Genomic DNA, 115,343 nt, shown 5'->3' with positions numbered 1-115,343 from the left:
GACTTGATGAGCTTACTATGCGTTTTAAAAACCAAATGCTAAATCATCTTAAATTTTATCAAAACAAAATCGATCATTTGCAAAATTTAGCCAAAGCTAAGTCTTTAGAAAATGCTTTTTTTCTTAGAAAACAAAAACTTGATTTTTTACAAAGCCAACTAAAGAGCGTTTTAAATTTAAAATTATTAAATTATGAAAATAAGCTTGATAATTTTGAAGAACTTTTAACTCAGCATAAAAATTTCTTTGATAAAAGTAAAAATTTGATAAATTTACAAAAAGATGGCAAAAATATCTCTCTTGAAAAACTAAAAAAGGGAGATATTATAAAACTTTGCTCAATAAATGAGAGCAAAGAAGCCCAAATACTATAAAAGGAGACAAAATGAGAGTGATGAATTTTAGTGCAGGTCCTTCAAACTTGCCTGATGAGGTTTTAAAAGAAGCACAGGAGCATTTGTTTGATTATCATGGCAAAGGCTTTTCTATTATGGAGGTTTCTCATCGTGGAAAGGTTTTTGAAGAAGTGCATTTTGAAGCCATTAAAATGGCAAAAGAACTTTATGGTGTAAATGATGATTATGAAGTGCTTTTAATGCAAGGTGGGGCTAGTTTGCAATTTGCTATGATACCTATGAATTTATATATGGGTGGAGTTTGTGAATTTGCTAATACGGGAGTTTGGACAAAAAAAGCTATCAAAGAAGCTGAAATTTTAGGAGTAAATACAAAAATAGTAGCAAGCACTCAAGAAAGTGAGTTTGATCATATCCCACAATTTGAATTTAGCGATAATGCAGATTATGCTTATATATGCTCTAACAATACCATTTATGGAACTCAATACAAAAGCTATCCAAAAACCAAAAGTCCTTTGATAATTGATGCTTCTAGTGATTTTTTCTCTAAAAAGATAGATTTTTCTAATATTGCTATGCTTTTTGGTGGAGTGCAAAAAAATGCGGGAATTTCTGGACTTGCTTGTGCATTTTTGCGTAAAGATATGATAGAGCGTAGTAAAAACAAAAATATACCTAGTATGTTAAAATACAGCGTTTATGCTGAAAATAATTCTTTATTTAACACGCCTGCAACCTTTGCCATATATATGTTTAATCTTGAAATGAAATGGCTTTTAAATCAAGGTGGCTTAGATAAAATTAATGAGCAAAACATACAAAAGGCTAAAATTTTATACGATGTGATTGATGAGAGCAATGGTTTTTATAAAGGCCATGCTAAAAAAGAAGATAGATCGTTAATGAATGTTAGTTTTAATATAACTCATGATAAAAGCTTAGAACCAGTTTTTGTAAAAGAGGCTGAAGAAAATGGCATGATAGGCCTTAAAGGACATAAAATTTTAGGCGGAATTCGTGCTAGTATTTATAATTCTATCAGCATTGAAAAGGTTCAAAGGTTAAGTGAATTTATGAAAGCTTTTGCTAAAAAACATGCTTAGATTTTTGGTGATTTTCACCAAAAATCTTTTTGTATAGTAAAACTTTACTCTTTTATGTTTATCAGCATTTTCCTAGGCCGCTATTATATTTTTTTTCAAGAAAATCCTTAAAAAATTCTTTTCTTGATTTGCATGGTGCTTGAGGATGCTTTTCTTTCATATGTTCAAGATATTTATCATAGCTTGCAACTCCAACTAGGGGATGAAAAAACCTTTCGGATTTTTCATACCATGTTTTTAGTTTCTTTAGCATATATTTTCCTTTTTTAGTGCTATATAAGGACTTTCTTTTAAAGGAATGTTTAATTTTCTAGTGAAAATTCCTAAGCAAGAAATAATCACCAATAAAGTTGTAATCATAAAAAATACACAAAGTATTGCATTAACAAGGTTGGAAGTTTTAGCTTGCGAAGCTAGTTTTAAATCTTTTTTAATTTGCTCAATTTGTGTTTGATCGGTTGTTTGCTCTAATTTTAAATTCAAATCTTTTATTTTTTGAGCATTAATTTCAACAGCAGCAACATGGCTTACAGCATTATGCACCTTATCACCTTCTTTATAAGGAAGCACTTTTTGAATTCCTCCATAAAGGGTTGCAATCAAAACAAAAGTAGCAGGAAGTAATGTTACCCAAGTGTATTTAGCTTTGCCCATTTTAAATAAAATTGCACTAGCTAAAAGTAAGGCCATACCGGCAAGCATTTGATTGCTTACGCCAAAAAGCGGCCATAGAGAGTAAATTCCGCCCTTTGGATCAATGGCGCCTTGATAAAGAAAATACCCCCATCCTGCTACGCTTAAAGCAGTGGCAAAAATACCTGCAAAAGTGCTATTAATATTTCCTAAAGGTTTATATACATTACCCAATATATCTTGAGCCATAAATCTGCAAGCTCTTGTTCCTGCATCAACTGCAGTTAAGATAAACAAAGCTTCAAATAAAATAGCAAAATGATACCAAAAGCCCATTAAATTTACCCCGCCAAAAAGTTCATGCAAAATTAAAGCCACACCTACAGCAAAGGTTGGTGCTCCACCAGTTCTTGAAAGTATGCTTTGCTCTCCTATGTTAGTAGTAAGGGTTGTAATTTCTTCAGGTGTTATTTTAAAGCCCCAGCTAGAAATAGTAGCAGCTGCATTTGCAACATCAACTCCTATAGCAGCTGCAGGAGAATTGATAGCAAAATAAAGCCCAGGATGTAAAATACAAGCACAAATTAAAGCCATAATCGCTACAGCACTTTCCATAAGCATAGAACCATATCCTACTGCTAAAGCATGTGTTTCATTTTCTAGCATTTTAGGAGTAGTTCCGCTTGAAATTAAAGCATGAAAACCACTTATAGCCCCGCATGCAATGGTGATAAATAAAAATGGAAAAATAGCTCCAGCAAATACAGGCCCACTTCCATCTAAATATTGAGAATTAATTTTTGGCATTTGCAAATCAGGTGCTACAACAACAATAGCCAAAGCCATTACCACAATAACGCCTATTTTTAAAAATGTAGATAAATAATCCCTTGGAGCAAGTAAAAACCAAACAGGTAAAATTGCAGCTATAAAACCATAAGCCATCATTATAAGAGCTAGGGTTGGAGCACTAAGTGTAAAGACACTAGCCCAATAAGGATCAGCTGCTATTTCACTACCATAGTGTATTGCAAGTATAAGAAGTATAAAACCTATCACAGAAGCTTCGCCTACTTTTCCAGGTCTTAAAAATCTCATATAAATTCCCATAAAAATAGCAATAGGTATAGTCATAGCTATAGTAAATAATCCCCAAGGAGATTCAGCCAAGGCTTTAACAACAACCATTGCTAAAATTGCTATGATAATTAGCATAATGCCAAAAATAGCAAGCATTGCAACACCACCGGTAAATTTGCCAAGTTCATCTTTTATCATTTCGCCTAAAGATTTTCCGTTACGGCGTGTTGAGATAAATAAAACAACAAAATCATGCACCGCACCTGCTAACACCCCACCTATTAAAATCCAAAGCATAGAAGGTAAATAGCCCATTTGAGCAGCTAGTATAGGTCCTACTAAAGGGCCAGCTCCTGCAATTGCAGCAAAATGATGCCCAAAAAGCACAATTTTATTTGTAGGAACAAAATCGCAACCATCATTTTTAACTACAGCCGGAGTTGATCTGTTTTGATCTAACTGCAATACTTTGTAAGCGATAAATCTACCATAAAATCTATATCCAATGATATAGATACATAAAGCAGCTATGACAAGATAAATTGCCGAAATGCTTTCACCATTTTGAAGGGCTAATACTCCAAAACAGCAAGCTCCTATAATGGCTACAAAAAACCATAATATTTTATTTGTAATGCCCATTTTAATCCTTTATTTTTTGTATTAGTTTTTAGTGTATCGTAGTTTTGCATTTTATGATTATTTAGATAATCTAATATAAACATATATTACAAAATGTAACATAAATTAAATTTATATTTACTAAAATAAAATACTTTTACAAATATTTGAGCATGTTTATTTTAAATACTTGTGATAAAATATTAGTTTTTAAATTAATTTGGGATAGTTGTATGAATGATAAAATTACTATTATTGGGGCTAAAGAGCATAATTTAAAAAATATAAATTTAGAACTTCCTAAAAATAAACTTATTGTTTTTACAGGGCTTAGTGGAAGCGGTAAATCAACCTTAGCTTTTGGAACACTTTATGCAGAAGGACAACGCCGTTATATAGAAAGTTTGAGTGCTTATGCAAGGCAATTTTTAGACAAGGTTGGTAAGCCAAATGTAGATAAAATCGAAGGCTTAACTCCTGCTATAGCTATTGATCAAAAAACTACTTCAAAAAATCCTCGCTCCACGGTGGGAACTATCACTGAAATTTATGATTATTTAAGATTATTATATGCAAGGATTGGGGTGCAACATTGCCATCAATGTGGTAAAAAAATCTCATCTATGAGTGCAGCAGATATTGTAGGAGAAATTTTAAAACTTCCAAAAGGTGCAAAAATCATCATCTATGCCCCTCTAATCAAAGAAAAAAAAGGAAGTTTTGCTGATCTTTTGGAGAATTTAGTCGCAAAAGGCTATGTTAGAGCTCAAATTGATGGAGTTTTAACGCGTCTTGATGAGGATATTGAGCTTGCTAAAACTAAAAAACACACTATAAAACTTGTAATAGATAGACTTCAAGTACAAGATGATATGCTAGCAAGACTTGCAAGCGATATAGAAAAAGGCCTTAGTGAAAGTTTTGGTGAAGTAGAAATAGAAGTGTTAAATAACGAAGAATTAAATATACCTAAGCATTTTCATTATAGTGAGCATAATGCTTGTTTTGATTGTAAAATTTCTTTTCCTTTGCTTGAGCCTTTAAGTTTTTCTTTTAACTCTCCAAAAGGTGCTTGTCCAAGTTGTGATGGCCTTGGTATAAGATATACACTTGATATGAAAAAAATAATCAATGAAGAATTAAGCTTAGAAGCAGGAGCTGTTAAGCTTTTGTATGGATTTAATAAAAGTTATTATTATAAATTTTTAATGGCCTTTTGTGAGCAAAATGATATAAGGGTAAAAATTCCATATAATGAATTAAGCGAAGAAGAAAAGCGTTTAGTGCTTTATGGCAATGTAAAAGAAATTAATTTTTTATGGAAAAGACATAGATTAAACCGCAAATTTGAAGGTGTTATAAAATATGCTTATGAAATGTTAAAAGATGAAAAAGATTTAAGCGAGTATATGAGTGAGAAAATTTGCAAAGATTGCAAAGGGCATCGTTTAAGAGCTGAGAGTTTAGCTGTTAAAGTGGCGGATAAAAATTTAGGCGCAATTTTAGATATGAGTATAGAAAACACCACAGCTTTTTTCTCTAAAAAAGAAAATTTTGCTTATTTAAGTGAGCAAGAAAAAATAATTGCTAAACCTATTTTCAAAGAAATCAACGAAAGATTATTTTTTCTTTATGATGTGGGGCTTGGGTATTTGTCTTTGGGAAGGGATGCAAGGACAATTAGCGGGGGAGAAGCACAAAGAATTCGTATAGCTTCTCAAATTGGCAGTGGATTAAGCGGGGTGATGTATGTTTTAGATGAACCAAGCATTGGGCTTCATGAAAGAGACACTGCAAAACTGATTAAAACCTTAAGAAGTCTTCAGCAAAAAGGCAATACTTTAATCGTAGTTGAGCATGATAAAATGACTATACAAGAGGCTGATTTTATCGTAGATATAGGACCAAATGCGGGTAAATTTGGTGGAGAGATTGTTTTTAGTGGAACTTATGAAAAATTGTTAAAAAGCAAAAGCCAAACAGCACTTTATATGAATGGTAAAAAACAAATTGCACACCAAAAACACCGAAAACAAGAAGATTTTATTAGCCTAAAAGATGTGAGTATTAATAATATCCATAATTTAAGTGTAGATTTTCCTTTGCGTAATCTAGTGGCAATTACAGGAGTTTCAGGAAGTGGAAAAAGTTCTTTGATTTTGCAAACCTTGCTTCCATTTGCACAAGAGGAGCTTAATCGTGCTAAAAAAGTAAGAAAATTAAGTGGTGCTAAAATAGAGGGTTTAGAAAAACTTGATAAGGTGATTTATCTTGATCAAAGTCCTATAGGACGCACTCCGCGTTCAAATCCTGCTACTTATACAGGTGCAATGGATGAAATTCGTAATCTTTTTGCAGCCACCAAAGAAGCTAAAATGCGTGGGTATAAAGCGGGGCGTTTTTCTTTTAATGTTAAGGGTGGAAGATGCGAGAAGTGTAGTGGGGATGGAGAGATTAAAATAGAAATGCATTTTTTACCTGATGTGATGGTAACTTGTGATGTGTGCCATGGTAAAAGATATAATGATGCAACCTTAGAGATTAAATACAAGGGAAAAAGTATAGCTGATGTTTTAAATATGAGTATTGTAGAGGCAAATGAATTTTTTGCTTCTGTCCCAAAAATAAGACAAAAATTAGATACTTTGGTTAAAGTTGGGCTTGATTATCTAACCTTAGGCCAAAATGCAACGACTTTAAGCGGTGGGGAAGCTCAGCGTATAAAATTAGCTAAAGAATTAAGTAGAAGTGATACAGGAAAAACGCTTTATATACTTGATGAGCCTACAACAGGACTTCATTTTGAAGATGTAAATAAACTCATTTTGGTTTTGCAACATTTAGTGGATTTGAAAAATTCTGTTTTTGTGATTGAGCATAATTTAGATGTGATAAAAAATGCTGATTATGTTATAGATATGGGGCCAGAAGGTGGAGTTAAAGGGGGTAAGGTTATTGCTAAGGGCAGTGTAGAAGAGCTTGCTAAAAATCATAAAAAAAGTGGTTCTTATACGGGGTATTATTTAAATTTAGAATTAAAAAGTTAGGAAAAATATGCTAGATCAAATTTTATACGCTTATGTCAATGAAGATTATGAAAAATGTTTAGCTTATAGCCAAGCGTATTTACAAGATGATCCAAAAAGTGCTTTAGAATATGCTAGTTTAGCTTCTTTTAAAATGCAAGATTATGATAAAACCATTTTTTACACAGAGCAAATTTTTAAACAAAGTCCTACTACTTTTTTTGGTTTAATTCTTGCAAAATCTTATTTGGCAAAGTCAAGATTTGATGAGGCTTTAAAGCTTTTAAATATTCTTTTAGAACGCAAAGATTTATTAAATAATGAAATCATGTTTGAGTTAGCCTTCGTGTATAAGAGTTTAGGAGATTTTTATAAGGCAGAGGAAATGTTTTTGGCTTTATTAAAAGAGCAAGAATATAATCTTAATCTTTGGAAGCATTATGCAGAGCTTTATTTTAAATCAGATTATGCTAAGAGTTTAAAATTGCACGATCAAATTTATACAATAGCTCAAGAAATGATTGCAAAATTACAAAATCAAAAAAATTCTAACAATAATCAAAATTCTAGCTTAAATTTAGAAGATAGGCTTTATGCAAAAACAAAAGAAAATGCAGATATTGAAAAAATAAAAAATTTTATTTATAAGCAAATTTTGCCCCAAAAAGCTTATTTGCTTTTTAAACTTTATGATTTAGAGAATTCTTTGAAATTGTATGATTTTTTACAAGAGTATAATCAAGATAATGCAGCGTTTTGGCAAAATTACGCTAAGGCTTTGGAATTTTCAACCAATTATCAAGAAGCTTATGAAGCTTATTCTAAAGCATTAAAATTACATTCTCATGCAACTTATGCTTTTGATCTTGCTTATCTTTTAATGCGCGTTGGTAATTTTGAAGAAGGTGTTAGAATGTATGAGAGCAGGCTTTTTTATGCTAATAGCCAAACTTTTTCTGCACATCATTATAATCAAAGTTTGCAAGCTTTTAATAAATTGGGAATAAAAGCTTTTGAAGATAAAAACATTCTTGTATTTTGCGAACAAGGTTTTGGCGATACTATTATGTATTCAAGGTGTTTGCAAAAATTATCTCAAATTGCAAAAAAAGTTTTATTTGCTCCTCAAAGTGCTATGTATAGGCTTTTTAAAAATTCTTTAAAAGATACGCAAATTTTGCAAAATTTTAAAAACATGAAAGTTTTAAAAGATTTTCCTGCTGAGTTTGATTTTGCAATACCAATTTGTTCTTTACCTTTGTTTTGTTCTATTAGTATGGATGAATTAAGCACTTTAAAAACACCTATAAAAGCTCTTGAAAAAATTAATAATAAAAAGAAAAAAATAGGAATTTTTTGGTTTACTCCTAGTGCTTATGATAGTGATATTGCAAGGAATTTGGATTTGGATTTTTTGTTAAATAGTTTAAAAGATTTACCTTTTGAATTGGTTTCTTTTCAAATACAAGGTGATTTTAATTTGCCTAAAAATATAGAAAATAGGGCTAAGCTGATAAAAGATTGGGAGGATACTTTTAATCATTTAGCTGATATTGATTGTGTTATTAGTATTGATAGTGCTATTGCACATTTATCTTTAGCTTTGAAAATACCAACTATAGTGCTTTTAGCGCCTAGATTTGATTGGAGGTGGGGAAAATTTGAAAGCCCTAAAAGTGCTTTTTGGCCTGATGCAAATTTATTGGTTTTTGGAGCATATGAACAAACCAAAAAGCAACTCCAAGAGCTTGTTAAAAATATTTTAAAATAAAAATCACAAAGGATTTTTATAAGTTTTTATCACATCCTTTTTGTCATTTGTGCGATCTAGGATATAAATAACATCATTTTTTATGGCTAAAGATTTTGGATTATCAAGCCCTTTAATCTCATAAACATCAATTATCTTTGCCTTTTTATAATCAATTACAAGCAAGCTACTATAGTTTAAACTTAATGCTAACATTTTATCTTTGATAATATCTGCACCAACTATATAATAATCATTAATATCTCTGCCTTCTTTAAGTTTTAAGTTTTTATCAACTTCAAGTATTTTTTCTCCACTTAACAAATAATCTTTAGTGCTTGCATAAGATAAAATGATTTTTTTACTAAATTTATTTGGAACCGTGATAGTATAAAGAAATTCTTCATCATTAGCATAAGCGTGTACATAATTTTGCTTTGCTCTTATTGTTAAAATGTATTTTCTTGAAGGTTCAAACCAATTCTCGTTTTTTTTGGTAAAAAATGCAGGTGCTATATTGCCACTAGTTTCTTTAAAACTTTGCCATTCTAGCATTTCATCAATAGGTTCATTTGTTTTTTTGGTTCCTGTAAAAGTTTTATTTGCTGCTCCAATTACAAATTTATTGCCTATAAAAGTAGCATCGACAATATATCTCATATCGTTTCCATTTGTTTTATCAAATAAAACAAAGCCATTTGATTGTTTAAAATCTTTAGTGTATGCTACAGCCATTTCGTTGCTTACAAGGGCAAATTCATCGTTATTTTTATCATAAGCTATGGCGTTAATATGTTTGAAATTTTTTAATTTAGGTATTTGTATTTCATAAGTATTTAACGCTTCTATGTTTTTTGAAATTTCAAAAGCTCCATTTGTAGCATTTTTGTCGAAAGTTAATTTTTTTGGTTCTACTAAATCTTTGATAAAAACATCTTCTGGAACATTTTTGCCTAAAAGATTAAATTTACCAAGTCTTCCCCAAACTTCTGTAGTCCATGTTTTGCTCATAATGCTCATATCAAAAGTTAAGCGATCAGGGTTTGATTTTCCTGTATAAGGAGGCAAGCCATTGATGATTAAAGCTTGAAAAGCATTAGAACACACTACTATAAAAGATATAATAATAACAAATTTTGAATAAGTATTTAAAGATTTAACTTTAATTTCTTTATTTGCTAAATCTTGCATCATAGAACTATTTTTTCTTATAAATAACAAAGCAAGACCCATTACAATTACAACAGCCCAATACACCACAACAGCCCAAGTATAAGTATGTGCTCCTACTAATTTATCCCCTAAGCCTATACCAATGTCTCTTTGCCACCAGCTAGCTGTATGACGAATCCCCATATAAATTCCATACCCTGCGAATAAAAATACACAAACGATATATTTTATTTGAGGTCCATATCGCAATATAAGCATTCCAAGAACACCAATTACAATCATGCCAATACGCTCAAACCAACAAAGCGTGCAAGGAGATTCATTGTGAAAATATCCTAAATATATATTTGCAAATCCTACTGGTATAGCCAAAATAAGTAAAACAGCAGTTGTCATAAAAAAGTAAAAATATTGATCATTTTTGCTTAAAGAGGTATTCATAATTATCTCCTTACCAATTACCACTTGGGATAATAGAGTCAAAACTTGCCACTAAATACATAAAATAATTCAATAAAGCCCCACAAAGAAAAATTCCAAAAATTAATTTTTCTTTTTCTGGTTTAATAAGTATTAGCAAAATAGAAATTGCTAATAAAACTAATATGCTAAATTCCATATTAACTCCTTTTTTATTTATATTTGATAAAATTTTATTAAAAAAATGTTAAAAATTATCTTAACAAAAAAGGAGTTATTGGAATTTAAAAATTAACCATAAATTTCGCCTTTTTTATATTCATAAATACTTTGCATATCTTTATCGCCTCTACCTGAAAGATTTACAACTATCACACTTTTTTTCTTTAAAGTAGGGCAAAGTTTTTCTAAGTATGCTAGTGCATGTGAGCTTTCAATGGCAGGTATAATGCCTTCTTCTTTGCATAATAATTTTAAAGCATTAATACACTCATCATCACTAATAGCATGATAACTTGCTCTTTTACTCTCTTGTAAATATGCATGCAAAGGCCCTATCCCAGGGTAATCAAGCCCAGCAGAAATGCTAAAAGTATGAGCAATGTTGCCTTTATCATCTTGTAAAACTTTAGTTTTCATACCATGGATAATACCTTCTTTACCTTTAGTGAGTGTAGCTGCATGATAAGGTGTATCTTTACCCAAACCTGCTGCTTCAACGCCTATGAGTTTAACTTTTTCATCTTTTAAAAATGCATGAAAAATTCCAGCAGCATTGCTACCACCTCCAGCTGCTGCTATGATGTAATCTACTTTTTTATTGAATTTTTTAAGTTGCATTTTGCATTCTTTACCGATAATGCTTTGAAAATGTGCAACAATTTGTGGATAAGGATAAGGCCCTACCACACTTCCTACTACATAAAACACATCTTTTGTGTTTTTAACCCAAAAATTTAAAGCTTCATTTACTGCATCACTTAAGGTTTTGCTTCCACTTTCTACTGCGTGAACTTTTGCCCCTAAAAGTTCCATTTTATAGACATTTAAGGCTTGTCTTTGAACATCAATAGCTCCCATAAATATCTCACACTCAAGTCCTAAAAGTGCTGCTGCAGTAGCGGTTGCAAGTCCATGTTGTCCTGCTCCAGTTTCTGCAATAATTTTTTTCTTATTCATTTTCTTTGCCATTAAGGCTTGAGCTAGAGCATTATTGATCTTATGAGCTCCCGTGTGAGTTAAATCCTCTCTTTTTAAATAAATTTCATGATTATAAAGCTTGCTTAAATTTTTAGCATGATACAAAGGCGTAGGCCTTCCTACATAATTTGCTAAAAGTTCTTTTAATTTTGTGTTAAAATCTTTATCTCTTTTGAATTTTATAAAAGCTTTTTCTACTTCGTCTAATGCTATTTTTACTTCATTTGGCACAAATTGCCCACCAAATTTTCCATAATATTTTTTCATAGTATTTTCCTTGAAATGATTAATAATTTAAAATCAAAAATGATCAACTAAAACTAAAAATGTAAAATAAAAAATGATTAAAATTGTAGTAGCAGGCTTAACGCCAAGAAAAAGAAGCTTTGTTAAAAGAGTATTCTAAATTTGATTTAGAAAATTTTTTCCTTTCCATGATTTTCCTTTTTAAGAATTGTCAAAAAGACTTTACATTCTAAGATAATTATTATTAAAAATTCTTTAAAATTTATAGGCTGCAAATAAATACTAAGAAAGTTTGTAATGTTTGATTTTTTATATAATGATTTAAGCTATATAGGGCTTTTTATAGTATGTTTTCTCTCCAGCACGCTTTTGCCTATGGCTAGTGAGGCTTTTGTGCTTGTTTTTGTGAAATTAGATTTTAATGCTTATATGGTCTTATTTGTTGCAAGCTTGGGTAATACTTTGGGTAGTTTAAGCACCTATGCACTAGCTTATTTTGGAAAGAGTCAAATTCTAGAAAAATATTTTAAAAATTCTTTATGCAAATTAGAAAAAATCAATGCAAATTTTAAAAAATTTGGCTTTTTATATGCTTTTTTTACTTTTTTACCTATAGTGGGAGATCTTTTTGCATTAGGCCTTGGCTTTGCTAAGTATTCTTTTATAAAAGCAAGTATTTTTATAGCCTTGGGTAAATTAAGTCGTTATGCTTTTGTAATTTTCATAGCAAATTCCATTTAAAAGTCTTGATTTTAAAAGATTTAAAAGCTTAGTATTATCAACATCTTTTAAAACTTTTATGGTGTTTTTAAATTTATAGTTTTTCATAGGCATTTTTGCATCTTTAAAACATCTTATAGTGCTTCCTCTAGCAAAGGTGCTATCACAAATTACATCTACTAAATACTCATCAAAATTTGCTAAATTTGGATCAAGCATATAAGCAATAGTTAATGCATCGTGTATCCATGTGCCATTTGTACCTCTTGTTTTGCTTGCATAATCAATCCAAACTCTTAAAGTTTGAACCAAAAAATCACAAAGAGGATTTTGATTTTCTAAAACATTTAAATCTTCATGTGTGAGCATAGTTTGCATTGTTGCATTATAAGGAACAAGTGTGATTTTAGCTTTTGAGTTTAAAACTATGCTAGCAGCTTCAGGATCAAAGCCAAAATTTGTATCTTTGATATGATAAGGCATATCAAAACTTCCACCCATAATAAAAATTTCTTTCACATTTTTATCAAAATCTTTAAAAAGCTTCATAGCTATGGCTATATTTGTTAAAGGCCCTATAGCACAAATTGAAATTTCACCTGGATTTTGCATAATGAGCTCACCCATTTTCATACAAGCATTTGGATTTATGTTTTCTAAGATTTTTATAGGTTTTATATGATCCCAAAGATGAGTAAGTTTAAATTCTTCTACACTTTTATCTAGTCTTTGTCTCCAAAAATGTCCATCTTCATATAAAGCTTCATGAGCACCTAAATACAAAGGTATGTCTAGATTAAGCTTATTTAATAAATCCTTAGCAACACTATAAGCGGTTAAAGCTTGCACATTCCCACTTAAAGTACTAATCATTTCAAGTTTGATTTCTTTGGAGGCTAAAATAAGCCCAAGGGCTAAACCATCATCAGTATTAGCCCCTGCTATGCCATTGCCTATATCAGTGTCTAAAATAAGGCGTATCATATGGCATCTTCTATTAAATTTAAATCCCTACCTCTAGTTTCTGGTGCAAAGAAAGTTGTGATAAAACCAATTCCTGCAGTAATAACAAAATACAATGCTATTGGCCACCAAGCACCATAATAAGCAAGTAAAGCTGAAGCTATCATAGGAGCAGTTCCTCCTGAAAGTATAGAGCCAAATTCTTTTGCTAGTGCCATTTTAGTATAGCGATTTTTTGCTCCAAAAAGCTCTACACCCCACGCAGCTTGCACACCAAAAATTCCTAAAGATGCCAAAGACATACCTACGATGATAGTTAAAATTACAATAATTTCATTTTTGCTATCAAGTAACATAAAAGCAGGAAAAGCATAAAGCATTAAAAGCAAGCAAAAGGTTCTATAGGTAATGCGTCTTCCGAATTTGTCGCTTAAATACCCTGCTAAAGGTATAACCAAAAACCCTACTAAAGAAGCGATAACAACAGCAGTTGTAGCCACTGATTTATCAAGAAGTAAAATTTTAGTTACATAACCTACTATAAAGCCTTGTGCAAGATAAGATGGTCCGTTTTCTCCTATTCTTATACCTACCATAGTCCAAAATGCACGACTTTTTTGCCAAAAAGTTCTTTCATCTTTTTTCATATGAGTTTCATTTTCATGACGAATTTTTAGCATTAATTCTTTTTGTTTTTCAAAAACGGGAGTTTCTTTTACATTTAAACGCATATAAACAGCAAAAAGCGCTATGAAAATACTTCCTATAAAAGGAATTCTCCATCCCCACTCTTTAAAACTAGCATCATCCATACTTGTAACTAAAAGCCATACAAAAGCTGCAAGCAAGGTTCCGCTATTTGATCCAAGGGCTATGATAGAAGAGATTAAGCCTCTGTGTTTGCTAGGGGCGTATTCTCCAAGCATAACTGTTCCACCAGAAAGTTCAGCACCAGCTCCAAAGCCTTGCATAAAACGCAAAATAACTAAACATATAGGGGCCCAAATTCCAATTACTGCATAACTTGGTATAAAACCAATCAAAGTAGTTGAAATACCCATTAATGCAATGGTGCTCATCAATACATTTTTTCTTCCATATTTATCTCCTAAATATCCAAAGAATAAAGCCCCAATAGGTCTAGCGATAAAACCTATACCATAGGTAACAAAACTAAGTAATAATGCTATAACAGGAGTTTGTTCAGGAAAGAAAACTTCTGAAAAAACAGTAGCTGCAGCTAAGCCATAAAGTGCAAAATCTGCATATTCCATAGCAGTTCCTAGCCAACACGAAAACACAGCCTTTTTAAAGGCCTTTTTTCCTTGTGGAGTTTGAAAATTTTCATCGGCAATTGATTTTGTTTGCAAGATTAAACCTTTATAATAATTTTTAAAATGATAATTTTACCCATAAATGCTTAAAATGCAAATTTACACTTTAACATCTTTTAAACATAACTTTGTGATAATTTAGCTTTTAGTTTAAAATTTGGATGAATTATGAAAACTTTAACGATAATTGATACTTTTGGCTTTTTCTTTAGGCTTTTTTACGCTTTAAAAGGTTTAAAAAATTCAAAAGGCGAACCTAGCAATATGATAAGCGGTTTTGCTAATTTTATTTATAGTTTAAAAAATGAACATCCTAGTGATATGATTATTTTTGCTCTTGATAGTAAAGGAAAAACTTTTAGAAGCGAAATTGATCCAAATTATAAAATCAACCGCACCCCGCCTCCGCCTGATTTACTAGCTCAAATTCCAATTTGCATTCAAATGATAGAAAAAATGGGTTTTTCAAGTTTTTCTTGCGAAGGATACGAGGCTGATGATATCATTGCTTCCTTAGTCAAAGAGTGTAAAGATAAAGATATTTTTATAAGAATTATCACTCAAGATAAAGATTTATATCAACTTATAAAAGATGATAAAGTTAGCATTTATAGTCCTATTTCAAAAAATGATTACAATGAAGCAGGATGTTTAGAAAAATACGGAGTAAAACCTAGCCAGATAAGAGATTTTTTAGCTCTATGTGGAGATAGCTCTGATAATATCCCAGGGGTAAAAGGAATTGGTGCTAAGGGTGCTAAGAATTTACTTGATGAGTTTGAAAGCATTGAAGGAATTTATGAAAATTTAGCATTAGTGCGTAATGAAAGAAGTAAGAATTTATTGCTTGAGGGCAAAGAAAATGCCTTTTTAAGTAAAAAACTTGCTTCTTTGTGTGAAGATTTAGATGTAAAAAATATGCTTTTAAATTGTGAATATCCAAAAGATGAGCCTTTGCTTAAGATTATGGATATTTTAGAACATTATGAACTTAATGTTTTGTTAAAAAAATTACGCACCAATCCTACCAATAAAGACAAAAATTTAGGATTTAATGCAAGATTAATCTTAGATGAAAAAGAATTATTTGAAATTTTAGAAAAAATTGATGATCAAAGCATTGTTGCTTTTGATACAGAAACTACTAGTTTAAATTCCAAAGAAGCAAAAATTGTAGGTTTTAGTTTTTGTTTTCATGAAAGCAAAGCCTTTTATGTGCCACTTAATCATGATTATTTAGGAGTTTGTAAGCAAATTTCTATGCAAGCAGCTAAAAAGGGTATAGAAAAAATTTATCAAAGCGTGGTTATAGGCCATAATCTTAAATATGATTTTGAGATTATAAAAAATAATTTTAACTTACTTGCTCCAAAAAATTATGCTGATACTATGATACTTGCATGGCTTAAAGAGCCAAGTTTGCGTGTAAATATGGATGATTTGGCAAAAAGATTGTTTGATTATGATACTTTACACTTTGAAGATTTGGTAAAAAAAGGAGAAAACTTTGCAGGGGTTGATTTAGAAAAAGCTTGTAAATATGCTGCTGAGGATGCTTATATCACTCTAAGATTTTATTTATATTTTTCAAAAAATTTAGAAAAGCCTTTGTTTGAGCTTGCACAAAAAAGTGAATTTGAATTTATCAAAGTGCTTATTATGATGGAAAATAATGGCATTAAGCTAGATACTCAAAAACTTGAAATTTTAATGCAAAGTTTTAATCAAGATATTAAAATACTAAGTGAAAAAATATATAACTTAGCAGGTGAAAAATTCAATATCAATTCCCCTAAGCAAGTAGGGGATATTTTATTTGAAAAACTAAAATTACCAAGTGGTAAAAAAGGTAAGACAGGTTATTCTACTGATGAAAAGGTTTTAAATGCTATTTTAGATGAACATTTGATTGTAAAAGAAATTTTAGCTTATAGAGAGCTTGCGAAATTAGTTTCTACTTATTGTGAGCCTTTGTTAAAACTAGCTAAAAAAGATGAAAATTCAAGAATTTATTCAAGTTTTTTACAAACAGGAACAGCTACTGGACGCCTTGCATCAAAAGATCCAAATTTACAAAATATCCCTGCACACGGACAATATGCCAAAGATTATAAATCATGCTTTGTTGCAAAAGAAGGATTTAGTTTTATTTCACTTGATTATTCTCAAATTGAGCTTAGAATGCTAGCGCATTTTAGCGAGGATAAAAAATTATTAGAAGCGTTTTTAAATGATGAGGATATTCATGCAAAAACTGCTATTATGATTTTTAATCATAGTGATTATGAGACAAGAAGTATTGCTAAAAGCATAAATTTTGGACTTATTTATGGTATGGGTTATAAGACTTTGAGTCAAAATTTAAAGATAGAAGCAAAATTAGCTAAAGAATATATAGAAAAATATTTTGAAAATTTTACCAGTATAAAAACTTATTTTGAAAAAGTAAAAAATGAAGCTAAACAAAATGGTTTTATAAAGACTTTATTGGGGCGAAAACGCTATTTTGATTTTGAAAATGCAAAGCCTATGCAAGTTGCAATGTATGAAAGAGAAAGTATAAACTCTACACTTCAAGGCTCTGCTGCCGATATAATAAAATTAGCAATGATAGAAATTGCAAAAGATTTAGATGAGAATAAACGCTTGATTTTACAAATTCATGATGAATTAATCTTTGAGGTAAAAGATGAAATTTGTAAAGATTTTGCAAAAAATGCTAGTGAAATTATGGAAAATATTGTAAAATTAAAAGTTAAATTAAAAACTTCATCTAGTATTGCCAAAAATTGGGGCGCATTAAAATAAGGAGTATCGTTAATGGATCTTTCGACTATACTTGGGATGGTCTTAGCTGTTGTTAGTATTTCAACTGGAGATATTTTAGAGGGTGGTAACCCTTTGCATGTTTTGCACTTAGCTTCGTTTATCATTGTGGTGCCAACTGCTGCATTTTGTGCTATGACTTCTACACATAAAAAAATTGTTAAAGGTGCATATAAAGAATTAAAAGTTGTTTTTAAAGGTTCAGGTGTAAATTTAAGCCAAAGAATAGCTGAACTCGTAGAGTATTCTACTATAGCAAGAAGAGATGGACTTTTAGCATTAGAATCAAAAACCAATGAAATTGATAATGAATTTTTAAAAGAAGCTATGATGATGATGGTTGATGGTAAAAGTGTTGAAGAGATTAAAGAAAATATGGAAATTCAAGTAGAAGAAATGGAAGAGTATTATAAAGAATGTGCAGAATATTGGATCCGCTTTGGTGAAACTTGTCCTACGATGGGACTTGTTGGAGCGGTTTTTGGGTTGATTTTAGCACTTAAATTACTTGATGATCCTCAGGCTATGGCTGCAGGTATTTCAGGAGCATTTACAGCTACTGTTACTGGGATTTTTGGTGCTTATGCTTTATTTGGTCCTTGGGGAAATAAAATGAAAGCAAATTCACATGATTTGATTAAAGAAAGAATGGTTATTATGCAAGCTATAGTGAGTATAGCAGAGGGTGCTAATCCAAGGGATTTAGAAGCTAAATTATTTAATTATTTAAGCCATGATGAACCAAGAATTTCTCAATTTGATAAATAAGAGTTAAAAAATGGGTAAAAAACATAAATGTCCTGAATGTCCAGCAGGTGAAAAATGGGCTGTGCCGTATGCAGACTTTTTAAGTTTGCTTTTGGCGCTTTTTATTGCACTTTGGGCAATTTCAGAAAGTAATCCTTCTAAAACAGAAGCATTAAAAACTGAATTTGTTAAAATTTTTGAATTTACTGCCTCAAATCCCGTAGAAAAAGAAAGTGATACACATCATAAATATAGTTCGCCATCAAATGCTAATGTCGAAGAATTAGAAAAACTTAAAAAATTAAGTATAACACAACAAGAAAATATAGAAAAATTAAAAGCAGCATTAGATCAAAGAGAAAATAATATTGTTTTAAATTTACCTGCAAGAGTAGAATTTGCAAGAGGAAGCACTCAGATTGATTCTGCTGATGTCCAAGATTTTTTAAAACGCATTAGCGAGGTGATTAAAAAACTACCTCCTCAAGCTCAAGTAGAAATTAGAGGTTATACAGATAATAGCGATAAGGATCCTAGAAGAAATTTTGATTTAGCTAGTAAAAGAGCTCAAGTTGTTGCAGATTATTTAATGGATATGGGTATAAAGCAATCTCAACTTATAGTTGTTAGTTTTGGTGATAATTACCCATTAGCTTCAAATAAAGAAGATGAAATTAACAATAGAGTTGAATTTTATATTCGTGTTGATTCTTCGGATAATAAGACTAGAACTTCTGTTTTAGACCAAATAAATCAATTTAACAAATAAGCTTTAAGCTTATTTGTTGCCTCCAAATTTTAATAACGCCGAGCCCCAAGTAAATCCACCACCAAAAGCATCAAGTAAAACTAAAGAACCTTGTTTTAAGCGTCCTTCTTCATAAGCATCATTCATCGCCATAGGTATAGATGCAGCTGAAGTATTGCCATATTTTTGAACACTTATAACACATTGCTCATCTTTGAAATTTAATTTTTCTTGAACAGCTTTTATAATTCTTAAATTTGCTTGATGAGGTATAAAAAGATCAATTTCTTCGCTTTTGATATTATTTTTGTTTAGAATATCAATTACATCATTACTTAGAGTATTTACAGCAATCTTAAAAACCTCATTACCTTTCATTTGCATTGCAAGTGGAGAGCAAATACTACTTTTTTGAGATCTTTGAGTCATTAATAAATCCCCAAATTCTCCATCACTTGCAGTATGGGTATCTATGATTGGAAAATTATCATCTAGCGATACAACTCCTGCTCCAGCACCATCGCCAAATAACACGCAAATACTTCTATCAGTATAATCCATAATAGAACTAATTTTTTCAGCACCAATAATTAATACATTTTTCTTAGCACCGCTTTCTACCATGGATTTTGCTAGTTCTAGTAGATAAATAAATCCCGAACACGCAGCAGATATATCAAATGCAGTGATATTTTTTAAACCTAAATTATAAGCGATTTTGCAAGCAGTCGATGGCATGGTAAAATAATCAGGACTTAATGTTGCTACAATGATAGCATCAATATCTTGAGGGGTTAAATTTGCTCTTTGTATAGCTTTTATTGCAGCTTTTGTTCCAAGATCACTTGTGTTTTCATCTTCACTTGCAATATGTCTTTGTTTTATACCTGTTCTTCTTAGTATCCATTCATCACTTGTTTGAACCATTTTTTCTAAATCAAAATTGCTTAGAATTTTTTCAGGAACATACGAAGCTATACTTTTTAAGGAAGCTTTAGTTGATTTCATAATGTGAAAGTTCTTCTTCTATGGTTTGATTGATATTAGATTGAGCAAAATTTAAAGCTTGAAAAATAGCATTTTTTATAGCCTTTGGGCCACTTTTTCCATGGCTGATTATTACGCATTCTTTTACACCTAAAAGTGGTGCACCACCATATTCTTCATAGTCAATATGAGTTTTTAACTCTTTAAATGCAGGTTTTGCCAAAATATATCCAAGTTTTGCTAAAAAAGATTTTTGAATTTCTTGTTTTAGAAGTTTTGTAATAACGCTTGCAACACCTTCGCCGGTTTTTAATAATATATTTCCATTAAAACCATCGCATACTAATACATCTATAGTTCCATTAAATATATCTCTACCCTCTGCATTACCAACAAAATTTGGAAGTTGCTTTAGTAATTGATGCGTTTCTTTGGTAAGCTCATTGCCTTTGCACTCTTCTTCACCATTAGAAAGTAGGGCAACTCGGGGTTTGTTTATTTTTAAAATTTCTTTAGCATAAGCTTCACCCATAATGGCAAATTGAAATAAATGTTCACTTTTACAATCAACATTTGCTCCTACATCTAATACAAGTGTTCTTGAATGGATATTTGGCATTAAGGTTGCAATTGCAGGTCTTGAAATACTTGTTAATCTTCCAAGTCTCAATGTTGCTAAACTCATAGTAGCTCCACTATGCCCTGCTGAAACAACAGCTTTAGCTTTTTGATTTCTAACCAAATCTATAGCTTTGTAAATAGTGCTATCTTTTCTTTTTAATGCGTCAGTGGAATTTTCATCCATAGCAAATACATCATAAGCTTCTTCATACTCTATATATGAAGTTAAATTTTGAGGTATTAAGGTTTTTAATTTTTGAGGATCTCCTACCAAAATAGCCTTAAATTTCTTTTCATTTAAGGCTTGTATAACACCTTCAATGATAGGTTTTTCCCCAAAATCTCCACCCATTGCATCAATAGCAATGCTAATCATATTTTTTTAATATTCCTTAGTAACTGGATTTACACGATGAGGCATTTTATAGCTACCATCTTTATCTTTTACAGGCATAGGTAAGCTAACTTTATAATGTGTTCTGCGTTTTGCTGCACGAGTTTTACTTACTCTTCTTTTAGGTACTGCCATTTTTTACTCCTTTGTTAATTTAAGCATTTATCACAATAAAAATAATCACTTAAGTAAGATTGCAACTCACTTGTTGCTAATTCTATTAAATCTATATGAGAATCAAAAAATTCCATAGTATCACTTAAAATATTATTTTCATCTTTAAAAATTCCATCACTTGCAAAAAGCTCTACATTTTGATTAATTTCAAGTTCTATTTCTTCACCACATCGATCGCAATTTCTGTAAGCAAAGCCTTTGAAATTAGCTATTATTTTAGCTAATTTTGGATTAACCTTTTTTATAGTTCCTTCAAAAACTATATTATCAAGGTCTAGTTTAAAAGGATACGCTACAGAGCTAAGTTTTGCAAATGCAATTTTCATTATAAAATTTCAGTTTTTGAAAAGAAAAATTCTATTTCTATTTTTGCGTTTTCTAAGCTATCACTTCCATGAACTGCGTTTGCATCAATACTTTCTGCAAAATCTGCTCTAATAGTTCCAGCAGCTGCTTCTTTTGGATTTGTAGCACCCATTAGCTCTCTGTTTTTTAATACAGCATTTTCTCCTTCTAAAACAGAAACTACAACCGGACCACTGATCATAAATTCAACTAGATCTTTAAAAAATGGTCTATCTTTATGAATAGCATAAAATTCTTGAGCTTCTTTTTGTGAGAGTTGCAATTTTTTCATTGCAGCTATTCTTAAACCATTATTTTCAAAACGAGCTAAAATTTGACCAATAACACCTTTTTTTACAGCATCAGGCTTAATTATAGAAAGTGTTTTTTCCAAAATTTCCCCTTAGTATTAAAGTATTTTTATAATAAAAGAGCTAATTATATAAAATAATTTTTAAAATTTTCTAAATTTATTTTAATAACTATAAATTAAAAGAAGATATAAACGCTAGTAAAAGCGTTTATATTGTTAGTATTATGCAATTACTGGAGTTGAACCATCTCTTAATTCGCCTCCGATATTATCACGGCTTGGTTGTCCACTTACAACATCACTCCAAACTATACATCCATCAGTAGGACAAGCACTTGCACAGGCTGGTTGATCATTATAACTTACACATTCAACGCATTTATCAGCATATACATAGTATCTATCTTCACCCTCTGGATTGTTTGCATCATCAACAATTGCACTAACTGGGCATTCATCTATACAAGAACCACATGCTATACAAATATCTGTAATTTTAACTGCCATTTTTTACTCCTTAAAATAAAATTTAATTAAGTTTGAAATGAAAGATTATCAAAATAGTTTTAATTTTATTCTTAAAATTAGCTAATTTTGATAATAAAAGATATTTTTAACATAAAATTACACAATTAATAAATTTTTAAATTTACAAATGATATTATTTTCTTACAAATAAAATTTATTAATTAGGAGATAATTATGATAGTAACTAAAAAAGCTATTGATTTTACAGCTCCAGCTGTATTAGGAAATAATGAAATAGTTGAAGATTTTAATCTTTATAAAAATATCGGACCAAAAGGTGCTGTGGTATTTTTCTATCCAAAAGATTTTACTTTTGTTTGTCCATCTGAAATTATTGCTTTTGATAAAAGATATCAAGATTTTAAAGATAGAGGTATTGAAGTAATTGGTGTATCTTGCGATAATGAATTCTCACATTTTGCATGGAAAAATACTCCAGTAAATCAAGGTGGTATAGGTCAAGTTAAATTCCCTCTAGTAGCTGATTTAACAAAACAAATTGCTAGAAATTTTGATGTTTTATTTGGTGAAGCAGTTGCTTTAAGAGGTTCTTTCTTACTTGATGCTGATGGCACAATCCGTCATGCAGTGATTAATGATTTACCACTTGGAAGAAATATTGATGAAATGATTAGAATGGTAGATACTATGTTATTTACAAATGAATATGGTGAGGTTTGTCCTGCAGGATGGAATAAAGGTGATGAAGGTATGAAAGCTGATCCTAAGGGTGTTGCTGATTACTTAAGCAAAAACGAAGGAAAACTATAATTTTTAAGGCAAAGAAAGCTTGACTTTCTTTGCTTGATTTTTGAATTTAACATAAATTATACTACAGATAATTATCCTTTTACTTCAAATATTTTTTATCATATATTTATTTATATTTTATTTAATTTTTGTAATAAAATATTTATTTAGATGAGAGATAATTATAATTTTTGAAATTATTTTAAATAAAGGAGATGTATTTTCAAATGAAAAGTATAAAACTTAAAGTTTCAGTAATAGCAAATATAATTGCAATTATATGTTTGCTTATTTTAGGGATTATAACATTTATTTTTGTTAAGCAGTCTTTGTTTGATGAAATTGTAAAATCTGAGCAAAATCGTTTGATTTCTACTAAAAGCCTAATGGAAAATTTTAGAGATTCTACATCAAATTCCTTAGAAAAATTAAGTCAAACTATTTTAAAGCTTCCATATGAAAAATTATCAACTCAAGAAGCTTTAATGGAAAATATCGGGGTTCAATTAAAAGCTTTTAGAGATGCTGGAAATTATCTAGCTGTGTATTTAGCACAACCTAATGGAGATTTAGTAGTAAGTGATCCAGATAGTGATAGCAAAGGGGTTGATTTTGGAATATATGGAAAAGCAGATGATTATGATGCTAGAACAAGAGAATTTTTTATAGAAGCTAGAAAGAAAAATGGTTTATTTATAACTTCTGCTTATATAGATGTTACAACAAAACTTCCGTGCTTTACTTATGCTATGCCACTACTTAAAGATGGTAAATTTATAGGTGTTTTGGCAATTGATATCTTGGTTAAAGACTTAGAAGATAGTTTAAAACAAATGCCAGGAGCTTCTTTTATATATGATAAGAATCGTTTTTCATTTGCATCAACAAGTAAAAACTATATAGCTAACGATCCAAATGTTGGTATAGTTGCAGATGGTTTTAGCAAAGTTAAAGATGGTGAACCTTTCTTTTATACAAGTAAAGAAGGTAATGAAAGACTTGCAATGTGTGATCATATAGATGGTTATACAGTTTGTAATATGGCTTATATTGATACAATTTCTCAATCAAGTGAGAAAATAGCATATATTCAAGCAATTATAGTAATTTTTACAAGTATTATTAGTATTGTATTGTTATATTTTATTACATCGTTTTATTTATCTCCACTCCAAGCAATACAATCAGGCCTAAATTCTTTCTTTGATTTCATCAATCATAAAACAAAAGATTCTGCTTTAATCAATGTAAAAACTAATGATGAATTTGGAGCTATAGCTAAAGCCATTAATGAAAACATCACTAAAACTAAAAATGCATTAGAACAAGATAGTAAAGCAGTAGAACAATCAGTAGAAACTGTAAAAGAAGTAGAAAGTGGTAATCTAACAGCAAGAATTACAGCAATTCCTGCTAATCCTCAATTAATAGAATTAAAAAACTATCTTAATGAAATGCTTAATGTATTAGAAGCAAAAGTTGGTTCTAATATGAATGAAATTAATAGAGTATTTGATAGCTATAAAGCATTAGACTTTACTACAGAAGTTAAAAATGCTAAAGGTGGAGTAGAAGTTACAGCCAACGCTTTAGGTCAAGAAATAGTAGGCATGTTAAGACAATCTTCTGAATTTGCTAATCTTTTAGCTACAGAAAGTGCTAAATTACAAAGTGCTGTTAAAAACCTAACAGATTCTTCAGCTTCTCAAGCTTCTTCTTTAGAAGAAACAGCAGCTGCATTAGAAGAGATTACTTCTTCTATGCAAAATGTTTCTCATAAAACTAGTGAAGTAATAGCTCAAAGTGAAGAGATTAAAAATGTTACTTCTATTATTGGAGATATTGCTGATCAAATTAATTTACTTGCATTAAATGCTGCTATTGAAGCAGCACGTGCTGGTGAGCATGGTAGAGGCTTTGCTGTTGTTGCAGATGAAGTTAGAAACTTAGCAGAAAGAACTCAAAAATCATTAGGTGAGATTGAAGCTAATACTAATATCTTAGTACAATCTATTAATGAAATGGGTGAGAGTATAAAAGAACAAACTACAGGTATTACTCAAATAAATGATTCAGTAGCACAAATTGATCATGTAACTCAAGAGAATTTAAAAATAGCTAATGATAGCTCTTTAGTTGCTGATAATGTTAATAAAATTGCTAATGATATCTTAGAAGATACAAAAAAGAAAAAATTCTAAGTTAAATCCAAGTGTTTACTTTTGTAAATACTTGGAATAATTCTTGTTTTAGCTTAAAGGTTATATATGGCTGCTGATGATCAAGAAAAAACAGAAGAACCCACATCCAAAAAAATTGAAGATGCTCGTAAAGAAGGAAATGTTCCAAAAAGTCAAGATGCATCTGCTGTAGCTGTGCTTGTTATAGCTGTAGTTGTGGTGCTGTTTATGTTACCTTTTATAGGTGAAAGAATTAGTGGTTTATATAGGTTTTATCAGAGTTTTATAGGTATTGAACTTGATATAAAAATTTTGCAAAAAATTATTATAAAAACAATGATTGAAATGTTTATAATGGTTTTGCCTATTACCTTGACTATCATGGTTGCAGGTGTACTTGGAAATTTAATGCAATTTGGTTTTATTTTTACCACAAAACCAATAACTCCCAATTTTAATAAAATTAATCCTATTAATGGTCTTAAAAATCTTTTTTCTTTAAAAAAAATCATTGAAGCTTTGAAAATTACATTAAAAGTAGGTGTAGTTTTTGGCATAGCTTTTGTTTTTTTATTGCAATTTATGAAAGAGCTTCCTAGAGTAGAGCTTTATACGATTTATCCTCAGCTTTTGTGGCTTAGAGATAAGGCTATTATACTGGCTGCAGTTGTGATTATAGCCTTTTTGATTATAGGGCTTTTAGATGTTCTTTTGGTAAGGTATCAATACTTTAAAAATTTGCGTATGAGTAAACAAGAAATTAAAGATGAATATAAGCAAAGCGAAGGAGATCCTTTGGTAAAAGGAAGAATTCGTCGCTTGCAAATGGAAGCAGCAAGGCGTAGAATGGTGCAAGATGTTGCTAGTGCTGATGTGGTGATTACTAACCCTACTCACTATGCGGTTGCTTTGCGTTATGATAGCTCTAAAGAAGCTGCACCTAAAGTTTTGGCCAAAGGAGTAGATTTTTTAGCTTTGCGTATAAAAGATATGGCTTATGAGTATAATGTAATGATTTATGAAAATCCACCTTTAGCTAGAGAGCTTTACAAATCTTGTGAGGTAAATGATCTTATCCCACCAGAGCTTTTTAAGGCAGTAGCAGAAGTTTTAAGCTTTGTTTATACTTCCAATAGGCAAAAATTTGCTGATAGATTAAAATAAATTTAGCTTTTTAATTAAACTTATGATAGTCATAGTTATAGAAAGGGTGTAAATACCCAAAAGTGCTATGCGATGTGATTTGAGATTGATTTTTTCCATGATTTTAATACCAAGATAAACTCCTAGCATAGAACTAATTCCTACTAAACTTCCATTTTGTAATACTTCTTTATCGATGATATCATTATATACAAAAGAGCTAATCCCTGAAATGGAAGCAAATATCACGAAAAACAAGCTAAGTGGCACTACTTTTTTTGTATCATAGCCTAAAAAATAAGCTAAAATAGGGGTGATTAAAAGCCCACCGCCAATTCCTAAAGATATAGCAAAAATTCCTGTAAATACACCACAAATTAACAAAATAGAATTTTTTAAAGCATTAGAGTGCTTGATATTTCCGATGGTGCTTTTTTGATTAAAGGCAAATTTTAAAAAAAATATAATACTTACGCATAAAAAAATACTTGTTAGCGTTATATCTGAAAAATAAGAGAGTAAAAGCCCACTAAACATTGCACCTAAAAAACCTCCAAAACCTATGATAAGTCCATCTTTTAGGATTAAATTTTTCTTTTTATAGTTTAAATAGGAGCCAAAAACAGAAGCAAAAATCATTTGAACAACGGAAATTGCAACAGCATGGTGAGAGCTAAGGCCTAAAGTAAGCATAAAAGGAACGATAATCATACCACCGCCTATGCCAAAAACCCCTGAAGCCATACCTGAAAAAATCCCTATAATCATATAAGGAAGTAAAGTTAAATCCATAATTTTAAGCCTTAATCAAAAAAATATTGAGTAAATTCTTCGCCATATTTTTGTTCTAATATATTATAAGTGTTGTTAATATTGTTTTTAAATTCTTGTGTTTTCCATGCATTAAATGTTAGAGCATTATTTTCGTATAATTCAAAAAATTTTTGCTTGTGTTTTTCATCTAATTCATCAAGATAAATTTTATCATTTAAAGATTTTTTAAAATACAACATTAAAGCTTCATCTAAATATTTTAAAACCATAAATACAAAAATCATAATCGGCTGTCGTCTAAGAAATTCTGTATTTTGTTTAAAATCATGAACTAATTGTTGTTTGTGTTGGCGAACTAAAGTACAAGGATGGTTTTTTTCATTTTTATAAAATAGGTCAAGAAATGCGCACTCTCGTACACCTAAAAAATCTCCATCAAAGTTAACTATAGGAAAATAAGGATAAATTTTACAAATTAAAGGCCTGATACAATGAGGATGGCATAGTCCTTTAGATGAACATTTGAGAAAATATATTTTTATTTTCTTTTTGTTGTCTAGTGTAAAAATTTTTTCTTTAAAATTTAAAAATGTTTTATCTGAGAAATTATTTATCGATTGAAATTCTGGTTCCAGTAAAGGTATGATAACATCATCTTGATTGAGAAATTTAAAATTATCCGCATGAAAATTTTTACAACAATAACCATCGCAAGTAGTGTAGCATTCCTTAAAAAAAATAAATTCTGTTTCTTGAATTTTTTTAAAAAAATTATTTTTTTTACTCATGGTAAATTACTTTGTACATATAATTTCTATTAATTTTATAGTCTGCGTTTGATTGTTAAAAGTTTTTGTTAAATAATCAATTTGCATATCATCAAATTTGATATTATTTTGTTTTAAAGCACTTAAAAATATTTCCTGTGTTATAGGTGTAGGTACCAAAACTTTATCATAAAAATCATTATTAGTGCTAAAAATATATAATTTTCCATTTTCTTTTAATGCTATATTACAAAATAATAAAATTTTTTGGATATTTATTATATCATTACATTCTAAAACACCACAAGCATAAATTAAATCAAACTTAGAGTGATATTTTTCCATGTTTATTTTAGCAATATCTCCACAAAACACATTGTATTTTTGCTTTTTTAAGTGTTCTATGGCTTCTTGAGAAAAATCTATACCGATAGGATCATATCCTTCTTGTTTTAAAAATTTTAGATTATTTCCCCAACCGCATCCTATTTCAAGTATATTGATATTTTTTAAATTTTTATTTATAAAATTTTTATAGAAAAAACTAATAAAATTTTCATTAGGATATAAAGTACATTTTGAGCGTTCTTTATAAATTTTTTCCCAAAGTTCATTATTCATTTTTACTCCTTATCAAGCATTATACTTAACTATTCTAAATAAATTTTGATTATAAATTTTTTTCCATTTTTGTAAAAAAATGCTGGAAATTCTTCGTTGTTTGATATTCTTAAAAGATTAAATTGCTCGTTTATGCTTTTGTTGATATCAAGTTCGTGATCTTTTGGAGTTCTTTTTGGGTAAAAACTTTCTTTTCCTTTTTGAGGTGTTTTTGTTATATCATGAAATTTTTTTAAGAAATCAAGGCATAATTTTGTAGTAAAATTTGCTTGTTTTTCTCTTAGTTCTTCATAGAGTTCTAAGCCATTTAAAATCAATGTTTCTTGTAAATAAATATCTCCATTATCTGCTTTTTCATCTGCTTCAAACAAAGTAAAAACGATTTCATTTTTGCCTTCTATAACTTGATGAAAAAGAGGAGCCCAACCTTTTCCTTGAGGTAAATTTGAAGCATGAACGACTATGTTGTGTTTATTGGCTTTTAAAAATTTTTTTGAAATGATTTTATGATAAGAAAGTATAAAAACTATATCATAATTTCTTATTTGTTCATGATCATAATATACCAAAGAGTTAGGTATTAGCTGTTGTAATTTTTTAATATAGGGTACAAACCATTGATTAGGTGAAGTAAGCAACGCTATTTTCATTATGCTACCTTTTTAAGAAAGGTAAAGCTATAAGAAGTATTAAGCTCCCCCCCCCCTACCATAATATCTAAAAATAAAAACATGAGATAAAAATTATTATCTTCTTTATTTATTTTAAATTTATGTTTTAAATATAAATTTAAAGCTTTTGTATTTTCCTTAAAAACACAAGCACTTAAAGTTTGAACTTTTAAAACATTAAAAGCATAGTTTTTAACTTCTTGCATTAAAAGCTCACCTACGCCTTTTTTTATACCATAAAGTCCAAATTCACAAGAATGGTTGGTTATATTAATAAAATCAATTACACCTATAGCTTGTTTGCTATCATAAACTAAAAAATATTTTTTAGTTGTATCTGTTTTTAGGCTAGATAAAAAACTTAAATGCTCTTTTAAAGTTATATTTTGTGTTTTCATAAATTTAGCAATGCTTTTATTATTACGCCATTTTAAAACAAGATTGATTTCTTCTTGGTTTAAGTGGATAAAATCTTTTAAAATTATCATATAAAATTCTCCACTTCAAAGCCTTTTTTAGCAAGCCAAGTGGCGATTTTTTCTTGATTTTTAGCATAGGCTATGGCTTTAAAATTTGCTTTTAACATCAAAGCTTCATTTACTAATGAACTTGCACTGATGATTAGCTTTTTGCTTTCATTCATCAATCTTGCTAAATTATGATGATCAATAAGAATTTTTATATTTGGTTTTAATTGGTGCAATTTTTCTAATTTTTTTAAGTGTTTGTTGGATTTTGTTGTGGCAATGATTATTTTTTTATCTAAAGCTAAATCATCAGCAATTTTCAAAGATAAATTTTTAGGATCACTCCCGCCCATGCAAATGAAATAATCATAAGTTTTTTCTCTTTTTATCTTGCTTTCTTGGTAAAATTCATCGCGTATTAAAGCATAAGAAAAACCACACCTTAATTCACAATGTTTAGGTACTAAATTTTCATAGTCACTTTCTTTAGCATAAGCATTTACATTTAATAAAATATCACAAAAATGCTCTTTTATCTCATCATCAAAACTTAGAATTTTAACCCCTGTTTCAAGCTTGATGAGTTTTTCATCATTAATGCCAATATCATAATGATCGATGATTAAAAGATCAAATTTTTCTTTTTTGATGAGATTGATAAGCTCATACACACTAGCACTTGCTAATTCATAAACAGGATAAGGAATTTCATCTATTAATGAGCCTTCAAGTGGTAAGCAAGCAAAAGATACATTTTCATACTGCTTTGCAAAAATTAAATCTCTTTTTATATGGCCATGTCCTATTTGACTTGAGCTATCACTTCTAAAAAGAACTTTCAAATTTTTCCTTTATTAAATTGATAAAGTATTTTAGCAAATTCTAAGTCTTCAAAGGTGTCAATATCGCAAATTTTATTTCTAGGTAGTAAAAAAGCTTTAGAATGAGGTTTAAACATAAAATTTTCTTCTAGCCATGCTTCCTTTTTGCCAAAGTAAAATGCACCACCATCGTGATAAGCTTTGGTTAAATCTTGAGAGCGTTTATAATAACAACTTTCATCAAACATATGAACTTGATATTTATCATCTAAATAAAATCCTCTTTGTATAGGATATTCAAATTCGCAAGCTGAAAATAAAAATTCACATTCTTCTTGGCAAAATTTTTCAAAAGCTTTTTGCAAGATAAACTCATCTATAAGTGGAGCGGTTGCATATAAACAACATATATTTTCATAGCTTTTACCTTGTTTTTCTAGGGTAGTGATGGCATCTTGGATCACAGCAGTTGAGCTTGCATAATCATCACTTAGTTCTTTTTTGCGTTTAAATGGAGCTTTTGCGTCGTATTTTAAAGCTACTTCGATGATCTCATCATCATCGCTTGAGATAATCACATCATCGAAAATTCCACTATCTAAAGCACTTTTTATACTATAAGATATCAAAGGTTTTCCTAAAAAATCAATGATATTTTTTCTAGGAATGCGTTTAGAACCACCACGCGCTGGTATGATACAAAGATTTTTCATAATTTTTCAAGAGTCAAAATGTCTAATTCAAAGAGACTCTCCACCTCCGTCTATAATGATTTCTTGCCCAGTAATCCAAGATGAAGCACTACTCAAAAGAAAACATACTAAAGGGGAGATATTTTCAACTTTTCCTATTCCTAATGGGTAAGAATTTTCAAAAGGTTCGCTATCGAAACCAATTTCTGTTAATGGAGTTTTTATAAATCCTGGTAGTATTGAATTTATTCTATATTTTGGAGCTATTTCTAATGCTATGGATTTGACTGCCGTATTTATAGCTGCTTTACTTGCACCATAGGAGCTTAATCCTTTTCCTGGAGTTTTGCTAGCAGTAGAGCTAATCCAAATAAAACTTGTCCCATCTTTTGTTTTTGCTTTTTTGTTTATTAAACCTTTTAAAATTTGTAGATTTCCAAAATAGTTTATATTAAAAATTTCTTTTGCACTATCAGTATAATAAGGAGAGTTAATTCCTAAAGGTTGCGCGATACCTGCAGCTAAAACCGCTCCATCAAAACCTTCATATTCTTTTGCAAGTTCTAGTGTCCATTTATCTAAGTCTTCAAAATTTGATAAATCTTTTGAAATTATAATGAAATCATTAGGATTTTTAGCTTGTTTTTTTTGACTTAAAAGCTTATTTTTATCTCTACCGATAGCTATGATTTTAGCACCAAGTTTATTTAGGGTTAAGGATATATGAGCTCCTATACCACTACTAGCACCTGTAATTATAAAACTTTTATTTTTAAATAGATTTTCTTTAAATATCATCAAAATTCCAATTTATCACTAGGAATTAATGCAATTAAATCTGAAATATTTTGACAAGATTTAAGTTTTTTTCCTTCTACAAAAATATTAAATTCTTGATCATAAAAAACTGTAAGTGATAATAAAGCTAAGCTATCATATTCTTCAATGTTTTTTAATAACATATTCTCTTCTAAAGCATAATCAACTTGTAATAATTCTTCCAGTTTTTTTAAAAAAATTTGTTTTGTCATCGTGTTTCCTTTTTAAATACTTGAGTTTCTTTACACCAAAAATTCTCATCAAGTGTAATTATAGCATTGGCCCAACTAAACCCTGCACCAAAGCCGCATAAGGCAATATTTATTTTATGATTTAGTTTATTTTGATGAGTGTTTAATGTGTCGCAAATTGTTGTAGGAATTGAAGCAGAAGCTAAATTTCCATATTTATACATAGTATCATTAGGAGTTTTTTTAGAATCTAATCCTAGTCTTTTTATAATAAGATCTACTATGCTTTTATTAGCTTGATGAAAAAAAATATAATCTAATTGCTCTTTATTGAAATTAGAAAATTTTAATAAACTATTAAAGCTTTCTGGCTCTTTGCTTATTGCAAAATTAAAAATTTCTAATCCATCCATAAAAAAATCTCTAAAAGGAATATTTTCCCATCCACTTTCTTCAAATTCATCACTTGTAGGTGTTTTATATGCACCAAAAGGTGTAAATAAAAATGGAAGACCTTTGCCGTCATTGTTGATCTCAAAAAAACTTTTATTTGAAAACTCAGTGTATTCTAAGATACCAACACTAACACCATGGCCTATAAGTTCATTAGTATTAAGCCCTTTGTTGACAGTGTTTCCACAAATAAATAGTATTTTTTTACAACTTTGATTTTCTAGCATATTAAAAGCAACATAAAGTCCATATAAATATCCAACACATGATTGGTTAATATCAAAAGCGATGGTAGATTGAGGTAAGTCAAGTTTGCCATGAATATAACATGCGGTTGCAGGCATAAAAAAGTCGGGTGTTTGTGTTGTAACAATAACACCATCTATGGTATTTTTATCTAGCTTATACTCATTAAAAAGTATATTACAAGCATATATTGCTAAATCACTTACAGATGTTTGTTCATCAACCAAATATCGATACTGTATTCCTGCGGATTGTTTAATTTTGTTTAATTTTTTAACATTTCCTTGATATCTTGTGTATAATTCATCATCTATATTGATTTTATTGTTAGGAACTACCGAAATCATTGCTGATATTTTAACATTATTGAACGAACATTGCATTTTTATTCTCTTGTTTTAATAAAGCCTTTTCATTTTTTGCTAAAATTTTAGTTCCAGAATCGAAAAATCTTTTAGTGTCGATTATTGATATTTCTGCGTTTGCAAAATTTTCACTTCGAATATTATTGTTTTGTATTAGCATTTTTAAAATTGAATCAATAGATGTTTCAGAATTCATATCTAAGTGTCTGCAATAATACATAATATTTTTATTTGTTTTGTTTCCATTTTCATCTATAATTAAACCACTAAAATTTTTATAAAATCTATAAGAAACTTTCATATATTCTTCTATGTAGTGGATATAAGAATGATCAACATGTCTCCCGCCAAATAAAACTAATTTAGCATTTTGTTGAGTCAAGATATCAAATACGCTATCTTCACCAAAACAACTATTTGTTTCTTTTAAAAATAATTTTTCTTTTGCGCCTTTAACTGCAAAAGAAAATAAAGGGTCGTTAGTACGCTTAACTCCAGGAAGCTTTCTAAAGAATTCATTTAAAACACCAATTTTTGTTTTTGAATTTAACTTATCATAAACTTTGTTATCACAAAAACTATAGGTAAAAGTTGGCATTATGAGTGTACCTTCACTTCCTATTACTTCAAAAAAACAATCTATAATGTTTTTTTGAAGATCATGAAGGTTAATCACTGGGATCCCAAAATTAAAAATTTCACTATGTATATATAGTATATCTCCTTTTTTTATGTCAAGATTTTGCAAAGCAAGTTTTAATTCATCTGTTGTGGAGATGTGATTTTGGGTTTTAAAAAGAGGAATCATGGTTCATACTTTCTGTTATCATGCGTTGTATATTTTCAAAATCTTCAAACACTTCAGGTTTTATAAAATTAGATTTTATTGGTTTGTTGTAGTATTTTTCTATCTCAGTAACTAAAGAAATAACATCTATACTATCTATGATTCCATCACTAAGAAGGTTTTTTGAGTTTTTATTTATATCAGATCTTCCTATATTATTAAAAAATTCTTGGATTATATCCATGATAACTCCTATATTATTTCGATTTTATATATTGCTCTATATTTTCTATGGAAGTTAATTTTTCTACATCTTTCATAGGAATTTCAATGTTGTATTTTTCTTGTAAATTTAAGAAAAGGTTTGCCATATCCAAAGAGTCTATTCCTTGATCCTTTAAAGGTTTGTTTATTTCTAGTGTGTTTATATCAACTAAAACTCCAACATCCTTTAAAATTTCTAAAATTTCTTTTGTTTCAATTTTCATCTTTTTTTCCTTGTAGTATAGCGCTAGCCCAAGAAAGACCTGTGCCAAATCCTGAAATCAATATATTATTATAGCATTTTTCTTTTTGAAATTCATTTTCTAACAAAATTGGTATCGAAGAAGAAACGGTGTTGCCATAAAAATTTGCATCAAATGGAGCTTTATCTTTATCTAAATTTAATCTTTGTCTAATAGTATCAACGATGTATTTGCTACCTTGGTGAAAAATAAAACGATCAATATCATCAAGCCCCATCTTTTCTTCTTTTAAAAAATTCATTATATGTTTTGGTATAGTAGTAGCACTAAATTCAAACACTCCGCGTCCATTCATAAATAAAGTATCTTTTTCGCAAAGGATATTTGTATATTTACTACCATCAGTTCCAAATTTAAATGATTTTATTTTATATCTATAGTCTTGACTTATATAACTTACACTTGCTCCATCGCCAAATAACAAAGAAGTATTTTTGTCGTTATTATTTATAATTTTTCGATAAGGATCGCAGGTAAATAACAAACCATGTTTTAGATTGTTATTTTGCATGAAAGAAAGTATAATAGAAAGTCCATATACATATCCACTACATCCAAGCCCTACATCAAAACAAGCACAATTACATGAAAGACTTAATTCTTTATGTAAAATTGCTGAAGTGTGTGGAATTTTTATATCTGGATTTTGTGAAATTAAAATCAAACAATCAATATTAGATAAATCAACTTTGTGTTTTATTTTTTCAAATGCCTTTAAACATAAGATAGAGGTTTTTTCTTCATTTGAGCTTTTACTAAGACTTTGAAAGCCTATTTTTTCTTTAATAAACTCATCATTTATATCAAAATCTATTTTTCTTTCAAAATTAGAAATTTTATTAGAACAAATGTAAGTTCCTATATCACAAATTCCAAGCATAAGTTATCCTTATTTTAAACTAAAATAAATAAAACCTAAAAATTTATCACCAAGGTAAATTGCACTTTTTACAATTAAAAAATTAAAATTACTTTTAAATATAAGTTTGATAGGATAAGTTTTTTCCAGTGGAATATTTTGGATTTGTAATTTTGAAAAATACCATTTTCCTTTAACCTCATGAAACAATTTTGTTAGTAAATATTTGTTTAAAGCAACAATTTCCTCCATATAGGTAAAAACACTAGGATTATTTAAAATAATACTTTTTTCAATATGATTTATCGTGATATTTTCTGTAATACTTTCTTCTAAATAAGGTTTAGAAAGCGTCGGTTTAGAAAGCGGGTTGTCAATTCCATATAAACAACAAATAGAAGAATCTTTTTTTAAAAAATTACAGACAAATCTTAATTTTTGTAAATTATCAGGTTTGATATCGCTTAAGATGAGATTGTTATGTGCTATATTATGAAAAGATAGTTCAAAATTTGATGCAATATTATCTTTGTATAAAGATAATATTGCATTGTAAATATCTGTACCATGTATATAATTACGATTTTCTTTAAAATTAAATTCCAATTCTTTTAGCATTTATCTTCCTTATAAATTAAAATATAAATGGTTTTAGCTCAGGTTCTTTTTCCATCCACGCATAGATATCTTGTTGCAGATACTCTATGCATGAGTTGTAAAAATTTTTATAATTATAAACATAAATAGCACTTTTACCTAAAGGAAATTCTTTAATTTCACCTTGATATTTATGCATAAAATAATTAAAGAAATTAACATTAAAATTTCTTTTATATCCTCCCCCACAATATTCTTTATATAAGACATGTAAATAAAATTTTTGGTAAATTATTTCTCTATTTATTTGTATGGGATGATTAAATTCTTTGATGTATCTATAAGGAACATGCATATTAAATTCTGCATGATGGACTATAGAGCAAGTCATATTTGGTTTCATCCCCATACTTATCATTAAAATATTATCATGTTTAAGCATATTATCATATGGACTTTGTAAGCCATAAGCAAAAGGAATTTGACAATCACAAATCTTTGCATGTTTACCAAATGCCGTATAAGATGTAAAAGGATGTAAGCTTCTGATACTATCATTAAGATTTAGTAAATAGTTGCCAAAAGCACCTAAATTTGACCAAGTATAGCGATGAAAAGGAATATTGGTATTGCAAATTTGAAAACTCATAGTCTGAGTCATGATAGTAGCTTGTTCTTTACTAGCTTGCATTGTGCTTTCTATGATTGCATCAAGCAAATCATTTTTATTTTTTGAATCAAAATAACCAAAATTTGCTAAATTTCCAGTAATAAATACAACTTCATTTTCTTGGGTAATATTTTTTAAAAAAATATTTTTTAAATCTTGTATTTTATAATCTATCATAATTTCACTTTAAAAAATTAGTCCAAAAATCAACAAAAATATAATTAGACAAAACAAAACCTAAAGGAAGATTAATAGCAACCCCTAAACTAAAAGCAAGCAAGGGTTTGTAGCCTAAAAATAAAATTTGTTTAATATTTGCACTTAAACCTATACATAAAAAAGTCCAAATAAAAATCCAGTTTCTGAAATTTTTTATATTTGATAAAACTTCATCTTGATAAATTTTACCTTGATTTTGTAACAAAATTATGAAAATACTTGTAAAGATAGACATAAAGATAAAACCTACTATAAATATAGGAAATCTTTGCCAAATAATTTTCGGGCTAATTTTTTCAGATATATTTTTTTCCCAAAAAGCAATAGATAAAAAAGCTACTATTACAGCCCATATCCCAATAAACATATCACGCCCTAAAACTTTTATTAATGTAAAAGCAGCTACCGCTCTTTCATCCCCTATGGCTGAAGCCGCAGCCAATCCAGCAGCGTCAGCAAATTCTGAAGTGCCTATCCAAGCTCCTGCAACTCCAGCATCTAATTCTAGAAATTTACATAAAAGAGGTAAAAATAATATCATTAATATAGCCCAAAATACTACTATACTAATAGTTACTGATATATATTCTTGTTTAGCTTTAGCTGCATTTCCTATAACTATAGCAGCACTAACTCCACATATAGAGCCACCTCCGCTTAATGTAGCACCAAAACAAGGATCAAGTTTAAATAATTTAGTGGATATGAAAAATATTGAACAAAAAGTGATTATTGTGATGATGCAAGCTTGTAGTATGGCTATAGAACCTGCTTGTATAAGTAAAGTTAATGGTAGTGTTGCTCCCATTAATACAATACCTATTTTCACATAAAATTCTGTTACTAGGCTGTCTTTAAACCAAGTAGGAAACTGAAAAATATTGCCAATTATAAGTCCAATGATTAGAGCTATTAATGGTGTTTCTAATTTCCAAGCTTTAATTAATTCATGTGAGCTGATAAAATTTGTTAGAATGGAGAGTAAAAAAATGATGCTAAAATTAATTAAATATTTTTTAACATCATATTTTAAAAAAAAGAATGCAATACCAAAACATAAAATAAAAAATACATATAATAATATAATCGAAAAAATATTAAAATGCGTTATTACTTGAAATATACTATTAAAATTCCATGATATAAATTTGATATCTATAAATTTATAAATATATGGTAAGTTAAATATCCATAATGTAGAGGTAAAAGTAACGATGCTCAAACTAATTATTATTGCTTGAGTATCTTCTTTTTCAAACCATTTCACTTAAAACTTTCCTATCAATCTTCCCATTTGCATTTAAAGCAAATTGTTCTATTCTAACAAATTTTTTAGGTAGCATATAAGTTGGTAATTTATCTTTTAAAAAATCTTTAAAATTTATTTCTTTATCACTTTCATAAAAACAAATAATATCTTCTTTAAATATGCAAGCACTATTTTTAATATCTTGATGAGAATTTATTATGCTTTCTATTTCTCCTAGTTCTATTCTATGGCCCATATATTTTATTTGATTATCAATTCTTCCATAGCATATTAATTCACCAAATTCATTATAAGCTACTATATCACCGCTTTTATAAACTAAGTCTAAATAATTATCATGCAAAGGATTTTGCACAAAAGCTTTATTTGTTTTTTCTTTATCATTATAATATCCTAAGCTAAGCCCACATCCTCTTATATATAATTCACCTTTTATGCCAACTTTATCAGGTGTTATTAAATTTAAATTTTCATCAAATACTAAAAGCTGGGTATTTTTACAAGCTTTTCCTATAGGCAAAAGCTCATCATCACTAAATTTTCTATTTATTATGTAGTAAGAACAAACATCGGTTATTTCAGTAGGACCATATAAATTTGCAAATAAAGCATCAGGCAAATATTTTCTCCATATGTTTAATTGCTTATTTGGCATTATTTCGCCACAAAATAAAATTTTATTTAATTTTGTTTTTTCATTTAAAGCATTTGTGTTTGCAAAATATATCAAAACAGAAGGCACCCAAAATATAGTATTTACTTCATTATTGATTAAATATTCCATTATTTTATTTGGAAAAGCAAATAAATGATTAGGAAGTAAATGCAAAGTAGCACCAACTTTTATAGATGAGAATATATCTAAAATGCTATTATCAAAATAAAGTGGAGCTTGATTTGCTAATATATGATTTTCATCAAAATTAAAACTCTCACAAACCCAAAAAGTATAATCAATCACACTTTTATGAGCTATGCTAACTCCTTTTGGCACTCCTGTGCTTCCACTTGTAAAAAATACATATAATAAATTAGTATCTATATGCTTATCTTTTGTATTTTTTAATGCTAGCTCATCTATGTCAAAATCTTCAAATTCATCTGTGTAAATTGTAGGTAAGTTTAAATTTATATTTAAATCTTTTGAGGTAATAAGTAATTTTGGTTTTAAAATTTTTATTACCTTATTTATTCTTTCTATGGGACTTTTTTCATCAAGTATGGTATAAAAATTCCCACTTTTTGCCGTGCCAAAAAAAGATATTAAAGCATTTATACTTTTTGGTAATATTATTAAAATAGGGCTATTATAAATATTTTCATTTATTATTTTACTTGCTAATTTATCTGTGATAATATTAAATTCTTTATAAGTTATACTCTTGCCATTAAATTCTACAAATAGTTTCTTATCAGGAAATTTTAAAACACTTTTTTGTAAAAAATCAGCTATATGAGTTATCATCTATTTCCTTTAATAAATAATTTGGATTATTTTTTAAATATTTTAGCGTATTTAAAAAATATTTTTTACTTTCTATGCTAACTATGCAAGATTTTGCAAAATTTATTATATTAAAATTATCGTTTTGTTTTAATATATTTATTTGCTTTTGTTCGCACACTAAAGAATTTTTATCTAAACATCTTACATAATAATTTATATTTTTATCGTGATTTATGCCATTTTCATCTATTAAAATACCTTTAAAATTTTTAAAATATCTATAAGGTACTTTGGCTACTTCTTCTATATAGTGAGTAAAAGTATATCCTACTAAATGAGTTCCAAATAATATTATTTTTCCATCATTTTTATAAAGTGTTTCATAAACACAATCTTTTCCAAAACAACTTGTAGTATCTTTTAAAAATAAATTTTCTTTTTCACCTTTTATAGCAAAAGAAAAAATAGGATCATTTGTTCTTTTTACCCCCCCCCATTTGCGAAAGTATTCATTTAAAATTCCAACTTCACTTTTTGAATTTAATTTATCATAAATTCCATTTTTACAAAATTTATAAGTAAAAGTAGGCATTATAAGCGTTCCTTCTTTTCCTATAACTTCAAAGAAACAATCAATTATACTTTGTAAGAATTCATTCTTAGGAAGTAAAGGAATTCCAAAATTAAATAATTCTGTATGAACACATAAAATATCACCTTTTTTTTATATCTAATTCATAAAAAGTATTTATTAAATCTATATTTGAATATTTTTTATTGTTATATTTAAGTATATATTTCATGACTTTCTTTGATTGAATATTTAATTGGTTATAATATCATAATAAATTGCAATTAAGAAAGAAAATTATGTTAAAAAATGAAACTTATTTCATAGACTCTTGTGATGATATAGAACTTGGAATAAAAAGAGAAAGTAAATTAGAATACAGAATCACTTATGATGATAGTAAGCAAATGCAAGCAATTGTTTTTATGATAGGTGCTTATGGATCAAGTGTATCAATGATGGAATTTGATAGACAATATATTGCACAAAAATTTAATGTTATTGTGGTTAATGTGATTTACTGGTGCTTTGGAGCAAGAACAGGAGATGAGGTTGATTATAGTGCTAAGACAATGATCACAGAAAATGACTTGGAATTTTTGAAAAATTCTTTAGATAGAATGAATTTAAGTGCTGATGAAATCAATGTTAATACAGCGGGATATTTAATAAATAGTTTAAATGATTATATACAAAATTTAAAAAATGCTAATCACATAGAAAAAGATTTTCAGATAAATATCAATGCTACTTTAATTCCCCCTAATAACGAATATCAAAATTATGGCATTATGGCTGCAATTGATCACATAAATGCTTTAAAAGATATAATAAAAAAACATCCTGAATTTAAAGTTTTACCAAAAATTTATGGGGGGGGGTCATACGGAGGTTATCTAGCGCTTCTTATTTCAAAGATAGCTCCTTGGCATGTTGATGGTGTTTTAGATAATTCTGGAGAAGCTTTGCTTTTGCTCCGATATATTATAGGAAGAGATTTAAACGAAATAGAATTTTTAATTAACAAGCAAAATATGAAAATAGGTTGTTTTTTAAAAACACATTGGAATGCTAATCCAAATTCTCCTTATTGTTTTAAAAATGAAAATTATATGATTAGAGCTTTATTAAATCCTACTCATTTAACAATTCAAGCAAATAAAAGTAAAAATATAAAATACATTAGCTATCATAGTTCAACTGATTTAATGAGTCCTGTCAATGATAAAATTCAGCTAATGCAAATTTATCAAACTATAGGTTATGATGTAGAATTTCATTTAATTAAAGATGATGATATTGATGGAGAATTTATTAAACATTCTAATCATGGCGGTGGCATCACAATGAAAGCTTTATTTAAAAAGGAATTGCCAAGATTATTAGAACAATTTCAAGGAAAGTATTTTGGATTAAAACAAGATAGTATAGAATATCCTTGCGGAGAAAAAACTTTTGTTTTTAAAGATAAACACAATAAATTTGAATTAGAGATTATATAAATTAAGGAAAAATATGGATAATTTTTTTGATATTTTACATGGTAAAGAATTCATTTTAGCGCCAAAATGCTATATGACTTGCAATGGAGGATGTTGCCATAATATTTATGCAAAATATTTCAAGTTTAATACATCTAGTGATGTTATTTTGCCTATGATTGAGGCTGAATACTTGTCGTTAGTAAAAGCAGGAAATACCAACTTAAGTAACCATAATCAAGTCATTTATGAGCTAAAAAACAAAAAGAAGTTGGTTGTTTATTTTGTAAAATGTTCTTTAAATGGTATTTGTAATCCACATAATTTAAGACCATTGATTTGTAAATTATATCCTTATTATCCAAGTGTTGATTTTGATGGTAATTTTTTAGGAGTAAAACCTTGTGCCTTGTTTGATATTTTTTATAAGCATAAAAAAAATAATTTTTGCACAATAACTCATACTGCTGAAGAAGAATTTATAAAAACTTTTTACGAAAATACTAAAGTACTTCAAAAAGAACCTATTATGATTTTTATTTTTAAAGCTTTAGAATATATTGAAGAAGCATTGAAAAAATACATTTATGAATACTATGGAAAAGAAATGTATATTGATGAGATGAGTGAAAATGAGAAATATGATTTTTTTGCCATGCAAGAGATAAATTCTATGACATTGAAAGCATATAGAAATGATGATTTTATAAATAAAATTCAAAATCTATATGATATTTTAGAACAAAAATATCATGATAGATTTAGTAAATATTTTATAAATTAATTCATAGCTTGATTTAGCATTTGCTGAATACTTTGAAAATTTTTAAAATTATTTGGTGTGATAAATTTAGCATTTAATGGCTTATTGAAGAAATTTTCAATTTCCATTATGAGTTTCATCATATCTACACTATCTATAATATCATCATCAACTAAGTCTTGTATATTTTCATCAATATCAAATCTACCTATATTTTCAAATAAAGTTTTAATATTTTGCATTGAAATTTGCATTTTAATCCTTTCTATATAGATTTTATTAGTTTATTTTCATTTAATTTTTCTATCAAATCTTTTAATTCATAGCCTTGTAAATTTAATTTATTTGCTATATCTAAAACGTCATTTTTACCATCACAATAGGCTAAAAAATCAGCCGACAAATGTCTCTTGTTTGTTGAATTTGTATTAATTGTATGATATAATCCTCTCTTTCCCAAATTTGGTTCGCAAATTATTGTGTTTTTATAAATTTCATTAACTTCTAAATTCATAATGATTTCTTGCATAGCGTTTAATCCACCTTGCAAGCCTTTTTCACTTATAAAGCTTAGATCATCTTTGCTTGTGTGATATTGTTTATAATCGCCAAATCTAGTTCTACAAATTCCAACTACAGGTAAATTTACCAAAGGCGAGCAATATTGTCTTTCATTACCACCTCTATATAAAAAACTAAATTCTTTGAAATTTTGTTTATTTTTTAAAGTATGTAGAGCAACTTTATCGGCTATGGTATTCTCATTTGGTGTGTGAATAAGCGAGTAAGCATTATCATCACCTATGCATGAAAGTGCAAAACCAGCTTTTGTGTATTTTTGTAAATGTTTTAAATGTTTATTTATATAAACTATGCTACCTATAGTTTCAGGAGCAAAAATAAAACGATAATTATATTTTCTTTGTTTTTGCTCTAAAAGCCATTTAGCTAAAAATGCAGCTACTATAGGACTACTTAGTTCGTTATTTGCCATAGATGGATGACAAAGATAAGCAGAGATTAAAATTTCTTCTTTACAATTTTGAGTGCTAGGTATTATAAAATCAGCATAATTTAAAACTCCATTTTCATGGTGCTTTGCATCTATAAAAACTTTGTATTTTCCTTCTTTTAGTTTAACCCTATCTTCATGTTTTATGCAAAATCCCCAGCGTTTTTTATAATAGCTAGTCACATAAGGAATAGCATCAGGCATTTCCTCTATAGAGTAAAGGTGCTCTTGCAAACTTGCTAGATCAAGTTCTGTATCCATACCTATACTATAGTTTAAAACATGGAGATTATTTTGCTTAAAATCACAAATTTTCTCACCATTTGGAGTGATTATATAAGCATCGTTTATTTGCCATTCAGCCGGCACTTCCCAGTCAAATACTTTACTCCCACTTGCTATAGAGTGAATTTTTAATATACCCCCTCCCATAGCATCATCAAGTATTTTCAAACTTTGCCTAAAGCCATCTCCTGTAATGCTTCTACATATAGGAAAAAGTTTTTTAGCTAGATTATACATCGCAATCTTTCTTTGAATTTTGTAAAATTTCAAATAATTTTTCTTTTATAAATTTTGCATCTTTTAAACTCATCTCTTGATGGCATGGTATGCTAAGCTCTGCTTTATAAAAATTATCAGCATTTTCTAAATATAAATTTTTGTATAAATTTTTATAAAAACTAAATTCATAAGTTGGTTTATAATGCACTTGCACTCCTATGCCAGCATTTATTAGTTTTTCAAATATTATTTCTTTTTGACAATAAAATTCAGGATAAAGCAATATTGGATATAAATGTCTTGAGCTTTTTTTATAATCTTTGATTTTTATAGTGCTAAAAAATGGATTTTGCCTAAATTCTTCATCATAAAAACTAGCTATTTCTTCTCTTTTTTCTATCATTTTATCAAGTTTTTTAAGCTGATTTATACCTAAAGCACAAGCTACATCACTTAAGCGATAATTATATCCTAGATCTATCATATCGCTATCCCATAGTCTTTTTTTGTAAATTCCATGAGATCTTAATAATTTTATTTTTTTGATTAATTCTTCGTTATTGCTTACTACAGCTCCACCTTCAAAGGTAGTAATTGGCTTAACAGGATGAAAAGAAAAAATTCCCAAATCAGCTTTGCTTCCTACTTTTTCATTTTTGTAAATACTTCCTAAAGCATGGCTTGCATCATCTATCAAAGGTATATTATATTTTTTAGCTAGTGTTAAAATTTCATCCATTTCTACGCTATTGCCAGCATAATCAACAACACATATTGCACCTATATCATCGCTATTTTTGTTTAATCTTTGTTCTAATTTAGATGGATCTATATTTCCATCACTTTTGATATCTATAAATTCTACTTTAGCATTTGCCATTAAAGCTGCATTTGCAGTAGCGGCAAATGTAATTGGAGTTGTTAAAACTATTTTATTTTCAACATTTAAAGATAAATATGCAAGATGTAAAGCCGAAGTTGCTGAATTTAGCACACAAGCATATTTTACGCCTACATATTCACAAAGTGCGTTTTCAAATTCTTCTACCTTTTTGCCACCTGTTAAAAATTCATCTTTTAAAGCATCAATTACAGCTTTTATATCATCTTGATCTATGCTTTGGTGAGAATAGGTTATCATTTTTCAAGCTCTGTGTGATTTATTATGTTTAAAAGCTCTTCTTGGCTAATCCATTCTTTGTTATTATCTGAACTATAAGAAAAACCATTAGCGACTTTTTTGCCTTTTTGTCCTTTTGCGTTGGTGCTAAAGTCAGTTTCGGTATTTGTAAATTTAATGCTTGGGCTAATGGCATAGTATTTTTCAAATTCATAGGTTAAATGGCTATCATCGCTTGAAATCATAATCTCATGCAGTTTTTCACCTGCTCTTATGCCTATGATTTTATGATTTAAATTTGGTGCCATAGTTTTTGCTAAGTCTGTTATTTTCATAGATGGAATTTTAGGGACGAAAACTTCTCCACCTTGCATAATTTCAAAATTATTTAAAACAAAATTAACCCCATCTTCTAAAGATATCCAAAATCTTGTCATTCTTTCATCGGTTATAGGTAGTTCTTTGGCACCTTCGCTAATGAGTTTTTTAAAAAATGGCACAACAGAACCTCTTGAACCCACTACATTGCCATATCTTGTAACGCTAAATTTAGTATGGGAATTTCCTGCAATGTTGTTTGCTGCTACAAAAAGCTTATCGCTTGCAAGTTTTGTGGCTCCGTATAAATTGATAGGATTGCAAGCTTTATCAGTAGAAAGCGCTATACATTTTTGAACATTATTTTCTAAACATGCATCGATTACATTTTGCGCACCATTTATATTTGTTTTTATACATTCCATAGGGTTGTATTCTGCAATTGGCACATGTTTCATAGCAGCTGCGTGTATTACAAAATCTACATCTTTCATAGCCACGCTTAATCTTTCTTTGTCCCTTACATCGCCTATGAAATAACGCATGCAAGCATCATTAAATTTTCTTGCCATTTCAAATTGTTTTAATTCATCGCGTGAGTAAATGATGATTTTTTTGGGTTTGTATTTTTGAAGTAAGGTTTTAGTATAAGTTTTTCCAAAACTTCCTGTGCCACCGGTGATTAAAATACTTTTTCCATTAAACATAATTTTTCCTAACAAAATAACTAAATTTAAATCGTCTAAAAATAAAATTATTTTAAAATTCTTGGCAAGGTTATACCTGTTTGGGCTTGGTATTTGCCTTTTTTATCAGCATATGTTACATCACAAGGTTCATCTCCTTGTAAAAATAAAACCTGAGCTATGCCTTCATTTGCATAAATTTTTGCAGGAAGGGGAGTGGTGTTTGAAATTTCTATAGTGATATGCCCTTCAAAACCTGGTTCAAAAGGTGTGACATTGACTATAATTCCACATCTTGCATAAGTGCTTTTGCCAAGACAAATTGCTAAAACATCATTTGGCATTTTAAAATACTCCACCGTTCTTGCAAGTGCGAAAGAATTTGCAGGCACTATACATACATCACCTACAAAATCAACTACATTTTCTTCTACGAAATTTTTAGGATCAACCACAGTGGAATTTACATTAGTAAAAATTTTAAATTCTCTTCCAACTCTTATATCATACCCATAGCTTGAAAGCCCATAACTTACTATACCTTTTCCTATATTTGCTTCACAAAATGGCTCTATCATATTGTGCTCTAATGCCATTTTTTTGATCCAATTATCTGCTTTTAAGCCCATTTTTATCCTTTATAAGCAAAGTGAATTTTTAAATTATATCTTAAAATAAAAGTAAAAAATAAATAATTGAACTTATTTTTAGTATTTTTATATATAATTATAAATTAAGTCTTATAAATTAAGGAGAATATATGACAAAAGAAGAAATCAAAGAACTAATGCAACTTTTCGCAGAAGCAAGCATAAGTAAAATTAAAATAAAAGAACAAGATGGATTTGAAATAGAACTAGAAAAAGATTTATGTTGTGAATTACCAACCCCAACCCCAGTTGCTCCAGCTCCACAACCAATCAATGTAAATGTCGTAAATGAGACTAAAGCAAACTCAACCTCTTCTAATAAACCAACTATTAATAGCCCTATGGTAGGAACTTTTTATCAAGCTCCAAGTCCAGGTGCAGCACCTTTTGCTAAAGTGGGACAAACCATTAAAAAAGGAAGCACTATAGCAATTATTGAAGCAATGAAAATTATGAATGAAATCGAAGCTGAATACGATTGTAGGATAGTAGAAGTTTTAGTAGCTGATGGCCAACCTGTAGAATTTGGCATGCCTTTATTTGTGGTGGAGAAATTATAAAATGGAAATTAAAAGAGTTTTAATTGCAAATCGTGGAGAAATTGCATTAAGAGCTTTAAGAACCATTAAAGAAATGGGAAAAAAAGCAATTTGTGTGTATTCTACTGCTGATAAAGACGCACTTTATTTAAAATATGCTGATGCTAGTATTTGTATAGGTAATGCTAGAAGTTCAGAAAGCTATCTTAACATTCCAGCTATTATAAGTGCAGCTGAAATAAGCGAAGCTGATGCTATTTTTCCAGGGTATGGATTTTTAAGTGAAAATCAAAATTTTGTTGAAATTTGTGCTAAGCACAATATCAAATTCATAGGTCCATCAGTGGCTGCTATGGCATTAATGAGCGATAAAAGCAAAGCAAAACAAGTTATGCAAAGAGCAGGTGTGCCTGTTATACCAGGAAGTGATGGGGCTTTAGGTGGAGTTGAAGCAGCTAAAAAACTTGCAAAAGAAATAGGCTATCCAGTTATTTTAAAAGCAGCAGCAGGTGGTGGTGGCCGTGGTATGCGTGTGGTTGAAGATGAAAAAGATTTAGAAAAAGCTTATTGGTCGGCAGAAAGTGAGGCTATGAGTGCTTTTGGCGATGGAACAATGTATATGGAAAAATACATTCAAAATCCACGCCATATAGAAGTGCAAGTTATAGGCGATAGCTTTGGCAATGTTATACATATAGGCGAAAGAGATTGTTCTATGCAAAGACGCCATCAAAAACTTATAGAAGAATCTCCTGCGATTTTACTTGATGAAAAAACAAGAAAAAGACTCCATGAAACAGCGGTAAAAGCTGCTAAGGCCATTGATTATGAGGGTGCGGGAACTTTTGAATTTTTAGTAGATAAAAATTTGGATTTTTATTTTATAGAAATGAATACGCGTTTGCAAGTTGAGCATTGTGTTAGTGAGATGGTAAGTGGAATAGATATAATTGAACAAATGATAAAAGTAGCTGAAGGTTATCCTTTGCCAAAACAAGAAGAAATCAAACTTAAAGGGCATTCTATAGAGTGTAGAATTACTGCTGAGGATTCTAAAACTTTCTTACCATGCCCAGGAAAAATCACCAAATATGTAGCTCCAGCAGGACGCAATGTAAGAATGGAAAGCCATTGTTATCAAGATTATAGTGTTCCACCTTATTATGATTCTATGATAGGAAAATTAGTCGTTTGGGGTGAGGATAGAAATACAGCTATTGCTAAAATGAAAATAGCCTTACAAGAGCTTATCGTAGGTGGAATTAAAACGACAAAAGATTTTCATTTGGCTATGATGGATAATGCAGATTTTATCAACAACAACTACGATACAAATTATCTTTCAAGACATTAAATTAAGATAGGTAAAACCTATCTTAATTCTTCTATATGTGCATTTGCTCTTATTTTATCAAGATAATTTTTAAGTGCTTGTTCTTTTTGATTTATCGTATAAACATTAGCTACTTGATCTTTAATTAAATTAAAATCAATAGGGTTTTTACCATATTTTTCTTTTACAAAATACACTATATAAGCATTTTCTCCATTTAACACTGGAGTAAATTCTCCTATTTTGGTATTGTTTAATAAAGCTAGCAATCTTGGATCTATATTTGAAGCATTTAAACTAATAGCTTTTGATTTGATTTGAGAGTTTTTAAACATTGGATTTTGCGTAATTTTTTGTAAAAGTTCAGGTTCAGTTGAATTATAAACAACTAAATCTATATTAGAAAAAGTACTAAATTTATCTATATTGCTTTCATAGAAATATTTTAATGTCTCATCATCTATATTTACTTTTGTATTTTGCATAATACTTCTATATAACTTTTCTTTTTCAAGATCTCTTTTAACTTGATTTTTAAATGTTTCAAAATTTAATTTATCTTTTTCCATTTTTGCTTGTAAGCCATTAATGTCTGTTTTATTACCTTTTGCAATTTGAGCTAGTTTTTCATTAAGCTCAAAAGTGCTTACATAAATGCCTAATTTTTTTACCTCATTTTGTTGAATTTTTTCATCGACTAAAAATGTGATAGCCTTTTGTTTATCATTAGTATTTAACTGCTTCATGGTTTGTTCTATATCATAAAGTGTAATAGGCTCACCTTCAACCACCATAGCAACTCCTCCTATGGTTTGTGCATATAAAATGCTAGCAATAAAACAACAAGATATAAAAATTTTTTTCATAATCAAACCTTTATTTAAGTGTAAATATCGCATTATAACAATAAAAATTTAAAAAAGGTAAAAATATGCAAGAAATTACTACGCGTTTTGCTCCCTCTCCGACAGGATATTTGCACATTGGTGGCTTAAGAACTGCTTTATATAATTATCTTTATGCAAGAAAAAATAAGGGTAAGTTTTTATTGCGTATTGAAGATACGGACTTAAAAAGAAATTCACAAGAAGCAACGCAAGCTATTATAGAGGCTTTTAAGTGGTGCGGGCTTGATTATGATGGGGTTATTGAATATCAATCCCAAAGATTTGATATTTATAAAAAATACATTCAAAAGTTATTAGATGAGGGCAAAGCTTATTATTGTTATATGAGCAAAGAAGAGCTTGATGAGTTAAGAGCTAAGCAAGAAGCGGCCAAAGAACGCCCAAAATATGATGGAAGATATAGGGATTTTAAAGGAACTCCGCCAAGTGGCATTGAGCCTGTGGTGCGTATTAAAGCCCCACAAAGTGGTGAGATTAAATTTATTGATGGGGTTAAAGGTGAGGTAAGCTTTAAAGCTGAAGATATTTTAGATGATTTTATAATCGCAAGAAGCGATGGTAGCCCAATTTATAATTTAACCGTTGTAATTGATGATGCGTTAATGGGCGTGAGTGATGTTATAAGAGGAGATGATCATCTTTCAAATACACCTAAGCAAATTGTGCTTTATGAGGCATTGGGCTTTGAAATTCCTAAATTTTACCATTTGGCTATGATACATGGTGAAGATGGCAAAAAACTTTCTAAGCGCCACGGGGCAACTGATGTTATGGAATACAAAAACATGGGAATTTTACCACAAGCTTTGTTAAATTTTTTAGTAAGACTTGGTTGGAGCCATGGTGATGATGAGGTTTTTTCTTTAGAAAAAATGCAAGAACTTTTTGATCCAAATCATATTAACAAAAGTGCTTCTTGTTATAATTTTAAAAAATTAGAATGGCTTAATGCCCATTATATTAAAACCTTGCCTTTTGAAGAAATCAACAGACAATTAAAAGAACTTGGCTTTGATTTGGGACAATATGAAAAAGCAGGATTTTTATTAGATATGCTAAGAGAAAGAGCTAAAACCTTGCATGATATTATTAGCGGGGCTAAAGTGTTACTAAATGAACCAAAAGAATACGATCAAAAGGCTATAGATAAATTTCTTAATGAAACAAATTTAGCTTGTTTGGAAAAATACGCTAAGGTTTTAAACGAGCAAAAAAGTGCTTGTGAATTCGAAGAATTAACTAAGCAATTTTTAGAAGAAAATGACCTTAAATTAAAAGATCTAGCCCAAGCCATACGCATTGCACTCACAGGAAGCTCAGTAAGTCCTAGTATATTTGAAGTATTAGAATTTTTAGGAGTGCAAAAGGCCAAGCTTAGGATAGAAAATTTACTAAATTACACAAAGGGGAAGAAATGAATTTAAAAGAAGAAGCTTTAGAATATCACTTAGGTGGTAAAGTAGATATCATAGCTAGAAAGCCTATGGATAGTGCCCATGATTTATCTTTGGCTTATTCTCCAGGGGTTGCTGAACCTTGCATTGAAATAGCAAAAGATGAGACTTTAGCATATAAATACACTAATAAAGCAAATTTAGTGGCTATAGTAAGCGATGGTAGTGCGGTTTTAGGACTTGGAAATATAGGAGCAAGTGCAAGCAAACCAGTAATGGAAGGAAAAGCTTGCTTGTTTAAAAAATTTGCTAATGTAAGTGCTTATGATTTAGAGATAAACGCACATAGTGTGGATGAAATCGTAAATTTTTGCAAGGCTATAGCTCCAACTTTTGGTGGAATCAATCTTGAAGATATTGCCGCACCAAAGTGTTTTGAAATAGAAGCTGCTTTGCAAGATCTTGGAATTCCTGTAATGCATGATGATCAGCATGGAACGGCTATTATTTCTACAGCAGGATTAATGAATGCTATGGAAATTAGTGGTAAAAAATTTGAAGATATTAAAGTTGTAGTAAGTGGAGCAGGTGCAGCAGGTATTGCAAGTGCTAGAATGTATAGAAATTTAGGTGTAAAAAATATAGTTTTAGTAGATAGCAAAAGTGTAATAAACACTCAAAGAAATGATTTGAATAAATATAAACTAGAATTTGTAAGCGATACCAAAGATAGCACTTTAAGAGAAGCTTTAAAAGATGCTGATATGTTTTTGGGTTTAAGTGCACCTAAGATTTTAGATGATGAGATGATTTTAAGTATGGCAAAAGATCCAGTAATTTTTGCACTAGCTAATCCTGTGCCTGAAGTAATGCCAGAAGATGTTAAAAGAGTTAGAAGTGATGCTATTGTGGGAACAGGTAGAAGTGATTATCCTAATCAAATTAACAATGTCTTAGGATTTCCTTTTATCTTTAGAGGAGCTTTGGATGTTAGAGCGACTAAAATTACTGAAAATATGAAAGTAGCTGCTGCTAAAGCTTTGGCTGATTTAGCAAAACTTCCAGTAAGTGATGAGGTTAAACAAGCTTATGGAGTAGAAGAACTTAAATTTGGTAGAGATTATGTTATACCAAAACCATTTGATAGTAGGGTTAAAGCTGTGGTTAGTGCTGCAGTGGCAAAGGCTGCGGTAGAAGATGGTGTAGCTTTAATCAAAGAATTTGATTATCAAAAATACTTATCTAGCTTACAATAATTTTATATATTAAGTTTTATTTAAAATATTATTTTAAATAAAACTTCTTTTTATTGGAACATCTCATTATATTTTTTAAATTTATATACTCAATTTTATTTTAAGAATAAAACTGAAATTTGTATTTTTATGTGCTTAATTATATAAATTTTAACAATGATGATATTTTTATTTAATTTAATTTATATTTAAGATAATTTTTTATAGGATATTAAAACTTAATATAGAAAGGTAAAGATGGTTTTTGGAAAGATAGATTATCTAAATTTACTCCCTTTACATATTTATCTAAAAAAAACTCCATTTCCTAGCTATGTTAAGCAAACTACAGAATACAAAAAAGGGGTTCCTAGCAAACTAAATCGCTCTTTGTATTATAAACGCATTGATGCGGCGATTATTTCAAGTATTGAAAGTGGTAGAAAAAAATACAAAACTTTAAATATTGGAATTTGTGCAAATAAAAAAGTAAAAAGCGTTTTAGTTAAAAAACATTCTCAAAGCAAAGAAGACGCAAGTTCTGCAACTTCTAATGCCTTAGCAAAAGTTTTAAAGCAAAAAGGGGAGGTTATCATCGGTGATAAGGCTTTAAAACTTTACTTGCAAAATCCACAAGATTATATTGATTTATGTGAGCTTTGGTATGAGAAAACAAATTTACCTTTTGTTTTTGCGCGTTTTTCTTGTATAAAAAATTTCTCCATTTATAAAAAGATGATGAAAAAATTTATTAATAGTAAAATTTTTATTCCACAATACATTTTACTAGAATATTCTAAAACAAGAAATCTTTCCCAAAAAGAAATTACTGCATATTTAAGGTTGATTTATTATAAAATAGGAACAAAGGAGCAACAGGCGCTAAAAATTTTTTTAGCTAAAACAAAAAACAAGATACTATAAAAAGGACATTTTATGGGCGTAGCTAAGCAATACATCAATGAAACTTTAGAAAAAATTCAAACAATCTCTCCAAGACAACCTATTTTTTTTCAAGCAGCTACTGAGGTATTAAATTCTTTAGAACCTTTGCTAGAATCAAATAAAACTTATCAAGATCATGCTATATTAGAACGCATTGTTATGCCTGAAAAAACAACTATATTTAGAGTTGTATATATCAATGATGCAGGTAAAGCCCAAACGCATTTTGGCTATAGAGTGCAGTTTAACTCTAGTTTAGGTCCTTACAAAGGTGGACTTAGATTTCATCCTAGTGTAAACTTAGATGTTTTGAAATTTTTAGGCTTTGAACAAATTTTTAAAAATTCTTTAACAGGTTTAATGATAGGCGGAGCTAAGGGTGGGGCAAATTTTGATCCTAAGGGTAAAAGTGAAGCAGAGATTATGCGTTTTTGTCAAGCTTTTATGGCTGAACTTTCAAAAATCATAGGTGCAAATACCGATGTTCCTGCTGGTGATATAGGGGTTGGTGCTAGAGAAATTGGATATATGTTTGGAGCATATAAGAAAATTAGCTCTAATTTTGATGGAACTTTAACAGGGAAGAAAATTCCATGGGGTGGAAGTTTAGCAAGAACAGAAGCAACAGGATATGGTTGTGTGTATTTTACTCAAGAAATGCTAGCAAAGTATAACAATGCATTAGAAGGAAAAGAATGTGCTATTTCAGGCAGTGGTAATGTAGCAATTTATACTATAGAAAAACTTAATCAACTTGGTGCAAAAGCAATCACAATAAGTGATAGTGATGGTTTTGTTTATGATAAAGAGGGAATAGATTTAGAATTATTAAAAGAAATTAAAGAAGTAAAAAGAGCTAGAGTGAGCGATTATGCAGCACTTAAAAAAGGTGCCATTTTCACTCCAAAAAGTGCATATAAACAAGGTTGTAATGGAGTATGGAGTATACCTTGTGATATAGCTTTTCCAAGTGCTACACAAAATGAATTAAATTTAGAAGATGTTAAAACTTTGTATCATAATGGTTGTCGTATGGTAGCAGAGGGAGCTAATATGCCAAGCACACTTGAAGCAATTGATTTTATGTTAAATCAAAAAGACTTTTTATTTGCTCCAGCTAAGGCTGCAAATGCAGGCGGGGTAGCTACTTCTCAACTTGAAATGCAACAAAATGCAAGTATGTGTCAATGGAGTTTTGAAGAAGTTGATGCAAAATTGCATAAAATTATGAAAAATATTTTTGAAAATTCATATGAATGTGCAAAAGCTTATAATCATGAAGGAAATTTAGTAGTAGGTTCAAATATAGCAGGTTTTAAAAAAGTTGCTGATGCGATGATTGATCATGGTTATATTTAAAAAAGATGGCTTAAATGCCATCTTTAATATAAAAAAAGCTTGCTATTTGATTAGCTATTTTTTCTTCTAAAGACTCTTTGGCTCTATTTATATCACTAAGATAAGCAGTTCTTGCTAAAAGTGAAGTGCTTTGAGTAGAATATTTAGAAATAACTTGTAAATTTGCTTGCATAAGATAATAATTTTCAATTTCTACCTCAAAAACATCGTCTATTTTATCAAAATCATTGTAAAAAAACCTTGCAGCAGAAGAACGCAGTCTTTGAGCATAAGAAAATTTCTTAAAATCTACTATATTGATATAAATTGTATAATCGCTTTTTTCTTTATTTAAGACAAAGCCTAAATTTTGCAATTTATGAATGATTTTTGTTTCTAAATTAGTTTTTATTTTTGAAGGGTTGTTGATAATTATAGAAAAACTCTGATTTTTACTAGCATGTAAAAATATACCTTCATTATTTGTTTGGATGAAAGTTTGCATAGGACCTGTGCAAGCACTTATAAAAAGTGCAAACACAAGGATTAAAAGATTATTTTTGAGCATCGACTATAGTTGGAACAGCACGAAGGCCAAGTTTAGAGTATTTAGCAAAAGTTTCTTTCACTGCTTTTACTTCAGCATCGCTAGGTTTTTTGTAATCTTTTATATCTTTATCGTAGTATTTTTGCATGATAGCAATTTTTTGTGCATCGTTTTTAGCATTTTTACTTTCTTTGTAAATAAGAGCTGATTTTTCAAAAGCACTAAGTTCATGAATAGGTGTTAATATGAATTTAACTTGATGGGTTTTTAATGTTTCTTCTATTTTATCCAAATGCATTCTACAATATGGACATTCAGGATCGCTAAATACATAAAGCAATGGTTTTTTTGGATCTCCTAAAGAAACAAACATTGTTTCTTTTTTAAGTTCAACCAATGCCTTTTTAGCAAATTCAGCTTGTTGTTTTTCCATTAGTTTAGCTTGATAAACTTGAGAATAAAACTCACCTTTTTTTACATCAATTACTTCGGTTGTAATGATATTTGCTTGAGTAAAAATGATTTCTTGAAAACTTTTGCCAGCAATTTCAAAATTAACTATAACAGCTTCAAAGTTAGTATCAGGAATTTTTTCTCTACTAGAAACACTAATGCTTGCATTTGATAAATTTGGATTTTTTTTAAAAAAATTGATAATTTCTTCATTGCTTGCAGCAAATAAAGAGCTAGCAAGAGTTAAAAGAGCTAAAGATTTTTTCATTATTTTCCTTTATTTTAAATTTTTATGTATTATAAAATTTTAGTTTTAATGTTTAATCTTTAAGCATTCTTTTTTCTTCTATTTTTGTTACTTGAGGGTAGTTTTTATCAAGGTATTCTAAATAAGCAATAGCATATTTTCTTGAAATTTGAAAATGATTTTTTACAAAAGCCACATCTAAATGATGATTTTGCAAAAGTTTTAAAAATTCTTGCATGAGATTTTCAAGAGCATTTTTTTCTATAAAAAGATTATGTGCTAATCTTTTTACTTTATTTTCTTTAGTGAGTTTTTTTAAAATCAAATCTCCATTTTTTCTATCAAGTTCTAAATGTTCATAAAGATTATAAGGTGCAGTCGGTTTTATACCTTCTTTTTTTAAAATTTCATATAACTTACAATGAGCCTTTTCTTGTAATTTTTCATAATTTTGCCCTTTTAAAAACCATATGCCATCTTTAAAATCTAATTTTTCTTGCATTTGTTTGAATGTATAAGCACAAAAGCTCTCACTTGCCCAAGAAAGTCTTAAGACTATAGAATGAGGCGAGATTAAAGCATAAGGATTTTTAGAGAAAATAAAATCAATAAATTCTTTTAATATTTGCATAGCTTTTAAATCATATACATTTAAAGCTTGCTCATCGACAAAGACATTATTTAAATTTTTAGCTAAATTTAAAGCTTGCTCATGATTGAGTTTAAAGCGTTGATAGCTTGAAAGCAAACCAAAACCAAGTTTGTGAGTTTGTTTTAAAAATTCAAATACATTTTTAAAATCTTTTTGCTCTAAAAGTGCTAAGTATTTAGCTTTTAAATCCTTTTTTAAAGGCTCACTCACTGCGTTTAATACCACTCCACCACTTTTAACACGCCCGTTTTCAAGCAAGATAAATTTATCATCAAAACACAAAGCTAAAGCATTTTCAAATTCTAAATTTATATAAGTTTTATCGCTAAATTCTTTAATAATGCTAACTTTTGCATTAAGTTTTTTTGAGCCACTGCAAAATTCTAAAATACTTCCGTGTTTAATTTCTGTGGTAAAAACGACACTATCAATGCTTTTAAAGCTTTTAAAAATTCCTTTTTTAGTGAGAATAAAGCCCTTTTTTAGCTCATGATAGTCACAATTTAAACTCAAAGCAACTCTATTGTAAGCTTTTGCTTCTAAGGCATTTTCTTCATGAATTTGTATATTTTTTACAATAAGCTCTTTTTGATTTTCAAGACAAAAGATTTTTTCATTTTTACTAATCTTGCCTTCATTTAAGCTTCCAGTTACAATGGTGCCTATACCCTTGAGTGAAAAAACTCTATCTATATAGTATCTAAAAATTAAATTTTCATCATTTTCTTTGGGCTTTAAACTAAGTAAGTATTTTTTTAAATTCACTATACTTTGTTCGTCATAAATGCTAGTTGAAAAAACTTTTAAGATATTGATTTTAAATGTTTTTAATTCTTTTAAAAGTTTTTCTTGTTTTTGTGCTAAATCTTTACATAAATCAACCTTACTTAAAACAAGCACTACATCTTTTACGCCTAAAAATTCTAAAACTCTTAAATGTTCTATGCTTTGAGCCTTTAAACCCTCATTTATATCTATAACAAACATACATACTCTAAAGCCAAAAGCACCGCTTATCATAGTTTTGATTAAACTTTCATGTCCAGGTACATCAATAAAAGCAATGTTTAATTTTTCACTTTTTAAGTTTGAAAAGCTAAGATTAATCGTAATGCCTTTTTCTTGCTCTTCTTTTAAATCATCACCTTCAAAGCCATTTATAGCTTTAATAAGCGAAGTTTTTCCATGATCAATATGCCCAGCAGTGCCTATGATAATACTATGCATGAAATACCTCTTTAATAATACTTATCATTTTGTTTAAATCTTTTTCCAAAATGCTTCTAAAATCTAGCACAAAATGCTCATTTTCAACGCGTCCAATCACACCTTTTTTTCTAAATTTTTCTTGTAAAATCAAAGCTTTTTCATCAAAACTTAGCACAAAAGTATCCAAGCTTTTATCAGGCATAGAACCACCACCTACTAAACTTTTTGAAGATTTTAACTCACATTTTATAGGAATATTTTCTTTAACAAAGAGTGCTTTTTTTTCTATGGTTTTTAAATCATCATTTAAAAGTTTTAATGTGGGAATTTTTTCATACTCTTTTTCTAGGTAAGCTTTAGTGGTTTCATTTAAAAAAGCAAGAGTAATTTTATCAACTCTTAACATTCTTAAGAGTTGATTTTTCTTTAGTTGTTGAATGTATTTTTTCTTTCCAAGTATAATGCCTGCTTGAGTAGATCCAAAAAGTTTATCTCCACTAAAACTTAAAATATCACAATGTTTTAAAAGTTCTTTTACACTTGGCTCGTTTTTGCTAAGTTGTTTGTTAATTTTTTCACACCAACCAGAACCTAAATCATAATAAGATATGAGTTTTTTCTTTTTTGCTAAAGTATAAATTTCTTTTAAATTAACCTCTTCAAAAAAACCTTTAAAAGCAAAATTAGAACGATGTGTTTTTAAAATCATCTTAGTATTTTCATTGATAGCATTTTCATAATCATACAAATGTGTTTTGTTGGTTGTGCCTATCTCTTTTAAATTTACTCCAGCAGCAAGCATTACTTCAGGTATTCTAAAATTTCCTCCAATTTCTACTAATTCACTTCTTGAAGTAATAACTTCATTATTTTTTGCTAAGGTGTTTAAGATTAAAAATACAGCTGAGGCGTTGTTATTAACAACCAAACAATCCTCACAATCAAATAAAATTTTTAAATTCGCACTTAATGCATCATACCTTGAGCCTCTTTTGCCAGTTTGCATGTTAAATTCTAAATTAGAATAAGAACAAATGATTTCTTTAGTTCTTTCAAAAATACTCTCATCAATAATGCTACGACCAAGGTTTGTATGTATGATAACTCCACTAGCATTAATTAAACTTTGACTTTGTGAGTTTAAAAAATCATCAATGTTTTGGATAATTTTTGCAAGTAAATCTTGTAAGGTAAAATTCAAATTGGTATTTTTACTAAGCTCTTTTTTACAATTTGAAACAACTATTTTTGCAAAATATGCTCTTAAATATAAAGGATATTTAACTAAGTTTTTATCATTTATAAGTGTATTTATGGGTGGAAAATTTCTAAATTTGTTCATCTTAAACCTTAAGAAAAAATTATAAAATTATAACTTTTTTATAATGAAATTTATATAATAATTAAAATAAAAATAAAAGAGAGCATTGATGAAAGATTTTGTATTTTTAGAAAATGAAGATTTAATCCCTTTAAGTGATGATATTAGTATAGTTCAAAAGGCCTGTGATGAAGAAGTTTTTATAGGAAATTCAAAGCTTTTAAATCCTGAAATTTATGCACCTGAAATTAATTTTTATTTAAAAAATTCCCAAGATGATGTGCTTAAAAAATCAAAAACTATTGATTCTTTTTATACCATAAGAGCAAAGGTTTATGATTTAGGGCTTGATTTAGAATACACCAAAGAAGTGGGTAAAAATGTAATCATTGTGAGTGATGAGGAACAAAATGAGCTAATAGAAAATTTAAAAAAACAAGAATACAAGGTTTTAAAATTAAACAATGAGCAATGCTTGGGTGTTTTAGGCTGTGTGGGCGAGCTTTGTGTGATAGCATTAAAAGACAATGAGCAAGTAGAAATTGATTGTGATTTTTTCTTATATGATGTAAAAAAAGAAAGTTTTAATCAACAAAGTGGTTGTTATGATTTAACTACTTTAAGTCAAGATGAACTTATAAAGCTTTTAAATTCTAATTCTCCAAAATATAAATTTAAAAATTATATTAGTTATGATGATAGCATTTGTCAATACCATGAAAGAAGAAGTGTTCATTGTGGAAAATGTGCTGAAATTTGTCCTAGTGTGGCTATTTTAAAAGACGATGAACAAAAAAGATTAGAATTTTCTCATGTAGATTGTGTAAATTGCGGAGATTGTGTAAGTATTTGTCCTAGTGGGGCACTTGATTATGCTCCTATGCCACGCAATAGCTTTTATGAAATTTTAAAATTTTATGAAGATAAAATCATTTTAATCATTCCTGAAACTATGTCTATAGAAAATTTAAATATAACTTTAAAAGAAAATGTAATGCCTTTTATGATTAAAAGTGAAAATTATCTTGATCAAACGCATTTTTTAGCCATGCTTCAAACAAGTGGTGCAAATGTGATTTTTTATACTAAAAGTTTATCAAAAGGGATTTTAGAAGTTATTGATTTGATAAATGAAATTTTTCAAAGAAAATTTAAACAAAATGCAATTTTTTGGGCAAAAAATGAAGATGAGCTTTTAAATGCTATAAATAATGCAAAATTTATTGAAAATCTTAAATTTATTTCTTATAATCCTTCCCTTTTGAAAAGAGAGGATTTTGCTATAAGATTAAGAGAGCTTATAAAAGAAGAAAATTTAGGCAATATCCCAAGTAAAGAATGGATTCGTTATGGAAAAATCACTATCAATACAGACACATGTACTTTATGTCTTTCTTGTGTTGGTGCTTGTAATGTCGGAGCTTTAGTAGCTGATACTAAGGATAATTCTTTGAAATTTAATGCAAGTTTATGCACTACTTGTGGGTATTGTGAAGCAAGTTGTGCTGAAAAAGATACTTTGGTGCTTCAAAGAAGTGGGATAGATTTAGAAAAAGATTATTTTTCTTTTATGATTTTAGCTCAAGATGAACTTTTTGCCTGCATAGAGTGTGGGAAAGAATTTGCAACTAAAAAGGCTATTGAAAAAATAGCCAATATAATGAAACCTAAATTTATGGGTGATAAAAATAAAATAAAAACACTATATTGCTGTGCTGAATGTAAAGCAAAAGTAATGATACAAAGTATGAATGTGCTTTAAGCCAAAAAGGCTTAAGCACTAAGTTTTAATCCTACCACTCCTGTGATGATTAAAATGATAAAAATGATTTTATTGATAGTAATTGCTTCTTTAAAGATTAAAAATCCTACTATGCTAACTAATGCCAAGCCACATCCTGCCCAAGTTGCATAAGCTATACTTAAGTCAATTTTTTTCAAAGCATAAAATAAACCTGCTAAAGAAAATGAAAAAAACACCGCAAAAACGATTAAATAAAGATTATTTTTGCTAATGCTTGCATACTTCATAGAACTTGTTGCAATTACTTCAAAAACTATGCTAATTGCTAAAACCAACCAATGCATTTTATATCCTTTGCTAATAATTTTTAAAATGAAATTAAAAAAGGATAAAAGGAGGTGCAGTAGGGGCTATAAAATAACCACAAGATAATCTTATCTTCCATTTTGTCCATAAGCTAGTATAAAATTTTAAGATAAAAAATCCATAAGTCATTTATCGCCTTAAAGAAAATAATTCTTGTATTTTAACACATTTATGATAATTTATTTAAATTTAAACTAAATGCTTTTTGACTTAAGATTACTTCATCGTTTTCTTTAAATTTATATGCCTCTAAAGGACTTAAAGCTACTTGGGTGATTTGTGAACCTATGCTTAATATAGCTATGATTATGCTATCTTGTTTTTGTAGTTTTAAGATGCGTGCTTTAATGGCAAATTTTTGTGAGCCCTGTGTTTTTAAAAAGATTTCATTTGGTGTGCCTTGTTTGATTAAATTCCCATTTTCTAATACTATGATTTTATCGGCTAATTTATAAACTTCACTAACATCATGGCTAATTAAAATAGTTGTGATTTTATAGGTTTTATGTATATTTAAAAGGTATTCTTGAAGATGTAGTTTTATTTCATTATCTAGGGCACTAAATGGCTCATCTAAAAGTAGAAGTTTTGGTTTTCGCATAAGGGTTCTTGCTAAGGCTACGCGTTGCTTTTGTCCCCCGCTTAATTCTAAAATATGACTTTTTTTGTATTTACTTAAATTTAAAAGCTCTAAAAGCTCATTTGCAAAATAAATATCATTTTTAGCATAAAGCAAATTTTGCTCTACGCTCATATTTTCAAACAAAGCATAATCTTGAAAAACAAAGCCGATATTTCGTTTTTGAACACTTAAAAATTTATTTTTATCAAAAAAAATTGTATCATTGAAAGTGCAAATTCCTTGTGCTTTTTCAAATCCTGCTATTATTCTTAAAAGTGTAGTTTTACCGCTACCGCTTTTACCAAAAATAGCAAAAAATTCACCTTCATTAACTTCAAATTTGACTTTGAGTTTAAATTCTTTTTCCTTATCTTTGAAAATTTTTTCACAATCAATTTTTAGCATAAATACTCTTTAATAAACAAAGCATTGGGGTTAATATAAGCAAATATATAATCGTTTATTTTGTATTGTTGCTCTAAAAATTCAAAAGTGCTAATTTGGGCTTCAAAAACACAAATTTCACTTTCTAATCTTATTATAGTGATGATTTTTCCTTGAAAGATATCTATAATTTTTGCATAAATACTATTTAAAAATGAATTATTTAAACTTTTTCTACTTAATAAACATTCACTACTTTTAAAAGCTAAAACAACCTCTTGATTTACGCATGCTTTTTCATCAAGTTCTAAAGCAAGCATGAAAAATTTATGGTTTTGGTTGTGAAATTCTATCCAATTAATATTTTCATGCGTATTTATCTTGCTGATTTTTGCTTTAATCATGGTGTATTATAACCATAAGCTTTAAAAATTTCTTTTGCTTTAGGACTTAAAATAAAATCATAAAATTTTTTAGCTTTAGCATTATCTTTTCCATGAGAAGTTATGATAATTCCTTGATTGATAGGTTCGTAAAGATTTGGATCTATTAAAATATAATTTTTCCCTTTTTCAAGATTGTATTTTTTTAACCCATCTTCATATAACGCACTTGCTGCTATAAATCCTACATCTGCAGCTTTTAATGTTTGAGTAAGAGCTTCTCCTATGGATTTTGCTTCTATGATTTTTTCTTTTACTTGATTGTAAATTTTAGCATTTTGTAGGGTTTGTATACTAGCTTGGCCATAGGGAGCTGCTTTTGGGTTTGCTATAGTGATAATTTTAACTTTTGTATCTTTTAAAGCATCTAAACCATTTTTTAAATTTATAGTTTGAGTTCTTATGCTAAGCAAAGCTAAAGCACCTTGTGCGTATATTACAGGCTTAGTGCTAGCGTAATTTTCATCATATAAATTTTGTGCAAATTTCATATTTGCAGCCATAAAAATATCAAATGGAGCACCATTTTTAATCTGTGAAACTAAATTTCCACTTGCACCTAAGCTTACATTGATACTAATATCTGGATTTTCTTTTTGAAATTCCTTCTGTAAAGCTTTAAAAGCATAAGCTACATTAGCAGCTGCGGCTATATTTACATCAGCACCATAGCCAAAAATACATAAAAATAACAAGATTAAAATTTTTTTCATTTTCATCCTTTGTGTAGTTAGTTCGAAAAATTATAGCTTATTTTTTTGCTAAAAATATTTTTTCATTTTTTTGCATATTTTCTAAAGCTTTTATCAACTTAAATCAAAAAAATTATAATTTTTTTTCATCATATTTTGAACTTATAAAATATATATAATTGTTTTTGATTTTATTGTATAATTTTTGATTTTATTGCAAATTTTAAGGTGATTAATTGTTGAAATATTTTATATGTATAGCATTATTTTTTAATGTTTTATTTGCTGTGAATGAGTTAGATTTTGAGCAAGAATTCCAACAAAAAGAAATACAAGATAGCTTTTATACTTATAATAAAGCTATGAGTAAATTTAACTATGATTTATATACTTATTTTTTAAGACCTATAGTAATTTCATATAAGAGTATTACTCCAAGTTTTGTAAGAAGTGGGATTAAAAATGTATTTGACACTACAAGATCACCTGCTAGAATACTCAATCATCTTCTAACTTTTGAATTTAAAAAGGCAGGTGAAGAATTTGGAAGATTTTGTATTAATGTGATTTTTGGTTTTGGCTTATTAGATAGTGCTAGCAAAACTCATTTAAAAAGTTATGAAGCTGATTTTGGAACAACTTTGGGTAAATGGGGAGTAGGTAGTGGTTCGCATTTAGTATTGCCATTTTTAGGACCATCTAATATAAGAGACACTTTAGCTTTACCAGTGAATTGGTTTATGGTGCCTGAAGGTTATATTGAAAATTTTTGGCTTGGAGCAAGCATAAATGTGGCTTTAAAAGTCAATGATTTAAGTTTTGAATATGAAAAATTAGATGATATTTACCAAAATAGTGTAGATTATTATACTTTTATACGCGATGCTTACGAGCAAAGACGATGGGATTTGATCAAATAAAAGGAGAAAATATGCGTAAAATTTTAGTGTTATTATTTAGTGTTTCTTTTATTTTTGCATTAAATTTACAAGATATTTCTAAAACTATGCAAGAAAAAATCGATGAAAGCTTGAAAATTTTAGATCAAAACAAAAACGACAAAAATCAAGCAGCAAATAAAATTTTTGCACTTTTTGATGGTATTTTTGATTATGAACTTATGGCAAAACTTAGCCTTTCTACAAGATATGAAAAATTAAATACTGAAGAAAAAATGCAATTTAATAAAGCATTTGAAGATAATCTTAAAAAAAGTTTTACCAATAAACTTTCTTTATATGATTCTCAAAAATTAAAAGTGCTTAATTTAGAAGAAAAAAACAAAAGAGCATTTTTAAAAACCTCTATGTTAGTAGATGGCAAGGAAAATTATGTGATTTTTAAATTTTATGATAAAAACAATGATTGGCAAATTTATGATGTAGATATTTTTGGTATAAGCATTATACAAACTTATCGCTCGCAATTTAAAGATATTTTACAAAATGCGGATTTTAAAACTTTATTAGACAAACTTTCTAGTGTTGATTTTTCTAAATAATGCTAAGTAAAATCTTAAAAATTTTTCTTAATTCTCCAAAGCGAACTTTGGGGATAACTTTGATTTTTTGTTTATTTTTTAGTTTTTTTGCTAAAAATTTAAGTGTTGATGCAAGCGCTGAAAGTTTGCTTTTAGAGCATGATGAGAATTTGAAAACTTATAGAGAAATTGCAGCACGCTATGGCAGTGATAATTTTTTAATGCTAGCATTTACACCTAAAAATTCAGATATTTTTACTGCTGAGAATTTGAAGATTATTAAAAATCTTGGAGATGAGATTTCTAAAATTGACGGGGTGGATAAAATTTTTTCCATTGCTAATGCACCCTTGCTTGCAAGCTCAAAAAATAAAGATTTAAAAGAAATTATAAAAAATATACCTAATATTTTTAGTCAAGGAATTGACATTAACTTAGCTAAAAAAGAAATTTTAAATCATCCATTTTATAAAAATAATATCATTTCAAAAGATGGCACAACGGCAGGAATTTTGATTTATCTTGCACCTGATAAAATTTACAATAAACTTATTCAATCACGCGATGAAGCAAAAGATGAGAAAACAAAAGAACATTTTAGAAAATTGATTAAAAATCATCAAGAACAAGCAAGAATTTATAGCGAACAAAGGTTAAAGCATATTAACGAAGTGGTATCAAAATATACTAGCGATAATAACTTTTTACACCTTGGCGGGGTTGAAATGATCGCTAATGATATGATTTCTTATGTAAAAAGTGATTTAAAAATTTATGGTTTAAGCTTAATAGGACTTTTGTTTATAGCACTTTGGTGGTTTTTTGGTTCTTTGTATTTTGTGTTTTTAGCTTTAGGAATTTGTATAATCTCACTTTTTACTTCTAGTGGAATTTTCGCCCTTTTGGGTTTTGATATAACTATAGTTTCATCTAATTATGTAGCTTTGGTTTTAATCATCACCGTTTCTGTGGTGATTCATTTGATTGTGCATTTTATAGAAAATTTACACAAGCATCCAAAAACTAGTATTTATAAATTATTACTTTCAACTTTGCTAAATAAAGCAAATCCAAGTTTTTTTGCGATTTTAACCACTATAGTTGGATTTTTAAGTTTTGTTTTTTCTGATATTGAGCCTATTATAAAACTGGGTATTATGATGAGTCTTGGAATTAGTATAAGTTTGATTTTAGCTTATATATATTTTGCTTGTATTGTAGTTTTATTACCAAGACCAAAAGTAAAAGAGCTTGATAAAAATTCCATTAAATTTTTAGCATTTTGTGCCAATGCAAGTTTAAAACATAGAAAAATTATTTATAGCATTAGTATAGCTTGTGTATTTTTTGCTATATATGGAATTTTGCAAATTAAGGTTGAAAATAGCTTTGTAAGTTATTTTAAAGATGATTCTAGGATAAAACAAGGACTTTTGGTTATAGATAAAGAATTAGGCGGAACTATGCCTTTGGATGTGATTGTTAAATTTAAAAAAAGCCCTGAGCAAAAAAATATCAACGATGATTTTGAGCAAGAATTTGAAAATTTAGCACAAGATGATAGGTATTTTTTTAGTAGTGAAAAAACAAGAATTGCTACTAAGGTTCATGAATTTTTAAGCAAGCAAAAATATGTCGGTTCGGTGCTTAGTTTGCAAAGCTTACTTGAACTAGGTAAAAGTATAAATGATGGCAAAGATTTAGATGATTTTGCTTTGGCATTTTTATATGAAAATTTAGATGAAAATTTTAAAAGTCAAGTTTTAAATCCTTATGTAAATATACAAAATGATGAGCTAAGATTTAGTTTGCGTATGTTAGATAGCGACCCAAATTTAAGACGCGATGCTTTTTTAAAACAACTTGAAAAAGACTTAAATGAGCTTTTAAAAAACGACAATGTAGAAGTGAAAATTAGTGGTATTATGCTCTTGTATAATAATATGCTTCAAAGCCTTTTTTCTTCACAATTTGATACTTTGGTTTTTGTAGTGCTTGTGATTTTTGCTTTGTTTGTGGTGATTTTTAGAAGTTTTATTTATGCTTTAATAGCTATTTTGGCAAATATTATTCCTTTGGCTTTGGTATTTGGTTTGATGGGAATTTTTAATATACCTTTGGATATTATGAGTATTACCATAGCTGCTATTTGTATAGGAATAGGCGTTGATGATATGATTCATTATATTCATCGTTTTAAAGAAGAATTAAAACACAAAGATTTAAAAGAAGCTATCAAAGATTCGCATTTAGGGATAGGTAGTGCGATTTATTATACTAGTGTTACTATTATTTTAGGTTTTTTAGTAATGGTAAGTAGTAATTTTATACCTACGATTTATTTTGGATTATTAACGGTTTTAGCTATGAGTTTGCTTTTATTTGGTTCGCTTTTTTTATTACCAAGTTTTATTATAAGTTATCATTATCTTAAGCAAAATTATAATAAAGCACCATCCAAATCACATAAAGTGCCAAAGCTATAAGGATGTATTTTATAAATTGTTTCATTGTTTTTCCGTTTTTTCTAAAATTCTTAATATATAAGTAGAATGTATTAATGCTTGTGAGCGGTGAGAAATTTTTAATTTTACTTGCTCATCTAACTCGCCTAAAGTTTTATCAAAACCTTTTGGTATAAATAAAGGATCATAACCAAATCCATTATTTCCTTTTGGTGTGTTTATTACTACTCCATGCATATACCCATGTGTGCTAAAATGCCCATACTTTGAACTTATAGCAATGGCTGCTGTGTAAAAAGCTTTACTTTGGTTGAGATTTTTTTCATTTAAAGCCTTAATGAGTTTTTCGTTGTTTGCTTTGTCTGTGCCTTCTTTAGAATACCTAGCAGAAAAAATCCCAGGTGCATTGTCTAAAGCTGCTACACTAATGCCACTATCATCACTTAAAACTATAAATTCATTTTGTTTTTCTTTTAAAGCATTAAAAACAGCTTTGGATTTTATCAAAGCATTTTCTTTAAAACTTTTACCATTTTCTATGATTTCAAATGGAGTGATAATCTCATTTAAAGCATAAATTTCATAATTTACTAAAAATTTTTTTATTTCTTTAATTTTGTGTGTATTAGAACTTGCTACAATTATCTTTAATTTTTTCTTCATAAAACACTCTTTTTGTATAGACTTTTAAAAAAAGTTTATCAAAATCATAGTAAAATTATCCTTTATAAGGAGAAAGTTATGTTAAAAACCGTTTTACCTTTATCTTTCATAGTAGGGACAAGATTTTTTGGATTATTTATAGTTTTGCCAGTTTTGAGTTTATACGCTTTAAATTTACAAGGTGCAAATGAATTTTTAGTTGGGCTTTTAGTGGGTGTATATGCTTTAACTCAAATGGCATTACAAGTTCCTTTTGGAATCATTTCAGACAAAATAGGGCGTAAAAAAACTATGCTTATAGGGCTTGTAGTTTTTATCATAGGTTCTATGGTGTGTTCTTATGCAAATGATATTTATACTATGATGTTTGGTAGGCTTTTACAAGGTGCAGGGGCTATTGGAGCAGTAGCTACTGCTATGATAAGTGATTTTATCAATGAAGAAAATCGTGGCAAAGCTATGGCTATTATGGGTTCTTTTATAGGAATTTCTTTTGCAGCTTCTTTAGTGCTTTCTCCATTAATGAGTGCTAAATTTGGGCTTTCAAGTTTGTTTGATTTAAGTGCTATTTTAAGCTTGCTTTGTATTTTGCTTTTATTTAGTGTAGTGCCAAAAGAACATACTATAGTGCATGAAAACACTAAAACTCCGCTAAAAAAACTTTTGAAAGAAAAAAATTTAGCCTTAATGAATCTTACTAATTGTATGCAAAAAATGCTCATGAGCATAGCATTTTTAAGCATTCCTTTGGTTTTAGTGCATGAGTTTGATTACCCAAGTGAAAATTTATGGCATGTGTATGTTAGCTCGATGGTTTTAGGTTTTTTAGCTATGGGGCTTTCAGGCTCTTTAGGAGAAAGAAGAGGGCTTAGTAAGGAAATTTTACTTTTGGGAGTGGTGTTTTTTATCGTTGCTTATGTGATATTTGCTTTCTCGCATAATGCCTTGGTTTTTATGATAGGTGTTGTTGTGTTTTTTGTAGGATTTAACTTACATGAGCCTATCATGCAAAGTTGTGCAAGTAAATTTGCTAAAGTAAATGAAAAAGGTGCAGCTTTGGGTGTTTTTAATGCTTTTGGTTATTTTGGTAGTTTTTTAGGTGGTGTTGTTGGAGGGTATTTTTTACATCATTTTAGTTTAGTTTCGCTTGCTTTTGTTTTAGTAGCTATGTCTGCGGTGTGGTTTGTATTGCTTTTGTTTTTAAAAAGTCCAGCTGATTTTAAAAATGTGTATTTACCACTAGATACAAAACAAAATCTAAATACTATAAAATCCTTAGAAGGTGTATTAGATGTATATAAAAATTCCAAATTTTTAGTAGTAAAATACGATAAAAAATTAACTAACGAAGAAAATATTTATAAAATATTATAAATTCCATTAACTTAAGTATTTTTTTATAAATATAATATTAACATACATAAATTTTTTCAAACAAAGGATTTATTATGGCAGTATTTTCTCCACGGGGGGGGGGATCGAATAATTTTGATTTAACTCCTTCTAAAAAACTAACTAATCACATCTTACTTTCAAGTATAGTTGCTTCATTACTTTTTTCACCTGCATTTGCCTTACCAAGTGGTGGTAAATTTACTCATGGCACAAGTGGAACTATAAATGTTAGTGGTAATAATATGCATATAAATGGTAATAAAGTTAATTCTGTTATCCAATGGGGTGGTGGTTTTAATATAAATAAAGGTGAAAGTGTAAATTTTGGTGGTAATAGTAAAAACTACTTAAACATAGCTCATGGAACAAATAAATCTACCATAGCAGGTGTATTAAATGCAAAAGATAATAATGTATTTTTAATCAATCCTAATGGAGTAATCATTACTAAAACAGGTAATATCAATGCTAATCGCTTTGTAGCTTCTACTTCATCGATGAGTAGTGATGATATGTGGAAATTTGCAAATTTATCACAAGAACAAGCTGGAAGTTTTTCTCCTGTATTTAAAGCAAATAAACTTGGCAATGTAGTAAATATGGGTAATATCAATGCAAATGATGTATTGCTTATAGGCAATAAGGTTTTATTGCATGCAAGTGCAGGTAATGATAAAGGAAAATTATATTTAAACCAAGTTAATTCCAAAAATACACATTTAGTTGGAAATGAAGTATATGTTGATGTAGCTAATATAAACAAAAATAATAAATTAAATATCACAGCTAAAAATAAAGGTTCTATATATTTAAGTGCTACTGGGTATTATTATAACCCTGAAGCATTAAATATATTTTTAAAATATTCTACACCTTCATATGGGGGATATAAGCACAATGATAAGAACTTTAAAAAAGCACATTTTGTTTCTATAGCCAATACAGAAGATTGGTGGCATTTTGCTAAAGGTTGGAATGAAAATAAAAATGGTTTTAGAACTACTGCAAATGAATATAAATTAGTTTCTAATATAAATTTTGCTGATAAAAATTATGCAAATTATTGCATAGATGGACTTGGTTGTTCTTCCATGATAGTAGGTAATACCAAAGATAATGCCTTTACTAAAAATTTTGATGGACAAGGTTTTGTATTAAAAGGTATGTATATAGATACAGCAAATTTAACAAATAATGATTCTAAAAAACATTATGTTGGTATATTTGGTGCAACTAAAGAAGCAAGCTTTACAAATATTAATGTAGATTATAGTGGTGGTGGCATTAATGCTAAAAATGAATATGTTGGAGGATTTGCTGGTTATTTAGATGGCTTTGTAGATAGAGCTAGTTTAAAGAATTTAACTAGTTTGAAAAATGATGTCAAAGTTGTAGTTGATTCTGGATATATTACTACTTATGGAACAGGTGGCTTTGCTGGAGATGCTAATGGTATGTTTAGAAATATCACCTTAGAAAATATAAAGAATTTTGATGTGAAGCATAGTGCTATTGTTGATATACCAGGAGGTGTTTATTGGAAACACTATGCCTATGGAGTAGGTGGCTTTGCTGGTTCTATTTTTGGTTTTGTTGATGGAATTTCTTTAAAAAATGTAGAAAATTTAAGTATTAGAGAAAATGGATACGACTCGCTTAATGGATATGCTAGTGATTATTTTATCGGTTTAGGTGGTTTTGCTGGATATATAGCAAATGGAAATTTTTCAAATATATCTTTAAATAATATTAAAAATATAAATTTTAAAACCATTCAAAATGTTGATAATATTGCTTCTTCTTCAAACATAGGAGGCTTTGCAGGACGCATTGATGGTGGTAGTTTTGAAGATATAAATTTAAAAACCATACATGGTTTAACTTATTTTGAAGAAGACGATGGAAACAATAATTATAAAGATCTATTTTTGGGAGGCTTTGCTGGAGCAATATTTAATGGGGTATTTAATAAAATTGCATTAAATGATATAAAAAATCTAAATATGACTTTACATAATTCTTCCATAAAAGCTTCTTTGGGAGGCTTTGCTGGAAGTATCGACTTAGGAGATTATAGAAATATACTTCTTAATGATATTGGTAATATTAAAATTCAAGCAGATAGTCTTTCAACTTCTTCTACATCAGAGGGAAATTACTTTGGAGGCTTTGCTGGAAGTATAGGACAAACATATCTTAGTGAATTTAATCCTCCAAAATTTAATAATATTTCTTTAAAAAACATTAATAATATAAATTTAATTCAAACTAAATATGCTTCAGGTGGAGATTTAAGAATTGGAGGTTTTGCTGGATATATTAATGAGGGTAAATATGAAAATATATATTTAGATAATATTAATGGTATTAATGTAAATGGTAATGTTGATACTAGGATTGGAGGTTTTGCTGGAACGATTGATGTTAGCCATGGTAATGAGAATTTGTATAAAAATATTTATATGAATAATATAGGAAATATTACTACTAATAGCAGTAGAGCGAATATTGGAGGCTTTGTAGGACGCATCGGTTTGGGAGATGGAGGTGTAGGTGGAAAATTTGAAAATATAATATTAAAAAATATACATAGTATAAAATCTTCTAATGGAGATAGGGGTTTTTATGATCATGTAAACATAGCAGGATTTGTTGCTGATTTTAAGAGCAATTATTATGATGGTTATGGAAAAATAGAGTTTAATGATATTTTTATAGATGGTATAAATAACATTAGCTTTAAAAACCCTACTACGCAAAATTCAGCAATTTATGGTTTTGCTCCAAGTTATTATGATAGTGATAGAAGATTTAAATTTAATAATATTCATGTTTATTTTCATCCAAATACAACATTTACAAATAACAATGTTAAAATATACAAATTTAGTGATAAAATCACTGATAATATGTCTAACATTCACATCTATCATCATGAAAAAGATTTTAAAGATATCATGAGTAATATAAATACAAATAAATTTACTACTCATATATATGGTGATGATAATAAAGATAAAACCTACCAAGAGTTTAAAAGCAAATATAAATTTGTAGAACCAAACATAGAAAAACCAAATATCACAAATCCAGAACTACCTCAAAACTCAAACCAATCAATCCTTCCTAATCTAGATTTAATTCTTAATGAAAAACCTACCCTAGATAAAGATGATTTAATCTCTAATGCAGTATGGAATGATTATATTATTAAAGATATTGATAAGATTAAATATGTTATCAATATTAGATTATTAGATAAATTGCTAAAAGAATATAAAACTTTAGCCAATAAAACAGAAGATGAACAAGTTAAATTTATCACAGCTTATTTAGGTGTTAAAGAAAATGATGCTAGAGCTTTATTGCAAAGTTTAAGTTTTTTAAATACTTATAAAGATCATGATATAAATAAAGCTCAATTTGAAAATAATGCAAAAAAAGATTTTGAGCAATCCTTTAAAAAAGCAGATGATAAAATCAAAGACTTTAACAAAAACAAAAACTTATGGCATACTAAATTAGACAAACTAAATAAAGAAGTAGTTTCTTTGGGTTTAGATATAGAAAAACAATTAGAACAAAATCAAGCTAAACTTAAAAGATTTATAAAAGCTTATAATGATTTTTTAACCTTAATAGACAAAGGTATAAAAAATGAAAATGATCCTGCTTTTATAGCTATAAAAAATAATATAAAAGAACTAGACAAAGAAGCAAAACTACTTTATGCTAAATTATCTATACAAGAAAATAATCTTCAAATTTTTAAAGATAAAAACAATAACAATAAAGTTATAGTAATAGGAAAATTCAATACATCTTTAATAAATACCCCTAATGTAGACAAACCAACCCAAGGTGGTGGTATTGAAAATGATGATTATCAAAAACTATCACGCCAAATAGCTAGCTCACAAAAACAAACACCTACTTTTAAATACGAAGAAGAAGAAACCCAAGAAATAGAAGAAGCAGCTATTACTCAAAGAGCTAGAACTTGTATAGTAAGTGATAATTTTAAAACTATGAATCCTTGTGTGGTTGGAAGTTATTAAATACATACTCAGAAAGAAAAACTTTCTGAGTATTATTGAATAGTTATTTTTTAAATTAAATTCCATTAACTTAAGTATTTTTTTATAAATATAATATTAACATACATAAATTTTTTCAAACAAAGGATTTATTATGGCAGTATTTTCTCCACGGGGGGGGGGATCGAATAATTTTGATTTAACTCCTTCTAAAAAACTAACTAATCACATCTTACTTTCAAGTATAGTTGCTTCATTACTTTTTTCACCTGCATTTGCCTTACCAAGTGGTGGTAAATTTACTCATGGCACAAGTGGAACTATAAATGTTAGTGGTAATAATATGCATATAAATGGTAATAAAGTTAATTCTGTTATCCAATGGGGTGGTGGTTTTAATATAAATAAAGGTGAAAGTGTAAATTTTGGTGGTAATAGTAAAAACTATTTAAACATAGCTCATGGAACAAATAAATCTACCATAGCAGGTGTATTAAATGCAAGTGGTAATAATGTATTTTTAATCAATCCTAATGGAGTAATCATTACTAAAACAGGTAATATCAATGCTAATCGCTTTGTAGCTTCTACTTCATCGATGAGTAATGAGGATATGAATAAATTTGCAAACGGACAATACGCAAATGGAAAGACTATAGACTATGCAACTTTTTCACCTGTGTTTAAAGCAAATAAACTTGGCAATGTAGTAAATATGGGTAATATCAATGCAAATGATGTATTGCTTATAGGACATAAGGTAAGTATAGATGGTGGTAATATCCATGGTATGCATAATGCAAACACTAGTGGTGATGCTTTGAAAAACCCAAGTAATAACACAGCAAGTAAAGTTCATTTAGTAGGCAATGAAGTAAATATACAAGTAGATGGTATTAAATCAAATTCTATCATAGCTAGTGCTTATAGTAAGGGTGCTTTACAGCAATCTACTACATCTTATTATAATTATGGTAATAACATAGGAAAACTAAATTTTACTACTCAAGAGTATGATAACATAGAAAACAAAGCAAACAAACAATTAGTAACTAAAGATAAATTCGAAAAACATGCTACTATAGGTTCTGATGTAGATTGGTGGCATTTTGCTAAGGGTTGGAATTATGATAGAAACAACATGAGAGATTTTTTTGGCACCTATAAATTAACTAGTGATATAGATTTTGGCGGTAATCAAGGTAAAAACTATGCAAATTATTGTATGTCACAAGGACAATGCACTTCTATGATAATAGGTAATGCTGGTAATAACGCTTTTAATAAAAATTTTGATGGGCAAGGATTTACTTTAAAAAATATTAATATGGATGTTGAAAATATTGATTATGCTGGAATTTTTGGAAATGTGAGTTATTCTGATATTAGAAATATAAAAGTAGATTATATGGGTGGTCGGATTAATGGTAATAATGTTAGATATATGGGCGGTTTTGTAGGAAATTCTTTGCATAATGGTAGTTTTTTTTCAGATATTTCAATAAAAAATATTGATTTTATAAATAATAATTCTAATTCATTTTTTATAGGTGGTTTTGCAGGTATAGCTGGAGGAAATTTTACTAAGATATATATAGATAATATAAATAACATTTTAGGAAAATCTAGTTCTGGTTATGGTGGTATAGGTGGATTTGCTGGAAATGCTAGGGGAAATTTTGAAAATATTGCTATTAACTCTATAAACAATATAACATTAAAAGTTAATGGTCCAGCACATGCTGGTGGATTTGCAGGACAATTATTTACAGGAGAATATGTTAAAAATGTATATATGGAAAATATTAAAAATGTAAAAGTTGATGCTGCTGGTGCATTTGCTGCTGTAGGTGGAATGTTTGGTGAGATAGGTAATAATACAAAATTTGATCATATTTATATCAAAGGCTTGGAAAATATTTATGTTGATAATAAATATGCACAAGCTGGAAGTTATGCTGGTTCTTTTGCTGGAAGAAGTTACAAAGTAACAGCAGTGTTTCAAAATATTGCAATAGAGGGTAAAATTAATATCAATGCAAATGCAACACAAAGTGCTTATGCTGGAGGATTTTTAGGATGTAATGGTGTATTCAATATGGGTTCTTGTGGAGCACAAGGAGGTAACAATGGTGCGTATATACATAATGTATATTTATACTTTAAAGAAGGTTCTAATGTTAAAGCTAAATCTTATTGGGATCAAGCATACGGAGGAGAATCATATGCTAATATTTTTATAGCAAATGAAAATAATAAAAATATTTCTAACGCTAATATATATCATTATATTAACGATTTTAACAAAAACGACTATATCCAAGATAAAATCAATATCCACACTTACACAGATGAAACCCAAGCAAATGCATATAAAGACTTTTTATCTAAAGCAAACACTATAGAAAAACCAACCATCACTCCACCAACCACCCCTGATAATCCAAACCAACCAAGCGATAGCGATGTTATCTTAGCAAGTGATGATGTAATTAGTGCAAATGATTTAAACAAATGGCTAGGTGAAATATTTGGTGGAAATTACTGGGTAGATATAAAAGATTTTAAAATTCAGGGATTAAGTGAAGAATTAAAGCAAAGCATATCTTTCTTAGAAGCTTTATATGGTCAAAAAGGCATGAAAGAAATACTAGAAAAAATCCATAATGATTATAAAATGGCTTATTCTAAGTATGATAAATTTAAAACAAGCAAAGCAAATCTTTTAGCATTTATCAATGATAAATTAAAACCTTTAGTTGATTCTTCTAATAATGCCTTAGCTCAATTAAAAACCATACAAGAGCAACTTAAAATAGCCATAACTAAATATAATGATTATGTTAAAAAAATCAATGAAAATCCAAGTATAAAAAATGAAGCAACTTTAGCTTCTTTAAAAGCTGAAGTAGATAGATTAAGCAATCTTAGTGGAGAATTAGCCACTACTATAGCTAATAATCAAATAAAACTAGAAACTTGGCAAGGTAAAGCTAATGTTGATTCCAACGGACATTTTACTATCAAAGGTAAATTGAATAATATAGCTTTAACAATACCTAATTTAGAAAAATTAAATAATTCTGGTGGTATTGAAAATGATGATTATCAAAAACTATCACGCCAAATAGCTAGCTCACAAAAACAAACACCTACTTTTAAATACGAAGAAGAAGAAACCCAAGAGATAGACGAAGCAGCACTAACTCAAAGAGCTAGAACTTGTATAGTAAGTGATAATTTTAAAACTATGAATCCTTGTGTGGTTGGAAGTTATTAAAACTCTACACTGCTAATTTAGCAGTGTAGATTATACAAAGTGTTTTTCTTTTAAAATCACATATAATTTTAAAGTAGAAATAAAAAAAGTCAAAATTGCAGGTCCAAGTATAATCCCCCAAAAACCAAAGCTTGAAATTCCAGCTATCATAGCAAAGAAAATCAAAAGTTCATTAATTTGCGTTGGAATTTGAACGAGTTTATTATTTATCCATTTAATGATATAAGGTTTTACTAAAGTATCTGCTATAAATGAAATCATTATCACACTATAAGCAAAAATGACTAAAGCTCCGCTAAGGTTGTGATTTGCAAATTCATATAAAGAAATAGGCACATAAACTAAAGCTCCGCCTACTACAGGTATCAAAGAGCTAAAGCAAAATAATATCCCCATTAAAATCGCATCATAACCATAAAATTTAACAATAATAGCAAAAAGCACTCCTTGTAAGATAGCGTTTATCACCATAGAGTAAAACACTACAGACATCACATTACTTACCTCGCTTAAAATGCTTTGTGTTTCTTCTTTTTTCATAGGAATGATGGTTTTAAGGTAGCTTATAAGCTGGCTTCCATAGAGGTTAGCAAAGAAATAAAACACACAAATTAATACCATATCAGTTAAAAATTTAGTTCCAAATTTAGTTGCACTTGAAAGATAAGTTAAGATATTTTTAGAAATAGAATTTAAATCAATACTTGCTAATGCCTCTTTGATTTTTGGTTCAATAAAACTTAAAGATTCTGGCAAGTGTAAAGAATAATTTTTAAAATACTCTATAGTAGTATGAAGATAATTTATATCAAAATTCTTTGCTGCTTTGGCAAGTTCTACTATAGCATACACAAAAGGAATAAAAAACAATGCAAGCATAAATAAAGTCGTTGCCGCAGCTGCAATAACTTTTTTGTCTTTAAAAATTTTAAGAAATTTTACATTGATATTTGAAGTTGAAACAGCCATTAAGCTTGCTATAGCAATATTCATTAAAAAAGGTTTAAATAAATACAAAACCCAAAACAATACAATCAAAATAAAACTAATTAGAAAAAATTTGCTATTTTTCATCAAATAAACCTTTGTTATATTTTAACTTTAACACATCAAAGCTTTTTAAACTTGCTATGCGTCCTTTTGCTGTTCTTTCTATGTAGCCATTTGCTAGCAAATAAGGCTCTATAACATCTTCTATGGTGTTTTCATCTTCACTTAATGCTGCAGCTATGCTAGAAAGCCCTATAGGTTTTCTTTTGGCTTCTGTTAAAAGCTCTAAATACCGCAAATCCATCGCATCAAAGCCAAGTTCATTAACCCCTAAAGAATCCAGTGCTTCTTTGGCTCTTTTTTCACTGATAATTTCTTCATCATTTACATCAGCAAAATCCCTTACTCTTTTTAAAAGTCTTAGTGCGATTCTTGGGGTAGAACGACTGCGTTTGGCTATTTCTAAAGAGGCTTTTTTTTCACAAATTTTATTAAGCTTTTGTGCGGCTTTTTCTAAAATGATAGCAAGTTCTTCATCTTTATAAAATTCTAAGCGAAATTGCATACCAAAGCGATCGCGTAAAGGATTACTTAGCATACCTGCTCTTGTGGTAGCACCAATTAAAGTAAATTTGGGTAAGTCTATTTTTATCGTTTGTGCAGCAGGCCCACTTCCTATGATAATATCAAGGCGAAAATCCTCCATAGCAGGATAAAGCACTTCTTCTATAGCAGGGCTTAAGCGATGAATTTCATCGATAAATAAAATATCACCTTCACTAAGATTGGTTAAAATCGCTGCTAAATCCCCGCTTTTTTCTATCATAGGGGCTGCTGTGGTTTTGATATTTGCATTCATTTCATAAGAGATGATATTTGCTAGTGTTGTTTTGCCAAGGCCTGCAGGGCCACTAAAAAGTATATGATCTAAACACTCATTTCTTTTTTTGGCAGCTTTTATAAAAATGTTAAGATTTTTTTTAATGTTTTCTTGGCCTATGTAGCCATCAAAACTAGAAGGCCTTAGGCTTGTTTCATAAGTTTCATCAGGGGAGAATTTTTCAATCTCTACGATTCTATCCATATTTTTTCCATTTTATTTTGTAAGAAATTTTAATTTTATCTAAAATTTGCTAAAATAAACATTTAAACTTAGATTATAGAAGTTTTTATGGGGATTTTAGAGCAATTAGAGTTAGATTATGAGCTTGAGGAAATCGAGCGTTTTTTGTATTTTTTTAGAAGTCTTTGTGATATTTTGGAGCCTTTGATTGTAAAATTAAGTAGTGATAGCTTAAAATACAAAGAAGCTTTAAAAGACTTAGAACAAAATATCCACAATGTAGTATGGGCGGCTAAAAGGCTAAATTTAGATGAAATTGTTAATTTTTGCACTTTTTGTGAAGAGATAATGCAAGAAGCGGTTAAATTTGATGGCCCTGCTAGTGATGAATTTGTGGATTGGATGTTTTTAGTGGGTGAACAGCTTGATAGATATTGCAGTGATTATGAAAAAAATGCTTCTTTTTTAAGTGTGTTTAATCCTCAGATTGCAAATGTTCCAGATAAAATTTCTAAGTAACGGGGACGACTTGGCTTCGACAGGAGTAGAGTGGCCTTGGTGGCATGTCGCTTTGAGCAAAGCGTATAAAGCTCAAATTAAAATTAAACGCAAACAACGTTAAATTCGCTCCTGCTTACGCTAAAGCTGCGTAAGTTCAGTTGAGCCTGAATTTTAAGTGATACTATCTAGCTTAGAATTTGGTCATTTTTGATAGTGTAGATTGAAATTTGACAAGTTTTAATCGAAGTTAAAGTCTTAGTCTAGCTTGAAATTTTGGAAGGTGAGTTTGGCTAGATGAAATTTTCACCTTTGCTAAGCATGTAGATGCCGTGGTTGTTTTATTTTTGGACAGGGGTTCAATTCCCCTCGTCTCCACCAGTAATTAGTTTTTATTAACTAATGCATCTCTTATATCAATAACAAGATAAATTACAAAAAAGCTTAAAAATATTGCTATAAAAGATCCAATAAGTGTTACTAAACCTGCTATAAATCCTAGAGTAAACATTATTGTAATAGAATAAAAAATCGCTATAATAAAGCTCAATGCGGCTACTATATCTAATATAGTTCTACCAAAATTTATAATTAGATTTTTAATCATAATAATTCCTTAATTAATAAAAATTTGTTAATTATAACAGAATATATTTTTAATTAATATAAAATTATAGACTTTTTTAAAGTTTAGATTTTCTTTGCAAGGTAATCCTTGCAAAGAATTTATACAAATAAAGAATTCACGCTTTCATTATGATAAACCCTGCGTATTACCTCGCCAAAAATTGGTGCTACACTTAGAACTTGGATTTTATCCATTTGTTGTTTTAAAGGTATAGTATCAGTTACTACTAGCTCATCTAGTGCTTCTTTGGCTATTCTTTCATAAGCTACACCACTAAGCACAGGGTGGGTGCAGCAAGCTATAACAGACTTTGCACCTTTGCTTTTAAATACTTCAGCAGCTTTTACTATAGTTCCTGCTGTATCAATGATATCATCTACTAAAATTACCTCTTTATCTTTTACATCACCGATTACATTCATCACTTCGCTTTCATTAGCTTTTTCGCGTCTTTTATCTACTATAACTATATCAAGCCCTAAAGCTTTTGCTACGCTTCTAGCTCTTGCTATACCGCCTATGTCAGGACTTGCGATGATAGGATTTTTATAGTTTTTGTTTTTGATATACTCATTAAAAATAATGCTTCCATAAAGATTATCCACCGGTATATCAAAAAAGCCTTGAATTTGTCCAGCATGTAAGTCTATAGTAGCTACTCTATCTACCCCTGCTGATTCTATAAGATTTGCTACTAATTTTGCAGTAATTGGTACCCTAGGACTTGCTTTCCTATCTTGTCTAGCATAGCCAAAATAAGGTATGATAGCTGTGATAGAGCTTGCACTTGAGCGACGCAAAGCATCAGTCATGATTAAAAGTTCCATTAAGTTATCATTAGTTGGAGCACAAGTACTTTGTATGATAAACACATCTTTACCACGCACGCTTTCATCTATTTGAATGCTAATTTCACCATCGCTAAAACGCTTTACACCTGCATTGCTTAGGGGCAATGAAAGGTATTTTGAGATTTTTTTAGCAAATTCCTCATTTGCTGAACCAGAAAATATTTTATATCCACGCATATATAAGCCTTAGAAAGTTTTTTGTGATGATATAAAATTTTTTTTAAAAATACAATAAAACATCATCAAAAGCCATGCAATCTTTTTAAATCCGCATCTATAGGAAATTTATTTCCATCTTTATCTACGCTTACATAAGTTACTATAGCTGAAGTTACATGCATGCAATAAACACGGCCATATTCATTAGCTCTTTGAGTTACAACTTCTACTTCTACGGTGATAGAAGTATTGCCTGCTTTGATGATTTTTGCATAGCAAGAAACTAAATCACCTACAAAAATTGGCTCTTTAAAAATGATTTTATCTACTGCTACGGTTACTACTCTTTGCGGGGAAAGTTCTCTTGCAGCGATAGCTCCAGCTAAATCAATTTGCGACATGATCCAACCGCCAAAGATATTACCAGCGGGGTTTGTGTTGCTTGGCATAGCTATAACTCTTAGTTTAGGTTCTCCCATATCTTTCATATGTTCTCCTTGTGTTTTAAAAAAAACATTATAATTAAGTTTTAAAAATATAAAAAGGAAAAAGATGAACGATTTTAAACAAATAGCAAAAATTGTGAAAAATAGAAAGCAAAATATTAATAATCTTTATAACATTCTCCAAACTAATCAAAACCATCCTTTGATAGATAGGGCTTTAGAACTAGCTAGTCTTGAAAATGAAAAAGGCAATGTTTTAGCTATGTTGCGTCGCTTGGTGGATTTAAAAGAAGAAAATTTAGTCCAAGAGCTTGAAAAAAAAGGTTTAAACGAGGATGAAATTTCTCAAATAAAATATAAAGTTTTTTCTTTAGTAAGAGCCTTTTATGAAGTAGAACACCAAGATTTAATTGACGAAATTAAAAATAAAAATCTACTTGATGAATTTTATTTAAATTTAGTTCAAGGTGTGCATAATATAGGCGTGGTGATGAATTCTTTTGAGCTTGTTTGGAGTAAGCAAATTTTAGATACAAATAATAAAATCTTAAAAGAACAATTTTCAAATTTAAGCGATGCTTTGGAATTTTTAAAGCAAAATGAGCTCTATCAGCTTAATCAAGATGGTGAAATTTGTGAAAGAAGTTATGGAGCTTTAGTTAAAATAGGAACACTCTGGAGATTTTTACCTTATGCAAAAGCTTTTGAAAATGAAGTTTTAAAGCTTGAGTATGAATTTGATAAGCTCTTAGAAAAATTAAGAAATTGTGCTTTAGATGATGAAAAAAATGCTTATATTGATTATATAGAAAAATTAAAATTTGCATTTTGTGAAAAAGATAATAACAAAGTAGTTAAAAAATGGCAAGAAGCAGAACTTGCATGGATGAAAGTAAAAAGTCCATTGCAAATTGGCCATCCTTTAGAATACTATGAGGACTCTTATACGCATGCAGTGGCACTTGAGTGGGATATACGCTTAGAAGATGTGAGTGATTTTAATGGAAGTGAATTTAAAGATAAAATCAAAAAAAGCTTTGCAATGGTGTATGCAAATTTAGAAGAAAAAGATGAAAATTTATTTAATGAGGTAAATTTTAATCTTGATAAAACTCAGCTTTATATTTGTATGCCTATGATTTTTTATGGAGCAGAACTTAAGGGGCTTTTTTCTGCACAAGTAGTGCCAAATGATGAATATGTAAGTAATATAGCAGGTAAAAAGATTTTTGCTTTTTTAAATTATGTTTATGAAAATGCTAAAACTAAGCCTTTTATGAAGCTTTCTTCTATGGTGTTTGAAAAAGAATTTTTAGATTATGGTAGAGAAATTTTATTTTACAATGAAAAATTATGGAAAAGAATTTATGAAGTTTCTACTATAGGCCATGAATTTGGGCATATTTTCTTTGTGGCAAATGATAGTGAAAAGAAAATGAATGAAAGCGGTGTGTTTAAAAATATAGAAGAGTTTAAAGCCACTGCGGGTGGGCTTGTGAATTTCTTTTTGCATGAAGAAGATGATTTAAAGCTTCCTGTGTTTTATGAGCTTATCAAAAGAGCTATAGGATTGATTGCTTGGCAAAGAGTAGAGGAGGTTAAGCCTTATTATACAGAAGGTTTGATTCATTTATCGTTGTTGTTTAAATCAGGGGTGCTATCTTTTGCAAATGAGAAATTAAACATTAAATTTGATGAAGAAGCTTATGAAAGTTTTAAGGCTGTATTTATGCAAAATTACTATAAATTAGCAAGACATTATATGCTAAAAGAAGATGCTAAAAATTATTTAGACGAATTTTGTGTTTTAGAAGATGAGGTGTTTTTACCACTTGATGAAGAGTGTAAAGAATTTGTAAAATACTACTATGAATTACATAAACTTTATGGCAATGAAATCGATGAAAGTGGAGAATTTGAAAAATACTCTAATGCAAAATAAAATTTATTCAAGAAGAAATTAATTTTCTTCTTGATATTTGCTTTTTTCTAATTTTTTCTCCATATTTTCTTGAGTTTTTGAAATAGCCTTGCTAAAACCATTTAGCACTGAAAATGGAGCAAATTGTGCTGCTCTTTTTTCTCTTGGCATTGGTGGGAATTGTTTTGATTTTTGGTATTTTATATCTATTATATCTTTATAATCATCATGCATTATGGCCTCCTATTAAAGAAGAAATTTCTTTAGTCTCTTTATCTAAACTTGAAGCTTTTACAATGGCCTTTTTACCAAATTTTTGCATGATTTGAAGTCTTGCTTTTTGAAGTTTTTCTTCTTTTGCAAGTTGATTTTGCTCTTGCAAAATTGCATTAAAATCACTAAATAAATTTAGTTCTTGGTAATTTTCTTGCGGTTTATTTGTAATGTTGTTTAAACTTAGGCTGATTTTTCTAATGCTTAAGTTTTTATCACTGATTTTATAAAAAAGTTCTAAGGCTTTTTTGTTGATGATTTTTAAAGAATGAGTGAAATTTTCTAAATTTATACTACCATGTGCGTTTTTGGGTATAGCTCTTCCGTAATTATCTTTAGTGATAACTCCTTTGTAAGAACCCAAAAAACTTGAATTTTCTAAATTGCTTTTATCATATTGTATATCTAGTGTGAGATGATTTGTTTTAAGATTATGCTGGATTAACTCAAGCACTAAATGATCAACAAGTTCTTTTAAAACTTTTATTGCTTGATTATTATCATACGCAAAAGGTAAAACTTTAGCCATAATCTTAGAGTGATTTTGTGATTTGTAGTTTTTGATATCTTTCATTGTGCAAGTTTCAATACCCCATGCATGATCGATCAAAAGTTCAGCATTAACACCAAAGTGTTTATAAAGCAAGTCTTCATGTTTTAAAGAAAATCTTGCAAGATCTCCCATAGTATGAATGTTTAAATTTGCAAGTTTTAAGGCAATGCCTTTACCTATACGCCAAAAATCCTTTAAAGGTTTATGTTGCCACATTTTATATCTATATAATTTTTCATCCAAAAAGGCTATAAGCAAGCCATTTTCATCTACTTTTTGTCTTTTTGCTAGTATATCCATGGCGATTTTTGCTAGATATAAATTTGTTCCTATACCTGCTGTTGCGATGATTTTGCTTGTGTGGAGTATATCTAATAAAACCTTGGTAAGTAGCTCATAAGCTGAAAGTTTATATTTTTCAAGATAAGGACTAAGATCTATAAATACTTCATCTATGGAATATATATGTATATCTTTAGCATCAAAATATTTCAAATAAATACTATATATTTTTGCACTAAATTCTATATAAGTAGCCATTCTGGGTTTGGCTACAATGTAGTCTATTTCTAAATTTAAATTATTGTTAAGGTTTTTTGCATTGAAGCTTTTAGCTTGAAAACTATGCTTTTGGTTTAATTTTAATCTTTCTTGATTTAAAGAGTGAATTTTTTGTTTAAACTCAAAAAGCCTTAATCTACCAGGTATATTATAATTTTTTAGTGCAGGCGAAACTGCTAGGATGATGGTTTTATCTGTTCTTTCTTGATCTGCTACGATAAGATTTGTTGTTAAGGGATCTAAATTTCTTAAAACACATTCAGCTGAAGCATAAAAAGATTTTAAATCTATAGAAGCATAAATTTGCATGGAATATAAACTAACTTTTAGTGATATATTTATAAAAGAGGTGGCGGACAGAGAGGGATTTGAACCCTCGAGACCCGTTAAGATCTGCACCCTTAGCAGGGGTGTGGTTTCAGCCACTCACCCATCTGTCCTTAAAAGTTAGAAGTATATCTTATTTTTTATAAGATATACCTTAAATTCATACGCTAAGATAGGCAATTGCAAAGGTTATAATAAAACCAATGCCTAAAACAGCTATTTGTTTACCTCTATCTTTGCGTATAGCTATAAGAGTAATTAAAAGTCCTGAAATATAAAGCACTATCATAGCAAGAGCAAAGGCCAAACCAAGCACAGAAAAATACCACATACCTTTATCTTTATGCAATAAAATCATATTTCCAAGCAAACTCCTAGTTTTAGTAATAATTTCATAATTATTTTCATCAAGTTTAACTATGCTTGCAGTGTAATTAATGCCACCAAGTTCTATGCCATTACCTTTTTTGTTAAGTTTTGGTTCTAATGATGAAGGAAGTTTAAGCTTATTTTGCTTTAAATAATCAATCAAAAATTCAGCTTCAGCACCATTTTGTATAATAGCTTGAACTTTTTGCTTTTGAATTTTAGCTCCACTTTCTCCATCAAAACCAGCTATATAAGCAAAACCAGTTATCGCGTATAAAAATGCTAATGGTAGAAAAAACAAACTAATGTAAATGTGAATTTGTCTAAAAAATTTATTTTTATTCATTTGCAAACCTCGCTTTTGAAATAATAAAAAGTATATTAATTAAAAATGAAGTGAAAATAAATTAGTCTTTTTTAATTTTACGCATAAGGGTAAAAATACTACGGATAATTCCATAAAGCACATATAAACTAGCAACTATTAAAGCACTTTCTAAAAAATATAAGTAAAGCATGGAAAATAAAATAACTAAGATAATTAAAACTTTTAAAACATTTGCTCTTTTTAGATCAATTTTTTTAAAACTTGGGTATCTAATATTACTTACCATTAAAAAAGCTAATAGAATTTGTATACATAATATAAAAAAAGAATAATCATGTAAAAAATCATAATACAAATAAGCGCTTACCCATAAAGCACTTACCACCGCTGCTGTTGGTATAGGTAGTCCTATAAAAACAGATGGTTCATAAGTGCCTGTGGTAACATTAAATCTTGCAAGGCGTATTGCTCCAAAAACCACAAATAAACCAGCTATTAGTGAGCCAAAACGACCATATTCATAACCTATACTCATATAAAAAAGCATAGCAGGTGCAACGCCAAAAGCTATTAAATCAGCCAAAGAATCAAATTCAACACCAAATTTAGAAGTAGAATTAGTAGCTCTTGCTACACGGCCATCTAAACCATCGCAAATTAATGATAAAATGATGTAAATTAATGCTTTATCAAAGCTTTGATTAATAGAAGCAATGACTGATATGATTCCTAAAAATATTGAAGCTGCTGTGAAAAGATTTGGTAAAATATAAATTAATTTAAAATTCATGAATTTAAATACCCTATTAGCGCACCAATGCGAATTTTATCATTTTCATTGACACAAATTTTAGTATTTTTTGGTAAAAATAAACTTACACTCCCATCATGCATAAAACCTATATTATGTCCATAATCTAAATGCTGACCAAAATTATAAATTTTTGCTTTTTTGTTTAAAGCACCAAAGATAATACGCATAGCCCAATGTTCATTTTTAGACTTTGCTAAAAATAAAATTCTCTCACCCATTAAATTAGTATTTTTCATAAAAGGACACAAAAACAAACCATGTTTAATTCTAGTTTCTTTTATATCCATATTTAAAGGAGCTATGATATTTCCTTGAGAAAAAATATTATTTGTGATTTGAATTTCTACACAATTGCCTAATTCTTTATAAAAAGTATTTCTAATGCTTTTAATTTTACCTTCAATAGGGGATATAATGGTATTAGAATCTGCTATAGTTTGAATTTTACTTGCTCTAAATAAATAGATAAAAAAAACAAAAATAGCACATAAAATCCAAGAAAATCCCCATATGATTTGACTTATTGCAAAAACTATAGCAAGAAGTATTAAAAAATTCCAGCCAGCTTTTGCAATAAAATCTATTTTCATTATTTTTCCTTGATATTTTCTTGTTCTTTTTCTTCTAAACGCGTTGGAAGATTATTTTCTTCTTCATAATTTTTAATGATTTCTCTAACCTTAGAACCATCTATAGTTTCTTCTTCATACAACGCTTGCACCATTATTTCTATAGCTCCACTATATGTTTTTAAGGTTTCTTTTACACCCACATAGCGTTCATCTAAAGTTTTCTTTACATACTCATCTAAATCTTGAGCCATTTTATCAGAATAATCTTTTATAGTTTGCCCACCACTTAAAAAAGTATTTCTTTGCTTTTCAAGCACCATAAGTCCAGCTATTTCACTCATACCATACATTGAAATCATAGCTTTTATAATATCAGTTGCACGCTCTAAATCATTACTTGCACCAGTTGAAATTTCTTTGATAAAAACTTCTTCAGCAGCACGCCCTCCTAAAAGAACATCAACTTCAGCTAAAAGTTCATGTTTTTGCATTAAGAATTTGTTTTCTTCAGGAGTGTTTAAAGTATAACCTAAAGCCGCAAGTCCTCTTGGTATAACAGAAACTTTGCTAACTTTTTTAGCACCTTTTGTGGTTTCAGCGATTAAAGCATGGCCGCACTCATGATAGGTTACGATTTTTTTCTCTTTATCATTTATCCTACGCGATTTTTTCTCAAGCCCTGCAATAGCCCTTTCAACTGCTTCTACTAAATCTTTTTGCTCTACATGTTTTTTAGAATCCCTACCAGCTAATAAAGCTGCTTCGTTGATAATATTTGCTAAATCAGCTCCTGCAAGTCCAGCTGTAAGCCTTGCTATATCTTCTACTTTTACTTCAGGAGAAATTTTAACATCTTTCATATGAACTTTTAATATATCACATCTGCCTTTAAAATCAGGCTTATCCACTAAAACTTGTCTATCAAAACGCCCAGGTCTTAATAATGCTGCATCTAAAACCTCAGGACGATTGGTAGCTGCTAGAACAATTACAGGCGAACTTTCAGTGCCAAAACCATCCATTTCAGCTAGAAGTTGATTTAAGGTTTGTTCTCTCTCATCATTACCACCCATCATACCACTTGCTGCACGCGATTTACCTATAGCATCTATTTCATCAATAAAAACAATAGCAGGAGCTTCTTTTTTAGCATTTTCAAACAAATCCCTAACCCTACTAGCTCCAACACCTACAAACATTTCTATAAACGAAGAACCTGAAACACTAAAAAATGGCACATCTGCTTCACCCGCAACTGCTTTTGCAAGTAAAGTTTTACCTGTTCCTGGAGGTCCTACGAGTAAAAGTCCTTTTGGAATTTTAGCCCCAAGATTGATATATCTTTCAGGATATTTTAAAAAATCAACTATTTCTTTAACTTCTTCTTTAGCTTCTTCCACACCAGCTACATCATTAAATTTTACTTTTGGTTTTTCTGAATTAACAAGTTTTTTAGAACTTCCTATGCCAAGTATAGATCCACCCATATTTTTTTGCATACGCGAAGCCAAAAACATCCATATACCAAAGAAAATAAATACTGGTAAAACCCAAGAAAGTAAGATATCTATAAACCAATTGCTTTCATTAAATGCACCATAAGAAACACCTTTAGAATCAAGTAAAGGAACAAATGTAGCATCATTTGGAACTTTTTTGGTTATGTAAACCATATTTCCTGCTTTTGATATGGCTTTAATTGTAGTTTGTCCTATATTAACTTGGGCTATTTGATTATTTTCAATTAAAGTTTTTAATTCAGAATAGCTAACTTTTTTTGTGTTTTCACCACCCATAATTCCCATACTACCATCATCAGAAAATCCTTTAAATAAAATAATCATAACAATGGCAAAAATAGCAAAAATAAAAATTGGATTTTTATTGAAAAAGCTATTATTTTGATTATCTTTTTGATCGTTTTGTTTTTTATTCATTATTTTTTATCCTTTTTATAAGCTAAACTAATCCACTCACCTTTTTGTTTGCATTCTAACAAGGTAAGATCTTTAAAGGCATCTTTTATTTTATCTTCATATTTATTTAAAATTCCAGATAAAATTAAAATTCCACCTTCTTTAGTTTTATCTTTTAAATCTTTTTTTAGTATTGTTAAAACATCAGCAATGATATTTGCAACAACTATATCATATTTGTGTAAGCTTTTGTTAATAGACCCTACCCAAATATCATCAAATGTAACTTGATTTAATTTCGCATTTTCCTTGCTTGCTATAATGGCTAATTCATCAGTATCACAGGCTTGCACTTTAGCTCCAAGTTTTGCCATGATAATGCTTAAAATCCCACTTCCGCAACCTACATCTAAACAAAATTTAGAATTATCTGTGTATTTTTGTATAAATTCTATACAAGCATGAGTGCTTTCATGATGACCTGAGCCAAAAGCTAAAGCTGGATCTATAATAATATTAATTTTATCTTGCTTAGCTTTTTGCCAAGTAGTGTGGATATGAACATTGTCAATAGTTAAAGCTTGAATGCCTTTTTTGTATTCTTCTATCCAATTTTTATTTTCTTTTTGCTCTAAGTTGGAATTAAAATAAATTTGAATTTTTAGATTATCACAAAGTTTGCGATGAAAATCTTTTAAAGCTAATTCTATAAGTTCTAAATTTTCTTCAGATCTTATATAAATTCCATTATTTTTTTCTTCAATAGCTTCAATGCCAAAAGAAAAAACAAGATCAAGGAATAATTCTATATATTCCTCGTCTGTTTGAAAAAAAAGTTCATAATAGTATTTTTGCATAAAAAAACTTGTAATCAGCCTTCATTAGTTCCTAAAACATCTTCAAGTTTTTCTTTTAATACTTGAGGGGTAAAAGGCTTAACTATATAGTTATTTACTCCAGCTTTTAATGCTGTGATAACTTCTGCTTTTCCACCTTCTGTTGTTACCATGATAATTGGCATATCAGTGTATTTTTCTTCTGCTCTTACTTTTTTAACTAATTCAAGCCCATTCATTTCAGGCATATTCCAATCAGTGATCAAAACTTTAATATCTTCATTTTGCGAAAGTAAATCCCAAGCTTCAACTCCATGTTCAGCTTCTAAAACATCTTTATGACCTAATCTTACAAGGGTGTTTTTGATTATTCTTCTCATAGTAGAACTATCATCAACGACTAATAATTTCACTTTGCTTCCTTTCAATATATTAGACAAATAATTACATTTTTGTAATTTTATCGTTTTTATTTTTAATTATCAAGTAAAAGTGCATATTATATCATTTTAAAATAAAATTAGAATTTAATCATTCTCCGTTTTTATTATGATTAAATTCAGGCACAATTTCTTTTAAAACCTTAGTTGGATCTTCACTTTGAAGTAATTTTTGTATTTCTTGATTTAAAATTTTTAAATCTTTAATTTCACTTGTGGTTACAAAAATACTTTCATATTGAGTTTTTAAATCATCTTTATGGATTAAAAGTTCCTCATAAAGTTTTTCACCTTTTCTAAGTCCTGTAACTTTGATTTCTAACTTTTTATTAGAAAGTAAAAGCATTTTTTTAGCTAAATCCATTATTTTTACAGGCTCACCCATATCAAGCACAAAAAGCTCTCCACCTTTTGCAATAGCCGCAGCTTGTAAAACAAGTTGCACAGCCTCATCCACTAGCATAAAATAACGTACAATATCAGGATGGGTAAGAGTAAGTGGTTCATTAGCCGCGATTTGAGCTTTAAATTTAGGTATAACACTCCCGCTTGATCCTAAAACATTACCAAAACGCACACAAGCTACTTCAAAATTTTCACAACTTGAACTTAAGGTGTAAAGCTCACAAATTCTTTTAGTACAACCCATGATATTAGTTGGTCTTACAGCTTTATCAGTGCTTATCATAACAAATTTAGCAACATTGTAAATTTTTGCAAGATCAATCAAATTTTTAGTGCCTATGATGTTATTTAAAATAGCTGAATGCGGATTTTGCTCACATAAAGGCACATGTTTATAAGCTGCTGCATGTAAAATTAAGTCTATTTTTTTATTTGCTAATAATTTTTCTAAAGCCTCTTTATCTAATATACTCATCATAATAGGCTCGATTCTATCTTTATATAAACTTAATTCATCATTAATTTTATATAAATTATATTCGCTATGATCAAGCATGATTAAATGTTTTGCACCAAATTTAACGCATTGCTTGCAAAGTTCGCTTCCTATGGTTCCACCTGCTCCACTTACTAAAACCACCTTATCTTTGATAAAATCAATCACACAAGCATTATCTAAATCTTTTGGTTTGCGTGCTAATAAATCTTCAATGCTTATATCTCTTGCTTCATTTTGTGTAAAAGAAAAAAGTTTTATATCATTAATTCCATAAGCAATGAGTTCATCAAAAAGCTTTTTAAGTTCTTCTTGCTCAAGTTTTAAAGCAATGATAGCAGTATGAATTCCTTCAGCGGTGTATTTTCTAATAGCTTCTTTTTCTTCTACTATAAATTTATCACAATAAGTACCTATTAAATTTTTACGCTCATCTACCACAGCTACAGGAAAAAGTCCTAAGCTTCCTTCTTTAGCTCCTTTTAATAAATGCAAAGCCTTTGAAGTGGCACCAACTACTATGCAAGGGTGCTCTTCATTGTATTTTGGCTTTCTAAAATCAACTATCATCCTTTTGCTTATACGCAAACTTCCAATTAGCATACAAGATAAAACAAAGTCTATTCCTATAACGCTTCTTGGAAAAGGATTAAAAAAATCATCATAAAAATAATAAATTAGCAAAAATACAAGCTCAGCCAAAGCTAAAGCGATAACTAATTTACGCGCTTCATTAAGTGAGAAAAATCTCCAAGCAACTTGATAAATTCTAAAAAAAGCTAGAAAAATGATTTTAAGCAAAATCAAAATCACAGCACTTTTAAACATACCTTCATAAAATTCACTTGGGATGTCTGCGCTAAAGCGTAAAGAAAAAGACAAATAAATACTTATAACAAAAAGTAAAATATCAGCACCTAGAAAAAATCCTAAGCGTTTGCTTTTATAATCCATCTTAGTCCTTTAAGGTGTTTAAGATTAAAGTAGAAACTTCCTCTACGTCAGCTTTACTCATAGTAGTTGCACTTGGAAGGCAAATTCCATTGCTAAAGAAAAACTCACTATTGCCATTTAAATAAGCATCATAGCCTTTATAAAGCTCTTGTAAATGCATAGGTTTCCAAAGTGGGCGGCTTTCGATTTTGTTATCTTTTAAAACTTGAATGATTTTTAAAATTTTATCTTGAATTTGAACATTTTTATTTTCACAAATGCAGTGTTTTTCATAAGTATTGAGTTTGCTTTTATCAAAATCAAGCAAAGCAGTGCTTAACCAACGATTTGACTTGGTATTTTCAAGCTCATCTAAGAAAGTAAAAGTTCCGCTTAAAAATTCTTTATACCAGCCATAAATTTCACGCTTTTTACTTACTCTTTCATCTAAAACTTCCATTTGTGCAGTGCCAATTGCACCTAAGATATTGCTCATTCTATAATTATAACCATATTCTTTATGCTCATAATGAAGATAATTTTCTCTAGCTTGAGTGCTATAAAATCTTGCTTTTTCAAGATTAGCATGATTTTCACTTACAAGCATACCTCCACCACCTGTGGTGATGATTTTATTGCCATTAAAAGAATATACTCCAAAATCCCCAAAAGTTCCTAAAGCTTTACCTTTATAAAAACTTCCCAAAGCCTCAGCAGCATCTTCGATTAAAAAAATCTCATTTTCTTTACAAATTTGAACAATCTCATCCATTTTAGAAGCATTGCCATAAAGATGGGTTAAAATGAGAGCTTTTGGCTTTTTAGGACTTTCTTTGATAGCTTTTTTTAATAAATTTACATCTAAATTATAAGTTTCATCACAATCAATAAAAACAGGCTTAGCATTCATATAAGAAATAGGCGCTACTGAAGCTATGAAGGTAAAACTTGAAGCTAATACCACATCATTTTCTTTAATACCTAAAACCCTTAAAGCCAGGTGAATGGCTGCAGTAGCAGCATTTAAAGCAAGAGCGTTAGAGCTTTTTGTATAATCTTTAATGCTTTGTTCTAAGGCATTAACAAACTCGCCCAAAGGTGCTATATAATTGCTTTCAAAAGCTTTGTGTATGTATTCTAATTCTTTTCCGCTCATATGCGGTGCTGATAGAAAAAATCTCATTTTACCTCCTTTATTTTTTTAGCAGGAACTCCAGCATAAATGCCTTTAGAAGTTAAGTTTTTAACCACAACTGATCCTGCGCCTAAAGTTATATCATCACTCAAACTCATACAAGGAATAACGCTTGAATTTACCCCTAAAAAACAACGCTTTCCTATTTTTACATTTCCTGTTAATTTAGCTCCAACACTAATATGGCTAAATGCATCTACAAAACACTCATGCTCAATCACACAAGCAGTATTTAAAATCACGCCTTTTGCAATGCTAGCTTTAGCATTAATCACTACATTTGGCATGATTAATATACCCTCATTATCTAAAAAAGCACTTGGGCTAATGATAGCACTTTTGTGTATCAAATTTACTAATCTAAATCCATCTTCTTTTGTTTTTTTAAAAAGTTTTTCTCTAATAGAGTTTGCACCAATAGCAATGAACATATCATGCTTTTCTAAATTGGAGTGATATTTTAAGCCTTTGTGATCATCTAAAAAAATTATATTTGTATAACCTATGCTCTTAGCAATATCAGCACAAACTAAACCATGCCCGCTAGAACCATATATATAAATGCTTTTAGTTGTGTCCATTGAATTTATCCGTTGTAGCTACTCCTTCTTTATTAACCCCGCTTCTTTTTAAAACTTTAACAATAGTCATAAAAAAGATTTTAAGATCAAATAAAAAAGAGCAATTTTGCACATATTCTACATCATATTTAAATTTTTGCTCCCAAGAAATAGCATTGCGTCCATTAATTTGCGCCCAACCTGTAATACCCGGTCTTACATCGTGGCGTTTTTTTTGTTCTTGATTGTATAGGGGTAAGTACTCTACAAGCAAAGGTCTTGGGCCTATAAAACTCATATCGCCTTTTAAAACATTAAAAAGCTGAGGTAACTCATCTAAACTTAAACTTCTAACTAACTTTCCAAAAGGCTTTAAGCGTAATTCATCAGGAAGTAATTCTCCATTTTCATCTTTTTCATCACTCATAGTTTTAAATTTATATATATAAAAAATTTTTTCATTTAAACCTGGTCTTGCTTGTTTAAAAAGCACACTTCCTTGAATGATTTTTAAAACAATGCCAATAAGCACTATAAAGGGTAAAAAAATAATCAATAAAATCAAAGCCATAAAAAAATCAAAAACACGCTTTAAGCCATTTTTATACATTTGTAAAACCCCTATAAAAGTCAAGATATTTCAAAGCTATAATATTTTCATCATAATTTTGCGCACTAAGAAAAGCATTTTGTGCTAAAGTGTTTTTGAGTTTTTCATCTTCTAATAACACCGCGATTTTTTCGGCTAAATCTTTGCTATCTTTGCTTTTGCAAATTAAACCATCTATAGCATTATCAATTGCTTCAATGCAACCTTCAGCATCACTTGTAACACAAGCTTTTTTACAAGCCTTAGCTTCTAAAATAGTTCTTGGATAACCTTCTTTATAGCTTGGTAAAACAAAAATATCACAAAGATTTAATAAGTAAGCAATATCATCTTTTGCACCCAAATAAAATACATTAGATGAATTTAAAAAATCCAAAGGTGCACAAGATTTATTGTCATCTCTTCCACCCACCAAAACAAAATTTGCCTTATCTTTTAAAATTTCGCTTGCTTCATAAAATTCTTTAATACCTTTGTGCCAAAGTGCTCTTGAAACCATTAAGACTATAGGTTTATTAGGCATATTATGTTCTTTTAAGAAAGCTTGTTTTTCTTCTGTGCTAATTTTTAAGGGTAAAAATTGTTTTAAATTTAGCCCTACTGATTTTATAATTTTTATTTTTTCTTCTTTTAAACCTAAATTTTTCATAAATAATGCATTACTTTCATTGACAAAAATAAAACCATTAGCAAGTTTAAATGAAATTTTATAAAGTAAATTAATCCCCATTCTTACCAAAGAGCTTTTAAAATCATTATCTATATAAAAACTTCCTAAGCCCTCAACTAAACCAAAAGTATATTTAATACCTGCCATTTTAGCTGCTATAATGCCTGTTGTGTTGCTTTTGTGTGCGCTAGCTTGCAAAAGATCTAAATTTAAACTTTTGAGTGTATTTTTTAAGCTAATGAGATTTTTAAAAACAACCAAGGGATTAACACTTGATCTAGCTAAATCATAAAAGCAAACCTTATAACCTAAATTTTGTAATTTTATAGCAAATTCATCTTTAGGAGTGATGATAATTACTTCATGATTATTTTTTTCTAAAGCCCTAATGAGTGCAAGACGAAAATAATATACACTCATTGCACTATGGGTTAAAATTCCTATTTTCATTTTTTTAGCCTATAAATTTTTGCTCTTGTATCATTAGTGACTTGTTCGAATAAATCTTTATCGTATTGGTTTAATAAAAACATTTGTATATAGGCACTATTATAAAGACTTTCATCTAAAATTACAAAGCTTTTGTATTCTCTTAAAAAGAGTAAATAAATTTGAGCTTTTGAATCAATTTCATTGTAATAAAATTTGCCATTAGTGATTGATTCTATATCTACAAAAGCTTTTAAAGGTATAATTGTTCCTTCTAATTTTAAGGCTCTAAAATCATTAATAATTTCTATGCCATTATCAAGAATAACCGATCCTGTTGTTTTGTCTTGAGCTATGGCATTAGCTTGGGAGAAAAATAAACTTTTTTCTTGTTCACCATTGTCAGGGTTTGTGTTAGCAAATTGTGCAACAACTGGCATGATACGCAACATTCTATAAGGCATATAAATATACACATCTCTTGTTTTATTTGTATCAAATTTAAAATCTTTATCATTTAAACTTTCTAAAAAATCTTTAGCACTTGTTTGATTATAATCTTTAACCATAGCTTTTAAGATATCAGGATAGTTTTCTTTGAAAGATTTTTCAGTGTATTCTACGCTAAGTCTTGCCATATTAGCCGCACTTACTTGATCTTTGCTTAATACAAAAGAAGAGAAGAAGTTATCCTTTCCTAGATGTTTTCCTCCATCAATCAAGGTTTTTACATCACTATAATAGCGTATTGGATAACCATAATCCCACCAAGCCACAACATAATCTTCCCTTTGGGCTTTATTTTTTAAATCATTTAAAATACTAGCTTCATAAGAAGTAAAAACAGTAGAAGATTTATAATAATAAATATGCATTAAAGCAGGGGCTATACTAAAAAATGTGATTAAAACAAGTAAGAGATTTTTATTTTTTTGTTTTAATTTAATTTGTTTTTTTTCTAAAAAATTAAAAAATACATACAAAAAATACCCAAAACCTAAAGCCATTACAGGAACTGCATAAATGGTAAATCTAAGTCCAGCCCTTAAAGCCATAAAACCTAAAGCAAGCATAGGTAAAGCTAAAAGCATACTTTTGTGGTCTTTACAAAACAAAATAAAACCTATAAAAGAAAGGATAAATACCAAAACACTAGAGCTAATTCTTTGCATAAATACTTCAGGATCGATGGTATTTACTTCCATAATGGTTTCATTTACATTAAAATACACAAAAGCAGCGTCTTTTAAATTTTGAACATCAGCTACTTTAAATACATAAAATTGAAGTTGATACAAAACAGGATCTAAGCCACCGCTTAAATGTAAAATTAAAATACTAATGAAAATCAAAGCCCAAATCATATAAAAATTAATTTTTTCTTCTTTGAAAGCAAAAATAGCAAACAATAAAACAATCAAAGCAAGTTTATATTGCCATGCTAGCATACTTAAAGCTATAATCATCAAAGCAATAGCTAGATAAAAAATTTTTTCTTTTCTATGAAAAATTAAAGTATAAAGTCCAAAAAGTCCTATCATAGCAAAATTTAAAGAATAACTTGATGGATACCACCATAAATAAATCATAATAAAAACAGGACCTAAAAGTAGGGTGAAAATGTCTTTATTGATAGTTAAGCGTATAAAGGTAAGCAAAATAAGCATTGGTAAAACCAAAACTAACATATCAGTATCATAATACCCACTCATAGTGCGGTTATAGTAGCTATTTGCTATACTTGCAAGTAAGGCTGCTACAAAGCCATAAGTAGTAAGTTTATATTCTCTTGCGATTAATATAATAGGCACAACAATCAAAGAAGCAAAAAAAGTACTCATATATAAAATAATACTTTCAAAACTAAAAGGCAAAATATTATAAAGCCAATAAGTCAAAGTAGAAAGTGAACTTCCAAAATAAGATAAATCATTAGGTTGATGAAAACCTGCTATCATATCTCTTGCACCTTCTGCAAAAGCATAGCCATCATTGGTTGTAATCATGAGTTGATCATTAAAGAAAAATTCATAAAACTCACTTGCCCAAGCTATCCAATATAATCTACATAAAATACTAAAAGCAAAAGCGATTGCAATCAAAATACAAGTATATTTTATAGAATTATTATCAATATAATTTTGTCTAAGTCGCATTTTAAGCCTTGTTAAAAAAAATCAAATAATTGTTTTGCAATGTTAATTTTATCAAATTCTTTTGCACGCAAAAAAGCTTTTTGTCTATAATTTATTTTTAATTCTTCATCATTGCACATTTTTTCTAAACCTTCTTGCATAGCTTTTTCATCATCTACTTTTACTAAAAGTCCAAATTCATCATCTAAGAATAATTCCCTTGCACCGCTTTTATGATCAGTACAAACAACCGCGCAAGAGCAAGCCAAACATTCAATCAATACATTTGAAAATCCTTCAAAACTCGAAGCAAAGGCAAAAAATTCACATTTACTCATGTATTTATAAGGATTTTTATCAAAACCCAGTAAAAAGACTTTATCTTTTAAATTTAAAGTTTCTATTAAAGCTAAAAGCTCATCTTTTAAAATACCTTCGCCTAAAATGACTAATTTTAAATCAGTTTTAACCTTAGTATAAGCTCTTATAAGCATAGCATGATTTTTACCATGATCAAGCCTACCAACGCTTAATATAAAAGGTTCTTTAAAATCTATTTCTTCTTTGGATTTTTTTAAGATATTTTCTAAATCTATAGCATTGTATAAAATATCACATTTTTTAGCTTCTACATTGAAATTTTGTATCAAATCTTCTTTATTTCCTACAGAATTTGCTAAGATTAAATCTGCTTTATTATAAAGTTTTTTTATAAGAAATTTATTGATAAAAGAATTTAAATTATTATGCTTATAAATCACGCTTGGAGTAGTGCATTCATTGATGATAAGAGTTGAGTTAAGGCCTAGAGATTTTGCCATTAAAGCGATATAATTAGGCCTATTTAAAAATACAAATTGTAAATTGATTTTTAAATCCTCACAAAGCTTTTTGTATTTTATAGCTAGTAAGGGTAGCTTTAAGAATTTAGCCAAATTGCTTTCATTTGGGTTTGATTTTTCAAGGTAGTGGATATTTACTTCGGGAATATCATATGATATTTTATCATTCATTAAAATCAAATGTATTTCGTATTTTAAATTTAAAATCGGAAGTAAAGTTGAAACGACTCTTTCAGCACCGCCACTTCCTAAAGAATATATAAAAATTGCTAATTTCTTCATCATTTAACCCTTATTTCGTTAATTAAGTCAAGCCATTTTTTTACCACATTAGCTACTTCATAGTCTTTACATCTTTTTTGTGCATTTAGTGCTAATTCTTTTCTTAAATTTTCATTTTGCATTAAAAGTGTGAGTTTCTCACTTAAAGCTTTATCATCATTTAAGTCTATTAAAAATCCATCTTCGCCATCATTGATTAAATCTTTATGAGCACTTATATATTTAGTGCTAATGCGTGCTACTTGAAAATATAAACTTTCGAGTAAAATCGTTGGCAAGCCTTCTATAAAGGAGCAAAGGCAAATTATTTTTGCTTTTTTATAAAGCTCTTGCATATTTTCAACTTTACCTAAAAAATTAACTTTGATATTTAAATTTTTAGCTTCTTGTTCTAAATCTTGTCTTAACTCCCCATCACCTGCTATAAAAAAATTGTATTGGTTTTTTAAATTTGTATCTAATCTTGCTATGGCTTTTAAAAACATGGATGCATTTTTATTTTGATCAAGTCTGCCTACAAAGATGACATTATTTTCTTTTTCTAAATTTTCTTTTATAGGCTTAAAATGGCAAGGATTTGGCATATTAATAACTTTTTTTACAAAGTTTTCATAGTATTTTTTATCATCATTACTAAGCACGGTTAGAGCGTTTGCATGAGAAAAGCTTATGCGACGCAAAAATTTCCAAATTTTAGATTTTAAATAAGTATAAGAACTATGTTCGCTAATGATTAAAGGAGTGTTTGAACCCTTATTTGCCCAAATACAAGCAATATTAGTTGTATCTAAAAATGAGATGAAAACATCGCTTTTGTGGTCTTTAAGCGCTTGTTTTAGGGCTTTAAATTTTTTAATGCGTGAGGCTATTTTATTATAAAGAGTAGAAAAATCAAACTGCTTTAAAGTAAAAAGTTTTATTTTAGGATCAAGCTTATAAAAAGAATCTTCTTTATGGAATTTAATAATACTAACTTCATGATTTTTACAAAGTTCATTAGCTAATGTTGCCAAAACTCTTTCAGCACCACCTGAATTTAAAGTGGCAATAATAAAAGTAATTTTCATTGTTTTTCTTTCAAACTAAGTTTGCCATGGCTTACCTCAAAGACTCTATCACAGCCTTGTATGGTTGAGAGTCTATGAGCAATGATGATTAAAGTTTTATTTTTAGAAATTTTATAAATTTCTTCCATGATTTTTGCTTCACTTTCTTGATCAAGTGCACTAGTTGCTTCATCTAAAACCAAGATTTCAGGTTGCTGGTAAAGTGCTCTTGCTATGGCTATTCTTTGTCTTTGACCTCCGCTTAAAAACGAACCTGAATCACCTACTTTAGTATGTACTCCATTTTCAAGTGAATTTACAAAATTTTCAAGATTAGCTTGTTTGATAACTTTTTGTAAAAGTTTTTCATCAATTTCTTCGCCAAAACTAATATTTTTAGCAATAGAATCATTAAAAAGATAAATTTGTTGAGGTATGTAGCCAATTTTGCTTCTAAAACTTTTTAAATTGTTTTCGTTTAATTTAATCCCATCGACATAAATAGCACCATCACTTGGTTTTAAAAGTCCTATAATAAGATCAACCAAAGTGCTTTTGCCACTCCCGCTTTTTCCTATAAAGGCAATTTTTTCATTTTTTTTAAGTATGAAATTTAAATTTTTAAATAAATTTTTCTTGCCTTTGTAAGCAAAAAATAAATTTTTTAATTCTATTTTTTGATGAAAGTGGATATTTTCATTGCCTAGTTTTTCTTCTTTTTCATTGAGAATGTTATAGATTATATCAAGAGAATTTTTATAATAAGTGATTTCATTATAACTTGTAATGATACGATTTGCACTTGGCATAAGTCTATAAAGTGCCACTACGAAAATGGTAATAGTCGCTAGGATAGATGAAATATCACTTTCATATTTTAAAACTAAATACACTACGATAAAACAAAGCATACAAAAGGCTATGCCTTCAAGATAAATTCTAGGTATGCTTGACATACTTTCATTGCTGATATTTGCTTTAGCAAAAAGTCCGCTTTGAATTTCATAAAGTTTTTGCGTGCTTTGTTCTTTGGTTTTGAGTTTAATAATTTTAAAATTATTCAAATTTGCATTTAAAATTTCAAAATAATTTTTCATCGCTTCTTCTCTAGCTATGGAAGCTTTTTTTACTAGGGGTGAGAGAATTTTAATCAAAATAAAAGCATTTAAAAGCAAAAAAGCACTTAAAGCTAGGGTGATTTTATAGTTTATAATTAGCAATAAAGTATAAAGTAAAAATACAACAAAACTTTCACTTAGCATAAGCAAAAATGCACTTATTAGTGTGCTTAAATGAAATACTTCTTGAGTAATAGTTTTTAAAAGTTCTGATTGGCTTTTATCGGTAAAATTTTCATACTCAAGATGTAAATATTTGTTGAAAATTCGACAAGCAATGCTATGATAACGTCCTTTAGAAAAGCGTGCAAGCAAATGAAAATAAAAGGCATTTAAAAAAGCTCTAAAAATATAAAAAGCGATTAATATACAGCCAAAATAAGCAATAATTTTATAACTTGGTAAATTTAAATACTCATATATAGGCTTAAAATAAGAACTTTTTTCTAAAAGCTCAAAATTGCTTGCTACTGAGACAAAAGGCATGATCAAAGAAATAGCAAAGCTTTCTATAAATCCTATAAAAATAGAAAAAATTAGTAAAGCAAATAAAAATCTTTTATCATGAGCATTGAGTATGAAAAAAAGTTTTTTTAACACTGCTTTTCCCACTCATAAGCACTTTTGCAGATTAACTCTAAATCATCGTATTTTGGCTTCCATGAAGTTAAGCTTCTAATTTTATTAGCATTTGAAATAAGCACAGAAGGATCGCCTGCTCTTTTTGGTGCAATTTCAACTTTAAAATCAACCCCACTAACCTTTTTCATAGCAGTAATAACTTCTTTTACGCTAAAGCCATGCCCATAGCCAACATTAAAAATATTGCTTTCATTGTTTTCTAAATATTCTAAAGCAGCTAAATGTGCACTTGAAATATCATCAACATGGATAAAATCTCTAATGCAAGTTCCATCTTTAGTATTATAATCATCTCCAAAAATATAAAGTTTTTCTCTTTTTCCTGTGGCTACTTCAGCAGCAACTTTTATAAGTAAAGTAGCCTTTGGATAGCGTTGTCCTATAGGATAACTCATACAAGCACCCGCTACATTAAAATACCTTAAAATGCAGTATTTAAATTCAGGATTTGCCATGTTTGCATCTTGTAAGACTTTTTCACTCATTAATTTACTTTGTCCATAAGGATTAATAGGTGCTAGAGGACTTTCTTCACTAACAACGGGAGTATCTGGCTCACCATAAGTAGCTGCAGTTGATGAAAAAATGAATTTTTTAACCCCTGTTTCTAAACATGTTTGGATTAAATTACTGGTATTTGCAGTATTATTCATATAGTATTTTAAAGGATTTTCCATACTCTCAGGCACTTCAATACTAGCTGCAAAATGCACGATTGCATCAAATTTTTCTTGCTCAAAAAGCTTTTTAACCCCTGCATAATCGCTTAAATCTTGCTCAAAAAATTTAAAAGATCTGATTTTAGAAAGTTCATCTAAACTTTTTTTGCTACCTTTTGAAAGATTATCTAAAACACAAATTTCATGATTTGTTTCTAAAAATTGTTTTAAAGTATGAGAGCCTATATAACCTGCACCGCCAGTGATTAAAATTTTCATTTTTATCCTTTTTGTGATATTTAATAATAGTTATTTTAATATACTTTTCTTAATTAATTTAAAACTTGCTCTTTTCTTTTTCTATAGCCTCTAAAAATGGTTTTTGATAGCTTTTTTCGCTATGTTTTTGCAAAAGCTCATCTTTAAAATGTTCTAAAATATTAAGATAATCTTCATGGGTTAAATTGCCTTTAATAAGTTCGTATTTTAAAAATAACATATAGGTGTTTAATACATCACTCTCACAATATTCATGAATTTTTTCTAGTTTATTTTCATAAAAAAGCTCTAATACTTCATTTCCATGTACATCGTATTTTCCAGGAAGTCCTGCCATAGCACAAAGTATGTCGAGTTTAAAGCCTTTTTGCCCAAAACTTCCTAAAGATTCTAATAAATCACAATGTTTATTTTCCATAAATTTGCTTTTGTAATTGTTCCATTTATCGCTTGCGTCCAAATAAGCACTTGCGTTTATATTGTATTTTAGCGCTCTTAAAACAAGTAAGGGCATATCATAGCTTTTGCCATTAAAGCTCACTAAACGGGGTTGGTGTTTTTCGATGAAGGTAAAAAATTCTTCTAGCATTTGTTTTTCATTTTCACCTTTGATTTTATTGACTTTGATGAAATTTCCAAATTTATCTGCAATTACTGCACAAATGCTTACAACTTTATGAAAAGACAAAGGTAAAAACTCGCTTCCGCTTTCTTCTTTTTGTCTTTCTAAAGCTTGCTTACTAATGCTTAAATCATCACCACTAAAACCATAAACATGCTTAGCAAGCTCAACATCAACAATACTCTCGCAATCAAAAACACAAATATATTCTTGCATGATAAACCTTTTTTTAAAAAAATCTTTGTTAAAATCATAACAGAAAATTCAAAAATAAAGTAGCATATGAAAATAGGTTTGGTTAAATTATCCGCACTTGGAGATATCATCCATGCTGTAATTGTTTTGCAATTTATAAAAAAACATTGTCCTAAGGCAAGTATTGATTGGTTTGTGGATGCAAAATTTGCAGGATTATTACAAGATCATCCAATGATTAATGAAGTATATGCCCTGCCTTTAAAAGATAGAAAATTCAAAGAAGTTTTTGCTATGCTTTTTGAGGCAAGACAAAATAAATATGATGTTGTGATTGATTTGCAAGGCTTGATTAAATCAGCATTAGTAAGTAGATTTTTATGTGCAAATACTTTTGGTTTTGATCAAGAAAGTATAAAAGAAAGTTTTGCAAGTAATTTTTATACGCATAAATTTGCGTGTAATTATGAAGAAAATATTATCGTGCGTAATCTTTCTTTGGTAGCTTATGTATTAAATGAGCATTTTGACCATAGTGATATAGAGTTAAAACAAAGTTGTTTTAGTATAGATGATGAGCTAAAAGAAGAGTTAGAGCAAAGGCTTTCTTTAAATGAAAGCACACCTAATATACTTATACATGTAGGATCGTCTATGCTTAATAAAATTTATCCAAAAGAGCGTTTGATACTACTTTGTAGAATGCTTTTAGAGCATTTTACTAGTGCAAAAATCATACTTGGCTGGGGTAATGTGAAGGAATTTAATTTTGCTAAAGATATAATTTTAAATTTAAAACATTTAAAAATAGAACTTGCGCCAAAATTAAGCCTAAGTGAGCTTTGTGCTTTAACTAAGGCAAGTGATTTGATTATCGGGAATGATAGCGGACCAACTCATTTAGCTTTTGCACTAAATAAACCTTCTATAACGATTTTTGGTGCTACTCCTAGTCAAAGAAATGCTTATGAAACAAATATTAATAAAACAATCAATGCAGGTAAAAAAATACTGCATTCAAAACATATAGATAAGAGTGATTTTTGCATACAAAATATTGATGAAAAAGATATTTTTAAACTTGCTTGTGAGCTTTTAGAAAAATGATAAATTATGTGTATTTAAGCCTTTTTTATATTTTAAAAGTGCTTGTGAAGATTTTACCCTCAAAGCTTTTAAACTCTTTTGCAAATTTGGTTGCTTTAATTACTTATAAATTAAACTATAGACACCGCAAAATCATTGATATAAACTTAAAAATTTGTTTTCCTGAAAAAGATCAAAAATGGCGTGATGAAACTAGCCTTAATATCTATAAAAATTTTGCTAAATTTGGGATTGATTTTATCAAAAATCAAAATGCAAGCAAAGAAGAAATTATCAATAAAATTTGCTTTGATGATGAGGAGCAAATTTTAAATATAATGCAAAGTAAAAAGCCTTTGATCGTAACTACGGCTCATTATGGTAACTGGGAGCTTTTGGCTTTGTCTTTTGGGGCTAAATTTCAAGGAATTTCTATAGTTGGAAGAGCGCTTGATAGTATGATAATGGATAAAATTTTAAGCAAAAATCGCACGCAATTTAACATAGAGCTTATAGAAAAAAAAGGCGGGCTTAAAAAAATGCTAAAAGCCTTAAAAGAAGGTAGATCGCTTGGAATTTTAACCGATCAAGATGCAGTAGATAATGAAAGCATAAAAATAAAGTATTTTAATCAAGATGTGAATTTCATAGCAGGTGCAAGTGTGCTTGCTAAAAAAACACAAGCTATGATTTTACCTTGTTTTGTGTATCAAAAAGATGAGAAATTTTTTGTAAAAACTTTTAAGGCTTTAGATGCAAGTAAGGCAAGTGTAGAAGAGCTTACAAAATACCAAGCAAAATGTTGTGAAGAGATGATTAAATTTAAACCTGATGAGTATTTTTTCTTTCATAAGAGATTTAAAAGATACAATCATGAGTTGTATTTGTAGGATATAAAATGGATTTAAAACAAATTAGCGTGATAATGATAGTTAAAAACGCACAAAAGACTTTAAGGGCTTGTTTGGAGTCTTTGAAAGAATTTGGCGAGATAGTTTTAATAGAAAATGATAGCAATGATGATACTTTGAAAATCGCTTATGAATTTAGTAAAAGTTATAAAAATATCAAGATTTATCAGCATAAATTTATAGGCTTTGGGCCTTTGAAAAATTTAGCCATAAGCTATGCTAGTAATGATTGGATTTTTAATATTGATGCAGATGAGCTTGCTAAGAAAGAATTTTTGCAAGAATTAGAGCAGATTGAAGTTAGTAAAGAAAATATCATAGCTTTACCAAGAGAAAATTTATATGATGGAGAGTGGATTAAAGCTTGTGGGTGGTGGCCTGATTATATAATGCGAGTGTTTAATAAAACCCATACTAGTTTTAATGAAAATTTGGTGCATGAGAGTTTGATTTTACATGAAGATAGCAAAAAGATTAAGTTGCAAAATGGTTTGAGGCATTTTGCATTTGATGATATCGATGGTTTGCTAGATAAGCTTCAAAAATATTCTAAGCTTTGGGCTTTGCAAAATTTACATAAAGAAAGTAGTGTTTGTAAGGCTTTGTTAAGAGGAATTTGGACTTTTTTTAGAAATTACATTTTAAAAAAGGGAATTTTTTATGGCTATAAAGGCTTTATCATAAGTACTTGCAATGCTTTGGGAGCTTTTTTTAAATATATGAAATTATATGAGCTAAAAAGGCAAAAGCCAAAAACTTGTGCTTTAATCATTACAACTTATAATCAAAAAGAAAGACTTGCTTTGGTGCTTGATAGCGTTAAAAACTTAGAGCCTTTGCCAGATGAGGTTTTGATAGCAGATGATGGAAGCAAAGAAGATACAGCTAAGCTTATACAAGCTTATCAAAAAGATTTTCCTTGTAAGTTAGAGCATATTTGGCAAGAAGATGAGGGGTTTCGTGCCGCAGCAAGTCGCAATAAAGCAATCAGAGCTTCAAATAGTGAATATATTGTTTTAATCGATGGGGATATGATTTTAGAAAAAAACTTTATCAAAGATCATTTAAAATTTGCTAGTTTAAAAACCATCTTGCAAGGCTCAAGAACTATTTTAAACGAAAAAGAAAGCAAAGAACTTTTAAGCAAAAATGATTTTAGCTTGGCTTTTAATAAAAAGGGTTTTAAAAATCAAAGAAGCGTTTTTTTAGCTAAATGTGTATATAAATTTTCAAAGCTAACTAAGAAGTTTTTTAAAAAATCACAACTTGTTAAAGGTAGTAAAACTTGCAATATGAGTTTTTATAAAAGTGATTTTGAAGCTATTAAAGGATTTAATGAAAAATTTATAGGCTGGGGCAGAGAAGATAGCGAGTTTGTGGCTAGATTTTTATTTAATGATGGAGTGTTTAAAAGGCTTAAATTTAATGCCTTAGCTTATCATATTTACCATGAAGAAAATAGCAAAAATATGCTTGAGATTAATCATCAAATTTATCTTGAAACTATAAAAAATGAAAAAGTGACTTGGAGATAAAGTATGAAAAAAGTAGGCGTAGTAATCCCCATATACAATGTAGAAAAATATTTAAAAGAATGTTTAGATAGTGTAATTAATCAAAGCTATACTAACTTAGAAATCATATTAGTAAATGATGGCAGCACTGATGAAAACTCATTTAACATAGCAAAAGAATACACTTTAAAAGATAAAAGAATAACTCTTTTTGATAAAAAAAATGGTGGTTTAAGCAGTGCTAGAAATGTAGGTATAGAATTTTTTTATGGCGAATATGAAATACAATATACCGAAAAAGAAAATGAATTAAATATTTTTAAGATTGTTGGTAATAATCCACAAAATATTTATAAAATTTATAAGCATAAAAATGCTTTAGTGAATGATAAACTAGAAATTCCAAAGATTGATTATATTATCTTTTTAGATTCTGATAATTATTGGGAATTAAGCTGCATAGAAGAATGCGTTGTAAGAATGCAAAATGTAGATGTATTGTGGTTTGATCATGCATGTATTTATGATGATGGTATAGAAGATAAGGGTCAAAAGACAAGGATGAATATTTTTAATTTTACTCAAGAATGCATTATCACTCCAAAAGACTATGCCAAGCAGGCTATAAAAGTAGGTTCTAGAGATATTTCATTTAGTTGGGGTGGTATGATAGAATTTTCATTTTTAAAACAATTAAAACTTAAATTCATCAATAAAATCATTAATGAAGATATACATTTTGGTATGGTTTTATTTAGCTGTGCTAATAGTATTTATATTTTTCCTAAAAGATTGTATTTATGTCGTTTGAGAGCAAATAGTATATCAAATCATGATAAAAAAGTTACAAAGGCAAATGTATCAGAGTATTTTAAAGATTTATATGAATTTTTTGGAGAAAATGCTAAAGAGGCAAAAAACTATTTAAAAGCAGCAAGTAGGATGACAACAGCTTTAGAGTTGATAGAATTTTTTAAAGATCAAAAAAGCGAAAATGCATTAGCTATAAAAGAGACTTTTTTGCCTTTTTATGTAAAAAAGGCTTTGATGATTAAAAAATTTAAAAAAGATCCTTTAAATTTAAAGGAAAAATTACCTATTATCATACCATATATTAAAACAAGAATTCCTTATGATCTTTGGAAGTTTTGGCAAAAAATAAAAGGTATTTTTAGATAAAATCAACTTTGTAAGATGATTTTATCTATCATTGAATCTTTTTTTATGGATTTAAAATGCGTGAGTTTGTGTAAAAAACTTTGTTTTTGAATTTCTTCCCAAAGAGCTGGATTAAATTTTTCTTTGGCGTTAAATTGTAATAAATGGCATTCTATATCGCTCATATTTTTATAAACATCATTTGTAAAGCCATGTTCTTTTAAAAGTTCAAAGGTGATATGCAGTGCAAAATAATAGTGATTTTCATTTGATTGCTCATTTTTCCAATAATTTATTAAAATATCTTTTAAAGCTTGAATAAAAGTATTGCTTGCTTTTGCTATCATAAAACTACTTAGCATTTTAACTTTAAAATCATCATTCCAGTTAAAATACCCATAAGAAAAATATCCACTTTTAATAAATTCTTCTAATTTTTCTTTGCAAGGTTTTGTTTTTGATCTTTCAAAGGTAAAAAAATCTTTATTGCAAAGCTCACTAGGAATTTTAGAGCTTAAAAATATACTTGCATCACACCATATACCACCATAAGTTGCAAGCAAACATACTCTTAAAAGATCTGAAAAAAAAGTTATAGTTTTTTCTCCAAAAAAATTATTTTCTAATTTTTCTATAACAAATGGTGGAAAATCAAGGTAATCTTTTATATTATCTTTATCTAAAATGATGATTGTGTAGTCATCTTTCATTTGACTTTGTATCGAGTTAAAGCATTGTTGTATCATAGGCGAAGCTTGATCTTTACCTTGGTACCAAAATTGCCAAATGATTTTATCATTTTCAAAGTAATGTTTTTTTTCAAAATCAAAATGAGAAATTTTTTCTTCTAAAAAAGGATTAATATAATTAATTAAAAGATAACTAGCTACTTTAGGGTGTTCTAACTTATACTGGATATGATTTCTTAATTTTCTTCTTGTTGATTTTATGGGTATAAATGAGCTTAATTTTTTTGTTAAAGTATTATAAATTAAAGAATTGTTTTGTTGTGTTTGCATATATATTCCTAAAAAGTTTTTTGATATAATATCAAAAATAATTAAGGTTATGTATTTATGAAAAAAGTAGGCGTAGTAATCCCCATATACAATGTAGAAAAATATTTAAAAGAATGTTTAGATAGTGTAATTAATCAAAGCTATACTAACTTAGAAATCATACTAGTAAATGATGGCAGCACTGATGAAAACTCACTCAATATCGCAAAAGAATACACCCTAAAAGATAAAAGAATCACTCTTTTTGATAAAAAAAATGGAGGGTTAAGTACAGCTAGAAATGTAGGTATAGAATATTTTAGTGGAGAATATAAACTCAAAAATAAAACTCAAGCTATAAAAGAAAATTCTTTAATAGAATTTAATATAGAAGGTAATAATCCTTATGAAATATACACTATATATAAAAGTTATAAAGCTTTTAATGATGAACAAGATTTAACTAGCTTTACTTATCCTGGTATAGATTATATTATCTTTTTAGATTCTGATGATTATTGGGAATTAAACTGCATAGAAGAATGTGTTTCTAGAATGGATGGGGTAGATGTGGTGTGGTTTGATAGTATTGAATATCATGATATGGAAGAAAGTTATTTTAAGTATCATAGTCGTTTAAAAGATATTGATATAAAAAAAGAATGCAGAATAAATCCTATAGAGTGGCTTAAGTTTCTAAGGAAAAATAAAATAAAAGATTTTGCTTTTGCTTGGAGTGGTATGATTAATTTTGATTATATGAAAGACAAAAAAATGAAATTTAGAGACTATATTTTTGCTGAAGATCATTTATTTGGAATTTTGCTTTTTTCACAAGCTAAGAGTATTTATGTTTATCCTAAAGTATTTTATTATTATAGAATTCGAGCAAATTCTTTGACAAATCAAGATAAAAAAATTACTAAAGATAATATACTTCCATATTTTAAAGATATATTTATTGCATTTGAAGAAAATGCAACTTTGGCAAAAGAGTATTTTAAATGTGCTAGTTGGGTGCAAACTAGTTTAGAATTAGTGCGATTTATAGAAAATTATCATGATAAAGAAATTTCTTCATTGTTAAAAAATGCTATCTTATATTTTTATATCAAAAATGCATTTAAGGTTGAAAAATTTAGCAAAGATCCTTTATATGTTAAAGAGAAACTTAAAAAATTAAAGCCCTATAAGATATCAAAAATCCAATATAAAATATTCAGACTATTACCAAATTTTATTAAAAAATAAGATTATTTCTTTAAATGTCTAATGTATAATGTGGTTTAGTATTTTTAGGTTTTTTATAGATTGTTGTATATTTTTTAAAGGAAGTTTTTTAGTTTTTATTATCAAAAAATACATAAAGTTTCTCTTTTTAGCTGCATTGATATAAAAAAACTTTCTTAGTTAAGCAAAGTAATATAGTTTTGAAATTAGTTCTTTATGATATATTCTATATGTAAAGCGAAGATTACATTTATTTAGCATAATTGTTTTAAAAACTACTATGATCCAAGTAAAAGCAAAATTATATATTTATTTTTATAAGAATTTCAATGCTTTTGTTTGCAAGAAATGTTTTATTAAAACAGAAAGTATTATTCATTGCTTTTTTAGAAATTTTTCAAAATTATAAACATAAATATCTAAATCTTTTTCTATTATCTGTTTTATATAAAGTTTTATGCAATTATCTAAAAAATAATCATCATAATTTAAAAAATGTGTTATATAATTTGGTAATTCTTAAACTAATAAATTATTTATATTTTATATATTTGTTTTTGTGTATCTTTTTGAATTTGTATAAAATTTAATTTTATAGTTTCTTTATTAATTATTTTTGTATTTTTATTAGAGGTATGAGTTGAGGTAAAAGAGATTATATCTTGTTCTTTATCATCTTCAAAAAAGTTTCTAAGTTTAGGTCTTTTTATAAATTCTAATCCCATAATTATATATCGGTGTAGTAATGGAAATTAAAGGATTATTTTTGTATATTCTTTAAAACTAAAAAATTAACAAACTTATAATATTTTTGTAGAATTTGTTTATTAATTATTTTTTTATATTTATATACAACATAACAATACTTTAATCTATCATATTTTATTTTTCTATTTAATCTATTTATTTTTAATTGAATAATTATAGTTTTTAAAAATATGAGTATATTTTTACTTATATGTTTATTGTATTTTAAATATGAGGATAAAAAATTAATAACTTCCTTTTCATCATCTAAATTCTTTTGAATTTTTATTATATCGTTGGTATTGGTAGAGCTTTCGTAATTTTGGTAATAATGATATATATGTAGTGAACTGGTAGCTATTTTTTTACAATTTAAAATTATAAAAAAATATATTAATGCATCTTCTGCCATAGTTAATCTTATATTTAGATTTTCTGTATATATAAATGCTTTTTTATATATATCTACTTTAATTATTTTTGAACAAAGATTCCAATGACAAGTATTTTTTTTATTTAAAATATATTTGCAATAATTATTTATAGAAAAAAGATTATCTTCCAAAAAAATATCTTTTTTAATGCCATCACAAGTATCATATATAAAATTAAACCATATAAAATCTAATTCATTGTTTAACAATGTTGCACATTGTTCACAAGCATTTAATTCCAAATAATCATCAGGATCTAAAAACATGATATAGGGGGAAGTTGCTACTTTAACACCTTCATATCTTGCTTTTAGTAATCCTAAATTTTCTTTATTATGTAATATACTAATTCTTTTATCATTGCTGGCATATTCTTTAGCTATCTCTATACTTTTATCGCTTCCACAATCATCTACTATAATGATTTCTATATCTTTAAAACTTTGATTTATACAACTTTCTAATGCTCTGGCAATATACTTTTCTACATTATAGGTTGGTAGTATGATAGAAATTTTTGACACAATAAACCTTTTCAAAAGTAATTTGTAATATAATTATATTATATTTTTAACTCTTGGAGATAAATGTGAAAATTCTAATTATAGATATAGATATAACCTTAAAAGGAGGTGTTTCTAGGGTTGTAAGCAATTTAGCAAATTGCTTATCAAAAATGTATCAAGTTGATATACTTAGCGTTTATAGAAAAAATGAATTATTTTTTGATCTTGATGAAGAAATCAATGTGTATTTTTTAAATAATAAATACTTCCATTACATAAACAAAGATATGTATAGAAAATATAAAAAAAATATTCTATTATATACATTATTTAAATTCATATTTAAATATAAATGTTTTTGTGAAATGATAAAAAACATATTTCAAAATAGAAAGATAAAAAAACTTATTTTAAAATATGATATAGTGATTAATAATAATTATTTTTTACTTAATAAATCAACTATTAAAAATTCTAAATCTATTCAAATTATGCATGGTAATTTTATATATTATTCCAAAGATTTATTAAGAAAGTTGAAATATTTCGATACCTTAACTGTTTTATCCAATAAACAAATTAAAGAATGGGAAAAATATCATAAAAATATTCATGTCATACCAAATTTTTTACATTTTATTTCAGATAAAAATACAAATTATGAACAAAAAAACATATTAAGTATAGGAAGATTCACGCAAAATGATGAAAAAGGCTTTTTAAGATTAATTGATATTTGGGAAATAATTCAAAAAAATGAAAAATATAAAAATTGGACTTTAACTATAGTTGGAGAAGGTGAAAATAAAATAAATATAGAACAAAAAATAAAGAATAAAAATTTAAAAAATATAATATTAAAACCTTTTACAAAAGAAATAGAAAAAGAATATTTAAATGCTAGCATTTATGCAATGTGTAGTTATTATGAAGGATTTCCTATGGTATTAATAGAAAGTGCTAGTTATGGACTGCCAAGCATAGCTTTTGATATAGATACTGGACCTAGCGATATAATAGAAAATGAAAAAAGTGGTTTTTTGATAGAAGATAATAACTTAAATGAATTTGCAAATAAACTTTGCATTTTAATGAATGATGAAAATCTAAGAAAAACTTATGGAGAAAATGCTAAAAATATAGTCAAATCAAAATTTAGCAAAGAAGTTATAATGAAAAAATGGGAAAATATACTTAATTAAATATTGTTTTTGAAAATTCTTTTAGGATGTCTTATATAGTATTTTACTTTAAAAATAAAATAATATCTATCTTTAAAAGTAAATTTATAATCTAATTCTTTTATCAAATCTTGCATATTGTGTTTTTTTAGTAATTGTCCATAAATTCCTTTTTTATAAAAATAATTTTTATTTATATTATAAGTATTCCACATTTCTGAAAATAAATGTAAAAATGGTTGTTTATCATCATAGATAGCATTATTTTTTATAAAATCTTTTGCTTTTGGCCAAGGAATTTGACAAGTTTTTTTATAATCCCAAGAATAATTTTCTAAATTATATTTTTTTACTTGTTCTGCTAAAAACCATGGTCCAATTATTCCCCACTTAATTAATTTTTGATTATTTATTATGTTTTTAGCTTGTATTATTAAATTTTTACCAAATTCACTTTCTTTTGGAAATTTTAAAAAAGAAGTTGTGATTCTTGATTTATTTTCATCATTATCTATTTCTTGAGAAAATATATAATCTTGTTCTAAATTTATATTATTTAAACATATCATATCAAGATCAACCCATACCCCCCCCCGCTTATACAACATATTAAATCTAAAATAGTCACTAAATGCAGCTACTCCAGCACTTCTATCATCACTAAAATAATTTTCAAAAGGTATTATTTCATTTGCATCTTTTAATTCAAAATCATCAAAAATTTCATTTAATTTATTAAAAATTTTATCATCTAAATTATAAGTATAAAGTATAAATTTATATCCATTATCTATAAAAGATTTTATAGATAAAAGCTCCATTAAACCTATACCTTTATATCCTTTAGGTGTATACCAAAAACTACTGATTTCTTGTTTCATTTCTACTCCTTAAAGCATCAATCTCTTGTTCTAAATTTTCAAATATTTTTTCATTAAATTCTTCACATTGAAAATTATTTGAAATTTGCTTTATAAGCTCAAAACTTCTTTTTTTATCCATATAATTTTGCCATAAAATTTCTTTATTTTTATTTTCATATCTTCCAAATTCATTAAATTCATAATGATAAAAGCACTTTTTTGAAACAAAAAAATTCTCACAAAAAACAAAATTTACATAATTAAAAAGCACATCTTCTCCATAACAAAGCTTTTCTTTTATATTGAAAAATTCAAAAATTTCAAGCAAAATTTCTTTTTTATAAAGCTTAGCCCAAACACTCCAGCAAAAATGCTTTTGATTAAGCAAAAATTCCAAAAATTCATTTTTTTTAAAACACTCATCATTTTTAAATCTATAAAATTTTTTAAATTTTACTCTATGAACATAAGCATCAAAAATTATCATATCCACTTTGTTTTCAAGCATTGTATTTATAGCCAACTCACACGCATTTAATTCTAAATAATCATCAGGATCTAAAAACATTATAAATTCTGAATTTGAATTTAATACTCCTATATTTCTACTTGCAAAAGTTCCTAGATTTTTTTCATTATGTATTATTTTAATTCTTTTATCTTTTTTAGCATATTCTTTTGCTATATTTATACTTTTATCACTTCCAAAATCATCTACTACAATTATTTCTATATCTTTAAAGCTTTGATTTATACAGCTATTTAATGCTCTTGCTATGTATTTTTCTACATTATATGTTGGAAGTATTATTGAAATTTTACTCATTTTAACTCTTTGAAATTTATGTTAAAATTATATCTTTTTTAAGGAAAATCATGAATATTTTTATCAACCTTCCTACTTGGCTTGGAGATAGCGTTATGGCTAGTGCGGCTATTTATGCTATAAAAGAAAAATACCCCGAAGCTAAATTTATGTTTTATGGTTCTTTTGTAAGCACAGAGCTTTTTAAACGCTTTGAAAACGCCCAAGTTTTAGTGGAAAATAAAAAACAAAGATACAAGCAAATTTTGCAAGCTAGAAAAAGCCTTGGTGAATTTGATTTAGCTTTTTCGTTTCGCTCGGCATTTTCAAGTAAGATTATCTTAAATTTAATCAAAGCCAAAAAAAGATTTTATTTTGACAAAAACACTTTAAAAGAAGAACATCAAGTCTTAAAATACTTAAATTTCATAGAAAAAGCCTTAAATTTTAAAGCCACTTCAAATGCTTTAAAACTCCCTATTAAAGCAAAATCAACTCAAAAAATTTTAGGTATAAACCCAGGCGCACATTTTGGAAGTGCAAAAAGATGGGAAGCAAGTTATTTTGCAAGGGTAGCAAAAGAATTTAGCTCAACTCATAAAATTTTAATCTTTGGAGTAAAAAGTGAGAGAGAAATTTGCGATAGCATAGAAAATTTATTATTAAAAGATGGTATAAAAGCTAAAAATTTATGCGGAAAAACCAGCATTTTTACTCTTTGTAAAAATATATCTATGCTTGATTTACTCATCACAAATGATAGCGGGCCTATGCATATAGGTGCAGTTTATGGGGTAAAA

The 115,343-nt window shown here is 28.5% G+C and carries 109 protein-coding genes, 1 tRNA gene, 1 other RNA gene and 3 pseudogenes (2 of these 114 cut by a window edge); 37 read left to right on the top strand and 77 right to left on the bottom strand.

Going from position 1 to position 115,343, the window contains the following annotated elements:
* Both xseA and serC read left to right on the top strand, forming a co-directional pair.
* Positions 1-374: the end of an exodeoxyribonuclease VII large subunit gene (gene xseA / locus CPEL_RS07310; protein WP_044599267.1), read on the top strand. It extends 790 nt beyond the left edge of the window; the window shows 374 of its 1,164 coding nt (coding positions 791-1,164); its start codon lies off the left edge, out of view; its stop codon occupies positions 372-374.
* Between the two features lie 11 nt (positions 375-385).
* Positions 386-1,462, top strand: coding sequence for a phosphoserine transaminase (gene serC, locus CPEL_RS07305; protein WP_044599266.1), 1,077 nt, complete (start codon positions 386-388; stop codon positions 1,460-1,462).
* 61 nt (positions 1,463-1,523) lie between these two features.
* Here serC and kcuS read toward each other — a convergent pair whose 3' ends face one another.
* Positions 1,524-1,715, bottom strand: coding sequence for a KCU-star family selenoprotein (kcuS, locus tag CPEL_RS07300; protein ID WP_044599265.1), 192 nt, complete (start codon positions 1,713-1,715; stop codon positions 1,524-1,526).
* Positions 1,709-3,817 carry a carbon starvation protein A, large variant gene (locus CPEL_RS07295; protein WP_044599264.1) on the bottom strand — a complete coding sequence of 703 codons (2,109 nt, stop codon included), beginning with the start codon at positions 3,815-3,817 and terminating at the stop codon, positions 1,709-1,711. Before CPEL_RS07295 ends, kcuS begins: the two co-directional genes overlap by 7 nt.
* A gap of 212 nt (positions 3,818-4,029) precedes the next feature.
* Here CPEL_RS07295 and uvrA point away from each other — a divergent pair, with 212 nt between their 5' ends.
* Together uvrA and CPEL_RS07285 are read left to right on the top strand one after the other, a co-directional pair.
* Positions 4,030-6,843, top strand: a complete 2,814-nt coding sequence (gene uvrA / locus CPEL_RS07290; RefSeq protein ID WP_044599591.1) for an excinuclease ABC subunit UvrA — start codon at positions 4,030-4,032, stop codon at positions 6,841-6,843.
* A 7-nt stretch (positions 6,844-6,850) separates the two neighbouring features.
* Positions 6,851-8,593, top strand: coding sequence for a tetratricopeptide repeat-containing glycosyltransferase family protein (locus CPEL_RS07285; RefSeq protein WP_044599263.1), 1,743 nt, complete (start codon positions 6,851-6,853; stop codon positions 8,591-8,593).
* A gap of 3 nt (positions 8,594-8,596) precedes the next feature.
* On the opposite strand, the gene CPEL_RS07280 is transcribed toward CPEL_RS07285, so the two are convergent.
* From CPEL_RS07280 to trpB, 3 genes are all read right to left on the bottom strand, one after another.
* Positions 8,597-10,186 carry a disulfide bond formation protein B gene (locus CPEL_RS07280; protein WP_044599262.1) on the bottom strand — a complete coding sequence of 530 codons (1,590 nt, stop codon included), beginning with the start codon at positions 10,184-10,186 and terminating at the stop codon, positions 8,597-8,599.
* Between the two features lie 10 nt (positions 10,187-10,196).
* Positions 10,197-10,364 carry a hypothetical protein gene (locus CPEL_RS09200; RefSeq protein ID WP_158100222.1) on the bottom strand — a complete coding sequence of 56 codons (168 nt, stop codon included), beginning with the start codon at positions 10,362-10,364 and terminating at the stop codon, positions 10,197-10,199.
* 92 nt (positions 10,365-10,456) lie between these two features.
* The gene (trpB, locus tag CPEL_RS07275) at positions 10,457-11,632 is read right to left on the bottom strand and encodes a tryptophan synthase subunit beta (RefSeq protein ID WP_044599261.1); all 1,176 of its coding nucleotides are present in this window, start codon (positions 11,630-11,632) and stop codon (positions 10,457-10,459) included.
* 276 nt (positions 11,633-11,908) lie between these two features.
* Between trpB and CPEL_RS07270 the strand changes: the two genes are divergently transcribed.
* The gene (locus CPEL_RS07270; RefSeq protein ID WP_044599260.1) at positions 11,909-12,352 is read left to right on the top strand and encodes a YqaA family protein; all 444 of its coding nucleotides are present in this window, start codon (positions 11,909-11,911) and stop codon (positions 12,350-12,352) included.
* Here CPEL_RS07270 and CPEL_RS07265 read toward each other — a convergent pair.
* Positions 12,308-13,312 (bottom strand): inosine-uridine preferring nucleoside hydrolase family protein, encoded by a 1,005-nt coding sequence (locus tag CPEL_RS07265; protein ID WP_044599590.1) that lies wholly within the window; start codon positions 13,310-13,312, stop codon positions 12,308-12,310. The two genes, CPEL_RS07270 and CPEL_RS07265, sit on opposite strands and share 45 nt — an antisense overlap.
* The gene (locus tag CPEL_RS07260; protein WP_147575257.1) at positions 13,312-14,667 is read right to left on the bottom strand and encodes an MFS transporter; all 1,356 of its coding nucleotides are present in this window, start codon (positions 14,665-14,667) and stop codon (positions 13,312-13,314) included. Before CPEL_RS07260 ends, CPEL_RS07265 begins: the two co-directional genes overlap by 1 nt.
* 129 nt (positions 14,668-14,796) lie before the next feature.
* Here CPEL_RS07260 and polA point away from each other — a divergent pair, with 129 nt between their 5' ends.
* The 3 genes from polA to motB are packed head-to-tail and all read left to right on the top strand — an operon-like array spanning position 14,797 to position 18,970.
* On the top strand, positions 14,797-17,436 hold the full coding sequence (gene polA, locus CPEL_RS07255) for a DNA polymerase I (protein ID WP_044599258.1): 2,640 nt from the start codon (positions 14,797-14,799) through the stop codon (positions 17,434-17,436).
* A 12-nt stretch (positions 17,437-17,448) separates the two neighbouring features.
* Entirely contained in the window at positions 17,449-18,222 is a 774-nt protein-coding gene (gene motA / locus CPEL_RS07250) for a flagellar motor stator protein MotA (protein WP_044599257.1), read from the top strand.
* Positions 18,223-18,232: 10 nt separating this feature from the next.
* On the top strand, positions 18,233-18,970 hold the full coding sequence (gene motB, locus CPEL_RS07245; protein ID WP_044599256.1) for a flagellar motor protein MotB: 738 nt from the start codon (positions 18,233-18,235) through the stop codon (positions 18,968-18,970).
* Positions 18,971-18,979: 9 nt separating this feature from the next.
* Here motB and CPEL_RS07240 read toward each other — a convergent pair whose 3' ends face one another.
* The 6 genes from CPEL_RS07240 to CPEL_RS07215 all read right to left on the bottom strand — a co-directional run bounded on the left by CPEL_RS07240 (position 18,980) and on the right by CPEL_RS07215 (position 22,293).
* A complete protein-coding gene (locus tag CPEL_RS07240; protein WP_044599255.1) occupies positions 18,980-19,957 on the bottom strand; it encodes a beta-ketoacyl-ACP synthase III in 978 nt (325 codons plus the stop codon).
* Positions 19,944-20,933: a phosphate acyltransferase PlsX gene (gene plsX, locus CPEL_RS07235; protein WP_044599254.1), complete on the bottom strand. Its 990-nt coding sequence runs from the start codon at positions 20,931-20,933 to the stop codon at positions 19,944-19,946. The genes CPEL_RS07240 and plsX overlap by 14 nt, the downstream gene beginning before the upstream one ends.
* A gap of 6 nt (positions 20,934-20,939) precedes the next feature.
* Positions 20,940-21,086 carry a 50S ribosomal protein L32 gene (rpmF, locus tag CPEL_RS07230; protein ID WP_044599253.1) on the bottom strand — a complete coding sequence of 49 codons (147 nt, stop codon included), beginning with the start codon at positions 21,084-21,086 and terminating at the stop codon, positions 20,940-20,942.
* 14 nt (positions 21,087-21,100) lie between these two features.
* Positions 21,101-21,454 carry a DUF177 domain-containing protein gene (locus tag CPEL_RS07225; RefSeq protein ID WP_044599252.1) on the bottom strand — a complete coding sequence of 118 codons (354 nt, stop codon included), beginning with the start codon at positions 21,452-21,454 and terminating at the stop codon, positions 21,101-21,103.
* The gene (gene ndk / locus CPEL_RS07220) at positions 21,454-21,867 is read right to left on the bottom strand and encodes a nucleoside-diphosphate kinase (protein ID WP_044599251.1); all 414 of its coding nucleotides are present in this window, start codon (positions 21,865-21,867) and stop codon (positions 21,454-21,456) included. Before ndk ends, CPEL_RS07225 begins: the two co-directional genes overlap by 1 nt.
* A 141-nt stretch (positions 21,868-22,008) precedes the next feature.
* Entirely contained in the window at positions 22,009-22,293 is a 285-nt protein-coding gene (locus CPEL_RS07215; RefSeq protein ID WP_044599250.1) for a ferredoxin, 4Fe-4S, read from the bottom strand.
* Positions 22,294-22,488: 195 nt separating this feature from the next.
* On the opposite strand from CPEL_RS07215, the gene CPEL_RS07210 reads away from it, so the two are divergent.
* The 4 genes and pseudogenes from CPEL_RS07210 (at position 22,489) to flhB (ending at position 26,408) form a co-directional block, all read left to right on the top strand.
* Positions 22,489-23,085 (top strand): peroxiredoxin, encoded by a 597-nt coding sequence (locus tag CPEL_RS07210; RefSeq protein WP_044599249.1) that lies wholly within the window; start codon positions 22,489-22,491, stop codon positions 23,083-23,085.
* Positions 23,086-23,279: 194 nt separating this feature from the next.
* Positions 23,280-23,888, top strand: a pseudogene (locus CPEL_RS09815) (cache domain-containing protein); the annotation flags it as partial.
* 9 nt (positions 23,889-23,897) lie between these two features.
* Complete coding sequence (locus CPEL_RS07205) at positions 23,898-25,265, top strand: methyl-accepting chemotaxis protein (RefSeq protein ID WP_417903559.1); 1,368 nt, start codon at positions 23,898-23,900, stop codon at positions 25,263-25,265.
* Positions 25,266-25,331: 66 nt separating this feature from the next.
* A complete protein-coding gene (gene flhB, locus CPEL_RS07200; protein WP_044599247.1) occupies positions 25,332-26,408 on the top strand; it encodes a flagellar biosynthesis protein FlhB in 1,077 nt (358 codons plus the stop codon).
* On the opposite strand, the gene CPEL_RS07195 is transcribed toward flhB, so the two are convergent.
* The 19 genes and pseudogenes from CPEL_RS07195 to CPEL_RS07105 all read right to left on the bottom strand — a co-directional run bounded on the left by CPEL_RS07195 (position 26,400) and on the right by CPEL_RS07105 (position 40,453).
* Positions 26,400-27,179 carry a sulfite exporter TauE/SafE family protein gene (locus CPEL_RS07195; RefSeq protein WP_044599246.1) on the bottom strand — a complete coding sequence of 260 codons (780 nt, stop codon included), beginning with the start codon at positions 27,177-27,179 and terminating at the stop codon, positions 26,400-26,402. The genes flhB and CPEL_RS07195 overlap by 9 nt on opposite strands.
* An 11-nt stretch (positions 27,180-27,190) precedes the next feature.
* The gene (locus CPEL_RS07190) at positions 27,191-27,949 is read right to left on the bottom strand and encodes a hypothetical protein (protein WP_044599245.1); all 759 of its coding nucleotides are present in this window, start codon (positions 27,947-27,949) and stop codon (positions 27,191-27,193) included.
* A gap of 6 nt (positions 27,950-27,955) precedes the next feature.
* Positions 27,956-28,549, bottom strand: a complete 594-nt coding sequence (locus CPEL_RS08805; RefSeq protein WP_049984603.1) for a class I SAM-dependent methyltransferase — start codon at positions 28,547-28,549, stop codon at positions 27,956-27,958.
* Between the two features lie 29 nt (positions 28,550-28,578).
* On the bottom strand, positions 28,579-29,199 hold the full coding sequence (locus CPEL_RS07180; protein WP_044599244.1) for a formyltransferase family protein: 621 nt from the start codon (positions 29,197-29,199) through the stop codon (positions 28,579-28,581).
* Positions 29,199-29,708, bottom strand: a complete 510-nt coding sequence (pseH, locus tag CPEL_RS07175; RefSeq protein ID WP_044599243.1) for a UDP-4-amino-4,6-dideoxy-N-acetyl-beta-L-altrosamine N-acetyltransferase — start codon at positions 29,706-29,708, stop codon at positions 29,199-29,201. Before pseH ends, CPEL_RS07180 begins: the two co-directional genes overlap by 1 nt.
* Positions 29,705-30,529 carry a UDP-2,4-diacetamido-2,4,6-trideoxy-beta-L-altropyranose hydrolase gene (gene pseG / locus CPEL_RS07170; RefSeq protein WP_044599242.1) on the bottom strand — a complete coding sequence of 275 codons (825 nt, stop codon included), beginning with the start codon at positions 30,527-30,529 and terminating at the stop codon, positions 29,705-29,707. The genes pseH and pseG overlap by 4 nt, the downstream gene beginning before the upstream one ends.
* Positions 30,526-31,221 (bottom strand): pseudaminic acid cytidylyltransferase, encoded by a 696-nt coding sequence (gene pseF / locus CPEL_RS07165; protein WP_044599241.1) that lies wholly within the window; start codon positions 31,219-31,221, stop codon positions 30,526-30,528. The genes pseG and pseF overlap by 4 nt, the downstream gene beginning before the upstream one ends.
* Before the next feature lie 27 nt (positions 31,222-31,248).
* Positions 31,249-31,998, bottom strand: a complete 750-nt coding sequence (locus CPEL_RS07160) for an SDR family NAD(P)-dependent oxidoreductase (RefSeq protein ID WP_232088169.1) — start codon at positions 31,996-31,998, stop codon at positions 31,249-31,251.
* The gene (locus tag CPEL_RS07155) at positions 31,998-32,231 is read right to left on the bottom strand and encodes an acyl carrier protein (protein ID WP_044599240.1); all 234 of its coding nucleotides are present in this window, start codon (positions 32,229-32,231) and stop codon (positions 31,998-32,000) included. Before CPEL_RS07155 ends, CPEL_RS07160 begins: the two co-directional genes overlap by 1 nt.
* Positions 32,228-33,292 (bottom strand): 3-oxoacyl-(acyl carrier protein) synthase III, encoded by a 1,065-nt coding sequence (locus CPEL_RS07150; protein ID WP_044599239.1) that lies wholly within the window; start codon positions 33,290-33,292, stop codon positions 32,228-32,230. The genes CPEL_RS07155 and CPEL_RS07150 overlap by 4 nt, the downstream gene beginning before the upstream one ends.
* Entirely contained in the window at positions 33,273-34,082 is an 810-nt protein-coding gene (locus tag CPEL_RS07145) for an AAC(3) family N-acetyltransferase (protein ID WP_044599238.1), read from the bottom strand. Before CPEL_RS07145 ends, CPEL_RS07150 begins: the two co-directional genes overlap by 20 nt.
* Positions 34,066-34,305, bottom strand: coding sequence for a hypothetical protein (locus tag CPEL_RS07140; RefSeq protein ID WP_044599237.1), 240 nt, complete (start codon positions 34,303-34,305; stop codon positions 34,066-34,068). The genes CPEL_RS07145 and CPEL_RS07140 overlap by 17 nt, the downstream gene beginning before the upstream one ends.
* 13 nt (positions 34,306-34,318) lie before the next feature.
* Entirely contained in the window at positions 34,319-34,549 is a 231-nt protein-coding gene (locus tag CPEL_RS07135) for an acyl carrier protein (RefSeq protein ID WP_044599236.1), read from the bottom strand.
* Complete coding sequence (locus CPEL_RS07130; RefSeq protein ID WP_044599235.1) at positions 34,539-35,468, bottom strand: ketoacyl-ACP synthase III; 930 nt, start codon at positions 35,466-35,468, stop codon at positions 34,539-34,541. The genes CPEL_RS07135 and CPEL_RS07130 overlap by 11 nt, the downstream gene beginning before the upstream one ends.
* 9 nt (positions 35,469-35,477) lie before the next feature.
* Entirely contained in the window at positions 35,478-36,065 is a 588-nt protein-coding gene (locus CPEL_RS07125; protein ID WP_044599234.1) for a hypothetical protein, read from the bottom strand.
* A gap of 16 nt (positions 36,066-36,081) precedes the next feature.
* Positions 36,082-36,891 (bottom strand): aminoglycoside 3-N-acetyltransferase, encoded by an 810-nt coding sequence (locus CPEL_RS07120; protein WP_044599233.1) that lies wholly within the window; start codon positions 36,889-36,891, stop codon positions 36,082-36,084.
* 4 nt (positions 36,892-36,895) lie between these two features.
* Complete coding sequence (locus CPEL_RS07115; RefSeq protein WP_044599232.1) at positions 36,896-38,200, bottom strand: YeiH family protein; 1,305 nt, start codon at positions 38,198-38,200, stop codon at positions 36,896-36,898.
* Complete coding sequence (locus CPEL_RS07110; protein ID WP_044599231.1) at positions 38,187-39,668, bottom strand: amino acid adenylation domain-containing protein; 1,482 nt, start codon at positions 39,666-39,668, stop codon at positions 38,187-38,189. Before CPEL_RS07110 ends, CPEL_RS07115 begins: the two co-directional genes overlap by 14 nt.
* Positions 39,649-40,453, bottom strand: a pseudogene (locus CPEL_RS07105) (AAC(3) family N-acetyltransferase). The gene CPEL_RS07110 and the pseudogene CPEL_RS07105 overlap by 20 nt, the downstream one beginning before the upstream one ends.
* A 67-nt stretch (positions 40,454-40,520) precedes the next feature.
* Here CPEL_RS07105 and CPEL_RS07100 point away from each other — a divergent pair.
* Positions 40,521-41,723, top strand: coding sequence for a DUF2920 family protein (locus tag CPEL_RS07100; RefSeq protein ID WP_044599230.1), 1,203 nt, complete (start codon positions 40,521-40,523; stop codon positions 41,721-41,723).
* A gap of 13 nt (positions 41,724-41,736) precedes the next feature.
* The gene (locus CPEL_RS07095) at positions 41,737-42,486 is read left to right on the top strand and encodes a hypothetical protein (RefSeq protein WP_044599229.1); all 750 of its coding nucleotides are present in this window, start codon (positions 41,737-41,739) and stop codon (positions 42,484-42,486) included.
* On the opposite strand, the gene CPEL_RS07090 is transcribed toward CPEL_RS07095, so the two are convergent.
* From CPEL_RS07090 to dcd, 5 genes are read right to left on the bottom strand one after another with little or no spacing between them, the layout of a single operon-like run.
* Complete coding sequence (locus CPEL_RS07090; protein WP_414437343.1) at positions 42,483-42,719, bottom strand: acyl carrier protein; 237 nt, start codon at positions 42,717-42,719, stop codon at positions 42,483-42,485. The genes CPEL_RS07095 and CPEL_RS07090 overlap by 4 nt on opposite strands.
* Positions 42,720-42,730: 11 nt before the next feature.
* Positions 42,731-43,999 carry a DUF2172 domain-containing protein gene (locus tag CPEL_RS07085; protein WP_044599228.1) on the bottom strand — a complete coding sequence of 423 codons (1,269 nt, stop codon included), beginning with the start codon at positions 43,997-43,999 and terminating at the stop codon, positions 42,731-42,733.
* The gene (pseC, locus tag CPEL_RS07080; protein WP_044599227.1) at positions 43,992-45,122 is read right to left on the bottom strand and encodes a UDP-4-amino-4,6-dideoxy-N-acetyl-beta-L-altrosamine transaminase; all 1,131 of its coding nucleotides are present in this window, start codon (positions 45,120-45,122) and stop codon (positions 43,992-43,994) included. The genes CPEL_RS07085 and pseC overlap by 8 nt, the downstream gene beginning before the upstream one ends.
* On the bottom strand, positions 45,119-46,126 hold the full coding sequence (gene pseB, locus CPEL_RS07075) for a UDP-N-acetylglucosamine 4,6-dehydratase (inverting) (protein WP_044599226.1): 1,008 nt from the start codon (positions 46,124-46,126) through the stop codon (positions 45,119-45,121). Before pseB ends, pseC begins: the two co-directional genes overlap by 4 nt.
* Before the next feature lie 47 nt (positions 46,127-46,173).
* Positions 46,174-46,734, bottom strand: a complete 561-nt coding sequence (gene dcd / locus CPEL_RS07070) for a dCTP deaminase (protein ID WP_012661997.1) — start codon at positions 46,732-46,734, stop codon at positions 46,174-46,176.
* 131 nt (positions 46,735-46,865) lie between these two features.
* Here dcd and accB point away from each other — a divergent pair, with 131 nt between their 5' ends.
* The gene (gene accB, locus CPEL_RS07065) at positions 46,866-47,315 is read left to right on the top strand and encodes an acetyl-CoA carboxylase biotin carboxyl carrier protein (protein WP_044599225.1); all 450 of its coding nucleotides are present in this window, start codon (positions 46,866-46,868) and stop codon (positions 47,313-47,315) included.
* 1 nt (position 47,316) lies between these two features.
* Positions 47,317-48,648: an acetyl-CoA carboxylase biotin carboxylase subunit gene (locus CPEL_RS07060; RefSeq protein WP_044599224.1), complete on the top strand. Its 1,332-nt coding sequence runs from the start codon at positions 47,317-47,319 to the stop codon at positions 48,646-48,648.
* 17 nt (positions 48,649-48,665) lie between these two features.
* On the opposite strand, the gene CPEL_RS07055 is transcribed toward CPEL_RS07060, so the two are convergent.
* Positions 48,666-49,493 (bottom strand): SurA domain-containing protein, encoded by an 828-nt coding sequence (locus CPEL_RS07055; RefSeq protein ID WP_044599223.1) that lies wholly within the window; start codon positions 49,491-49,493, stop codon positions 48,666-48,668.
* 65 nt (positions 49,494-49,558) lie between these two features.
* Here CPEL_RS07055 and gltX point away from each other — a divergent pair, with 65 nt between their 5' ends.
* The 4 genes from gltX to gdhA all read left to right on the top strand — a co-directional run bounded on the left by gltX (position 49,559) and on the right by gdhA (position 54,468).
* Positions 49,559-50,953 (top strand): glutamate--tRNA ligase, encoded by a 1,395-nt coding sequence (gltX, locus tag CPEL_RS07050; RefSeq protein ID WP_044599222.1) that lies wholly within the window; start codon positions 49,559-49,561, stop codon positions 50,951-50,953.
* Positions 50,950-52,185: a malate oxidoreductase gene (locus tag CPEL_RS07045; RefSeq protein WP_044599221.1), complete on the top strand. Its 1,236-nt coding sequence runs from the start codon at positions 50,950-50,952 to the stop codon at positions 52,183-52,185. Before gltX ends, CPEL_RS07045 begins: the two co-directional genes overlap by 4 nt.
* A gap of 237 nt (positions 52,186-52,422) precedes the next feature.
* Positions 52,423-53,088, top strand: a complete 666-nt coding sequence (locus CPEL_RS07040) for a 6-amino-6-deoxyfutalosine synthase (protein WP_044599220.1) — start codon at positions 52,423-52,425, stop codon at positions 53,086-53,088.
* A 12-nt stretch (positions 53,089-53,100) separates the two neighbouring features.
* A complete protein-coding gene (gene gdhA, locus CPEL_RS07035) occupies positions 53,101-54,468 on the top strand; it encodes an NADP-specific glutamate dehydrogenase (RefSeq protein WP_044599219.1) in 1,368 nt (455 codons plus the stop codon).
* Positions 54,469-54,478: 10 nt separating this feature from the next.
* On the opposite strand, the gene CPEL_RS07030 is transcribed toward gdhA, so the two are convergent.
* The 4 genes from CPEL_RS07030 to selA are packed head-to-tail and all read right to left on the bottom strand — an operon-like array spanning position 54,479 to position 58,897.
* Entirely contained in the window at positions 54,479-55,015 is a 537-nt protein-coding gene (locus tag CPEL_RS07030) for a hypothetical protein (RefSeq protein WP_044599218.1), read from the bottom strand.
* Positions 55,002-55,715, bottom strand: coding sequence for a bifunctional thiol oxidoreductase (locus CPEL_RS07025; RefSeq protein WP_044599217.1), 714 nt, complete (start codon positions 55,713-55,715; stop codon positions 55,002-55,004). The genes CPEL_RS07030 and CPEL_RS07025 overlap by 14 nt, the downstream gene beginning before the upstream one ends.
* A 52-nt stretch (positions 55,716-55,767) precedes the next feature.
* Complete coding sequence (selB, locus tag CPEL_RS07020) at positions 55,768-57,573, bottom strand: selenocysteine-specific translation elongation factor (RefSeq protein WP_044599216.1); 1,806 nt, start codon at positions 57,571-57,573, stop codon at positions 55,768-55,770.
* Positions 57,566-58,897: an L-seryl-tRNA(Sec) selenium transferase gene (selA, locus tag CPEL_RS07015; RefSeq protein ID WP_044599215.1), complete on the bottom strand. Its 1,332-nt coding sequence runs from the start codon at positions 58,895-58,897 to the stop codon at positions 57,566-57,568. Before selA ends, selB begins: the two co-directional genes overlap by 8 nt.
* Before the next feature lie 88 nt (positions 58,898-58,985).
* Here selA and CPEL_RS07010 point away from each other — a divergent pair, with 88 nt between their 5' ends.
* Complete coding sequence (locus CPEL_RS07010) at positions 58,986-60,638, top strand: 4Fe-4S binding protein (protein WP_044599214.1); 1,653 nt, start codon at positions 58,986-58,988, stop codon at positions 60,636-60,638.
* Positions 60,639-60,649: 11 nt separating this feature from the next.
* Here CPEL_RS07010 and CPEL_RS07005 read toward each other — a convergent pair whose 3' ends face one another.
* The 4 genes from CPEL_RS07005 to modA form a co-directional block, all read right to left on the bottom strand.
* Positions 60,650-60,964, bottom strand: a complete 315-nt coding sequence (locus tag CPEL_RS07005; RefSeq protein WP_044599213.1) for a DMT family transporter — start codon at positions 60,962-60,964, stop codon at positions 60,650-60,652.
* 191 nt (positions 60,965-61,155) lie between these two features.
* On the bottom strand, positions 61,156-62,013 hold the full coding sequence (locus tag CPEL_RS07000; protein ID WP_044599212.1) for an ATP-binding cassette domain-containing protein: 858 nt from the start codon (positions 62,011-62,013) through the stop codon (positions 61,156-61,158).
* The gene (locus CPEL_RS06995; RefSeq protein WP_044599211.1) at positions 62,007-62,396 is read right to left on the bottom strand and encodes a hypothetical protein; all 390 of its coding nucleotides are present in this window, start codon (positions 62,394-62,396) and stop codon (positions 62,007-62,009) included. The genes CPEL_RS07000 and CPEL_RS06995 overlap by 7 nt, the downstream gene beginning before the upstream one ends.
* The gene (gene modA / locus CPEL_RS06990; RefSeq protein ID WP_044599210.1) at positions 62,393-63,148 is read right to left on the bottom strand and encodes a molybdate ABC transporter substrate-binding protein; all 756 of its coding nucleotides are present in this window, start codon (positions 63,146-63,148) and stop codon (positions 62,393-62,395) included. Before modA ends, CPEL_RS06995 begins: the two co-directional genes overlap by 4 nt.
* A 215-nt stretch (positions 63,149-63,363) precedes the next feature.
* On the opposite strand from modA, the gene CPEL_RS06985 reads away from it, so the two are divergent.
* Genes CPEL_RS06985 through CPEL_RS06975 form a run of 3 tightly spaced genes read left to right on the top strand, consistent with a single transcriptional unit; the run spans position 63,364 to position 67,093 of the window.
* Entirely contained in the window at positions 63,364-64,047 is a 684-nt protein-coding gene (locus tag CPEL_RS06985; RefSeq protein ID WP_049984602.1) for an MlaA family lipoprotein, read from the top strand.
* 11 nt (positions 64,048-64,058) lie between these two features.
* On the top strand, positions 64,059-64,628 hold the full coding sequence (locus CPEL_RS06980) for a transporter, toluene tolerance family (RefSeq protein ID WP_044599585.1): 570 nt from the start codon (positions 64,059-64,061) through the stop codon (positions 64,626-64,628).
* On the top strand, positions 64,628-67,093 hold the full coding sequence (locus CPEL_RS06975) for an efflux RND transporter permease subunit (protein WP_044599209.1): 2,466 nt from the start codon (positions 64,628-64,630) through the stop codon (positions 67,091-67,093). The genes CPEL_RS06980 and CPEL_RS06975 overlap by 1 nt, the downstream gene beginning before the upstream one ends.
* A 21-nt stretch (positions 67,094-67,114) precedes the next feature.
* Here the strand turns inward: CPEL_RS06975 and rdgB are convergent, their stop codons facing one another.
* Positions 67,115-67,735 carry an RdgB/HAM1 family non-canonical purine NTP pyrophosphatase gene (gene rdgB, locus CPEL_RS06970; protein WP_044599208.1) on the bottom strand — a complete coding sequence of 207 codons (621 nt, stop codon included), beginning with the start codon at positions 67,733-67,735 and terminating at the stop codon, positions 67,115-67,117.
* 78 nt (positions 67,736-67,813) lie between these two features.
* On the opposite strand from rdgB, the gene CPEL_RS06965 reads away from it, so the two are divergent.
* The 3 genes from CPEL_RS06965 to CPEL_RS06955 all read left to right on the top strand — a co-directional run bounded on the left by CPEL_RS06965 (position 67,814) and on the right by CPEL_RS06955 (position 76,447).
* Positions 67,814-69,109 carry an MFS transporter gene (locus tag CPEL_RS06965; protein ID WP_044599207.1) on the top strand — a complete coding sequence of 432 codons (1,296 nt, stop codon included), beginning with the start codon at positions 67,814-67,816 and terminating at the stop codon, positions 69,107-69,109.
* Positions 69,110-69,183: 74 nt separating this feature from the next.
* A complete protein-coding gene (locus CPEL_RS08800; protein WP_049984601.1) occupies positions 69,184-73,188 on the top strand; it encodes a two-partner secretion domain-containing protein in 4,005 nt (1,334 codons plus the stop codon).
* 133 nt (positions 73,189-73,321) lie between these two features.
* Positions 73,322-76,447: a two-partner secretion domain-containing protein gene (locus tag CPEL_RS06955; RefSeq protein ID WP_044599206.1), complete on the top strand. Its 3,126-nt coding sequence runs from the start codon at positions 73,322-73,324 to the stop codon at positions 76,445-76,447.
* Positions 76,448-76,477: 30 nt separating this feature from the next.
* Here CPEL_RS06955 and CPEL_RS06950 read toward each other — a convergent pair whose 3' ends face one another.
* Both CPEL_RS06950 and ruvB read right to left on the bottom strand, forming a co-directional pair.
* The gene (locus CPEL_RS06950; RefSeq protein ID WP_044599205.1) at positions 76,478-77,521 is read right to left on the bottom strand and encodes an AI-2E family transporter; all 1,044 of its coding nucleotides are present in this window, start codon (positions 77,519-77,521) and stop codon (positions 76,478-76,480) included.
* A complete protein-coding gene (gene ruvB, locus CPEL_RS06945; protein ID WP_044599204.1) occupies positions 77,511-78,521 on the bottom strand; it encodes a Holliday junction branch migration DNA helicase RuvB in 1,011 nt (336 codons plus the stop codon). The genes CPEL_RS06950 and ruvB overlap by 11 nt, the downstream gene beginning before the upstream one ends.
* An 87-nt stretch (positions 78,522-78,608) precedes the next feature.
* Between ruvB and CPEL_RS06940 the strand changes: the two genes are divergently transcribed.
* Positions 78,609-79,019, top strand: coding sequence for a hypothetical protein (locus CPEL_RS06940; protein ID WP_044599203.1), 411 nt, complete (start codon positions 78,609-78,611; stop codon positions 79,017-79,019).
* Between the two features lies 1 nt (position 79,020).
* Positions 79,021-79,379, top strand: a transfer-messenger RNA (tmRNA) gene (gene ssrA / locus CPEL_RS08885).
* Between the two features lie 4 nt (positions 79,380-79,383).
* Here ssrA and CPEL_RS06935 read toward each other — a convergent pair.
* The 3 genes from CPEL_RS06935 to CPEL_RS06925 form a co-directional block, all read right to left on the bottom strand.
* The gene (locus tag CPEL_RS06935; RefSeq protein WP_044599202.1) at positions 79,384-79,605 is read right to left on the bottom strand and encodes a hypothetical protein; all 222 of its coding nucleotides are present in this window, start codon (positions 79,603-79,605) and stop codon (positions 79,384-79,386) included.
* A gap of 119 nt (positions 79,606-79,724) precedes the next feature.
* The gene (locus CPEL_RS06930; protein WP_044599201.1) at positions 79,725-80,654 is read right to left on the bottom strand and encodes a ribose-phosphate pyrophosphokinase; all 930 of its coding nucleotides are present in this window, start codon (positions 80,652-80,654) and stop codon (positions 79,725-79,727) included.
* 65 nt (positions 80,655-80,719) lie between these two features.
* Entirely contained in the window at positions 80,720-81,124 is a 405-nt protein-coding gene (locus CPEL_RS06925; RefSeq protein WP_044599200.1) for an acyl-CoA thioesterase, read from the bottom strand.
* 64 nt (positions 81,125-81,188) lie between these two features.
* Here CPEL_RS06925 and ciaB point away from each other — a divergent pair, with 64 nt between their 5' ends.
* The gene (ciaB, locus tag CPEL_RS06920; protein ID WP_044599199.1) at positions 81,189-83,024 is read left to right on the top strand and encodes an invasion protein CiaB; all 1,836 of its coding nucleotides are present in this window, start codon (positions 81,189-81,191) and stop codon (positions 83,022-83,024) included.
* 18 nt (positions 83,025-83,042) lie between these two features.
* Here ciaB and CPEL_RS06915 read toward each other — a convergent pair whose 3' ends face one another.
* The 20 genes from CPEL_RS06915 to CPEL_RS06820 all read right to left on the bottom strand — a co-directional run bounded on the left by CPEL_RS06915 (position 83,043) and on the right by CPEL_RS06820 (position 103,131).
* Positions 83,043-83,237, bottom strand: coding sequence for a hypothetical protein (locus tag CPEL_RS06915; RefSeq protein WP_044599198.1), 195 nt, complete (start codon positions 83,235-83,237; stop codon positions 83,043-83,045).
* The gene (locus tag CPEL_RS06910; RefSeq protein WP_044599197.1) at positions 83,230-84,699 is read right to left on the bottom strand and encodes a Y-family DNA polymerase; all 1,470 of its coding nucleotides are present in this window, start codon (positions 84,697-84,699) and stop codon (positions 83,230-83,232) included. Before CPEL_RS06910 ends, CPEL_RS06915 begins: the two co-directional genes overlap by 8 nt.
* A 41-nt stretch (positions 84,700-84,740) precedes the next feature.
* Positions 84,741-84,830 (bottom strand) — tRNA-Ser (locus CPEL_RS06905).
* A gap of 47 nt (positions 84,831-84,877) precedes the next feature.
* A complete protein-coding gene (locus CPEL_RS06900) occupies positions 84,878-85,432 on the bottom strand; it encodes a membrane protein (RefSeq protein WP_044599196.1) in 555 nt (184 codons plus the stop codon).
* A gap of 61 nt (positions 85,433-85,493) precedes the next feature.
* Positions 85,494-86,204 (bottom strand): CDP-diacylglycerol--serine O-phosphatidyltransferase, encoded by a 711-nt coding sequence (gene pssA / locus CPEL_RS06895; protein WP_044599195.1) that lies wholly within the window; start codon positions 86,202-86,204, stop codon positions 85,494-85,496.
* Positions 86,201-86,818, bottom strand: a complete 618-nt coding sequence (locus CPEL_RS06890) for a phosphatidylserine decarboxylase-related protein (protein WP_044599194.1) — start codon at positions 86,816-86,818, stop codon at positions 86,201-86,203. The genes pssA and CPEL_RS06890 overlap by 4 nt, the downstream gene beginning before the upstream one ends.
* On the bottom strand, positions 86,818-88,737 hold the full coding sequence (ftsH, locus tag CPEL_RS06885; protein WP_044599193.1) for an ATP-dependent zinc metalloprotease FtsH: 1,920 nt from the start codon (positions 88,735-88,737) through the stop codon (positions 86,818-86,820). The genes CPEL_RS06890 and ftsH overlap by 1 nt, the downstream gene beginning before the upstream one ends.
* Positions 88,737-89,573: a 50S ribosomal protein L11 methyltransferase gene (locus CPEL_RS06880; protein WP_044599192.1), complete on the bottom strand. Its 837-nt coding sequence runs from the start codon at positions 89,571-89,573 to the stop codon at positions 88,737-88,739. Before CPEL_RS06880 ends, ftsH begins: the two co-directional genes overlap by 1 nt.
* Before the next feature lie 14 nt (positions 89,574-89,587).
* On the bottom strand, positions 89,588-89,965 hold the full coding sequence (locus tag CPEL_RS06875) for a chemotaxis response regulator CheY (protein ID WP_044599191.1): 378 nt from the start codon (positions 89,963-89,965) through the stop codon (positions 89,588-89,590).
* A gap of 118 nt (positions 89,966-90,083) precedes the next feature.
* Positions 90,084-91,847 carry a UDP-N-acetylglucosamine 4,6-dehydratase (configuration-retaining) gene (gene pglF / locus CPEL_RS06870; RefSeq protein ID WP_044599190.1) on the bottom strand — a complete coding sequence of 588 codons (1,764 nt, stop codon included), beginning with the start codon at positions 91,845-91,847 and terminating at the stop codon, positions 90,084-90,086.
* A 1-nt stretch (position 91,848) separates the two neighbouring features.
* The gene (gene pglE, locus CPEL_RS06865; RefSeq protein WP_044599189.1) at positions 91,849-93,009 is read right to left on the bottom strand and encodes a UDP-N-acetylbacillosamine transaminase; all 1,161 of its coding nucleotides are present in this window, start codon (positions 93,007-93,009) and stop codon (positions 91,849-91,851) included.
* A complete protein-coding gene (gene pglD, locus CPEL_RS06860) occupies positions 93,006-93,602 on the bottom strand; it encodes a UDP-N-acetylbacillosamine N-acetyltransferase (protein ID WP_044599188.1) in 597 nt (198 codons plus the stop codon). Before pglD ends, pglE begins: the two co-directional genes overlap by 4 nt.
* A complete protein-coding gene (pglC, locus tag CPEL_RS06855; RefSeq protein WP_044599187.1) occupies positions 93,589-94,191 on the bottom strand; it encodes an undecaprenyl phosphate N,N'-diacetylbacillosamine 1-phosphate transferase in 603 nt (200 codons plus the stop codon). The genes pglD and pglC overlap by 14 nt, the downstream gene beginning before the upstream one ends.
* On the bottom strand, positions 94,184-95,311 hold the full coding sequence (pglA, locus tag CPEL_RS06850; RefSeq protein WP_044599186.1) for a N,N'-diacetylbacillosaminyl-diphospho-undecaprenol alpha-1,3-N-acetylgalactosaminyltransferase: 1,128 nt from the start codon (positions 95,309-95,311) through the stop codon (positions 94,184-94,186). The genes pglC and pglA overlap by 8 nt, the downstream gene beginning before the upstream one ends.
* Positions 95,308-97,446, bottom strand: a complete 2,139-nt coding sequence (pglB, locus tag CPEL_RS06845) for an undecaprenyl-diphosphooligosaccharide--protein glycotransferase (protein ID WP_044599185.1) — start codon at positions 97,444-97,446, stop codon at positions 95,308-95,310. The genes pglA and pglB overlap by 4 nt, the downstream gene beginning before the upstream one ends.
* A gap of 11 nt (positions 97,447-97,457) precedes the next feature.
* Positions 97,458-98,549 (bottom strand): N-acetylgalactosamine-N,N'-diacetylbacillosaminyl-diphospho-undecaprenol 4-alpha-N-acetylgalactosaminyltransferase, encoded by a 1,092-nt coding sequence (pglJ, locus tag CPEL_RS06840; RefSeq protein ID WP_044599184.1) that lies wholly within the window; start codon positions 98,547-98,549, stop codon positions 97,458-97,460.
* Positions 98,549-99,616: a GalNAc-alpha-(1->4)-GalNAc-alpha-(1->3)-diNAcBac-PP-undecaprenol alpha-1,4-N-acetyl-D-galactosaminyltransferase gene (gene pglH / locus CPEL_RS06835; protein WP_044599183.1), complete on the bottom strand. Its 1,068-nt coding sequence runs from the start codon at positions 99,614-99,616 to the stop codon at positions 98,549-98,551. The genes pglJ and pglH overlap by 1 nt, the downstream gene beginning before the upstream one ends.
* Entirely contained in the window at positions 99,613-101,313 is a 1,701-nt protein-coding gene (gene pglK / locus CPEL_RS06830) for a BC-type lipopolysaccharide transporter PglK (protein ID WP_044599583.1), read from the bottom strand. Before pglK ends, pglH begins: the two co-directional genes overlap by 4 nt.
* Complete coding sequence (gene galE / locus CPEL_RS06825) at positions 101,307-102,293, bottom strand: UDP-glucose 4-epimerase GalE (protein WP_044599182.1); 987 nt, start codon at positions 102,291-102,293, stop codon at positions 101,307-101,309. The genes pglK and galE overlap by 7 nt, the downstream gene beginning before the upstream one ends.
* Before the next feature lie 58 nt (positions 102,294-102,351).
* The gene (locus CPEL_RS06820; RefSeq protein ID WP_044599181.1) at positions 102,352-103,131 is read right to left on the bottom strand and encodes a 3'-5' exonuclease; all 780 of its coding nucleotides are present in this window, start codon (positions 103,129-103,131) and stop codon (positions 102,352-102,354) included.
* A gap of 66 nt (positions 103,132-103,197) precedes the next feature.
* Between CPEL_RS06820 and waaC the strand changes: the two genes are divergently transcribed.
* The 4 genes and pseudogenes from waaC (at position 103,198) to CPEL_RS06800 (ending at position 107,819) form a co-directional block, all read left to right on the top strand.
* Entirely contained in the window at positions 103,198-104,217 is a 1,020-nt protein-coding gene (gene waaC, locus CPEL_RS06815; protein ID WP_044599180.1) for a lipopolysaccharide heptosyltransferase I, read from the top strand.
* Entirely contained in the window at positions 104,214-105,086 is an 873-nt protein-coding gene (locus CPEL_RS06810; protein ID WP_044599179.1) for a lipid A biosynthesis lauroyl acyltransferase, read from the top strand. Before waaC ends, CPEL_RS06810 begins: the two co-directional genes overlap by 4 nt.
* Before the next feature lie 8 nt (positions 105,087-105,094).
* Entirely contained in the window at positions 105,095-106,642 is a 1,548-nt protein-coding gene (locus CPEL_RS06805; protein ID WP_044599178.1) for a glycosyltransferase family 2 protein, read from the top strand.
* 3 nt (positions 106,643-106,645) lie between these two features.
* Positions 106,646-107,819, top strand: a pseudogene (locus tag CPEL_RS06800) (glycosyltransferase family 2 protein).
* Here CPEL_RS06800 and CPEL_RS06795 read toward each other — a convergent pair.
* Positions 107,803-108,798: a capsular polysaccharide synthesis protein gene (locus CPEL_RS06795; protein ID WP_044599176.1), complete on the bottom strand. Its 996-nt coding sequence runs from the start codon at positions 108,796-108,798 to the stop codon at positions 107,803-107,805. The pseudogene CPEL_RS06800 and the gene CPEL_RS06795 overlap by 17 nt on opposite strands.
* 57 nt (positions 108,799-108,855) lie before the next feature.
* On the opposite strand from CPEL_RS06795, the gene CPEL_RS06790 reads away from it, so the two are divergent.
* Positions 108,856-110,028 (top strand): glycosyltransferase family 2 protein, encoded by a 1,173-nt coding sequence (locus tag CPEL_RS06790; RefSeq protein WP_044599175.1) that lies wholly within the window; start codon positions 108,856-108,858, stop codon positions 110,026-110,028.
* Between the two features lie 515 nt (positions 110,029-110,543).
* Here CPEL_RS06790 and CPEL_RS06785 read toward each other — a convergent pair.
* Together CPEL_RS06785 and CPEL_RS06780 are read right to left on the bottom strand one after the other, a co-directional pair.
* Positions 110,544-110,732: a hypothetical protein gene (locus CPEL_RS06785; RefSeq protein ID WP_044599174.1), complete on the bottom strand. Its 189-nt coding sequence runs from the start codon at positions 110,730-110,732 to the stop codon at positions 110,544-110,546.
* Between the two features lie 35 nt (positions 110,733-110,767).
* On the bottom strand, positions 110,768-111,712 hold the full coding sequence (locus tag CPEL_RS06780) for a glycosyltransferase family 2 protein (RefSeq protein ID WP_044599173.1): 945 nt from the start codon (positions 111,710-111,712) through the stop codon (positions 110,768-110,770).
* Between the two features lie 65 nt (positions 111,713-111,777).
* Between CPEL_RS06780 and CPEL_RS06775 the strand changes: the two genes are divergently transcribed.
* Positions 111,778-112,896: a glycosyltransferase family 4 protein gene (locus CPEL_RS06775; protein ID WP_044599172.1), complete on the top strand. Its 1,119-nt coding sequence runs from the start codon at positions 111,778-111,780 to the stop codon at positions 112,894-112,896.
* On the opposite strand, the gene CPEL_RS06770 is transcribed toward CPEL_RS06775, so the two are convergent.
* Both CPEL_RS06770 and CPEL_RS06765 read right to left on the bottom strand, forming a co-directional pair.
* The gene (locus tag CPEL_RS06770; protein WP_044599171.1) at positions 112,893-113,756 is read right to left on the bottom strand and encodes a glycosyltransferase; all 864 of its coding nucleotides are present in this window, start codon (positions 113,754-113,756) and stop codon (positions 112,893-112,895) included. The two genes, CPEL_RS06775 and CPEL_RS06770, sit on opposite strands and share 4 nt — an antisense overlap.
* Positions 113,737-114,564, bottom strand: a complete 828-nt coding sequence (locus CPEL_RS06765) for a glycosyltransferase family 2 protein (protein ID WP_044599170.1) — start codon at positions 114,562-114,564, stop codon at positions 113,737-113,739. The genes CPEL_RS06770 and CPEL_RS06765 overlap by 20 nt, the downstream gene beginning before the upstream one ends.
* Positions 114,565-114,614: 50 nt before the next feature.
* On the opposite strand from CPEL_RS06765, the gene waaF reads away from it, so the two are divergent.
* Positions 114,615-115,343 carry the 5' portion of a lipopolysaccharide heptosyltransferase II gene (gene waaF, locus CPEL_RS06760; protein ID WP_044599169.1) on the top strand. The gene runs 192 nt beyond the window's last position, so the window shows 729 of its 921 coding nt (coding positions 1-729); it begins with the start codon at positions 114,615-114,617; its stop codon lies off the right edge, out of view.

This window comes from Campylobacter peloridis LMG 23910 (assembly GCF_000816785.1).
In the GTDB taxonomy this organism is placed as follows: domain Bacteria; phylum Campylobacterota; class Campylobacteria; order Campylobacterales; family Campylobacteraceae; genus Campylobacter_D; species Campylobacter_D peloridis.
Note: the sequence above shows the minus strand (reverse complement) of the source record. Positions and strands in the feature narration are given on the sequence as shown.

Bases quoted from the DNA above. Each gene is read 5' to 3' on its own strand.
- CPEL_RS06810 (WP_044599179.1), top strand. From the start codon at position 104,214: ATGATAAATTATGTGTATTTAAGCCTTTTTTATATTTTAAAAGTGCTT.
- pseB (WP_044599226.1), bottom strand. From the start codon at position 46,126: ATGTTTAATGGAAAAAGTATTTTAATCACCGGTGGCACAGGAAGTTTT.
- ciaB (WP_044599199.1), top strand. From the start codon at position 81,189: ATGAACGATTTTAAACAAATAGCAAAAATTGTGAAAAATAGAAAGCAA.
- CPEL_RS07140 (WP_044599237.1), bottom strand. From the start codon at position 34,305: ATGGATATAATCCAAGAATTTTTTAATAATATAGGAAGATCTGATATA.
- CPEL_RS07055 (WP_044599223.1), bottom strand. From the start codon at position 49,493: ATGAAAAAAATTTTTATATCTTGTTGTTTTATTGCTAGCATTTTATAT.
- CPEL_RS07225 (WP_044599252.1), bottom strand. From the start codon at position 21,454: ATGAAAATTGCATTTGCAAAACTTAGCTCTGTAGCGTATCCTTTTAAA.
- uvrA (WP_044599591.1), top strand. From the start codon at position 4,030: ATGAATGATAAAATTACTATTATTGGGGCTAAAGAGCATAATTTAAAA.
- galE (WP_044599182.1), bottom strand. From the start codon at position 102,293: ATGAAAATTTTAATCACTGGCGGTGCAGGTTATATAGGCTCTCATACT.
- CPEL_RS07125 (WP_044599234.1), bottom strand. From the start codon at position 36,065: ATGCTAAAAGAATTGGAATTTAATTTTAAAGAAAATCGTAATTATATA.
- modA (WP_044599210.1), bottom strand. From the start codon at position 63,148: ATGAAAAAAATTTTAATCTTGTTATTTTTATGTATTTTTGGCTATGGT.
- CPEL_RS07180 (WP_044599244.1), bottom strand. From the start codon at position 29,199: ATGAAAATAGCGTTGCTTACTTCACCTAATCAATGGTTTGTACCCTAT.
- CPEL_RS06950 (WP_044599205.1), bottom strand. From the start codon at position 77,521: ATGAAAAATAGCAAATTTTTTCTAATTAGTTTTATTTTGATTGTATTG.
- CPEL_RS06925 (WP_044599200.1), bottom strand. From the start codon at position 81,124: ATGAAAGATATGGGAGAACCTAAACTAAGAGTTATAGCTATGCCAAGC.
- waaC (WP_044599180.1), top strand. From the start codon at position 103,198: ATGAAAATAGGTTTGGTTAAATTATCCGCACTTGGAGATATCATCCAT.
- CPEL_RS07090 (WP_414437343.1), bottom strand. From the start codon at position 42,719: ATGCAAATTTCAATGCAAAATATTAAAACTTTATTTGAAAATATAGGT.
- pglE (WP_044599189.1), bottom strand. From the start codon at position 93,009: ATGAGATTTTTTCTATCAGCACCGCATATGAGCGGAAAAGAATTAGAA.
- CPEL_RS07240 (WP_044599255.1), bottom strand. From the start codon at position 19,957: ATGAAATCAACTAAAGCTTCCTTAAAAAGTATAGCTTCGTATGTTCCT.
- gltX (WP_044599222.1), top strand. From the start codon at position 49,559: ATGCAAGAAATTACTACGCGTTTTGCTCCCTCTCCGACAGGATATTTG.
- pglH (WP_044599183.1), bottom strand. From the start codon at position 99,616: ATGAAAATTACTTTTATTATTGCCACTTTAAATTCAGGTGGTGCTGAA.
- pseC (WP_044599227.1), bottom strand. From the start codon at position 45,122: ATGATAACCTATTCTCACCAAAGCATAGATCAAGATGATATAAAAGCT.
- CPEL_RS07215 (WP_044599250.1), bottom strand. From the start codon at position 22,293: ATGGCAGTTAAAATTACAGATATTTGTATAGCATGTGGTTCTTGTATA.
- CPEL_RS06965 (WP_044599207.1), top strand. From the start codon at position 67,814: ATGTTAAAAACCGTTTTACCTTTATCTTTCATAGTAGGGACAAGATTT.
- CPEL_RS06790 (WP_044599175.1), top strand. From the start codon at position 108,856: ATGAAAAAAGTAGGCGTAGTAATCCCCATATACAATGTAGAAAAATAT.
- CPEL_RS06930 (WP_044599201.1), bottom strand. From the start codon at position 80,654: ATGCGTGGATATAAAATATTTTCTGGTTCAGCAAATGAGGAATTTGCT.
- CPEL_RS07210 (WP_044599249.1), top strand. From the start codon at position 22,489: ATGATAGTAACTAAAAAAGCTATTGATTTTACAGCTCCAGCTGTATTA.
- pglB (WP_044599185.1), bottom strand. From the start codon at position 97,446: ATGCGACTTAGACAAAATTATATTGATAATAATTCTATAAAATATACT.
- flhB (WP_044599247.1), top strand. From the start codon at position 25,332: ATGGCTGCTGATGATCAAGAAAAAACAGAAGAACCCACATCCAAAAAA.
- CPEL_RS07030 (WP_044599218.1), bottom strand. From the start codon at position 55,015: ATGCTCAAAAATAATCTTTTAATCCTTGTGTTTGCACTTTTTATAAGT.
- CPEL_RS07190 (WP_044599245.1), bottom strand. From the start codon at position 27,949: ATGAGTAAAAAAAATAATTTTTTTAAAAAAATTCAAGAAACAGAATTT.
- CPEL_RS07155 (WP_044599240.1), bottom strand. From the start codon at position 32,231: ATGACAAAACAAATTTTTTTAAAAAAACTGGAAGAATTATTACAAGTT.
- CPEL_RS06940 (WP_044599203.1), top strand. From the start codon at position 78,609: ATGGGGATTTTAGAGCAATTAGAGTTAGATTATGAGCTTGAGGAAATC.
- CPEL_RS07085 (WP_044599228.1), bottom strand. From the start codon at position 43,999: ATGTATAATCTAGCTAAAAAACTTTTTCCTATATGTAGAAGCATTACA.
- pglJ (WP_044599184.1), bottom strand. From the start codon at position 98,549: ATGAAGAAATTAGCAATTTTTATATATTCTTTAGGAAGTGGCGGTGCT.
- CPEL_RS07135 (WP_044599236.1), bottom strand. From the start codon at position 34,549: ATGAAAATTGAAACAAAAGAAATTTTAGAAATTTTAAAGGATGTTGGA.
- trpB (WP_044599261.1), bottom strand. From the start codon at position 11,632: ATGAAAAAATATTATGGAAAATTTGGTGGGCAATTTGTGCCAAATGAA.
- CPEL_RS07205 (WP_417903559.1), top strand. From the start codon at position 23,898: ATGCCAGGAGCTTCTTTTATATATGATAAGAATCGTTTTTCATTTGCA.
- CPEL_RS07045 (WP_044599221.1), top strand. From the start codon at position 50,950: ATGAATTTAAAAGAAGAAGCTTTAGAATATCACTTAGGTGGTAAAGTA.
- CPEL_RS06770 (WP_044599171.1), bottom strand. From the start codon at position 113,756: ATGAAACAAGAAATCAGTAGTTTTTGGTATACACCTAAAGGATATAAA.
- serC (WP_044599266.1), top strand. From the start codon at position 386: ATGAGAGTGATGAATTTTAGTGCAGGTCCTTCAAACTTGCCTGATGAG.
- CPEL_RS06995 (WP_044599211.1), bottom strand. From the start codon at position 62,396: ATGATTAAAGCAAAAATCAGCAAGATAAATACGCATGAAAATATTAAT.
- CPEL_RS08800 (WP_049984601.1), top strand. From the start codon at position 69,184: ATGGCAGTATTTTCTCCACGGGGGGGGGGATCGAATAATTTTGATTTA.
- CPEL_RS06890 (WP_044599194.1), bottom strand. From the start codon at position 86,818: ATGAAAATAGATTTTATTGCAAAAGCTGGCTGGAATTTTTTAATACTT.
- CPEL_RS07145 (WP_044599238.1), bottom strand. From the start codon at position 34,082: ATGATTCCTCTTTTTAAAACCCAAAATCACATCTCCACAACAGATGAA.
- CPEL_RS07160 (WP_232088169.1), bottom strand. From the start codon at position 31,998: ATGATATTTAAAGAAAATCTATTTAAAAATAAAAGTTTTATAATTACA.
- CPEL_RS07150 (WP_044599239.1), bottom strand. From the start codon at position 33,292: ATGCAATGTTCGTTCAATAATGTTAAAATATCAGCAATGATTTCGGTA.
- CPEL_RS07000 (WP_044599212.1), bottom strand. From the start codon at position 62,013: ATGCTAAAAATTGATTGTGAAAAAATTTTCAAAGATAAGGAAAAAGAA.
- pglD (WP_044599188.1), bottom strand. From the start codon at position 93,602: ATGGACACAACTAAAAGCATTTATATATATGGTTCTAGCGGGCATGGT.
- accB (WP_044599225.1), top strand. From the start codon at position 46,866: ATGACAAAAGAAGAAATCAAAGAACTAATGCAACTTTTCGCAGAAGCA.
- CPEL_RS07025 (WP_044599217.1), bottom strand. From the start codon at position 55,715: ATGAAAAAATCTTTAGCTCTTTTAACTCTTGCTAGCTCTTTATTTGCT.
- CPEL_RS09200 (WP_158100222.1), bottom strand. From the start codon at position 10,364: ATGGAATTTAGCATATTAGTTTTATTAGCAATTTCTATTTTGCTAATA.
- CPEL_RS06910 (WP_044599197.1), bottom strand. From the start codon at position 84,699: ATGCAAATTTATGCTTCTATAGATTTAAAATCTTTTTATGCTTCAGCT.
- CPEL_RS07060 (WP_044599224.1), top strand. From the start codon at position 47,317: ATGGAAATTAAAAGAGTTTTAATTGCAAATCGTGGAGAAATTGCATTA.
- motA (WP_044599257.1), top strand. From the start codon at position 17,449: ATGGATCTTTCGACTATACTTGGGATGGTCTTAGCTGTTGTTAGTATT.
- CPEL_RS07295 (WP_044599264.1), bottom strand. From the start codon at position 3,817: ATGGGCATTACAAATAAAATATTATGGTTTTTTGTAGCCATTATAGGA.
- CPEL_RS07195 (WP_044599246.1), bottom strand. From the start codon at position 27,179: ATGGATTTAACTTTACTTCCTTATATGATTATAGGGATTTTTTCAGGT.
- pglF (WP_044599190.1), bottom strand. From the start codon at position 91,847: ATGGATTATAAAAGCAAACGCTTAGGATTTTTTCTAGGTGCTGATATT.
- CPEL_RS06785 (WP_044599174.1), bottom strand. From the start codon at position 110,732: ATGGGATTAGAATTTATAAAAAGACCTAAACTTAGAAACTTTTTTGAA.
- selB (WP_044599216.1), bottom strand. From the start codon at position 57,573: ATGCATAGTATTATCATAGGCACTGCTGGGCATATTGATCATGGAAAA.
- CPEL_RS06955 (WP_044599206.1), top strand. From the start codon at position 73,322: ATGGCAGTATTTTCTCCACGGGGGGGGGGATCGAATAATTTTGATTTA.
- pglA (WP_044599186.1), bottom strand. From the start codon at position 95,311: ATGAAAATAGGAATTTTAACCCATAGTGCAATGAGTGTATATTATTTT.
- CPEL_RS07280 (WP_044599262.1), bottom strand. From the start codon at position 10,186: ATGAATACCTCTTTAAGCAAAAATGATCAATATTTTTACTTTTTTATG.
- ruvB (WP_044599204.1), bottom strand. From the start codon at position 78,521: ATGGATAGAATCGTAGAGATTGAAAAATTCTCCCCTGATGAAACTTAT.
- pseH (WP_044599243.1), bottom strand. From the start codon at position 29,708: ATGATAATTTTAAAAGATTTTATCCACTTAAACCAAGAAGAAATCAAT.
- CPEL_RS07120 (WP_044599233.1), bottom strand. From the start codon at position 36,891: ATGATAGATTATAAAATACAAGATTTAAAAAATATTTTTTTAAAAAAT.
- CPEL_RS06915 (WP_044599198.1), bottom strand. From the start codon at position 83,237: ATGCATGATGATTATAAAGATATAATAGATATAAAATACCAAAAATCA.
- CPEL_RS07100 (WP_044599230.1), top strand. From the start codon at position 40,521: ATGTTAAAAAATGAAACTTATTTCATAGACTCTTGTGATGATATAGAA.
- pglC (WP_044599187.1), bottom strand. From the start codon at position 94,191: ATGTATAAAAATGGCTTAAAGCGTGTTTTTGATTTTTTTATGGCTTTG.
- CPEL_RS08805 (WP_049984603.1), bottom strand. From the start codon at position 28,549: ATGAATAATGAACTTTGGGAAAAAATTTATAAAGAACGCTCAAAATGT.
- pseF (WP_044599241.1), bottom strand. From the start codon at position 31,221: ATGAAAAATCTTTGTATCATACCAGCGCGTGGTGGTTCTAAACGCATT.
- CPEL_RS06765 (WP_044599170.1), bottom strand. From the start codon at position 114,564: ATGAGTAAAATTTCAATAATACTTCCAACATATAATGTAGAAAAATAC.
- CPEL_RS06820 (WP_044599181.1), bottom strand. From the start codon at position 103,131: ATGCAAGAATATATTTGTGTTTTTGATTGCGAGAGTATTGTTGATGTT.
- rpmF (WP_044599253.1), bottom strand. From the start codon at position 21,086: ATGGCAGTACCTAAAAGAAGAGTAAGTAAAACTCGTGCAGCAAAACGC.
- CPEL_RS07130 (WP_044599235.1), bottom strand. From the start codon at position 35,468: ATGCTTGGAATTTGTGATATAGGAACTTACATTTGTTCTAATAAAATT.
- CPEL_RS06935 (WP_044599202.1), bottom strand. From the start codon at position 79,605: ATGATTAAAAATCTAATTATAAATTTTGGTAGAACTATATTAGATATA.
- CPEL_RS07095 (WP_044599229.1), top strand. From the start codon at position 41,737: ATGGATAATTTTTTTGATATTTTACATGGTAAAGAATTCATTTTAGCG.
- CPEL_RS06975 (WP_044599209.1), top strand. From the start codon at position 64,628: ATGCTAAGTAAAATCTTAAAAATTTTTCTTAATTCTCCAAAGCGAACT.
- CPEL_RS06900 (WP_044599196.1), bottom strand. From the start codon at position 85,432: ATGAATAAAAATAAATTTTTTAGACAAATTCACATTTACATTAGTTTG.
- plsX (WP_044599254.1), bottom strand. From the start codon at position 20,933: ATGATTAGCATTGCTATTGATGCAATGGGTGGAGATTTTGGGGAAAAA.
- CPEL_RS07110 (WP_044599231.1), bottom strand. From the start codon at position 39,668: ATGATAACTCATATAGCTGATTTTTTACAAAAAAGTGTTTTAAAATTT.
- kcuS (WP_044599265.1), bottom strand. From the start codon at position 1,715: ATGCTAAAGAAACTAAAAACATGGTATGAAAAATCCGAAAGGTTTTTT.
- CPEL_RS07010 (WP_044599214.1), top strand. From the start codon at position 58,986: ATGAAAGATTTTGTATTTTTAGAAAATGAAGATTTAATCCCTTTAAGT.
- selA (WP_044599215.1), bottom strand. From the start codon at position 58,897: ATGAACAAATTTAGAAATTTTCCACCCATAAATACACTTATAAATGAT.
- CPEL_RS06880 (WP_044599192.1), bottom strand. From the start codon at position 89,573: ATGCAAAAATACTATTATGAACTTTTTTTTCAAACAGACGAGGAATAT.
- ftsH (WP_044599193.1), bottom strand. From the start codon at position 88,737: ATGAATAAAAAACAAAACGATCAAAAAGATAATCAAAATAATAGCTTT.
- CPEL_RS06805 (WP_044599178.1), top strand. From the start codon at position 105,095: ATGGATTTAAAACAAATTAGCGTGATAATGATAGTTAAAAACGCACAA.
- CPEL_RS07270 (WP_044599260.1), top strand. From the start codon at position 11,909: ATGTTTGATTTTTTATATAATGATTTAAGCTATATAGGGCTTTTTATA.
- CPEL_RS06980 (WP_044599585.1), top strand. From the start codon at position 64,059: ATGCGTAAAATTTTAGTGTTATTATTTAGTGTTTCTTTTATTTTTGCA.
- polA (WP_044599258.1), top strand. From the start codon at position 14,797: ATGAAAACTTTAACGATAATTGATACTTTTGGCTTTTTCTTTAGGCTT.
- CPEL_RS06795 (WP_044599176.1), bottom strand. From the start codon at position 108,798: ATGCAAACACAACAAAACAATTCTTTAATTTATAATACTTTAACAAAA.
- gdhA (WP_044599219.1), top strand. From the start codon at position 53,101: ATGGGCGTAGCTAAGCAATACATCAATGAAACTTTAGAAAAAATTCAA.
- dcd (WP_012661997.1), bottom strand. From the start codon at position 46,734: ATGGGCTTAAAAGCAGATAATTGGATCAAAAAAATGGCATTAGAGCAC.
- motB (WP_044599256.1), top strand. From the start codon at position 18,233: ATGGGTAAAAAACATAAATGTCCTGAATGTCCAGCAGGTGAAAAATGG.
- pssA (WP_044599195.1), bottom strand. From the start codon at position 86,204: ATGAATTTTAAATTAATTTATATTTTACCAAATCTTTTCACAGCAGCT.
- CPEL_RS07005 (WP_044599213.1), bottom strand. From the start codon at position 60,964: ATGCATTGGTTGGTTTTAGCAATTAGCATAGTTTTTGAAGTAATTGCA.
- CPEL_RS07040 (WP_044599220.1), top strand. From the start codon at position 52,423: ATGGTTTTTGGAAAGATAGATTATCTAAATTTACTCCCTTTACATATT.
- rdgB (WP_044599208.1), bottom strand. From the start codon at position 67,735: ATGAAGAAAAAATTAAAGATAATTGTAGCAAGTTCTAATACACACAAA.
- CPEL_RS07285 (WP_044599263.1), top strand. From the start codon at position 6,851: ATGCTAGATCAAATTTTATACGCTTATGTCAATGAAGATTATGAAAAA.